Source organism: Gramella sp. Hel_I_59 (genome assembly GCF_006714895.1).
In the GTDB taxonomy this organism is placed as follows: Bacteria; Bacteroidota; Bacteroidia; order Flavobacteriales; family Flavobacteriaceae; genus Christiangramia.
In genome coordinates this window covers 1,153,433-1,268,775 of sequence record NZ_VFME01000001.1, presented here as the reverse complement: position 1 = coordinate 1,268,775, position 115,343 = coordinate 1,153,433, and the positions used below count along the sequence as shown (strand labels likewise).

The 115,343-nt window shown below is 38.7% G+C and carries 109 protein-coding genes and 1 other RNA gene (2 of these 110 running past the window's edge); 63 read left to right on the top strand and 47 right to left on the bottom strand.

All coding sequences use genetic code 11. The features are described 5' to 3' along the window. Positions 1–184 carry the 3' portion of a phage holin family protein gene (locus tag JM79_RS05865; protein WP_141877250.1) on the top strand. Its footprint begins 173 nt before the window's first position, so only the last 184 of its 357 coding nucleotides appear in the window; its start codon lies off the left edge, out of view; the stop codon is at positions 182–184. A 5-nt stretch (positions 185–189) separates the two neighbouring features. On the opposite strand, the gene JM79_RS05860 is transcribed toward JM79_RS05865, so the two are convergent. Together JM79_RS05860 and JM79_RS05855 are read right to left on the bottom strand one after the other, a co-directional pair. Beyond that, entirely contained in the window at positions 190–1,311 is a 1,122-nt protein-coding gene (locus tag JM79_RS05860) for a PepSY-associated TM helix domain-containing protein (RefSeq protein WP_141877249.1), read from the bottom strand. A 53-nt stretch (positions 1,312–1,364) separates the two neighbouring features. Beyond that, a complete protein-coding gene (locus JM79_RS05855; protein ID WP_141877248.1) occupies positions 1,365–3,803 on the bottom strand; it encodes a TonB-dependent receptor in 2,439 nt (812 codons plus the stop codon). A gap of 195 nt (positions 3,804–3,998) precedes the next feature. Here JM79_RS05855 and JM79_RS05850 point away from each other — a divergent pair, with 195 nt between their 5' ends. After that, on the top strand, positions 3,999–4,796 hold the full coding sequence (locus JM79_RS05850) for an HAD family hydrolase (protein ID WP_141877247.1): 798 nt from the start codon (positions 3,999–4,001) through the stop codon (positions 4,794–4,796). Here the strand turns inward: JM79_RS05850 and JM79_RS05845 are convergent. Both JM79_RS05845 and JM79_RS05840 read right to left on the bottom strand, forming a co-directional pair. Beyond that, a complete protein-coding gene (locus JM79_RS05845; RefSeq protein WP_141877246.1) occupies positions 4,789–5,547 on the bottom strand; it encodes a hypothetical protein in 759 nt (252 codons plus the stop codon). The genes JM79_RS05850 and JM79_RS05845 overlap by 8 nt on opposite strands. 39 nt (positions 5,548–5,586) lie before the next feature. After that, positions 5,587–6,525: a L,D-transpeptidase gene (locus JM79_RS05840; RefSeq protein WP_141877245.1), complete on the bottom strand. Its 939-nt coding sequence runs from the start codon at positions 6,523–6,525 to the stop codon at positions 5,587–5,589. Between the two features lie 231 nt (positions 6,526–6,756). Between JM79_RS05840 and JM79_RS05835 the strand changes: the two genes are divergently transcribed. The 12 genes from JM79_RS05835 to JM79_RS05780 all read left to right on the top strand — a co-directional run bounded on the left by JM79_RS05835 (position 6,757) and on the right by JM79_RS05780 (position 17,022). After that, positions 6,757–7,092, top strand: coding sequence for a metalloregulator ArsR/SmtB family transcription factor (locus tag JM79_RS05835; protein ID WP_141877244.1), 336 nt, complete (start codon positions 6,757–6,759; stop codon positions 7,090–7,092). 46 nt (positions 7,093–7,138) lie between these two features. Next, positions 7,139–7,603, top strand: coding sequence for a DUF6428 family protein (locus tag JM79_RS05830; RefSeq protein WP_141877243.1), 465 nt, complete (start codon positions 7,139–7,141; stop codon positions 7,601–7,603). A gap of 9 nt (positions 7,604–7,612) precedes the next feature. Next, a complete protein-coding gene (locus JM79_RS05825) occupies positions 7,613–8,227 on the top strand; it encodes a protein-tyrosine-phosphatase (protein WP_141877242.1) in 615 nt (204 codons plus the stop codon). Then, positions 8,220–9,272, top strand: coding sequence for an ACR3 family arsenite efflux transporter (gene arsB, locus JM79_RS05820; RefSeq protein ID WP_141877241.1), 1,053 nt, complete (start codon positions 8,220–8,222; stop codon positions 9,270–9,272). Before JM79_RS05825 ends, arsB begins: the two co-directional genes overlap by 8 nt. Positions 9,273–9,408: 136 nt before the next feature. Continuing rightward, positions 9,409–10,689, top strand: coding sequence for a hypothetical protein (locus tag JM79_RS05815; protein WP_141877240.1), 1,281 nt, complete (start codon positions 9,409–9,411; stop codon positions 10,687–10,689). Positions 10,690–10,730: 41 nt separating this feature from the next. Then, a complete protein-coding gene (locus JM79_RS05810) occupies positions 10,731–11,546 on the top strand; it encodes an alpha/beta hydrolase-fold protein (protein WP_260443380.1) in 816 nt (271 codons plus the stop codon). Continuing rightward, positions 11,546–11,905 (top strand): cupin domain-containing protein, encoded by a 360-nt coding sequence (locus JM79_RS05805; protein WP_141877239.1) that lies wholly within the window; start codon positions 11,546–11,548, stop codon positions 11,903–11,905. Before JM79_RS05810 ends, JM79_RS05805 begins: the two co-directional genes overlap by 1 nt. A gap of 83 nt (positions 11,906–11,988) precedes the next feature. Beyond that, positions 11,989–13,893, top strand: a complete 1,905-nt coding sequence (locus JM79_RS05800; RefSeq protein WP_141877238.1) for an alpha/beta fold hydrolase — start codon at positions 11,989–11,991, stop codon at positions 13,891–13,893. Positions 13,894–14,037: 144 nt separating this feature from the next. After that, a complete protein-coding gene (locus JM79_RS05795; RefSeq protein ID WP_347707218.1) occupies positions 14,038–15,138 on the top strand; it encodes an MFS transporter in 1,101 nt (366 codons plus the stop codon). Positions 15,139–15,179: 41 nt separating this feature from the next. Next, positions 15,180–15,626, top strand: a complete 447-nt coding sequence (locus JM79_RS05790; RefSeq protein WP_141877236.1) for a DUF1801 domain-containing protein — start codon at positions 15,180–15,182, stop codon at positions 15,624–15,626. A 134-nt stretch (positions 15,627–15,760) separates the two neighbouring features. Continuing rightward, positions 15,761–16,219, top strand: a complete 459-nt coding sequence (locus JM79_RS05785) for a DUF4168 domain-containing protein (protein WP_141877235.1) — start codon at positions 15,761–15,763, stop codon at positions 16,217–16,219. 137 nt (positions 16,220–16,356) lie between these two features. Then, entirely contained in the window at positions 16,357–17,022 is a 666-nt protein-coding gene (locus JM79_RS05780) for a hypothetical protein (RefSeq protein ID WP_347707202.1), read from the top strand. On the opposite strand, the gene JM79_RS05775 is transcribed toward JM79_RS05780, so the two are convergent. After that, positions 17,019–18,554 (bottom strand): GH3 auxin-responsive promoter family protein, encoded by a 1,536-nt coding sequence (locus JM79_RS05775; protein ID WP_141877234.1) that lies wholly within the window; start codon positions 18,552–18,554, stop codon positions 17,019–17,021. The two genes, JM79_RS05780 and JM79_RS05775, sit on opposite strands and share 4 nt — an antisense overlap. Before the next feature lie 226 nt (positions 18,555–18,780). On the opposite strand from JM79_RS05775, the gene JM79_RS05770 reads away from it, so the two are divergent. The 6 genes from JM79_RS05770 to yidC all read left to right on the top strand — a co-directional run bounded on the left by JM79_RS05770 (position 18,781) and on the right by yidC (position 24,506). Continuing rightward, positions 18,781–19,368, top strand: coding sequence for a carboxymuconolactone decarboxylase family protein (locus JM79_RS05770; protein WP_141877233.1), 588 nt, complete (start codon positions 18,781–18,783; stop codon positions 19,366–19,368). A 15-nt stretch (positions 19,369–19,383) separates the two neighbouring features. Then, positions 19,384–20,253, top strand: coding sequence for a histidine kinase (locus JM79_RS05765; protein ID WP_141877232.1), 870 nt, complete (start codon positions 19,384–19,386; stop codon positions 20,251–20,253). Beyond that, entirely contained in the window at positions 20,250–20,618 is a 369-nt protein-coding gene (locus JM79_RS05760; protein WP_141877231.1) for a response regulator, read from the top strand. Before JM79_RS05765 ends, JM79_RS05760 begins: the two co-directional genes overlap by 4 nt. Then, positions 20,619–20,855, top strand: a complete 237-nt coding sequence (locus JM79_RS05755; RefSeq protein WP_141877230.1) for a DUF3820 family protein — start codon at positions 20,619–20,621, stop codon at positions 20,853–20,855. It begins immediately after the preceding gene. Between the two features lie 111 nt (positions 20,856–20,966). Beyond that, on the top strand, positions 20,967–22,607 hold the full coding sequence (locus JM79_RS05750) for a CTP synthase (protein ID WP_141877229.1): 1,641 nt from the start codon (positions 20,967–20,969) through the stop codon (positions 22,605–22,607). A gap of 45 nt (positions 22,608–22,652) precedes the next feature. After that, positions 22,653–24,506: a membrane protein insertase YidC gene (gene yidC / locus JM79_RS05745; RefSeq protein ID WP_141877228.1), complete on the top strand. Its 1,854-nt coding sequence runs from the start codon at positions 22,653–22,655 to the stop codon at positions 24,504–24,506. A 73-nt stretch (positions 24,507–24,579) separates the two neighbouring features. Here yidC and JM79_RS05740 read toward each other — a convergent pair whose 3' ends face one another. Then, complete coding sequence (locus tag JM79_RS05740; RefSeq protein ID WP_141877227.1) at positions 24,580–25,590, bottom strand: fasciclin domain-containing protein; 1,011 nt, start codon at positions 25,588–25,590, stop codon at positions 24,580–24,582. 186 nt (positions 25,591–25,776) lie between these two features. On the opposite strand from JM79_RS05740, the gene JM79_RS05735 reads away from it, so the two are divergent. From JM79_RS05735 to JM79_RS05720, 4 genes are all read left to right on the top strand, one after another. After that, positions 25,777–26,172, top strand: a complete 396-nt coding sequence (locus JM79_RS05735) for a lipocalin family protein (protein ID WP_185739463.1) — start codon at positions 25,777–25,779, stop codon at positions 26,170–26,172. A 111-nt stretch (positions 26,173–26,283) separates the two neighbouring features. Next, positions 26,284–27,471: a tRNA 2-thiouridine(34) synthase MnmA gene (gene mnmA, locus JM79_RS05730; RefSeq protein WP_141877225.1), complete on the top strand. Its 1,188-nt coding sequence runs from the start codon at positions 26,284–26,286 to the stop codon at positions 27,469–27,471. 25 nt (positions 27,472–27,496) lie between these two features. Then, on the top strand, positions 27,497–29,077 hold the full coding sequence (locus tag JM79_RS05725; RefSeq protein WP_141877224.1) for a S8 family serine peptidase: 1,581 nt from the start codon (positions 27,497–27,499) through the stop codon (positions 29,075–29,077). Continuing rightward, entirely contained in the window at positions 29,077–30,027 is a 951-nt protein-coding gene (locus JM79_RS05720; RefSeq protein WP_141877223.1) for a nitronate monooxygenase, read from the top strand. Before JM79_RS05725 ends, JM79_RS05720 begins: the two co-directional genes overlap by 1 nt. On the opposite strand, the gene JM79_RS05715 is transcribed toward JM79_RS05720, so the two are convergent. The 4 genes from JM79_RS05715 to guaA are packed head-to-tail and all read right to left on the bottom strand — an operon-like array spanning position 30,024 to position 34,529. Continuing rightward, positions 30,024–30,566 carry a DUF922 domain-containing protein gene (locus JM79_RS05715; protein ID WP_141877222.1) on the bottom strand — a complete coding sequence of 181 codons (543 nt, stop codon included), beginning with the start codon at positions 30,564–30,566 and terminating at the stop codon, positions 30,024–30,026. The two genes, JM79_RS05720 and JM79_RS05715, sit on opposite strands and share 4 nt — an antisense overlap. Further along, the gene (locus JM79_RS05710) at positions 30,563–30,964 is read right to left on the bottom strand and encodes an OsmC family protein (RefSeq protein ID WP_141877221.1); all 402 of its coding nucleotides are present in this window, start codon (positions 30,962–30,964) and stop codon (positions 30,563–30,565) included. The genes JM79_RS05715 and JM79_RS05710 overlap by 4 nt, the downstream gene beginning before the upstream one ends. Further along, positions 30,954–32,978 (bottom strand): LysM peptidoglycan-binding domain-containing protein, encoded by a 2,025-nt coding sequence (locus JM79_RS05705; RefSeq protein ID WP_141877220.1) that lies wholly within the window; start codon positions 32,976–32,978, stop codon positions 30,954–30,956. Before JM79_RS05705 ends, JM79_RS05710 begins: the two co-directional genes overlap by 11 nt. Positions 32,979–32,999: 21 nt before the next feature. Next, positions 33,000–34,529, bottom strand: a complete 1,530-nt coding sequence (gene guaA, locus JM79_RS05700; protein WP_141877219.1) for a glutamine-hydrolyzing GMP synthase — start codon at positions 34,527–34,529, stop codon at positions 33,000–33,002. Positions 34,530–34,615: 86 nt separating this feature from the next. On the opposite strand from guaA, the gene JM79_RS05695 reads away from it, so the two are divergent. Continuing rightward, complete coding sequence (locus JM79_RS05695; protein ID WP_141877218.1) at positions 34,616–35,341, top strand: SIMPL domain-containing protein; 726 nt, start codon at positions 34,616–34,618, stop codon at positions 35,339–35,341. A gap of 3 nt (positions 35,342–35,344) precedes the next feature. Here JM79_RS05695 and JM79_RS05690 read toward each other — a convergent pair whose 3' ends face one another. Both JM79_RS05690 and bshC read right to left on the bottom strand, forming a co-directional pair. Continuing rightward, positions 35,345–36,709, bottom strand: a complete 1,365-nt coding sequence (locus JM79_RS05690) for an aminotransferase class V-fold PLP-dependent enzyme (protein ID WP_141879181.1) — start codon at positions 36,707–36,709, stop codon at positions 35,345–35,347. A 1-nt stretch (position 36,710) separates the two neighbouring features. After that, on the bottom strand, positions 36,711–38,327 hold the full coding sequence (bshC, locus tag JM79_RS05685) for a bacillithiol biosynthesis cysteine-adding enzyme BshC (protein WP_141879182.1): 1,617 nt from the start codon (positions 38,325–38,327) through the stop codon (positions 36,711–36,713). A 141-nt stretch (positions 38,328–38,468) separates the two neighbouring features. Between bshC and JM79_RS05680 the strand changes: the two genes are divergently transcribed. Genes JM79_RS05680 through JM79_RS05670 form a run of 3 tightly spaced genes read left to right on the top strand, consistent with a single transcriptional unit; the run spans position 38,469 to position 44,618 of the window. After that, a complete protein-coding gene (locus tag JM79_RS05680) occupies positions 38,469–39,254 on the top strand; it encodes a prolyl oligopeptidase family serine peptidase (RefSeq protein ID WP_141877217.1) in 786 nt (261 codons plus the stop codon). 56 nt (positions 39,255–39,310) lie between these two features. Beyond that, positions 39,311–41,794, top strand: a complete 2,484-nt coding sequence (locus JM79_RS05675) for a M14 family metallopeptidase (protein ID WP_141877216.1) — start codon at positions 39,311–39,313, stop codon at positions 41,792–41,794. Then, positions 41,784–44,618, top strand: a complete 2,835-nt coding sequence (locus JM79_RS05670; RefSeq protein ID WP_260443378.1) for a pitrilysin family protein — start codon at positions 41,784–41,786, stop codon at positions 44,616–44,618. The genes JM79_RS05675 and JM79_RS05670 overlap by 11 nt, the downstream gene beginning before the upstream one ends. 246 nt (positions 44,619–44,864) lie before the next feature. Here the strand turns inward: JM79_RS05670 and JM79_RS05665 are convergent, their stop codons facing one another. The 15 genes from JM79_RS05665 to JM79_RS05595 all read right to left on the bottom strand — a co-directional run bounded on the left by JM79_RS05665 (position 44,865) and on the right by JM79_RS05595 (position 55,933). After that, a complete protein-coding gene (locus JM79_RS05665; protein WP_141877215.1) occupies positions 44,865–45,284 on the bottom strand; it encodes a hypothetical protein in 420 nt (139 codons plus the stop codon). Beyond that, positions 45,284–45,697, bottom strand: a complete 414-nt coding sequence (locus JM79_RS05660) for a hypothetical protein (protein WP_141877214.1) — start codon at positions 45,695–45,697, stop codon at positions 45,284–45,286. Before JM79_RS05660 ends, JM79_RS05665 begins: the two co-directional genes overlap by 1 nt. A 15-nt stretch (positions 45,698–45,712) precedes the next feature. Then, positions 45,713–47,065, bottom strand: a complete 1,353-nt coding sequence (gene rimO / locus JM79_RS05655) for a 30S ribosomal protein S12 methylthiotransferase RimO (RefSeq protein ID WP_141877213.1) — start codon at positions 47,063–47,065, stop codon at positions 45,713–45,715. A 196-nt stretch (positions 47,066–47,261) separates the two neighbouring features. Then, positions 47,262–47,546 (bottom strand): hypothetical protein, encoded by a 285-nt coding sequence (locus JM79_RS05650; RefSeq protein ID WP_141877212.1) that lies wholly within the window; start codon positions 47,544–47,546, stop codon positions 47,262–47,264. Continuing rightward, positions 47,539–49,173, bottom strand: coding sequence for an amidase family protein (locus JM79_RS05645; RefSeq protein ID WP_141877211.1), 1,635 nt, complete (start codon positions 49,171–49,173; stop codon positions 47,539–47,541). The genes JM79_RS05650 and JM79_RS05645 overlap by 8 nt, the downstream gene beginning before the upstream one ends. Then, the gene (ftsY, locus tag JM79_RS05640) at positions 49,173–50,126 is read right to left on the bottom strand and encodes a signal recognition particle-docking protein FtsY (RefSeq protein ID WP_141877210.1); all 954 of its coding nucleotides are present in this window, start codon (positions 50,124–50,126) and stop codon (positions 49,173–49,175) included. Before ftsY ends, JM79_RS05645 begins: the two co-directional genes overlap by 1 nt. 140 nt (positions 50,127–50,266) lie before the next feature. Further along, the gene (locus JM79_RS05635) at positions 50,267–50,416 is read right to left on the bottom strand and encodes a DUF4295 domain-containing protein (protein ID WP_084509775.1); all 150 of its coding nucleotides are present in this window, start codon (positions 50,414–50,416) and stop codon (positions 50,267–50,269) included. Between the two features lie 7 nt (positions 50,417–50,423). Further along, entirely contained in the window at positions 50,424–50,606 is a 183-nt protein-coding gene (gene rpmG / locus JM79_RS05630; RefSeq protein ID WP_057480125.1) for a 50S ribosomal protein L33, read from the bottom strand. Positions 50,607–50,635: 29 nt separating this feature from the next. Then, positions 50,636–50,875 carry a 50S ribosomal protein L28 gene (gene rpmB, locus JM79_RS05625; RefSeq protein WP_026915534.1) on the bottom strand — a complete coding sequence of 80 codons (240 nt, stop codon included), beginning with the start codon at positions 50,873–50,875 and terminating at the stop codon, positions 50,636–50,638. Between the two features lie 227 nt (positions 50,876–51,102). Continuing rightward, positions 51,103–52,362 carry a competence/damage-inducible protein A gene (locus JM79_RS05620; protein ID WP_141877209.1) on the bottom strand — a complete coding sequence of 420 codons (1,260 nt, stop codon included), beginning with the start codon at positions 52,360–52,362 and terminating at the stop codon, positions 51,103–51,105. After that, complete coding sequence (locus JM79_RS05615; protein ID WP_141877208.1) at positions 52,359–52,700, bottom strand: Hpt domain-containing protein; 342 nt, start codon at positions 52,698–52,700, stop codon at positions 52,359–52,361. The genes JM79_RS05620 and JM79_RS05615 overlap by 4 nt, the downstream gene beginning before the upstream one ends. Positions 52,701–52,706: 6 nt before the next feature. Beyond that, the gene (locus JM79_RS05610; RefSeq protein ID WP_141877207.1) at positions 52,707–53,321 is read right to left on the bottom strand and encodes a fumarylacetoacetate hydrolase family protein; all 615 of its coding nucleotides are present in this window, start codon (positions 53,319–53,321) and stop codon (positions 52,707–52,709) included. Between the two features lies 1 nt (position 53,322). Further along, positions 53,323–54,204, bottom strand: a complete 882-nt coding sequence (locus JM79_RS05605; RefSeq protein ID WP_141877206.1) for a carboxypeptidase-like regulatory domain-containing protein — start codon at positions 54,202–54,204, stop codon at positions 53,323–53,325. Position 54,205: 1 nt separating this feature from the next. Then, entirely contained in the window at positions 54,206–55,156 is a 951-nt protein-coding gene (locus tag JM79_RS05600) for a carboxypeptidase-like regulatory domain-containing protein (protein ID WP_141877205.1), read from the bottom strand. Then, positions 55,157–55,933: a 3'-5' exonuclease gene (locus JM79_RS05595; protein ID WP_141877204.1), complete on the bottom strand. Its 777-nt coding sequence runs from the start codon at positions 55,931–55,933 to the stop codon at positions 55,157–55,159. A gap of 174 nt (positions 55,934–56,107) precedes the next feature. Between JM79_RS05595 and JM79_RS05590 the strand changes: the two genes are divergently transcribed. Beyond that, on the top strand, positions 56,108–56,527 hold the full coding sequence (locus JM79_RS05590; RefSeq protein ID WP_141877203.1) for a BLUF domain-containing protein: 420 nt from the start codon (positions 56,108–56,110) through the stop codon (positions 56,525–56,527). Between the two features lie 59 nt (positions 56,528–56,586). Here JM79_RS05590 and JM79_RS05585 read toward each other — a convergent pair whose 3' ends face one another. Both JM79_RS05585 and recR read right to left on the bottom strand, forming a co-directional pair. Continuing rightward, a complete protein-coding gene (locus JM79_RS05585) occupies positions 56,587–57,915 on the bottom strand; it encodes a dihydrolipoamide acetyltransferase family protein (RefSeq protein ID WP_141877202.1) in 1,329 nt (442 codons plus the stop codon). Positions 57,916–58,131: 216 nt separating this feature from the next. After that, positions 58,132–58,749, bottom strand: coding sequence for a recombination mediator RecR (gene recR, locus JM79_RS05580; protein ID WP_141877201.1), 618 nt, complete (start codon positions 58,747–58,749; stop codon positions 58,132–58,134). Between the two features lie 77 nt (positions 58,750–58,826). Here recR and JM79_RS05575 point away from each other — a divergent pair, with 77 nt between their 5' ends. Next, positions 58,827–60,266 carry a sodium:solute symporter gene (locus tag JM79_RS05575; RefSeq protein WP_141877200.1) on the top strand — a complete coding sequence of 480 codons (1,440 nt, stop codon included), beginning with the start codon at positions 58,827–58,829 and terminating at the stop codon, positions 60,264–60,266. On the opposite strand, the gene JM79_RS05570 is transcribed toward JM79_RS05575, so the two are convergent. Further along, entirely contained in the window at positions 60,243–60,605 is a 363-nt protein-coding gene (locus JM79_RS05570; RefSeq protein ID WP_141877199.1) for a CoA-binding protein, read from the bottom strand. The two genes, JM79_RS05575 and JM79_RS05570, sit on opposite strands and share 24 nt — an antisense overlap. Positions 60,606–60,898: 293 nt before the next feature. Between JM79_RS05570 and JM79_RS05565 the strand changes: the two genes are divergently transcribed. Continuing rightward, positions 60,899–63,256: an outer membrane beta-barrel family protein gene (locus JM79_RS05565; protein ID WP_141877198.1), complete on the top strand. Its 2,358-nt coding sequence runs from the start codon at positions 60,899–60,901 to the stop codon at positions 63,254–63,256. A gap of 66 nt (positions 63,257–63,322) precedes the next feature. Here JM79_RS05565 and JM79_RS05560 read toward each other — a convergent pair whose 3' ends face one another. Next, on the bottom strand, positions 63,323–64,948 hold the full coding sequence (locus JM79_RS05560) for an ATP-binding cassette domain-containing protein (protein WP_141877197.1): 1,626 nt from the start codon (positions 64,946–64,948) through the stop codon (positions 63,323–63,325). A 167-nt stretch (positions 64,949–65,115) separates the two neighbouring features. On the opposite strand from JM79_RS05560, the gene JM79_RS05555 reads away from it, so the two are divergent. Further along, positions 65,116–66,528, top strand: a complete 1,413-nt coding sequence (locus JM79_RS05555; RefSeq protein ID WP_141877196.1) for a hypothetical protein — start codon at positions 65,116–65,118, stop codon at positions 66,526–66,528. A 47-nt stretch (positions 66,529–66,575) separates the two neighbouring features. Here JM79_RS05555 and fsa read toward each other — a convergent pair whose 3' ends face one another. The 3 genes from fsa to ffs all read right to left on the bottom strand — a co-directional run bounded on the left by fsa (position 66,576) and on the right by ffs (position 68,245). Continuing rightward, positions 66,576–67,232: a fructose-6-phosphate aldolase gene (fsa, locus tag JM79_RS05550; protein ID WP_141877195.1), complete on the bottom strand. Its 657-nt coding sequence runs from the start codon at positions 67,230–67,232 to the stop codon at positions 66,576–66,578. Positions 67,233–67,280: 48 nt separating this feature from the next. Then, positions 67,281–68,102, bottom strand: a complete 822-nt coding sequence (locus tag JM79_RS05545; RefSeq protein ID WP_141877194.1) for an SDR family oxidoreductase — start codon at positions 68,100–68,102, stop codon at positions 67,281–67,283. A gap of 44 nt (positions 68,103–68,146) precedes the next feature. Further along, positions 68,147–68,245: signal recognition particle sRNA small type (gene ffs, locus JM79_RS05540), an RNA gene on the bottom strand. A gap of 87 nt (positions 68,246–68,332) precedes the next feature. Here ffs and JM79_RS05535 point away from each other — a divergent pair. From JM79_RS05535 to JM79_RS05525, 3 genes are all read left to right on the top strand, one after another. Further along, a complete protein-coding gene (locus JM79_RS05535; protein WP_141877193.1) occupies positions 68,333–69,397 on the top strand; it encodes a glutaminyl-peptide cyclotransferase in 1,065 nt (354 codons plus the stop codon). Further along, positions 69,397–69,798 (top strand): acyl-CoA thioesterase, encoded by a 402-nt coding sequence (locus JM79_RS05530; protein ID WP_141877192.1) that lies wholly within the window; start codon positions 69,397–69,399, stop codon positions 69,796–69,798. Before JM79_RS05535 ends, JM79_RS05530 begins: the two co-directional genes overlap by 1 nt. Before the next feature lie 110 nt (positions 69,799–69,908). Beyond that, complete coding sequence (locus JM79_RS05525; protein WP_141877191.1) at positions 69,909–70,271, top strand: DoxX family protein; 363 nt, start codon at positions 69,909–69,911, stop codon at positions 70,269–70,271. Positions 70,272–70,326: 55 nt separating this feature from the next. On the opposite strand, the gene glyA is transcribed toward JM79_RS05525, so the two are convergent. After that, the gene (glyA, locus tag JM79_RS05520) at positions 70,327–71,601 is read right to left on the bottom strand and encodes a serine hydroxymethyltransferase (RefSeq protein WP_141877190.1); all 1,275 of its coding nucleotides are present in this window, start codon (positions 71,599–71,601) and stop codon (positions 70,327–70,329) included. 110 nt (positions 71,602–71,711) lie between these two features. Here glyA and fahA point away from each other — a divergent pair, with 110 nt between their 5' ends. Continuing rightward, positions 71,712–73,001 (top strand): fumarylacetoacetase, encoded by a 1,290-nt coding sequence (gene fahA, locus JM79_RS05515; RefSeq protein WP_141877189.1) that lies wholly within the window; start codon positions 71,712–71,714, stop codon positions 72,999–73,001. Between the two features lie 72 nt (positions 73,002–73,073). On the opposite strand, the gene ytxJ is transcribed toward fahA, so the two are convergent. Continuing rightward, positions 73,074–73,472, bottom strand: coding sequence for a bacillithiol system redox-active protein YtxJ (gene ytxJ, locus JM79_RS05510; RefSeq protein WP_141877188.1), 399 nt, complete (start codon positions 73,470–73,472; stop codon positions 73,074–73,076). A 169-nt stretch (positions 73,473–73,641) separates the two neighbouring features. Here ytxJ and clpB point away from each other — a divergent pair, with 169 nt between their 5' ends. Next, complete coding sequence (gene clpB, locus JM79_RS05505; RefSeq protein ID WP_141877187.1) at positions 73,642–76,245, top strand: ATP-dependent chaperone ClpB; 2,604 nt, start codon at positions 73,642–73,644, stop codon at positions 76,243–76,245. A gap of 52 nt (positions 76,246–76,297) precedes the next feature. On the opposite strand, the gene JM79_RS05500 is transcribed toward clpB, so the two are convergent. Beyond that, positions 76,298–76,483 (bottom strand): CsbD family protein, encoded by a 186-nt coding sequence (locus tag JM79_RS05500; protein WP_141877186.1) that lies wholly within the window; start codon positions 76,481–76,483, stop codon positions 76,298–76,300. A 114-nt stretch (positions 76,484–76,597) separates the two neighbouring features. Between JM79_RS05500 and JM79_RS05495 the strand changes: the two genes are divergently transcribed. Both JM79_RS05495 and JM79_RS05490 read left to right on the top strand, forming a co-directional pair. Beyond that, positions 76,598–77,695 (top strand): esterase-like activity of phytase family protein, encoded by a 1,098-nt coding sequence (locus tag JM79_RS05495; RefSeq protein ID WP_141877185.1) that lies wholly within the window; start codon positions 76,598–76,600, stop codon positions 77,693–77,695. A 24-nt stretch (positions 77,696–77,719) separates the two neighbouring features. Next, positions 77,720–78,244 carry a phosphoglycerate mutase family protein gene (locus JM79_RS05490; RefSeq protein WP_141877184.1) on the top strand — a complete coding sequence of 175 codons (525 nt, stop codon included), beginning with the start codon at positions 77,720–77,722 and terminating at the stop codon, positions 78,242–78,244. Here the strand turns inward: JM79_RS05490 and JM79_RS05485 are convergent. Then, the gene (locus tag JM79_RS05485) at positions 78,237–78,989 is read right to left on the bottom strand and encodes a DUF6503 family protein (RefSeq protein WP_141877183.1); all 753 of its coding nucleotides are present in this window, start codon (positions 78,987–78,989) and stop codon (positions 78,237–78,239) included. The genes JM79_RS05490 and JM79_RS05485 overlap by 8 nt on opposite strands. 109 nt (positions 78,990–79,098) lie before the next feature. Between JM79_RS05485 and smpB the strand changes: the two genes are divergently transcribed. Further along, complete coding sequence (smpB, locus tag JM79_RS05480; protein ID WP_141877182.1) at positions 79,099–79,554, top strand: SsrA-binding protein SmpB; 456 nt, start codon at positions 79,099–79,101, stop codon at positions 79,552–79,554. A gap of 45 nt (positions 79,555–79,599) precedes the next feature. Beyond that, entirely contained in the window at positions 79,600–82,065 is a 2,466-nt protein-coding gene (locus tag JM79_RS05475) for a DUF5686 and carboxypeptidase regulatory-like domain-containing protein (protein ID WP_141877181.1), read from the top strand. 93 nt (positions 82,066–82,158) lie between these two features. Here the strand turns inward: JM79_RS05475 and JM79_RS05470 are convergent, their stop codons facing one another. From JM79_RS05470 to ruvX, 3 genes are read right to left on the bottom strand one after another with little or no spacing between them, the layout of a single operon-like run. After that, a complete protein-coding gene (locus JM79_RS05470; RefSeq protein WP_141877180.1) occupies positions 82,159–82,584 on the bottom strand; it encodes a DUF5606 domain-containing protein in 426 nt (141 codons plus the stop codon). Between the two features lie 57 nt (positions 82,585–82,641). Further along, positions 82,642–83,232, bottom strand: coding sequence for a peptide deformylase (gene def / locus JM79_RS05465; RefSeq protein WP_141877179.1), 591 nt, complete (start codon positions 83,230–83,232; stop codon positions 82,642–82,644). Positions 83,233–83,275: 43 nt separating this feature from the next. Next, positions 83,276–83,683 (bottom strand): Holliday junction resolvase RuvX, encoded by a 408-nt coding sequence (gene ruvX / locus JM79_RS05460; RefSeq protein ID WP_141877178.1) that lies wholly within the window; start codon positions 83,681–83,683, stop codon positions 83,276–83,278. A gap of 86 nt (positions 83,684–83,769) precedes the next feature. Here ruvX and JM79_RS05455 point away from each other — a divergent pair, with 86 nt between their 5' ends. From JM79_RS05455 to JM79_RS05440, 4 genes are all read left to right on the top strand, one after another. Beyond that, positions 83,770–84,585, top strand: coding sequence for a 2,3,4,5-tetrahydropyridine-2,6-dicarboxylate N-succinyltransferase (locus tag JM79_RS05455; RefSeq protein ID WP_141877177.1), 816 nt, complete (start codon positions 83,770–83,772; stop codon positions 84,583–84,585). 29 nt (positions 84,586–84,614) lie between these two features. Beyond that, entirely contained in the window at positions 84,615–85,631 is a 1,017-nt protein-coding gene (locus JM79_RS05450; RefSeq protein WP_347707201.1) for a glycosyltransferase family 9 protein, read from the top strand. A gap of 2 nt (positions 85,632–85,633) precedes the next feature. Continuing rightward, positions 85,634–86,695 (top strand): CDP-glycerol glycerophosphotransferase family protein, encoded by a 1,062-nt coding sequence (locus JM79_RS05445; RefSeq protein WP_141877175.1) that lies wholly within the window; start codon positions 85,634–85,636, stop codon positions 86,693–86,695. Positions 86,696–86,969: 274 nt separating this feature from the next. Next, complete coding sequence (locus JM79_RS05440) at positions 86,970–87,959, top strand: Stealth CR1 domain-containing protein (RefSeq protein WP_141877174.1); 990 nt, start codon at positions 86,970–86,972, stop codon at positions 87,957–87,959. 193 nt (positions 87,960–88,152) lie between these two features. Here the strand turns inward: JM79_RS05440 and JM79_RS05435 are convergent, their stop codons facing one another. Next, a complete protein-coding gene (locus tag JM79_RS05435; protein ID WP_141877173.1) occupies positions 88,153–88,902 on the bottom strand; it encodes a lipopolysaccharide kinase InaA family protein in 750 nt (249 codons plus the stop codon). A gap of 157 nt (positions 88,903–89,059) precedes the next feature. Between JM79_RS05435 and JM79_RS05430 the strand changes: the two genes are divergently transcribed. From JM79_RS05430 to JM79_RS05400, 7 genes are read left to right on the top strand one after another with little or no spacing between them, the layout of a single operon-like run. Then, positions 89,060–89,962 (top strand): polysaccharide pyruvyl transferase family protein, encoded by a 903-nt coding sequence (locus JM79_RS05430; RefSeq protein ID WP_141877172.1) that lies wholly within the window; start codon positions 89,060–89,062, stop codon positions 89,960–89,962. Between the two features lie 9 nt (positions 89,963–89,971). Then, the gene (locus JM79_RS05425; RefSeq protein ID WP_141877171.1) at positions 89,972–91,093 is read left to right on the top strand and encodes a glycosyltransferase family 4 protein; all 1,122 of its coding nucleotides are present in this window, start codon (positions 89,972–89,974) and stop codon (positions 91,091–91,093) included. Next, positions 91,068–91,637, top strand: a complete 570-nt coding sequence (locus tag JM79_RS05420) for an L-threonylcarbamoyladenylate synthase (protein ID WP_141877170.1) — start codon at positions 91,068–91,070, stop codon at positions 91,635–91,637. Before JM79_RS05425 ends, JM79_RS05420 begins: the two co-directional genes overlap by 26 nt. Positions 91,638–91,639: 2 nt before the next feature. Continuing rightward, a complete protein-coding gene (locus JM79_RS05415; protein ID WP_141877169.1) occupies positions 91,640–93,076 on the top strand; it encodes an HD domain-containing protein in 1,437 nt (478 codons plus the stop codon). A gap of 19 nt (positions 93,077–93,095) precedes the next feature. Continuing rightward, positions 93,096–94,121, top strand: a complete 1,026-nt coding sequence (locus JM79_RS05410) for a COX15/CtaA family protein (protein WP_141877168.1) — start codon at positions 93,096–93,098, stop codon at positions 94,119–94,121. A gap of 24 nt (positions 94,122–94,145) precedes the next feature. Further along, positions 94,146–94,664, top strand: a complete 519-nt coding sequence (locus tag JM79_RS05405; protein WP_141877167.1) for a plasmid pRiA4b ORF-3 family protein — start codon at positions 94,146–94,148, stop codon at positions 94,662–94,664. Positions 94,665–94,715: 51 nt separating this feature from the next. Next, complete coding sequence (locus JM79_RS05400) at positions 94,716–95,774, top strand: nucleoid-associated protein (protein WP_141877166.1); 1,059 nt, start codon at positions 94,716–94,718, stop codon at positions 95,772–95,774. Positions 95,775–95,817: 43 nt separating this feature from the next. Here JM79_RS05400 and JM79_RS05395 read toward each other — a convergent pair whose 3' ends face one another. After that, positions 95,818–96,882 (bottom strand): hypothetical protein, encoded by a 1,065-nt coding sequence (locus JM79_RS05395; RefSeq protein ID WP_141877165.1) that lies wholly within the window; start codon positions 96,880–96,882, stop codon positions 95,818–95,820. A 94-nt stretch (positions 96,883–96,976) separates the two neighbouring features. Between JM79_RS05395 and JM79_RS05390 the strand changes: the two genes are divergently transcribed. The 6 genes from JM79_RS05390 (at position 96,977) to JM79_RS05365 (ending at position 106,493) form a co-directional block, all read left to right on the top strand. Continuing rightward, the gene (locus JM79_RS05390; protein ID WP_141877164.1) at positions 96,977–97,882 is read left to right on the top strand and encodes an ABC transporter ATP-binding protein; all 906 of its coding nucleotides are present in this window, start codon (positions 96,977–96,979) and stop codon (positions 97,880–97,882) included. Next, positions 97,882–98,718: an ABC transporter permease gene (locus tag JM79_RS05385; protein ID WP_141877163.1), complete on the top strand. Its 837-nt coding sequence runs from the start codon at positions 97,882–97,884 to the stop codon at positions 98,716–98,718. The genes JM79_RS05390 and JM79_RS05385 overlap by 1 nt, the downstream gene beginning before the upstream one ends. A gap of 25 nt (positions 98,719–98,743) precedes the next feature. Next, a complete protein-coding gene (locus tag JM79_RS05380) occupies positions 98,744–101,500 on the top strand; it encodes a T9SS type B sorting domain-containing protein (protein ID WP_141877162.1) in 2,757 nt (918 codons plus the stop codon). 1 nt (position 101,501) lies between these two features. Continuing rightward, complete coding sequence (locus tag JM79_RS05375; protein ID WP_141877161.1) at positions 101,502–103,106, top strand: T9SS type B sorting domain-containing protein; 1,605 nt, start codon at positions 101,502–101,504, stop codon at positions 103,104–103,106. Between the two features lie 70 nt (positions 103,107–103,176). Next, the gene (gene uvrB, locus JM79_RS05370) at positions 103,177–105,180 is read left to right on the top strand and encodes an excinuclease ABC subunit UvrB (protein ID WP_141877160.1); all 2,004 of its coding nucleotides are present in this window, start codon (positions 103,177–103,179) and stop codon (positions 105,178–105,180) included. A 92-nt stretch (positions 105,181–105,272) separates the two neighbouring features. Further along, a complete protein-coding gene (locus tag JM79_RS05365) occupies positions 105,273–106,493 on the top strand; it encodes a hypothetical protein (RefSeq protein ID WP_141877159.1) in 1,221 nt (406 codons plus the stop codon). Positions 106,494–106,546: 53 nt separating this feature from the next. Here the strand turns inward: JM79_RS05365 and JM79_RS05360 are convergent, their stop codons facing one another. Continuing rightward, positions 106,547–106,990, bottom strand: coding sequence for an Hsp20/alpha crystallin family protein (locus tag JM79_RS05360; RefSeq protein ID WP_141877158.1), 444 nt, complete (start codon positions 106,988–106,990; stop codon positions 106,547–106,549). 194 nt (positions 106,991–107,184) lie between these two features. On the opposite strand from JM79_RS05360, the gene JM79_RS05355 reads away from it, so the two are divergent. Next, positions 107,185–108,477 carry a DUF2254 domain-containing protein gene (locus JM79_RS05355; RefSeq protein WP_141877157.1) on the top strand — a complete coding sequence of 431 codons (1,293 nt, stop codon included), beginning with the start codon at positions 107,185–107,187 and terminating at the stop codon, positions 108,475–108,477. Between the two features lie 2 nt (positions 108,478–108,479). Then, a complete protein-coding gene (locus tag JM79_RS05350) occupies positions 108,480–108,716 on the top strand; it encodes a DUF1456 family protein (protein WP_141877156.1) in 237 nt (78 codons plus the stop codon). A gap of 79 nt (positions 108,717–108,795) precedes the next feature. Here the strand turns inward: JM79_RS05350 and ettA are convergent, their stop codons facing one another. The 3 genes from ettA to JM79_RS05335 form a co-directional block, all read right to left on the bottom strand. Beyond that, on the bottom strand, positions 108,796–110,487 hold the full coding sequence (ettA, locus tag JM79_RS05345; RefSeq protein WP_141877155.1) for an energy-dependent translational throttle protein EttA: 1,692 nt from the start codon (positions 110,485–110,487) through the stop codon (positions 108,796–108,798). Between the two features lie 62 nt (positions 110,488–110,549). Then, a complete protein-coding gene (locus tag JM79_RS05340) occupies positions 110,550–111,026 on the bottom strand; it encodes a DinB family protein (protein WP_141877154.1) in 477 nt (158 codons plus the stop codon). Between the two features lies 1 nt (position 111,027). After that, complete coding sequence (locus JM79_RS05335) at positions 111,028–111,207, bottom strand: CAL67264 family membrane protein (RefSeq protein ID WP_141877153.1); 180 nt, start codon at positions 111,205–111,207, stop codon at positions 111,028–111,030. Positions 111,208–111,387: 180 nt separating this feature from the next. Here JM79_RS05335 and JM79_RS05330 point away from each other — a divergent pair, with 180 nt between their 5' ends. The 3 genes in view from JM79_RS05330 to JM79_RS05320 are tightly spaced (at most 5 nt apart) and all read left to right on the top strand, a layout consistent with a single transcriptional unit that may run on beyond the window. Then, positions 111,388–113,016 (top strand): carboxyl transferase domain-containing protein, encoded by a 1,629-nt coding sequence (locus JM79_RS05330; protein WP_141877152.1) that lies wholly within the window; start codon positions 111,388–111,390, stop codon positions 113,014–113,016. 5 nt (positions 113,017–113,021) lie between these two features. Further along, positions 113,022–113,894 carry a hypothetical protein gene (locus JM79_RS05325; RefSeq protein ID WP_141877151.1) on the top strand — a complete coding sequence of 291 codons (873 nt, stop codon included), beginning with the start codon at positions 113,022–113,024 and terminating at the stop codon, positions 113,892–113,894. Further along, positions 113,884–115,343, top strand: partial view of a M1 family metallopeptidase gene (locus tag JM79_RS05320; protein ID WP_141877150.1) — the 5' portion only. 187 nt of this gene lie beyond the right edge of the window; only the first 1,460 of its 1,647 coding nucleotides appear in the window; its start codon is at positions 113,884–113,886; its stop codon lies off the right edge, out of view. Before JM79_RS05325 ends, JM79_RS05320 begins: the two co-directional genes overlap by 11 nt.

Genomic DNA, 115,343 nt, shown 5'->3' with positions numbered 1-115,343 from the left:
TACTCTTGGAATTTTCTACTTCCTTGGACTGGGCTTTATCACCCGAGTGGTAGCCTATGCGATCGTCATAGAAATAGCAGACAAATTAACTTCAGATTTTAAAACTGAAGGTTTTCTACCAAGCTTATGGTTAGCGATCCTTATCGCAATTGTAGGAGCTATTGTAGACGCCCTGTTATTCTAAAAATATCACCGGGTGAGATGTTTCACCCGGTTTTTTCTTCCCCACCACACTATAAATCCTGTTACAGGTAAGCTTGCGACAAAAATGCTCAGAATAAAAGCGATGATCTTCCCGGTCATCCCGAAATACTGACCTGTATGAATACCGTAACTCATTTCCTGTAGTTTTAAACCAGTACTTTTTGATTCATAGGGCTGTTCCTGAAGTAACTCAGCTGTTTGTGGATGAAAATAGTAGTTGGATTGGTGATCATAGTCCAAAGACTCTGTATATGCTCCTGTTACTACGGGATGATGATCACCTTCTGTCCACACAAAATACATTTCATGGCCGGGCGCTTTTTCCAGTGTTTCAACAAAAGCTATATCTATAGGCTCCTCTGAAATTCGTGGTTTCTGCACAATTTTCTCAATATGATGATCACTTTCTACATCTTCCCCAAGATTACCCGCAAAATAAAGACCATCTTTCACCCAATCATACGAAAAATATAAACCGGTGATGGCTACTACAATGGCAAGAATATGAAGATAGAATCCGCTGATATTGTGCAGGTCATAATTCACTCTTCTCCAACGAGCATTCCATTTTATTTTCAGACTCTTCTTTAAGTTCTTCAGCTTCTTTGGCCACCAAAGTATAACTCCCGTGATCATCATTAGGATAAATATCAAAGTTGATATACCTACTACCTGCCTGCCAATTTCCTCAGGTAACAATAGATACATGTGCAATGCCTTCACGATCTCGAAAAAATCCTTTGTAAAATCCTGAGAATATAACCATTCACCTGTGTATGGATCCAGATAAAAGTAATAGGGAGTTTCTTCATATACTCCATACACTGCGACCGGTCTGTCCTGCCCGGCATAGAGCACAAAATCATCTGTCGTTCCTGGATATTTCGACTGTACGATCTCCTTAATTTCTGAAGGCGCCAAATATCCGCTATCCTGCTGTTCTACAAATCGGTAGTCGTAGATCGCGTCTTTAATTTCGTCATGGAATACATAAATACATCCGGTAATTGCAACTATAAATACAATAATACCTGTCAATAGACCTAACCACAGATGAATTCTGCCAGCCCATTTTCTAAGTGTATCCCGTTTCTGTTTTTTCTTCATAATACTTAAAAAAAAAGGAGATCACCATTACGGCGATCTCCAGCTAACTCAAACTAAAATTTATAGGTAAGTGCGGCAGCGAAATTTCTCGGTGCCTGAGGATTTATTGTTGACCATCCGTTGAAATAATCTTCATTCGTTAGATTATTCAATTTCAGGTTGATCGAAAATTTATCTACATCATAGAAAACAGCTGCATTTAGTACTGTATAAGATGGAAGTGTAAATACACCCGCCGTGTTGCGATTAAAAATCATGTTTTCACTAGCGTAGTTACCTCCAAAACCAAGACCGAATCCTTCAGCTGCACCAGCAGTAAATTTATAGCTTGCCCAAAGGTTTGCCAGAGTCTCAGGTCCCGCAGATTCAGGTCTTCTTCCGAGGAAATCATCATTTTCTGAAGCTTCGGTCACTTCACTATCATTGTGACTGATTCCTGCGACAAGATTTAATCCATCTATTGGACTAGCGGTAAGCCTGGCTTCAAAACCACGACTGTATTGAGTCCCATCCTGATTTACGTTAATACCATTGCCTAGTACAATATTTTCAACCTGAATATCATAATAACTCAAGGTTGCGAACAGTTTGTCATTGAAAAAGTTCAGCTTCGTTCCAAATTCAAATTGAGTAGCATGTTCAGGATCAAAAGTTATTCTGTTTGTTTCACCAGTATCCTGATTAATAACTTCTGAAGGTGCTACGTTACTAAAACCATCCATATAATTAGCAAATACAGAAACCCGGTCTAAAATTGGCTGATATACTACTCCGAATTTTGGGGAAAGTGCAGTTTGACTATTGCTATCATTTTCGAACTGGTCTAGTCGTAAACTGGCCATGGCAGATAATGCCGGAGTAATATTTAATACATTTGATACATAAGCACTATAGATATCCTCTTTAACAGTATTATTATTACGGTTTGAATTGGCCAGGAGATCATCAACTGCCGCTGTGGAAAGAATTCCACTGTCTCCATTTGTGATATAATTCGCTTGCTCAGTAATACCAAAAACGCTTTCGTTCACATTCTGCAGACCTGCATTTCCAATATAAATATTTCCGTTGCCTACATAACCGGTACCATTATCTATGGTTTCTCGTTGAAAATAATCTAAACCAGCTACCATCCTATTTCTCATTCCGAAGATCTCAAAATCACCTATAAAATTCTGCTGAAGATCTGTAGTAAGGGTGGTAGAATTCTGATTATTCATATACCTCGTAAACACTACTCCTTCATCCAGACCTTCGTAAAATCTGGTGGTTTCATAGAGGTAAGAATAATAACCTTCAGACTTCGAACTTCCACGAGAAATAGCAGTTTGAGAAGTCCAGTTTTCTGACAATTTATAATTCATCTGACCCTGTAGACTATAAGTTGGATTTTTTAGAGTTAGATCGTTACTGGTGTAGGATCTATTCGAGTTATAATCTAATTCTTCAATATTTGTTGCTGTCAAAGGCGCTCCCCTATCCACAAATAGCATGGTAGGGTTTGTTGACTCGCCACTGTAAAATTCAGTATTAACCAAAAAGGAAAGTCTGTCGTTTACCTTATAACTTAGAGACGGCGCGAATAAAAAGGATTTCGAAAAACCGGCATCCTGAAAAGAATTTTGAGTTTGATATGCAGTGTTAACCCGTAGAGCCACATCTCCGCCTTCATCTAATGGCGTATTTACATCTGCGGCAACTCGGTTAAGTCCATAGCTACCAAGCGTATACGTAATATTTCCGCCGAAATAATCATAAGGCTTTTTTGTAGTGATATTGATCAAGCCTCCGTAGGAAATAAGACTGCTCCCATACAAAGTACCGGAAGGTCCCTTTATAACTTCGATATTTTCGATATTTGCTGGATCGGGACTGCCATTAGTAAGAGCTGGCAGGCCATTAACCATAGTTGGCTGTACAGGAAAACCTCGAAGCGAGAAATAACCTGCGCCGTCTCCACCTCTACCTGTAGATTCCCATAATTTGGTAATCCCCGAACTATTTTTTAAAGCATCATCAAAATTTGTGATAATCTGCTGCTCTAATAACTCTGAAGTTATATTGTCATATACCTGGGAATTCTCTATATTTTTTAAAGGAAGCTTGGATACATATACACTTTTAGCACGATCATACTCAATGGATTTTCCGTTTCCCTGGATTATTACTTCCTCCAACTGTTCTTCACCCGAACTCAATAGAATATCAGCAAGACTGGTCATTGCACCAGGTTTTACGGTAATTGCAATTTCTTTTGGCTCATATCCAACATATGATACTCTAAGCAGATAATTTCCTTCAGGAACGCTTTCGATTAAATAAGCACCTTCTCGATTAGTTTCTGTTCCAATTCCTGTACCCTGAACATCTACATTTGCTGCAGAAATTGCCTCTCCTTTTGAATTAGTAATTTTTCCCTTGATATTACCAGAATTCTGAGCAATTGTGCTGTATCCAAAGAAGATAAATAGTAGTAGTAATTTATGATTCATCTGTTTAATTTTATTTAGACTTGATATAAATAGTAGCGCAAACATACTAAGTGAATTTATTTTTAAAAACCTTATTTAGAACTATTTTAAATAAAATGTTGTAAATGTTTGATTCTGAAACTCTTCAGAATTAATACAATATTAAAGTGCGCCCAATAGGATTATGGTATTTTTGCAACTTCTAAATTTGCAGATATGATTAAGTTTATAGTAACCGACGTTGATGGCACCCTATTAAATGACCAGCATGAGATTCATCCTGATTTCTGGAAAATGGAAGAAGAATTGAGTGCTAAAGGCATACAATTTTCCATCGCCAGCGGCCGACAGTTTTATAATCTGGAAAGTAAATTTGAAAGAATTAAGCATCGTACGATGTTCTTCGCAGAGAATGGCACCTATGTTTCATTCAAGGGTAAAGAGCTTTATGTAAATCCCATAGAAAAGGATGCCGCTATTAATTTTATAGAGATGGGCCGGAAACTGGAAGATACCTACGTTGTGCTCTGCGGAAAGGATTCAGCTTATATAGAAACCAGTGACAAGAAATTCATTGATCATATTTCTCAGTTTTACGAACGTTTGAAAGTCGTGGAAGATCTTACGGAAGTTGATGACACCTATTTAAAAGTTACTTACTGCAATTTCAATGGGGTTGAAGATAATACCTATCCACACTTTGTGGATTATACCGACCGCTTTAAAGTTGCCATCGCTGCAAAGATATTTATCGATATTACTGCTCTAAATGCTAATAAAGGGAATGCAATAAAAGGAATTCAGAAGGAAATGAATTTTACTGAAGAAGAAACTTTGGTATTTGGAGATTATCTGAATGACCTTGAAATGATGAAGGTCTCTGCCCATAGTTATGCCATGAAAAATGCTCACCCTGAAGTTAAAGAGGCGAGCAAGTTCATTACCAGTCATGACAATAATGAGCATGGAGTGCTTAGGACGATCTCAGATCTGGGACTGGCAAGTTTTAGTTAACCATAAAATTAGTACGATCTACCCCGGTATTTCCTGTTACTGGATCGAATGCCTGGATGATCAATTCGTAAGAGCCTTTTTCTAAATTAGCACTTCCCACAAAATTACTGGAACCTCCCTCCTGTTCCATTTTTATGGTTTTGGTATCCATATTCGCACTATTTAAGATCGCGGTCACTTCATACTGATTCGCATCCCATAGACCTCCTTTAATAATGGGACAACCACACATCATGACAATATTTGCCTGAATTCTAATTTCTGAACTGGAATAGGATTGGTGTGTTTGAGGAGTGACAATGTCCACTACGAAGCCTGGTATTTTCAGGATGATTCCTTCTCCAGTGATATTCTTTCCAGGAAGCAACCATAATTGCGTACTTGATTTTACAATAGCCTGCTTCTTATTCCAGGGTGCGTAAGCTTCTATAGTTACAAATCTTGGTTCTGCTATCTGAACCTTAGCGTTAAAACCTGCAGTTTGATCATCGGTAATTCGTTTCCCTCTTATTTGAGCCTGCTTCATGATCTTTTCAGTATTACCGGTGCTTCCTTTTGTTATGCCTTCCGCTAGAATTTCATTCGTTAGAGCATCCTTGATTAGAATTTTAGCTCCACCAATAGAAGAACCTATAAATTTTGCATCGCCGGCCTGTGCTCTTACCATAATTTCTACCTCCTGGGCAGAACTAATAGCAGAAACAGAAAATATAAGCGCACAAAAAAACCGGTAAAAATTATTGCTATACATAGTAATGATCTTTACCGGCTAATTTAAGAAAACTAAGTTTTATGCATCGGCTAATTCAGCATCCTTTGTTTTCGAGACAATATTGTGGTAGTTCTTTGGATCTTCCTGGTAATCACTTACGTATTCCCTGATCGTATTCAGTTCATCCTGAGTAAGATCATTAGCTTTCATATTTTGCTTAAGATCCAACCATGGTTTGTTGGCGGAGTGGTCGTATTCTCCAAATACCATAAAAGGCGTTCCGTTATATTCAACATCTGAATTTTCAAGTTCCCACATGCTAGCCCAATCGAATATATACTTAGCATCATCCATATACAACCTTACACACCCATGACTCGCTGGATATCCGGGTAACGCATACTGATGAACACCTACACCTTCAAAATTCATAAAGTTGAAATAATACGGAAGTATCCAGGAAGCATCTACCGTACTTACCTTTCTTTTTGCCTTATAATTACCGTAATTAAGTCCTGCCGGAGTTTGTGTTGAACCCTTCCCGGTACTAACCGGTCCCCATTTGACCAGTTCTCCATTTTCGTAAAGCCCGAATGCCTGTACTCTTTTATTGATCAAAACAGTCTTAGGAATGCAATGCAAGTCCTGAAGATCTTCGGGAAACGGACTGTAATTATTGAATTCTTCCGCAGCACATTCTGGAATTACAAGTGGACGGTTGGGACGTATTTTATTTTTTTCGATTCGATTGATGGCAAGAACTGTTTTTAGTTCATCATCGTTATAGTTACTAAGCAAACTATCTATGGTCTCACGAGATTGTAGAGAATCCACGGTGTATTTCACTTCCTTTCTGAAAATTTTCGCTTCCCTTTTGATAATGGGATTTTTCATACTTATTTCCTGAGATTGCTCTTCCTTGATTGGCTCCTGAACTTGTGGATTAGAATTACAGGAGAACAACAAAATTCCGGCTAGTAGACTTAAATAACGAAAAGGTGTGATTGAACTGTTCATTGTAATTGTAGTTAGTTTTAAACGAAAATACGTTCGAACACGCGTATCTACTGCTAATCCTGAGTTAAGGCTTTGTTGGCTTTATGATAATTAACCAATTTTAAGAGCATTTCCTTTCAAGTTTTCCTAATATTTTAAGATTTGGAGCAATTTCCAAATTGTGTGGAAAAATTTCGACTAAGGTTGGTCGGGTTATTTATTCATCGTAATATTGCAATATAATTATATCGAATGGGAGTTACGAAGACCGATCTATTTTCTAAAGAACAGAATGAACTTGCGTGTTATGCCAAAGTACTGGCTCATCCTGCAAGAATTGCCATTCTTCAATTTCTTCTGAAATCTGATAGGTGTATCAATGGAGATCTGGTGAACGAACTTGGTCTCGCCCAGGCAACAATAAGTCAGCACTTACGTGAGTTGAAAAATGCCGGAATTATACAGGGGTCCATTGAAGGAGTGTCGGTTAGTTATTGCATTGACACGACCAACTGGTATAAGATTCAGCAATTACTAAATGTATTATTCGATGGTTTAAAGACACCCGAACCGAAGGATTGCTGCTAAAAAAATTTAAATATTAACATCGTAATATTGCGATAAATCGAAGACTATGCTTTTATCAGAATTTAAAAAAGAACTCAAGAACTTAAGCCGACTATATTTTGAACTACCAGGCGGTGAGCTTGTACCATCTCACTTCCACGTTACTGAAGTTGGAAGTATTCGCAAAAATTTTATTGATTGTGGTGGTGTATTAAGAAATGAGCGCAAGGTTTCTTTTCAGCTTTGGGAAGCTGATGACTACGATCACCAGTTGCATCCGGAAAGATTAATGCAGATCATTTCCATTGCTGAAGACAAACTTAACCTTGAGGATGTTGAAATCGAAGTGGAATATCAGGGACAAAGTATCAATAAATATCATCTTGATTTCGACGGCGAAAAATTCCTTCTCCTAAATACACAAACTGACTGCCTGGCAAAAGATAATTGCGGTATACCAGAATCCAAACCCAAAGTAAAATTAGCAAACGTCTCAGAGCAACAATGTTCTCCAAATTCAGGTTGCTGTTAATTAATCGCTATGAATAACATATATCCAGAACTTAGTTCAAAGATCAAGGAACTTGAAAAATTATCAATTTCCGAAGAGAGAAAGAAGGTACTTCAACCTCTAGTGGAATTCATGTCTAAAAAGATCAATTCAAAAGACACACTGCAACTCAATTTTATCTGTACTCATAATTCCCGACGAAGTCAGCTGGCGCAAGCCTGGGCTATGGCGGCATCAGATTATTATCAAGTTCCAGCCAAGTGTTTTTCTGGTGGAACAGAGGCTACTGCTTTCTTTCCGCAGGCCGTTTTAACTTTGAGTGAAACTGGCTTTGGTATTGAAGAGAAACCTGGTGACAATCCAGAAATCAAGGTGGATACTGGTGCGAGTTCAAACACTTTTTATTCAAAAGTATTTGATGATGAAAAAAACCCGACGAAGAACTTCGCAGCGGTAATGACCTGTAGTCATGCTGATGAAAATTGCCCGTTTATCGTTGGAGCAGAATCCAGAATACCTTTGAATTATGAAGATCCAAAGAGTTTTGATGATACACCAGAAATGGCAGAAAAGTACATGGAACGAAGTGAACAGATAGGTTCTGAAATGTTATACGCCTTTAAAAAAGCAATATCCAATGGCTAAAAAGCTGAACTTTCTTGATAAAAATCTAACGCTATGGATCTTTCTTGCTATGGCTGTCGGTGTGATCCTGGGTAACATTATCCCGGCAATTCCAGAGCATATCAATGCAATGAGTTCCGGGTCTACAAACTGGCTGCTGGCCGTTGGACTCATCCTTATGATGTACCCTCCACTAGCGAAAGTGAAGTACAGGCTCCTGCCCAAAGTTTTCAAAAACGTCAAAATTTTGACGCTCTCTTTGGTACTTAACTGGATCATCGGGCCCTTTTTGATGTTTTTTCTGGCAATTACATTTTTGCATGACCATCCCGAATATATGATCGGACTCATACTAATAGGACTTGCCAGATGTATTGCGATGGTGTTGGTATGGAATGATCTCGCGGAAGGTAGTAGTGAATATGGAGCAGCCCTGGTAGCACTGAACAGCATTTTCCAGGTTTTCGCCTACAGTTTTTATGCATGGATCTTTATTACCTGGCTCCCTCCTTTCTTCGGATTCGATTCTGCTATCGTGGATATTTCTATTGAGAGTGTTGCGGAAAGTGTACTAATTTACCTTGGTATCCCATTCGTGTTGGGTATTTTAAGTCGAATTATCCTAGTGCGTCTAAAAGGGGAATCCTGGTACGAAAACAGTTTTATCCCGGCAATTTCACCAATTACTTTAATTGCTTTACTATTTACCATCGTTTTGATGTTTTCGCTGAAGGGTAGTTTAATTGTTGAAATTCCATTTGATGTTTTACTAATCTCGGTTCCGCTACTTATTTATTTCTGCCTTATGTTTTTAATTAGCTTTTTCGCAAGTAAATTGCTTGGAGCTAGCTACGAACGGAATGCTTCTGTTGCTTTTACGGCAGCCGGAAATAATTTCGAACTGGCGATCGCGGTTGCTATTGCAGTATTCGGATTAAATAGCGGTCAGGCATTTGCAGGAGTTATTGGTCCGCTTGTAGAAGTGCCAGCCTTAATTTTACTGGTGCGGGTTTCTTTCTGGTTAAAGAAGAGATTTTACAAGGACACCGCAGTTATGCATGCCTGAAGTTCTTAAATTCTGATGACTGTTACTCTTCGGAAATAATACATCAGATCGATAGATTTTACCAATTTTATAACGCTTCTAGCTGAAATACTACGGGTTGAAAACCTTAGTTTTATTTTATTTAGCTGAAAGCAATATGAAGAAGGTTTCGATCATTTTACTGGGAGTAGTCATCATCCTTATTGGCTTGATCTACTTTTCTGTTTCCGGCACCCAGAAAACATTTGAGACCTGCACTATTTCCAATTTCGAAGAGCTTCAAAGTACAAATTTCAGAAACCATGATTCGGTTCTAATCGCTCCAAGCACTTTATATGAAGCAAATCTTCTGAAGGATTTAGTGCAGGGAAGTAACTATCGCAATGCCTGGTCTGAAAAAGTGAAATTTCCAATTGTATTTCTGGACACCTTATACGGTGGCATGGAAATCATCAAAGAAGGTGGAGGTAAACAAACGCATTCCTTAAAACTACACTCAAAGAATGATATCATTTACACCTTGCGTAGTGTCACAAAAGATCCGGAGAAACTTATACCTGAAATTGCAGAAGATCTCGGCCTCGAAAATATTATCGTGGACGGAATATCTGCGCAACATCCTTATGCGGCGATCCTTGCAGCTGAGTTAGCTCAGGCACTTGACATTCTGCATACACATCCCAGAATGGTCTTTATTCCGAAGCAAGATGTTCTGGGTGATTTTAATGAGAAATTTGGCAACCGACTGTTCCTTCTTGAATATGAAACCGAAAGCAAGACCAATTGGACTTCACTAAAGAATGTTTCAGAAATTATTGAAACCAAAGACCTTCAGAAATTAAAATTTGAGACAAAAGCGAAAATTTCAGTAGATCAAGAGGCCCTGATAAAAGTAAGATTATTCGATTTGCTTATAGGTGACTGGGATCGTCATGCCGAGCAATGGGGCTGGGTAATTCAGAAATCTGATCGTGGAAATATAGCAATACCTGTTGCCGGCGATAGAGACAATGCATTTTTTAATATTTCTGGTTTGATTCCTTCCATAATCACTAACAAAAATATCGAGCCACTGGTTCGACCTTTTGAAAAAGAGATCGATCATATGCCCGGCCTGGTTTATCCTTTCGACCGCTATTTTCTCTCAAATACTTCGGAAGAAATGTTCATTAAGCAAGCAAGCGAACTTCAGAAAAACTTGAGCGATAAAAAGATAGGTAAAGCTTTTGAAGCCTGGCCAGACGAAATCCGAAAGCTCAACGAAAAAGAAATCACTGATAAACTAAAAAGCCGTAGGGATAAGCTCCAGGAATATGCTGCGCAGTTCTTTCAGCAAATACAAGAACAGGGGAAACTGAGCGAAGCTTTAAAAGGATCTGAAGATCTCGAACTAAGTTCTTCGCAACTTGCCTGCTTTGAGTGCGATCTTGAAAATTAGATCTTAAAATGTATTTTTGATATTCATTAATACGTCATTCTTTGAGAAATCTCTTTTCCATCATTTTTCTAAGCCTCTTCTGCCCTGCGCTACTAATGGCCCAGAGTACACTTTCTAAAAATGTAGAAACATTTGAGATAGAGGCACCCCAATTAAATAGCCATAAAAAGATATGGATCTATCTTCCTGCAAATTACGATTTGGATGAGCAGAAATATCCAGTCATTTATATGCACGATGCACAGAATGTCTTTGATGATTCTACCGCCTATGCTGGTGAATGGAATGTCGATGAATTCCTGGACGAAACTAATTCAAAGAAAGCGATCATTGTAGCCATTGAGCATGGTGGGGACGATAGGATTTCAGAACTTACGCCTTATCCAAACGAAAAGTATGGTGGAGGGAATGGAAAGAAATATGTTGATTTTATAAGATTAACTCTTAAACCGCATATAGATACCAGCTATCGTACCCTGGAAGATCAGGCGAATACAGGAATTTTTGGTTCATCTCTGGGCGGACTAATTAGCTTCTATGCAGCATTTGAATATCCTGAAGTCTTCAGTAAAATAGGAGTCTTCTCTCCCAGCTTCTGGTTTAGTGAACAGATCTATGAAAAAGTAAGAAATTCAGAAATAGTAAACGATCAGAAGTTTTATATATTGGCAGGGAGAAAAGAGTCAGATTCCATGGATAAGGAAGTGAATACCATGCAAGATCTGCTTGTTTCAAAAGGTCTGGAACCTCAAAATATGATCGTGAAATTTGTCGAAGACGGAGAACACAATGAGAAGTTGTGGAGAGAGAATTTCGGCGAAGCCTATCAATGGTTAATCGAACCAATAATACACTAATGAAAAAAGTCAATATTCAGGAAAAATTAGACCAGTTTCAGGATCACTGGAATCCCAGAATTGTTGGAGAATTGAATGGACAGCAGGTGAAGCTAGCTAAGCTCAAAGGTGAGTTTATCTGGCATGCGCATGATGATGAAGACGAATTATTTTGGGTCATTTCGGGAGTGCTAAAGATCGAGTTTCGGGATAGCTCTGTCACCCTTAATCCTGGTGAGTTCATCGTTGTTCCAAAGGGAGTTGAGCATAAGCCAATAGCTAAAAATGAAGTTCAGGTAATGTTATTTGAACCGGCAGCGACGAAACATACCGGGAATGAAAAACACGAACTCACCAATAATTATCAGCAATATCTATAGTTTTAGACAGCTTCATATTCGAAGACTCAATTTTCGTATATTAGTCTGATAACCAACATCATGTCTAACTAATTCTCGAAAAAATGAAATCGACCAGTTTCCTTATTATTTTTCTTGCTGCCATACTAAATGTAAATGCTCAGCAAGAACCTACAGAATATAGTATTGAGCAATTCTATGAAAACACTCGTGTTTCGGGTGGTAGTTTTTCTCCAGATGAATCAAAAATCCTGATAAGCAGTGATGAATCGGGCATATTTAATCTATATGAAATAGATATTTCAGATGGAAGCAAGACTGCTGTAACAAATTCTGAAAACGAATCTTTATTCGCGGTGGATTATGTACCAGGCTCAGGCGACATATTATATTCCGCAGATAAAGGAGGGAACGAAATTAACCATTTATACCTGTTAAAACCGGATGGAACCTCTAAGGACCTGACTCCGGGAGAAAATGAAAAGGCCGAGTTCGGTGGCTGGAACGATACTAATTCTGCCATGTATTATCTTTCAAACAAGCGAGACGCGCAATTTTTTGACGTATATACTATGGAAATTGGTAGTTGGGAACCAAAAATGCTCTATAAGAATGACAAAGGTTATATGGTTTCTGATATATCAGCTTCGGGAAAATACCTTGTATTATCTAATGAGATCACTACCAGCGAAAATCAACTATTCTTACTTAGCACAGAGACGGAGGAACTGACTGAAATATCCAAACCGGGATTCTATTATAGTGGTACAGGTTTTAACAAAGATGAGACAGAGCTCTACTATACAACCAATCACGGTGGTGAGTTTAGCCGATTAATGGTTTATAATCTGGATACGAAGGAGTCTGATGTGATTTACGAAACGAACTGGGATGTAATGTATAGCAGTCTGAGTGAAAATGACACTTATAGAGTGATCGCTATTAACGAAGACGGGGCAAATAAATTACTATTGTGGGAAAATGCAAGCCAGACTCCATTGGAATTACCAGAAATCAAGGATGGTAATATTGTGGCTGCAAATTTTTCTGATAGTGAAGAGCTATTAAGACTTACGGTTGGAACTTCTAAAACCCCAAATAACATTTACGTTTACAATATTGAGACTAAGGAAATTAAAAAATTAACCTGCACTTTAAATCCGGAAATAGATCCAGACAACCTGGTTTCTGCAGAGGTGGTAAGATATAAATCATTTGATGGTTTGGAAATACCTGCGATCTATTACAAACCTCTCAATGCTACTGCAGATAATAAAAAACCGGCCCTGGTATGGGTACATGGTGGACCCGGTGGTCAATCCCGTGTAGGGTATTTTGCCCTTTTACAATATTTAGTGAATCATGGATACGCTGTCCTCGCCGTAAACAACCGGGGTAGTAGTGGTTATGGAGCTAGCTTTTATAAGATGGATGACAAAAATCATGGAGAAAAAGATCTTCAGGATGTGATCTATGGAAAGAAATGGCTGGCATCCCAGGATTATATCAATGAAGACCAGATTGGAATCATTGGCGGTAGTTACGGAGGTTATATGACCATGGCCGCGATGACCTTCGAACCAGATGAGTTTGAAGTGGGTGTAAACATTTTTGGGGTCACCAACTGGTTAAGAACTTTAAAATCTATTCCGCCTTATTGGGAATCCTTTAGGAAAGCACTTTATGATGAATTAGGCGATCCTACTACAAAAGATTCCATCAGACTTAAAAAGATCTCTCCTCTGTTCCATGCTGAAAATGTAAAGAACCCGATCATGGTTTTACAGGGCGCCAATGACCCACGAGTACTGCAGGTTGAATCTGATGAAATCGTGGAGGCAGTAAAAGCGAACGATGTTCCTGTGGAATATATGGTCTTCCCAGATGAAGGTCACGGCTTCATTAAGAAAGAAAATGAGATCAAAGGATACCGGCAAATTCTTGCATTTCTGGACAAGTATTTAAAAGACGAGGATGTAACGATGCCAGATAATGCATTAAAAGATTAATTTAGCTACTTAGCTAAATGCAATAAAACAGGTGATATCCAGTAAGAAAACAACTCATTCTTGAAAGTACCTTCCCGGATATTACCTGTTATTGTAATTGCTCAATTTTGCTGTACCTCATTATGGTTTGCGGGTAATGCAGTGATGCCAGAGCTAATTTCAGTATTCGAGTTATCTTCCAATGCTCTAAGCTTACTTACCTCTGCCGTACAATCTGGATTTATTCTCGGGACCTTATTGTTTGCTTTTTTAAGCATTTCAGATAAGTTCTCTCCAACACTTGTTTTTTTTCTGTGTGCCATTTTCGGTTCAATTTTCAATCTCTCCACGATCTTGGAAGAGAACAACCTGTATAGTCTAATGATTTTTAGGTTTCTGGTAGGATTCTCCCTGGCAGGCATCTATCCGGTTGGGATGAAAATAGCTTCAGATCACTTCGAGAAAGGATTGGGCAGATCTCTGGGGTTTCTGGTGGGCGCACTGGTTCTGGGTACTGGTTTTCCTCATTTATTAAAAGCTACCAGCGAAACTGTGCAGTTGAGCTGGAATGTGGTGATCATTAGCACAAGCACATTGGCGCTTCTGGGCGGACTTCTCCTCAAGATGCTGGTTCCCGACGGACCATTTCGGAAACCTCATCAGGCTAAAAATTCTGCTAATATTCTCAAACTCTTCCGTAATTCTAATTTTCGAAGCGCTGCATTCGGGTATTTTGGCCATATGTGGGAACTCTACGCCTTTTGGGCTTTTGTGCCTCTTATGTTGAAGATTTACAATAATTTACATCCTGATAGTATTTCGAATATTCCTCTTTATAGTTTTCTCATTATTGGTTCTGGAGCGGTGGCTTGTGCTATCAGTGGTATTTTATCTGAAAGATTCGGCGTGGCTCGTGTTGCCAGAATAGCATTGATCTTTTCAGGAGTATGTTGTCTCATATCTCCTTTGCTAATGTTATTTGCTTCGGAAGTGTTCTTTATTATTTTTCTGATCTTCTGGGGTGTAATGGTCATTGCCGATTCTCCATTATTTTCAACACTTATCGCAAGATCTGCTCCTGCTGAAGGTCGGGGAACTGCACTTACCTTAGTCAACTCTATAGGATATGCGATCACTATCGTGAGTATCCAGGTTGTCGATATAAGTCAGGATCTATTTCCGCAGCAATATATCTTCCTGGTACTCGCTGCAGGTCCTATTCTGGGTGTTCTTTACATCAAAAACTTCAGAAGTAAAAGTTTATAAAAAGAATCCACGGCATTTCTTATATTGAAGAAAATAAGATCATGCAAATTGAAGCAAATTCTCCAGAACAGTATATTTCCGCAGTTCCAGCAGAAAGAAGAGAAGCACTTGAAAATTTGAGAAAGACCATTCTGGAGAACCTACCCAAAGGCTTCGAGGAAACCATGAATTATAAAATGATAGGTTACGTGGTGCCACATTCTATATTTCCTGATGGATACCATTGTAATCCTGAGCTACCACTTCCCTTTACCCATCTTGCAAATCAAAAAAATTACCTTGCGCTGTATCATTCAGGTATTTATGCAGATGCTGAGCTTAGAAATTGGTTTGTAGTTAACTATAAAAGTATCACTGGAAAGAAACCTGATATGGGAAAAAGTTGTGTTCGGTTTAAGAATATGCAAACTATTCCTTATGATCTTATAGGTGAGCTTATGACCAGAATGACCATTGAGGAATGGATCACACTTTATCAAAATCGTTGAAAAATATCTAATTTTTAACAGATTGGGAGTATTCCAGTTAAACCTCTCTTAAGTATTCGATCGTCTTTCTTAAAGAATTGGTGAGCTTTACTGAATGCTGTAAGTTCACCAGCTTAAATATAAAATAAAAGATTATGAAAAAGATACTAGGTGGAATTGCGATTATGTTCGCACTTGGAACAGCAACGGTAAATGCTCAAACTGCCCCACTACCACAGCAACAAATAGAGGTAACCGATTCTGAATTAACTGAATTTGCTGAAGTTTTTCAGAAGATGAGAATGGTAAACCAGGAAGCTCAACAGGAGATGATTCAGGTTGTCCAGGAACAGGAACTGGATCTGCAAAGATTCAATGAAATTCATCAGGCGAACATGGATCCAAACAAAGAGGTGGAAACAACTGAAGCTGAATCAAAACAGTACAAGATCGTTGTTGCAGAACTAGAAGAGATCCAACCACAGTTTCAACAGAGAATGGAGAAATTAATTGGTGAAAGTGATCTTAGTAAGGAACGTTACCAACAATTGGTGATGGCACTACAAAAAGATCCTGAACTTCAACAAAGATTACAGAAGGCACTACAGGGATAATTCTTAGTTTCTATATATAGAAAAGTGGGCTCCGCCCACTTTTTTTATGCCTGCGGCCGAAACATTTAAGTCTATTTTAAAATTCGAATGTCCCAGAGGCATCAATTTTGTTGTAATTTTAGAAATATTAAATAACTATGGCAAGCCTACTTAAAAGCAGATTCAGTTTTATCGTGATCATGATGATGTTTACGTTGTGCAATGCCCAGCAGAAATCGAACATGCATCAAAAGGACAGTTTAGAGTATAGCAATAAGATCGTACCGGAAAACATATGGCGTGAAACCTATGTAGCACTTTCTCACTATCCGGAGCTTAAAGACACTCCTATTGAATTTAAGTTCAAAAAGAACATAAAAAAGTCATTTATGCAGGCTCAACCAAAGTTGAGCGGATTCTTCAAAAACAGGAAGAATAGAAGCTATGTTATTTATATTAATGAAAAATTCAAGATCGAAGACGAAACCTTTAGTGTAAAAGACGTCCCTTCTGAAGTTTTAATAGGATGGCTTGGTCATGAGCTTGGTCATGTAATGGACTATCGTGATAGATCTGCTATAGACATGTTATGGTTTGGAATTCGCTACGTGACCTCCAATAACTACATTCGTGAAGCTGAAAGAGCTGCAGATACGTATGCGGTGAATCACGGATTAGGCCAGAATATTATCGCTACTAAAGATTTTATCCTGAATCACTCTAAGCTAAGTGAAAGCTATAAGAGCAGGATCCAGGATTTATATCTATCTCAAGAAGAAATTATGGTGCTAATTGATGAAATTCATGAAGAAGTTATCGACTAGTTGTTCGATTTAAGATCTTCAAGGAATTTTTCCCATTCAGCGAACTTCTCTTCATTCATTACTTTTTCCATTTTAACCTGACCACCTTTTTTCTTATTGGCAGCGTTCCATTCATGGAAAGTATTAGGATCTATAGTTTGAACACGAACACCTTTCAAGGCTTTTCCACGTGCTACTTTGTAGTTCTTATTGGCATTTTTCAAGGCGTTATCCAGGCTCTCAGATAATTTATCTGAATCTGCAGGATCTTCTGTTCCTAAATACCAGTAATGGTAATATTCGTTGTCTTCTCCCCGTTTAGCTGAAACTACATATTCCGGGATTCTAATATCATATTCCTCTTCAAGTTCCTGAACAGCATCGTTCATTTTATTTACTGAAAGTTGAGATCCTACAACATTCAGGAAAAATTTCGTTCTCCCGGTGATTCTGATCTCATGCTTTTCTTTATCTGTAAACTTAATAGTATCACCAATAATATATCTCCAGGCTCCACTCACGGTCGAGATCAATAATACGTAATCAAATTCCTCTTCTACATCGTCTATAGAAATTACCGGCGCATCATCGGTCAGTGAACCATCCTGATTAATGTAATCTGGCTTGAACGGTACGAACTCAAAATAGATCCCATTATTGGTGATCAACTTCATTGAATGCGTGTTTGGCCTTTGCTGAAATGCCAAAAATCCTTCCGAAGCAAGATAAGTATCAATAACCTGTACCGGTTTTCCCAGCAGTGCATTAAAACTTTTCTCGTATGGTTCAAATGCCACCCCACCAGAAGTGTAAACCTGTAGATTAGGCCAGATCTCGTGGATATTATCAACTTTATGATATTTAATAACTTCTTTTAGCATAAGTTCCATCCATGATGGAATTCCGCTTAACGCACCTATGTCCCACTCTTTTGCAGTCTCGGCGATCTTCTTCACACGTTCGTCCCACTCATCAATCTTAGCGATCTCAACGCCTGGCTTATAATAACCTCTAAACCAGAATGGAATATTACTGGCGCTAATACCACTAATTTCACCTTCTTCGTGATCTCCTTCTTTCTGCAGATCTGTAGAACTTCCCAACATCATGATTTCTTTTTCGAAGAAATCTGCTGGAAGATCAAAATGGCTAAGAGCACTCACCTGCTGTATTCCGGCATTCCGAATGGAATCAACCATATCTTCAGTCACCGGGATTCTCTTGCTGGTTTTACCAGTAGTTCCAGAACTTAAAGCAAAATATGGTGGTGTACCAGGCCAGGTAACATCTGTTTCGCCTTCGTGGTATAAATGCCACCATTCTTTATCGATCTTGTTATAATCAAAATAAGGTACTCTCTGTGCAAATTCCTTTTCCACATCTTCTGCTTCAAGAATTTCTGCAAATTTATAATGTTTTCCAAAGGCCGTATCTTTTGCCTTATCCAACAGACTTTTTAAAACATCCAGTTGCTCGGTATTAGCATCACCTTCTGTAGTAAAAGAATCTTTTATATCAATCAAACTCTTGATTATAGAACCGAATATTGCCATTTTCTGTAAGTAGTTTTTAATCTGATCAAAACTAAAGATACGATAGCTCACAGGCTAAAGATTACAAAATATTTAACTCAGAAATTTTGTAGGCTTTATCTTACTTATTTTTTATATTAGTAAGTATTTTTGGAGGAAAAAGTTAAATGCCTTCGAACATCGATGAAATGCAAAAAATAACTGTAATATTTACAGTCCGAAGTATAATTATAGCCATTACAACTACATGAATCAAACTTTACCCCAGAACCAGTCTCGTTATAGAATGGTTTCCTACGATGAAGCTTCTCCGGAAGTTCAAACAATTTACGACGATACTAAAAAAACCTTACAACTTCCCTTCGTTTTAAACTGGTTTAAATGCCAGGGCGATAATGCGACGCTACTTAAAGGGAACTGGAGCAAATTGAAGAATACGCTTATGGAAGGTGAAGTTCCTAACGTCTTAAAGCAATTGATCATCTACAACGTTTCGAAAGAAAGAGGTTGCAATTACTGCTCTCATGCACACGGCATCTTTGCAGATAGTATGAGTAGTATGATCTCAGAAGATGAAGGTTTTAAAGCTACACAACATATCAATAGTCCGTCGATGCCGGTAAGTTACCGAACCGCTGTAAAGATCGTTACCAAAGCAGCCTTAAATCATTCCGATATCTCTGATGAAGATTTTAATAGTCTGGAAAAAGCAGGTTTTACAAAGAGAGAAATCCAGGAGCTTATGGCTCAGGCAGACCTGGTAAACATGTTGAATACGATTGCAGATGTATCTGGAATTAAGATCGATAATGAACTTTTAGAAACTCCGGAATAAGGGTTTTCTTTTACGATGCAGGATATTAGCAGCAATACTTCCCAGCTTTACAGGATCACCTATGAAGCATATTCCAAATTCGCCAACGGTATAAATCGTTGTTCGAACCTGGAAGAGATCGCTAATGTTTGTAAGACTAACCTGAAGTATCTTATTAATTTCAGGATCTTGAGAATGTGTATCATTCGGGAAAAAGATAATTTCATCGTTGAACAGTTCTCTGGTAATATCTGGTATGATTTTGAATCGGAAACCGAAATATTTCCTTACGAGAGAGATCTTAAAGAAACGGGCATTCCGTTACTTACCGGAAGCATTCCTGATAAACTTCTAAAGAATAAAATAGAAAGGTCAGAACTATTTGATCCGGTACTCTGGGGATGGGCATTTGATAAGACCGATTCAAAGGTGATTGTATCCCTGCTAGCCGATCAACACATGACCTTTTCAGTAGGAGATATTGATATTCTGAAGCTCGTGGTTGATTGTATACAATCCAAGTTCAACGAGATCTATCTTAAGAAGCAGCTCGCTATTCAGAATAAAAATTTAACCGAAGCTTATGAGACCATTAAGCTTAAGAATGAGCAAATCGAAACGATCGTAAAAAATCAACAGCAGACCATTAATAAACGAACCGAATCTATTGCTGAAAAAAATAAGAAGCTACTTCATATTTCTGCACTTAACGCCCACAACGTTCGTGAGCCTTTATCTAGAATACAAGGCATAGTGCAGCTGGCAGAACTAGTGGATACCGAAACATTTAAAATTGAAATGATGCCAAAACTTGAATCGACCGTGAACGAACTGGATGTAGTTTTAAAAGAAGTGGTAGAAATGGCATCTAAAGAAATAGTGGCTTTAAAAGCTGAAGAATTATGAGTAAGATCTACCTGGTAGATGACCAGCCAATTTCGAATTTTATTACCAAGAAACTTCTTGAAATCGAAGGATATCAAGGTATTGTAAAAGATTTTACGAACCCGTGTGAAGCTATGGAGTTTGTGTCTGAAGACAGTGATGCAATAATTTTTCTTGATCTAAATATGCCAGAAATGAACGGCTGGGAGTTTCTGGAAATGTTACAAAGCAGGAATTGCAGGCACCGTATCATCATTCTTACTTCAAGCACCAGTAAGATCGATGTAGATAAGGCTAAAGATTATCCGGCAGTAATTAAATACATGGTGAAGCCTATGAATAAGCAGAAGTTTTCCGAACTTTCGGGACTTTTAAAAGCTTCTTGATTGCAACCAGATCCTCAGAAATTATTGGAATTAGCCTATGCACAAATGCATTTTGGCAAATATAAAGGTGTCTATCTTTCAGATATCCCCGAACCATATTATGTTTGGTTTAGACAAAAAGGATTTCCGCAGGGGAAACTTGGCGACCAGATGCAACAGGTTTACGAACTGAAAGTTAATAGTCTCGAGGGCCTTTTGAGACAAATTCGAATGCGCTATCCCCGCCCCAGAAAATAGGATCCTCTCCTGTTAAAAACCTCTTAAGATTAGAACTTCAAAGTAAGCGGTTTTTCTATTCTTCTTTGTAATTTAGCGCCCTGAATAACAACACAACAAACACGATTAGAAATGGCCGATACCAAGTATATATTCGTCACCGGCGGTGTATCTTCCTCTCTTGGAAAAGGAATTATTGCCGCGTCTCTGGCGAAATTATTACAGGCTAGGGGTTTTAAAGCAACTATTCAGAAACTGGATCCTTATATCAATGTAGATCCGGGAACTTTAAATCCTTACGAACACGGAGAATGTTATGTGACTGAAGATGGAGCTGAAACAGATCTTGATCTTGGTCATTACGAGCGTTTTCTTAATGTTAATACTTCCCAGGCAAATAATGTTACTACCGGAAGAATTTATCAAAGCGTCATTGAAAAAGAAAGACGTGGTGAATTTTTAGGAAAAACAGTACAGGTAGTTCCTCATATCACTAATGAGATCAAGGAAAGGATACAGATCCTCGGAAAGAATGGCGATTACGATATTGTTATTACTGAGATTGGAGGAACTGTAGGTGATATTGAATCTCTACCATACATTGAAGCTGTAAGACAGCTAAAATGGGAGCTTGGCGATGATAATGCTCTGGTAATTCACCTTACCCTGGTTCCATATCTTTCTGCTGCAGGAGAGTTGAAAACCAAACCAACTCAGCATAGTGTAAAAACTTTGATGGAAAGCGGTATCAAAGCCGATATTCTTGTTTGCAGAACCGAGCATGAACTATCAGATGATATCAGAAGAAAGCTTGCCATCTTCTGTAATGTTAGACAGGAAGCTGTGATACAAAGTATCGATGCAAGAACGATCTACGATGTTCCAAACATGATGCTCAAGGAAGGGCTGGATACAGTGACCATGAAAAAACTGGATCTCCCTACCGACTCTACTCCTAACCTGGATCGCTGGAATCAATTCTTGAAGCGACATAAGAATCCTAAGGCTGAAGTACATATTGGACTTATTGGAAAATATGTGGAACTTCAGGATTCTTACAAATCTATTCTGGAATCTTTTATTCATGCTGGAGCCGAGAACGAAGTTTCTGTGAAGGTAGAATACATTCATTCAGAATTTATAAATGATAGTACGATCCACAATAAAATAAGTCATCTTGACGGAGTTCTGGTTGCACCAGGATTTGGAGAACGTGGTATCGAAGGAAAGATCGACGCGGTAAGATATGCTCGTGAAAACAATTTACCATTTCTGGGAATCTGCCTTGGAATGCAAATGGCTGTCATCGAGTTTGCCAGAAACGTGCTTAAATTAAAAGGTGCTAATTCTTCTGAAATGGATCCTGAGACCAAACATCCGGTGATCGATCTTATGGCAGATCAAAAAGAAGTTACACACAAAGGTGGTACGATGAGACTTGGTGCGTGGGATTGTGAACTGAGTAAGAAGTCTGTAATTCATGACGCTTACGGGAAAGACATGATTTCAGAAAGACATCGTCATCGCTACGAATACAACAATCAATATAAGGAACAACTGGAAAATGCAGGAATGCTAAGTACCGGTATAAATCCAGAAACAAAACTGGTGGAAGTGATTGAACTCGCAGACCATCCATGGTTTGTTGGTGTTCAATATCACCCCGAATATAAGAGTACCGTGGCTAGTCCACACCCCCTGTTTGTCTCTTTTGTAAAAGCTGCATTAGAATATTCAGAAAAGAGACAAAGTGCCAAAATGGCGCAGAAATAGAAACTGGTCGTTTATTTGACTGGGTAGATTAAGCAATACTAAGTAATGGAAGAAAAGAAAATTGACGTCCAATCCATCATTGGATTTATTTTAATTGGTGGTATCCTTCTCTGGATGCTTTACAATAACACTCCAGACGAAACGGAGAGCGTAGATGAAGTTACTACGGAAGAAAACATCAATAGAGATCAGGAAACAACTCCTGAGTTCGAAGAAAACACAGCCACACCAGCAAGCGACTCGACCGCTCTTGTAGATGCTCAAAAACGTTTGGGTGCTTTTGGATATTCTGAAACACTGTCTTCTGCAAAAGGAGGTTCTACGACGATAGAAAACGACCTGCTGGAACTAAGAGTTTCTAATAAAGGTGGTTACATCGAAGAAGCAAGACTGAAGAATTTCAAGACCTTCGATTCGATTCCAGTATATCTTATCAAAGATGGGAATGCTTCCATGAACATGAGTTTAAACACTACTGATGGAAGAACTCTCAATACGCAAGATCTATATTTTGAACCGGAATTAACTGAAAACAATGGAAACCAGATCCTATCTATGAAACTTAAGGTTTCAGAAGATGAGTACCTGGAATACCGATACGCAATGAGACCGGGAGAGTATATGCTGGATTTCAGCGTACGTTCAGAAGGACTTACCGGCGTGTTAAATTCTTCAGCAACTCCTGTACTTGACTGGAAATTGAAAGGATACCGTCATGCAAAGAGTATTTCATATGAGAACAGGTACACTGACCTTATCTGGGAATATGATGGTGGTGATGATGACAGTTTAAGTGATGGTGATGACGATGATGAGGATATAAGTTATATCGCTTACAGACAACACTTTTTCTCCTCTATTTTACTAACAGACACACCATTTGCAACTGCAAGTTTCGAAGTAGAGAATCTTGTTGAGGATGAAGAGATCGACACCGTTTACACCAAGACTTTTGCTTCCAGCATTCCTTTGGAACTAAAGGCTGGTGAACTTAACTACAATATGAACTGGTATTATGGTCCTTCAGATTACAAGATTCTGAATGATTATGATAGAAACCTGGATGAAATTATTCCGCTAGGTTGGGGAATCTTTGGATGGATCAACAAATATCTATTCATTCCATTCTTTGCATTTTTAGGAGGCGTTCTTCCAAGTTACGGTCTGGCGATCATTGCTATGACCATTGTGGTTAGAATTGTCCTATCTCCAGTAACTTATAAATCTTATTTATCACAGGCTAAGATGAAGATCTTAAGACCAGAGATCAATGAGCTGAATGAGAAGTACAAGGATAATGCGATGAAAAAGCAGCAGGAAACCATGAAGCTGTATAGCAAAGCAGGCGCCAGTCCTATGAGTGGATGTTTGCCAGCGCTTATGCAGATACCGGTATTCTACGCCTTGTTCCAGTTCTTCCCGAGTGCATTTCAGCTTAGACAGAAGAGCTTCTTATGGGCAGATGACCTTTCCAGTTATGATGTTATCGCAGAACTTCCTTTCCATATCCCATTTTATGGAGATCATGTGAGTTTGTTCCCGATACTTGCTTCTGTAGCTATCTTTATCTATATGATGATGACTACCGGGCAAAGCATGCAGGCGAATCAACAGCCAGGAATGCCTAATATGAAATTCCTGATGTACCTGTCACCATTGTTTATGCTGGTATTCTTCAACAACTATGCGAGTGGACTTTCCTTGTATTACTTCACTTCGAACCTAATTACTATTGGAATCATGCTAGTGATCAAATATGTGATCGTAGACGAAGATAAGATTCATGCGAAGATCCAGGAAAACAAGAAAAAACCTAAGAAACAGAATAAGTTCACTCGAAAGTTCCAGCAAATGATGGAGCAGGCTGAAGAGCAACAAAAGAAACAAAAGGGTAAATAATTTCTTCTGAAATATATTTAATGAAAAAGCCTCCGCAAATGCGGAGGCTTTTTTTCTTTGTTCTGAGCTTCTGTTATAACGTAGGTAAAATAACAGTGTCAATTGCATGAATTACTCCATTTGTAGCCTGAACATCTGTAGCGATAATGGTTGAAGTTCTTCCGTTTACATCGGTTATAGTTGCAGTATCGCCAAGATTTATAGTAAAATCCTCACCCTGAAGCGAAGTTACTACTATACCATCTTCAAGTTCATCTGAAGTTACATTCATATCTATTAGAACATGATAGCTAAGCACCGTGGCCAGCGTATCAGCATCAAGATCTCCAAGTTCCTCAAGTTCAAGTTCAGCCAAAAGATCTCCGAAAGCTGTATTTGTAGGGGCAAAAACAGTAAAAGGTGCTGGAGAATCAGCTGCTTGTAGAGTGGAAACGAAAGTATATGAATCTTCTCTGGTCAATGCAGCAACCAAAGTGTCAAAAGTAGGATCTGCAAGTGCAAAAGTTACCACATTAGGTAATCCAATTACATCGCTTACAGCGTGTATCACACCATTATCCACTTCAACATCTGCTGTTTCAACAGTACTCACCCCATTAATAACCACACCATTTTCAGTATTGATATACATACTTAAATTCTCACCATCAGGTCCGGCTGTAGACATACTTTCTATATATCCGGTAGAAAGATCTGAAGACATGACCTCTCCCATTTGTACATGGTTTAAAAGAACCTGGGTAAGAACATCTGTTGGCACATCTTCCAGAGCATCGAATCCATTTTCATCAAGGAAAGCGGCAAATGCATCATTATCTGGAGCAAATACAGTATAAACATCATCTCCAGTAAAAGTAGAGGTCAATCCAGTAGACTCTAAAGCGGCTAAAAGTGAAGAGTAATTTTCATTAGCAACCACAAAATCTGCTATGGTATTTGATTCTACCACATCGTCTGTTGGGTCGGGAGTTTCCATGACATCGTCTGAAGTCATGAAGTCATCGTCTTCGTCACATGCTGTAAAACCAAAGCAGATTACCAGCAATAGAATACTAATTTTTGAGTTTTTGAGAATTGATTTCATATCATTTGAATTTTAGTTAAAATTTTTGATCACTTAAAGCTACTACTGAATTTTTAATGATTCTGTTTAATCTTTGTTAAATTTCATTAAACAGCTTAGTTTCTGATGCTCAAATATTTACAGATTACATCAACCAATGAAATCGACAAAACTTTGATTATATTTGAGAAACCTAAATACCTATTTATGAAGAAGATTTTAATATTATTACTATTCACAGGAATCCTTGCTTCCTGTAGTGATGACGACGATGCAGGAGTGGATAATGACGGATCGATTCTGGGAACCTGGTTTCTTGTCGAAGCTAATAATGTACCTGGGTTTTCAATTAATGAATGTTCCAGCCAGTCATATCTTAGTTTCATGGACGATAACACTGCTGACTCAGAATTTTTCACAAATGCTGGTGGCGAATGTGAATCTGAAACTTCTACAGGAGACTGGAGCAGTTCTTCCAATTCACAATACACTTTTACAGTTCCCGGTTTTGGAGAACTTACTGGTAATGTATCATTTGATGGTGATCGTTTTACGTTTACCCCAAATGACCTTCCTACTTCATCGCTTACTTTTGAAAAATAATTTTCACCAAAGTTTTATTGAAAAGGGTAGCTTTCGCTACCCTTTTTTATTTCGTAATTTTGCGGCTTCTTATCCGACTCTTATGTAAGTCAAAGAAAAGTTACGATACCTATGAAAAAAGTAGTGGTTGGTTTATCCGGAGGTGTAGATTCCAGTGTTTCAGCATACCTGTTGAAAGAACAGGGATATGAAGTGATTGGTCTTTTTATGAAGAACTGGCATGATGATACGGTGACCATCTCAGATGAATGCCCGTGGCTGGATGATAGCAATGATGCGATGCTGGTGGCAGAAAAACTAGGTATCCCATTTCAAACCGTAGACCTTAGCGGACAATACAAGGAACGTATCGTTGACTATATGTTTAACGAATACGAAAAAGGTAGAACTCCTAATCCCGATGTACTTTGTAATCGCGAAATTAAGTTCGATGTGTTTATGAAGATCGCCCTGTCTCTGGGTGCTGACTACGTCGCTACTGGGCATTACTGCCGTAAATCTGAATTTGAAAAGGATGGAGAAACCATTTACCAGCTTATGTCTGGAATGGATTCTAATAAAGATCAGTCTTATTTTCTATGTCAGTTAACCCAGGATCAGCTTTCCAAAACCCTCTTCCCTATTGGAGAACTTCAGAAATCTGAAGTGAGAAAGATCGCTTCAGAGCAGGATCTGGTAACTGCTGATAAAAAAGATTCTCAGGGACTTTGTTTTATTGGTAAAGTAAGACTTCCAGACTTTCTTCAGCAGAAATTAAAACCGAAAGAAGGAGTTATCGTGGAGGTTTCTTCCGAAGATGATATTTACAACGAGGAAGAATTGAGCTTTTCGTCTAAAAATGAGGAATTGCAGTTTCTATCTAAAAAATACAATTATCGCAAAGATCAGGGCAAGGTTGTAGGAAATCATCAAGGTGCACATTATTTCACAAAAGGACAAAGAAAAGGTCTGGCTGTTGGTGGTACTCCGGAACCTTTATTCGTGATCGATACCGATGTAAACGAAAATGTCATCTATACGGGACAGGGCAAGAACCATCCCGGGATTTACAGGCAGGCTTTGTTCATTTCAAATGATGAAGTGCACTGGGTTCGCAAAGACCTGGCTATAGGAAATGGAAAAGAGATGAAAGTTAAAGCTCGTATTCGATACCGCCAGCCGTTGCAGGAAGCAGTTTTACATCAAACTGAAAATGGCATGTATGTGGTTTTTGAAACACCACAGGCTTCGATCACTGAAGGTCAGTTTGTAGCCTGGTATAGTAAAGATGAACTGCTGGGTTCTGGGGTAATTTCGTAACTTACTTGCCTGCCGGCAGTTTGCTATGAAAAAAATATTCCTACTTATCTTTTTTATTTCCAGTTGTGCTTTCGCACAGGAACACGCTTTGGTTTATTTTACAGACAAACCTAATGCAGTTGAAGCACTCGAAACTCCCGAAAATCTTTTTTCTGAAAGAGCTTACGAGCGCAAATTATTGAGAGGTACGACTATTGACTTTCTTGATGTTCCGGTTCATGAAGCTTTTATTAGCGATCTTAAAACAAGATCTGGTTTCGAAATTAAGGCTAAATCCAAATGGTTTAATTGCGTTTACGTAATAGGTGAACGAAATTCAATTGAGGTTTTAGAAAGTCTGGATCATGTTGCCAATGTCCAGTTCCTCGAAGAACTTTCTAACAGGAGTCAAAGCATTCCGCAGAAAAGCAACGAGAATAAGCTTGAAACAGAAATAGATTTTAATTATGCTTCAACCTCTAACCAGGTTAGAATGCTTAATCTTCAGAATTTACATAAGCAGGATTTAACAGGAAATGAAATGATCATCGCCGTGATGGACTCTGGTTTTCCAAATGTAAATTCTCTGGTATCGTTTCAGAATTTAAGGAATAAGAACAATTTACTGGGAGGTTATGATTTCACGAATCGCTCAGAGGATTATTCCGCAAGCACACTGGATAACCATGGTACACTGGTACTTTCTACCATGGCTGCTTTTAGAGAGAATTTTTATGTAGGCACTGCGCCAGATGCTGCTTATTATCTTTTTGTTACCGAAGTTGCTGCTAATGAGACTCCAGTTGAGGAAGCCTATTGGGTTGCGGCCGCCGAGCGAGCTGATAGTCTGGGTGTTGATATCATCAATACTTCACTTGGATATACTTTATACGATAACCCGGCCTATAGTTATACTCCGGATGATATGGATGGGCAAACAAGTTTTATTTCCAGAGGAGCTAATATGGCTATGCAAAAAGGAATGCTGGTGGTCACTTCAGCGGGAAATCGTGGAGACGAAAATTATTTTAATATTATTAGCGCTCCTGCAGATGCTAATGTGCTTGCCATTGGTGGAGTTGATCCTACAGAGAACTATGCACCATTTAGTTCTGTTGGGCCCACCGCAGACGGGAGAATTAAACCAGATGTGGTCGCTCAGGCTATTGAGGTCGCAGCAATCAACGAAGATGATAGGCTCGTTGGGGTAAATGGCACATCATTCTCCAGCCCGATCATGGCAGGAGCCATTGCATGCTTCTGGCAATTAAACCCGGAATGGACTAATTTCGAGGTGATGCAATTGGTTAGAGATCTTGGGCATCTTAGCAATTCTACCAATAATTTTCTTGGTTATGGTATTCCAGACTTTTCAACTCCCGCAAATCCCATAGCTACTAATGCTTCGGAATTAGTTTTATATCAAAACCCGGTAGAAGATTTTCTGAAATTTGCCGGACCAGCAGCCAATTATAATATCCGGATTTTCAATACCGCAGGGAAAATGGTCTTGAACGAACGCAGCGTTTCCTCAGAAATTAATCTTTCCGGCTTTTCTCGTGGTATTTATATTGCTATGTTTGAATCTGAAAACACGACTGAAAAATTTCTTATCATCAAAAAGTAATGAGTTTTAAGCAAAATAGAATCACTGAACTTTTCAATATTGAATATCCTTTAATACAGGCGGGAATGATCTGGGCAAGCGGCTGGAAATTAGCCAGCGCAGTCTCTAATGCCGGTGGACTTGGAATTATTGGGGCAGGCTCCATGTATCCCGAAATCCTGAAGGAGCATATTCAAAAATGCAAAAAAGCTACCGATCAACCTTTTGCGGTAAACGTGCCAATGCTCTATCCCGATATTGACAAGGTCATGGATATTATCATTGATGAGGGTGTAAAGATCGTATTTACTTCTGCCGGGAATCCCAAGACCTGGACCTCTCACTTACAAAGTCATGGGATTAAAGTGGTACATGTAGTAAGCAGTGTGAAATTTGCTGTAAAATCTCAGGAAGCTGGCGTAGATGCTATTGTTGCCGAAGGATTTGAAGCAGGTGGTCATAATGGCCGTGATGAAACTACCACTTTTACATTGATTCCTATGGTTCGTGAAAAGATCGATATTCCGCTGATAGCAGCTGGAGGAATTGGCAATGGCAAAGGAATGTTTGCCGCGATGGTGCTTGGAGCTGATGCCGTACAGGTTGGAAGCAGGTTCGTAGCAACTCCTGAAGCAAGTTCTCACCAGAATTTCAAGGAAATGGTAGTAAAAGCGAAAGAAGGCGACACTGTACTCACCCTGAAAGAACTTGCACCCGTCAGATTACTGAAGAATAAGTTTTTTGAAGATGTTCAGGAACTTTATACTAAATCTCCAAGCAAAGAAGATCTTACTACATTACTCGGCAGAGCCAGAGCAAAGAAAGGGATGTATGAAGGCGATCTGGAAGAAGGTGAACTTGAAATAGGTCAGATTTCCGGATTGATCAACGAGATCAAACCTGCCGCAGAAATTGTAAAGGAAATGATTACTGAATTTGAAGAAACTAAAGTTGCTTCACAACAATTTTAAAGCGCGAAATCTTCGTATTCAGCTAATTTAGAAGCCACAAATTTTCTCCAAAGGACTTCTGCTTCTTTGTTTTCACTATGTGAAGTCTCTTCATCAAAACGATTCTGCATTGCGACTCTTTCAGCCTCAGTAATGTTATAAAGTTTCTTAAGATCATGTCGTATCCTTCTGCCTATTTCATATTCAGCAAGTCGTTTTCTTAGCTTGCGGGCATGTAATTCGGTTATATCAAAATGCAGTTGTTCATGAGCGAGTAAATATGCTGGATTATTCACATCCTTTACCCAGCTTAGATCTGGATAGAAATTACTTTTCACTTCATGGGTAAGCTCGGGCTTTCCTGTGCTCGTACTATAGTTCCAGGAATAGCTCATCCCGGAATTCGTATTTGCTGAAAAATCTATACTATGATCTGGTGAAGCCTCAAAATTTTGCCAGCTAAGACGATCTATATCAGCCCATTCAATTTTTCTGTTTTCCTGAGCACACCCAATATGGGAAATTCCGAAGAAAAATAAGACGAGAAATACTTTTTTCAAGAATACGTAAAAGTTACTGGCTTTTCTATATCTGTATGCAAACTATGATAGACCGGGCAGGTAAGTGCAGCGTTCTCAAGGATCTTCCTTTCCTTCTCCTCAAAGCTTCCTTTGATAGATATATTGATCTCAATTTTCGAGATCCTTCGTGGCTTATCGGTCATCACCTTGGTAACCTCAGCGGTTGTACCCTCAATTTCCATTTGATGATCAGTGGCTTTAATACCCATGATCGTCAGCATGCAGGAAGCAAGTGCCGTTGCCACAGTATCTGTTGGGGAAAAAGCTTCTCCTTTCCCATGATTGTCCACAGGAGCATCGGTGATCATTTTCGATCCACTTTGCAAATGTTCAGCTTCTGTTCTTAAATTTCCGAGGTATGTAACTTTAGAGGTCATTTGCTTCAGTTATAGTTAGATCTTCATTCAGGTTTAAAATATAGATCGCATCATTAGTATATCCACCTTCAGGCTTCATCAAATAATGAAATTTGCTCTCGTAATATTCTGTATAACCTGGGTATTTTTCAAAGCTTTCGTATAGATCTTTCGCAGAAGCGAGTCTGAGCAAGATATCCATTGTTAGATCATAACCACGAACGGCATACTGGTTAGGCTGTACTTTGAACTTTTTTGAATATTCCTTTACGAACTCATCATCCTGCTGGTTATCAAATTCTTTATCTACTGAAGGATAATGAAGTTTCAGTTTCCCCAGATGATTGTTGGAGATCACATCACTTTCGTATCCATTATTCTTATTGGTAGTAAGCAGCGTGATCTTATTATTTCTTGTCAACCTGTTCAAAGCAGCAGCAACACTACTTATAAGGTTCATATTTTCAGACTCAAGGATCACCCAGTTTTCTCCTGAAGACATCACTTCCGCCAGTTTTGCTTCGGAAACAAAATTATCTGAAGGGTTTAGTGTTCTCGCCGAAGGTACCGCACTCATCAATTCATTTTTGATGGCGTAAGATTTTGAGTCGGCAATAACGATAACATTTTTTCCACCCGCATTTCTAGCGATATAGTCAACCATCTTTGATCTTAGGAATTCCTCGCTTGGTCGGGACTGGAATAAGTTTCCGTAGCCTTTCATGCTACGATTACTTAGTGGATTGATCACAGGAATGTTCCTGTTCTCCAACGCTCCAGCCACAGTTTCTGTAACATCCTGAATAAGCGGACCTATAACAGCATCTACATTATCAAAGTTATTGGTTCTAAGAATGTTTGAAGCTTCTCCAGTACTTCTTCTGGTGTCATACACCTTAAGTTTTGTAGAAATCCCCATACTTTTCGCTTTCTCCACCGCCATTAGAACACCACTGTGGAAATCAAGAGAAATTCGTATCACTCTTTCATTAAGAATAGCATTACGATAGGTAGGAATTGAATCGGCATCAACCTTATCCAGATGAAACGGCAACATTAAAGCGATCTCCTTAGTATCACGATTATCGATAAAAGATTTTAGATCTACTTTAGACTGTGAACCTGCTTCCATACCAGTATACTGGTCATTCTCCTCATCTTCAGAATTTCCATCCTTTTTTGGAACCTTAAGCACCATTCCAAATTTCAATCCTTCACTTAATGCAGGATTCAATTTGATCAAAGAATCCTGAGATACTTCAAATTTTTTAGATAATCTGTAAAGAGTTTCCTGTGGTTTCACTTCATAAAATCGAAAACGATCATCTGTTATGATCACTGGTTCCTCATCCAGGACAGCAGTGCCAACACGAATCATCATTCCAGGCTGTAATATTTCTACTTTAGGATTCATCTCGTCCAGCTCCTTCAGTGTCATGCCATACTTTCTTGCAATTCCATATTTGGTTTCCTGCGGAAGTACAATATGCTCTCTGGTCATGAAGTTTTGCGAACTACTGGAAGCTTTAGAATTCACAGGTTTCTCTGCTGTAACTTTCTCTGACTGATTTGTTGATTCCGGTTGAGGAGTATTTGTTACCACCACATTTTCCGCAGGGATATTTCCAACAGGAATTTGAATGGTTTCTCCTATCTGAAGCTCCTTGGAATATAACTGCTTATTATACCTTTTAATATTATCGATACTAAGTCCGTATTCCTTGGAAAGACTATAAAGCGTCTCCTTTTTCTTTACCTGGTGTTCTTTAAAAGATACAGATGTAGCTGAAGTTTCTGTATTTGTAGACACTTCAGTATTATTTTCAGAAATTGGAATGACGAGTTTTTCATCGATCCCTATTCCGTTCTTTGCTTCCGGGTTGTATTTATAGATGTCCTCCTCATCAATACTGTAAGACTGGGAGATACTAAACACAGTTTCACCTTTTTTCACTGTATGATATTTGTAAGACTGCGCGTTTGCAGACATACTTATCACCTGGAAAAGGAAACATAACACAAATAGGTACTTCATTCTTTTATCTTTTTTGAGATCTTATTCCCACTCTATAGTTGCCGGTGGTTTGGAGCTAATATCATAGACTACTCTATTAACGCCCTTCACCCGGTTGATTATTGTATTCGAAGTCTTTTGCAAGAACTCGTAAGGTAAATTCACCCAGTCTGCAGTCATACCATCTGTGGATTCCACTGCTCTCAATGCTACAACCTGCTCATAAGTCCTTTCATCACCCATAACTCCTACCGACTGTATAGGTAGTAAGATCGCTCCGGCCTGCCATACTTTATCATATAACATCCAGTCTCTTAATCCCTGTATAAAGATATGATCTACTTCTTGAAGTATTCGCACTTTTTCTGCCGTTATATCACCAAGAATTCTAATCGCCAGTCCCGGACCTGGAAATGGATGTCTTCCCAGTAATACTTTATCGATCCCAAGTTCCTTTCCTACTCTTCTTACTTCATCTTTGAATAGCATTCTTAGCGGCTCTACCACTTTCAGCTTCATGAAATCGGGTAATCCTCCCACATTGTGGTGCGACTTGATCGTTACTGAAGGTCCATTAACTGAAACTGACTCGATCACATCTGGATAGATAGTTCCCTGAGCCAGGTAAACAACGTCCTTGATCTCGTGAGCTTCATCATCGAAAACTTCAATAAAAGTGTTTCCGATCGCTTTTCTCTTTTCTTCAGGATCTGAAAGACCTTTCAACGCATCCAGAAATCGTGCCGAAGCATCCACTCCCTTTACATTAAGCCCCATGTCCTTGTACTGGTCCAGTACACTTTCAAATTCGTTCTTTCGTAGAAGACCATTATTAACGAAAATACAATACAGGTTTTCGCCAATAGCCTGATGTAATAAAACAGCAGCAACCGTAGAATCCACGCCTCCACTAAGCCCCAGAACTACCTTGTCATCTCCGATCTTTTCCTGTAATTCTGAAACTGTTAGATCAACAAAGGCTCCAGGCGTCCAGCTTTGCTCCGTACCCGCAATCTTTACAAGAAAGTTCTCCAGTAATTGTTTTCCATCTGTTGAATGATAAACTTCTGGATGAAACTGGATCGCGTAGGTCTCTTCACCTTCAATTCTGTAAGCTGCATTCAGCACATCTGAAGTACTTGCCAATCTTACCGCATTTTCAGGAAGGTTTATAATAGAATCACTGTGACTCATCCAAACCTGTGAATTCTCTTTAATATCTTCAAACAACAATTCTGCATCCTTAATCACCGAAAGATTCGCTCTTCCAAATTCCCTTGTATCTGAAGGTTCAACTTTTCCACCGAAAAAGTGGGCAAGATACTGAGCACCATAGCAAACTGCCAGCATAGGCAATTTACCTCTAATCTGTGATAGATCTGGATGCGGAGCATCTTCGGCTCTTACAGAAAATGGACTTCCTGAAAGGATAACCGCTTTAAAACCTGATAAATCTTCTGGAATTTTCGAGTATGGATAGATCTCGCAATAAATGTTCAGTTCCCTAACACGCCTTGCGATAAGCTGCGTATACTGCGAACCAAAGTCTAGGATGAGTACGTTGTTTTGCATGCGCAAAAATAGGAATTTAGGTAAAAAAGGAGGCCATGGAAGATGGAAAATTTCTATATTTAAAATGCATTAAGACTTTGTCAAATATGAAATATTTAAGTGCTATAATTTTTGCCATTGCGATCATGGTTGCAGCCTATTTTCTGGGTGATGCTTACGTTTCAAGAGCGAATCCCGATGGTGTCATTTCGGTGACCGGCTCGGGTAGTGAGAACTTTGTTTCAGATCTAATTGTGTGGGAAGGAAGATTCAGTAGAAATTCTCCGAATCTGGAAGCGGCTTATAATCAACTTGATCAGGATAAAAATATTGTCAGATCCTATCTCATAGGGAAGGGCATCAAAGATGAGAACATTGTCTTTAATTCGGTTCAAACTAATGAACAGCAAGAAAATCAGTATCAAAATGGTAATTATGTAGGTAGCATTTTCAAGGGTTACGAACTAACCCAACCTGTGAAAATTGAAAGCAGTAATGTAGAGCTCATCGAAAATGTGTCACGTGAGATCACAGAATTGCTGAATAAAGGTGTCCAGTTTAACTCCTCTCCTCCCAGGTATTACTATACCAAAATAGCAGATCTCAAAATTGAAATGATCTCTAAAGCTACGGAGGATGCCAGACTACGTGCAGAGAAAATCGCATCGAACAGCGGGGAAGATCTTGGCGATCTTAAAAGTGCTAATATGGGCGTGTTTCAGATCACAGGTCAGAATAGCGGTGAGGATTTTAGCTGGAGTGGCGCATATAACACGGCAGATAAAAACAAAACCGCATCGATAACAATGCGGCTTGAATATGAAATAGATTAAGTATTAGTCTAAAGTAGCTAGTATCTGTTCAATATCATCTTCAGTAGTATCCGGATTAATAAAGCAGAATCTCACCACGCTTTCATCCTTCCACAGAGATGGGGTGACCAAGGCAAATCCTGAATTGTGATTTTTGTAGGTCCAGTCACGGTAATCTTCCGCAGACCATCCTTTTCTTTTAAATAAAACTACAGATAAACTTGCCGGTCGTACCAGTTCAAGCAAATCATTCTGTTCCACTTTGGAAGCGGCAATATTTGCAAGTTCTATCCCTCGTTCGATGGCTTCTTTATACTTGTTAGTTCCATGCATCGCCAGTGAAAACCATAATGGCATCCCACGCAATCTACGGGTTAGCTGGATCTGGTAATCTGCAGGATTAAAACCCTGGGCTCCCTCGTCCTTAAATATTTCTAGATAAGCTCCTTTTTGAGAATGTGCTTTTTTCGCAAGTTCTAGGTTCTTGTAGATCACCGCGCCACAATCGTAAGGTGAAAACAGCCATTTATGAGGATCTATAGTGATACTGTCTGCCTGCTCGATACCGTTAAACAAATGTCTAACCGAGTCTGCAGCCAGCGCTCCACCTCCATACGCACAATCTACATGCAGCCAGATATTTTCTTTGGCACAAACATTTGCCACTCCTTCCAGATCATCTATGATTCCGGCATTGGTTGTTCCACCCGTTGCTACCACCGCAAAAAGTCTGTTTCTATCCTGTTCGCTTAAATTTTCTAATTCCTTCTGAAGTGCAGTTCCCGATAAAAATTCTTCATCTGAATTGACCAGGTGAACATCTGCATCCATAACTTTCGCCATGGATTTTATTGAAGAATGTGCACCTGTTGAAGTGATCAAAAGTGCTCTCTCTCTGGCGTGAGCTGGCTTTTGTTCTCGCCACTCTTCTCTTGCCGTAACTAATGCCGAAAGATTTGCAGCTGTACCACCACTTGTAAATACACCAAAAGCAGTTTCCGGTAGACCGGTTAAACTTACCAGCCATTTCATCGCCTGGTTTTCACAAAATATCCCTCCGGCTCCTTCCATCCAGTAAGAACCATGAATACTCGAAGCTGAAGTTACCAGGTCAAACATGATCGCAGCCCTGGTTGGTGCAGCAGGCACAAATGCCAGGTGCCTTGGGTGATCTATAGGTACCGTTGCTTTAACCAGTACGTTCTTAAATAACTGGAATGCACTTTCCCCTCCAATACCTTCAGGAGTTATAGTTTCTCCTACAAGTCTCAAAAGTTCTTCTTCCTTCTTTGGCGCACCAAGTTCCGGCGTCACATTAGATATACGATCAATGGCGTACTTCATCACGTCCAACGTCATTTCAACCAGATCCATATCTATGGTATGCATTCTATTCTTTTCCAAAAGTGATAATTTTAAAGTTTGCGTCTAAAGGATCTAATTCTGTTAAAAGGCGCTCGATAAGCTCCTGACCGTATTCATCGTAATATTCAGAGAAATTTGTTTGCCGCTCCTGCAGACTTCTGTTTGGGAATAAATCATTCTGTAAAGCGGCGATTCGCTCTACTTCATCCTTTAGTTTTCTTTTCTGTGCTTGCAGGAGTCGGTTTTCAAGATTATCCAGACCTTTAAGCTGCTTTACTTCCTGCGCTTTTACTGCACCAATAAAAGATTTATCGGTTTTCTCAGCCAGCTCATACATCTGCTGAAATTGCTGAATCAAATGCTCTTTCTGTTCTGAAAAATCAATATTGATATTACTGATCTTCCGAACCTTTCGATTGATCAATTCATGTTGTTTCAGAAATAATTCCTTCAGTGAAATATCGAGTTTTCTGCGTTTGGCATCCTGTTTAGCAGTTTGCAGTAATGCTGAATTCCGAAGCAACAACATTGGAAAAACCACGTTTTCGGCTTCAAAATAATTGTTGAGCTGCAACCAGTAAGCAAGTTCTCCACCTCCACCTATATAACAAAGATTTGGAAGCAGCACTTCCTGGTAAAGCGGTCGCATCATGACATTTGGACTAAATCGTTCCGGGTGTGCATCTACTTCTGCAAGTATTTCTTCCTTGCTCCAGCTTATCTCTGTTTCATGAACATAATACCGAGAATCTTTTTTAACGATACGTTCCCGAATCTCATCATTGACATAAAATAAGTTGATATCTCGCGGATTCACCTGTACTTTATAATCAAGTTCTGCCAAAGAATCTATGGCTACTTGCGAAGCTTTTGAGGAAGACTCATTTAATAATTCATTCTTTATATGGCTGGAAAAATGTTTCTTTAATCGGGAATCTCCAGCTGCGATGATGACAAGACCTTCTTTGCCGAATAGTCTGTTCGCCAGATAGCGCGTGGCATCGGTTAAGTTATCATGCTCCAGGTAAGCTTTCTGAAACATTTCCTTCAATTCTTCGGCATTAGTTCCTCCACCAATCTCGGCAGAAAAAAGCTTAAAAACTTCCTCAAGCCCTTCCGTGGAAAGTTTACCAACAGCAGTCGCTCCTGCCCGCTTTTCGGCATTATTCCATTTGAATTTTTTTCCGTGGAGATTAAAGAAATTGATCTCTTCAAAATCATGATCCTCTGTAGCCATCCAGTATACTGGCACAAAATCATTCTCTTTATGTTCTTCTTTTAACTTCCTGGTAAGATTGATCGTGGAAACTATCTTATAAAGAAAATAAAGCGGACCCGTAAATAGATTAAGCTGATGACCAGTGACCACTGTAAATGTCTTTTCTGAAGATAAGAGATCGATGTTGCCAGACGTAGTCTCAGAAACTTTAAGATCTGAATACTGCTCTTTTAGAACTTCTACCAGATCCTTACGAATGGAATTGTTGTAAGACCTGGATTTCTCATCGATCTGAGCCCTGAAATTTTCAATTTTAGGGAAACGATGATACAAATGTCCAAGACTTTCCTTTTCTGAAAGATAATCCAGGATTAATGGAGTAAAATAATTGGTATCGGGATAAGCTATATGATCTGTAGACATCAACCTGTTTATAATTGCTGTAAAGATAAAACCTTTTAGGAAGGAAACTAAATCGAGACCAGCCGCATATTTATTCTTTACAATTAACTTAACATCTATAAAATTCATAAATTCCGGTTATCAATCAAAAACCAGTAGGTCATGATCTTAAAACGACTAATTTTCGCTCTATTAATCACATTCTCATTTGCATCCTGTTCAAGTGATGATGACGCTCCAACGTTAGATCGCAGAAGCATTGAAGATCTCGAAGCAGACTTTCAAGCCTTGAACCTGCAACCAGGGATCAATGATGTTACACTTGAAAATCTTAACGGGAGTTCCTGGAATTTTAGAGTGATCCTCCCGGAAAGTGCTTCCTCTTCTGAAAGACCTCTTGTGCTAACTCTTCATGGTGCAGCTAGCGGAAATGCAAATGCTCATAAAAACACTGCCTGTTATGCCGAGCCTGGATTCGCAGCTTTGGATCCAATTATTGTAAGTCCTAATGGAGGAACGCAGCTTTGGAACAGCGCTTTCAACCAGGATCTCGTTATCGGGTTAATGTATCTCACTCAGAAATATTTGAATGTTGACAGAGATAAAACCGTGGTAACCGGTTACAGTAATGGTGGAAATGGTAGCTGGTTCTATGCTGAAGTTTATCCGGAAATCTTTACTGCATCCATCCCAATGGCTAGCAGTTACAGTACTTTTAGCTCTAACGGAAGTGTTAGAACCATAGAAACCCCACTCTATGTTATTCACGGGGAAAACGACGAATTATTCCCACTTGCTGAAACTCAGGAATGGGTCGCTGCGACAAAAGATGCCGGTACCAATGTCACTCTGGAAGTAGCTCCTGGTTTAACGCATTATGAGTCTTGTAATTATGCTCCATATTTGCAAAATGCTGCGAGTTGGCTACAGGATGAAGTTTGGGACTAAATCGCGACTTTTTTTTACTTAATTTTGGATGCATTCACTTTTGAAAATCTAAAATTTTGAAAATCAGATTCTTTTTATTCTTTCTCATTGTAATTACTACAACAATAACTGGACAGGAGGTTCAAAGTCCGTCGCAGTTTCTTGGTTACGAATTGGGCTCTCAATTTAGCAGGCATGCAGATGTCGTGAACTATTTTGAGCATGTAGCTAAAAGTTCTGATCTGGTTAATTACCAGCAGTACGGTCTTACCAACGAACGTCGGCCACTTACTTATGCCATTATTTCTTCGGAAGAAAATATACGAGATGTGGAGTCCATTAAGCAGAAGCATTTTGCGAGTGCCGGGCTTACCGATTCCGATGAAACTTCTGAAAAGGCGATCGTATGGCTAAGCTATAATGTGCACGGTAATGAAGCCTCCAGTACCGAGGCTGCAATGAAAACTCTATATGAACTGGTTACCGGAAGGCAAGAGCTTCTGGAAAATACGTTGGTAATTATTGACCCTTGTGTAAATCCAGATGGTCGCGACCGTTATGCAAACTGGTACAACCAGGTAAAAGCAACTCCTTATAATACAAGTCAGTTTTCTGCCGAGCATGATGAGCCATGGCCGGGTGGAAGACCTAATCATTATCTTTTTGATCTAAATCGTGACTGGGCCTGGGCAACGCAGGTAGAAACGAGACAACGTTTAAAAATTTATAACCAATGGATGCCACATATCCATGTAGATTTCCACGAACAGGATATCAACGACCCTTATTATTTCGCTCCTGCTGCTGAACCGTTTCATGAGATCATTACCGACTTTCAGCGTGATTTCCAGACAAGAATTGGAAAAAATCATGCGAAATATTTTGATGATAATGGCTGGTTATATTTTACAGGTGAGCAATTTGATTTACTATATCCAAGTTACGGAGATACGTATCCAACCTATATGGGCGCTATCGGGATGACCTACGAACAGGCTGGTCATGGTCGTGCTGGTTTAGGAGTGCAAACCAACGAAGGTTATATTCTAACTTTAAAAGATCGCATAGAACATCATTTTACAACTGGAATTTCCACGGTGGAAATGGCTTCTGAAAATGCTGCTGAACTAGTTTCAGAATTCACAGATTTCTTCGCCGGAAGTGATTCAGAATTCAAAACCTATGCAATGAATGGCGAAAAGGATAAGATCAAAGCTTTAACTGATCTGCTTGACAGGCATGAGATCAACTATAGTTTTGCCAATTCAGGAAACGTTAAAGGTTATTCTTATCAAGATTCAAAAAGTGGAAATCTTGAGGCTTCTAAAGAAACTTTATTGGTATCTGCGAATCAGCCAAAATCGAAAATGATCAAAGTGCTTTTCGAACCTAAAGCCAAACTTGTAGATTCTCTTACATACGATATTACCGCCTGGAGTCTGCCGTATGCCTACGGTCTGGAGACAGTTGCCAGTTCCAAAATCATCAATGGCAATTCAAATAATCCTGAAAGCTTTGAGCAAAATTCAACGAACGCTGACGCAACAGCATTTTTGTCTAAGTGGAATAGCATGGAGGATGCCAGATTTCTGGCAGAACTCATTAGAAATGACATCAAAGTCCGTTTTAGTGAAAAACAATTTCGAAATTCCGGCGAAGATTTTAATGCCGGTAGCCTGATCATTTCTAAAAGTGATAATTCAGCAATTGAAAATTTCCAGCAGAAAGTGGTGGAGATCGCCAATAACATGCAGCGAAAACTCGAAGCTACTAATACCGGGTTTTCAGATAAGGGACCCGATTTTGGATCTGGGAATATAAAGATCATTAATAAGCAAAAAATCGGACTCCTAAGAGGTGAGCAGGTTTCTTCGCTCAATTTTGGAGAGATATGGTACTTTTTCGAACAGGATTTGAAGTATCCGGTAATTCCATTAGAAACGGGTAATCTTTCTGCCGGTGTATTGGATGAGCTAAATGTTCTTATTATGCCTTCAGGGAATTATTCCAGTTTTCTTGATGAGGATACTTTAAAAATGCTTGAGAACTGGGTTCGTGGCGGTGGAAAGCTTATCGCGATCGGGGATGCTGTTTCTGCATTTACAGACAAAGAAAGCTTTGGGATTAAAGCAAAAGATTCTAAGAAAGATTCAATAAAAACTGCCGACAAGCTTGTTCCTTATTCACAGCGTGAAAGAGAATATGTAAAAAATATGATCACCGGTAGTATCGTAAAAACTTCGGTAGATGCAAGTCACCCATTGGCATTTGGATATGACGATACTTATTTCAGCTTAAAACTTAGCGGTGATAGTTATGAGCTTCTGGATTCAGGCTATAACGTGGTTTATATTCAGCAACCTGAGATCGTTTCTGGATTTGCCGGTAGCGAAGCTCAGAAAAAGCTTGAAAACTCCCTTATTTTCGGTGAAGAAAATATAGGTAGAGGTAGTATTATTTATATGGTGGACAACCCGCTATTCAGAGCTTTCTGGGAGAACGGAAAGTTATTTTTTACAAATGCATTATTCCTAACAAATAATAGAGGATATGATTACTAATATGAAAATGAGACAATTATTATCTGCTTTATGCTTTTTTCTGATAGCGAATGCCATTGCATTTTCCCAGGAAGGAACGAATCAGTTTTCGGTAGATTTTGAAACTTTCACCCTTGAAAATGGACTAAAAGTGATACTTCACGAAGACAAATCTGACCCTGTCGTGGCAGTAGCACTTACCGCTCACGTGGGTAGCGCCCGGGAAAAAGAAGGTAGAACAGGGTTTGCACACTTATTTGAACATCTCCTGTTTCTGGAATCTGAAAACCTTGGTAAAGGTGGACTGGATAAGCTCTCTGCCAGAATCGGTGGTAGCGGTGCCAATGGCTCTACAAGTCGTGATCGCACCAATTATTTCCAGACCGTACCAAAAGATGCTTTGGAAAAAATGATCTGGGCAGAAGCAGATAAGCTAGGATACTTTATCAATACGGTTACAGAACCGGTGCTTGCCAAGGAAAAGCAAGTAGTTAAAAATGAAAAGCGACAGGGAGTGGATAACCGGCCTTACGGACATACTTTCTATGTGATCGACAAAAACCTGTATCCTAAAGATCATCCCTACAACTGGCAGGTGATTGGAAGTCTGGATGATCTGCAAAACGCCACTTTGCAGGATGTAAAAGATTTTTATAATAAATGGTATACTCCTAACAATGTAACCCTGACGATCGCAGGTGATTTTAATAAAGACCAGGCCAAGGAATGGGTGCACAAATATTTTGATGAGATCCCGCGTGGAGAGAAGATCGAAGAACAGGAAAAGCAGCTTGTTAGTCTTGATAACACTAGAAAAGTCTACCACGAAGACAATTTCGCGAAGCTGCCTGAGCTTACTCTCGCCTGGCCTTCAGTATACTCTTACCATCCTGATAGCTTTGCATTGGAGATATTGACCAGCTACCTTGCCGATGGTAAAAATGCTCCTTTATACAAGAAGATTGTGGAAGATGCCAAACTTTCTGGTAATGTGAGCATGTTCAATTACACTTCTGAACTTTCGGGACAGTTAATGCTTCAGATTAGGGCTTATGATGGAAAAGACCTTGACTCTGTTCAGTCTGTAATCGAGGAAGGACTTGCCGAATTCGATAAAAATGGCATTCAGCAGAAAGACCTTAAGAGAATTAAAGCCGGTTTAGAGACAAATTTCTATAACTCCATTTCAAGTGTTCTTGGTAAAGGTTTTCAATTAGCACAGTACGATATTTTTGCAAATGATCCCAATTTCATCAACAAAGAGATCGAAAAATTACTGGCGGTTTCTTCGGAAGATGTTATGAGAGTCTTCAGAAAATATATAAAAGATCAGCATTATGTTGCCACCAGTTTTGTTCCAAAAGATCAATTGGATCTTGCTCTGGAAAATTCAGAAAAAGCTGAAGTAGTAGAAGAAAAGATCGTGGAAGGTGCTGAAGAAGATTTCGATGCAAAACAAGCTGTAGATTATCCAAAAACAGCCTCTAGCTTTGATCGAACAATCGAACCTCCGTATTCAGCAAAACCTGAACTGGAAATTCCGGAGATCTGGAAAACGACAATGCCAAGCGGACTCCAAGTAATGGGTATTACTAATAAAGAAGTGCCACTCGTACAATTTAGTCTTGAAATTAAAAGCGGACAGTTACTGGAAAATAAAGATAAAGCAGGAGTAGCAAATCTACTGGCAAACTTGATGAATCGTGGTACCGCTAAAAAAACTCCGGCAGAGCTGGAGGAAGCAATTGAACTTTTGGGAGCTCGTATTTATGTAAGTTCTTCGGAAGAAAAAATTAGTATCTCTGGAAATACGCTTGCTAAGAATTATGCCGAGACTATGAAACTTGTGGATGAGATGCTGCTTCAACCGCGTTGGGATGAGTCAGAATTTGAACTTATAAAGCAACAAACTCTAAGTAGGATCACGCAGCAGGAAGGAGATCCTAATAATATCGCTTCTAACGAATTCCGAAAACTGGTGTATGGTGAAAACAGTATTCTTTCCATGAATGAAATGGGAACCACAGAAAGTGTAGAGAATATTACGCTGAACGATCTTAAAGCTTATTATTCTGAAAATCTTTCACCTCTTAACGCTACCTATCTCGTTGTAGGTGATCTAGATCTCGAAAAGGCGAAGAATTCACTAAAAGCAATTTCAGCTTCCTGGCCTCCGAAAACTGTAGATTTCCTGGAGATCCCAGAATTCGAAGCACCGGAAAAATCTCAGATCTATTTTTATGATGTTCCGGGTGCGAAACAATCTGTTCTAACATTCGGTGCTCCGGCACTGAGCGCTAGTGATAAAGATTTCTATGCAGCAGAGGTAATGAATTACAGACTTGGCGGTGGAAGTTTCGCATCCAGGCTTACACAGGAACTTAGAGAAGGAAAAGGCTATACGTATGGAATTCGTTCCAGGTTCGAAGATAGATCCTACATTGGACCATTCCTTATTTCCAGTGGTGTCCGGTCCAACATAACCTATGAAGCAACTGAATTGGTTCGGGACATTCTTAAAAATTATGCCGATACTTTTACTCAGGATGATCTTGAGGTCACCAAAAGTTTTATGACAAAAAGCAGTACACGGAAATTTGAAACTCTGGGTGCAAAATTAAACATGCTTAAAGAAATTAGCGATTATGGTTACAGCGACGACTATGTTGCAGAACAACAGCAGCAGGTAGAGGAAATGACGGTGATGGATATACAGGAGTTGGCGAAGAAATATGTTGACCCTGAAAAAATGTATTTCCTTTTTGTTGGTGATGCTGAAACTCAGTTAGAGAAATTGAAGGATCTTGGATATGGTGATCCAGTATTGCTTAACGAGAACGAATAGTAAAAAGTAACAATATAGTTTTAAAAAAGGCAGGAACGAAAGTTCCTGTTTTTTTGTGGGAAATTTTCAGGATTTTAGAATAACAGAACGTTAAATTATTTATAGCAAAACATCTGCCGGTTGTCTCTTTTTCTTATCTGCTTTCAGATGGAAGAGATAGTTAAGTATCAAGTCCTCTGCTTCTTTACTCCGAAAATGATCATTAATTGTCTGATTCAGTTTTATTTTCACAGCGAAGAAAACCGGCTACATATTATCAAATCTTGTTCTTAGTTTAGCTATATCTTCTTCAGAATAACCCTTAAGCGAAGCCATCGTGCCTTGCGCATTTTGAGACTTGATGATAAAATTCTCCTGAGTTACTGTGACGTTAACAAGGCTACTTAACTTAAAAGAATAAAATTTTCCGAAGTTTTGCTGGTAATTCAAGACAGTATCGTTCCACTCTATAAACTCTCCCTTTTTGTGTCCATATCGGTAGTTTTGATAAAAATAGAGCAGCCCAATAATGAGATATCCAAAACTCATAAAATAATTGAAAGTACCGTCTTCCTCTACTATTATTTGAGAGACTAGGTAAAAAATGCTCATTAAAGTCCAGAAAACACCAAATAATAAGAACTGGTTTCTTCTAAAAAAATTGAGCTTCCTGCTTATACGCTGCATCAGGCGGAGTGTTTGAGGTTTGCAAACTCGGGATACGAGGATCTTAATTTCGCTATATCGGATTGTGAAAATTCTCTAATCTCGAAATAAACACCATCCGCAGGGCCAGATTTGATGAGCAGGTTTTCTTCGCTAATTATGAAGTCATCCACCGCTGTCCAGGGATATGATTTCTTTCCATTGATTTGATCCTGAAGCACGATCTTCTTACTGTTCCACTTGATAAATTCCTTTCTATTCTCTCTTCGGAAATAACCAACTACAACGGCTATAATTCCTAATGGTAAATAAGAAAGATAAAATGAATCACCTATACTGAAGTATGCTGCGATACCCATAAGGACATAGAAACCGCCAAGAAAATATGGCATATTCCCTCTAAGAAAATGGGGAGTTTTCTCTATTTTATTCAAATCTAGGTTTTTAAATTAGACTGTGCGAATCTTAAGTTCTTTACGAACAGGCTTCTTGGTTTCTACGTTGATAGGCTTACCGTAAAGATCAAAGTCGGCAGCATCTGTAATTTCAACTTCGTAAAAATCACCGGTCTTTAGATAAACTGTCGTGGCATCGATCAAAACCTCATTGTCAACATCTGGTGAATCTGCTTCGGTCCTACCAATAAAGTAATTACCTTCTTTTCTGTCTATGATGACATTATAAATCTTCCCGATCTTTTGCTGATTAAGTTCCCAGGAAATCTGAGACTGTATTTCCATGATTTCATTTGCACGTTCCTGCTTCACTTCCTGTGGAACATCGTCTACAAGGTTAAATGCATGAGTGTTCTCTTCATGAGAATAAGTGAAACATCCAAGCCTTTCAAAACGCATTTCCTTCACCCATTCTTTCAATTCCTGGAAGTTCGCTTCAGTTTCACCAGGATAACCAACAATAAGTGTAGTTCTAATCGCCATTTCTGGAACAGTTGCTCTGAACTTCTTAAGCAAATTAGTAGTTTTCTCATGAGTGGTTCCTCGTCGCATGGACTTCAGAAGTTCATCATTAATATGTTGTAGTGGAATATCAAGATAATTACAAACCTTAGGTTCTCTGTTCATTACATCCAGAACGTCCATTGGGAATCCCGTAGGAAAAGCGTAATGCAAACGAATCCACTCAATACCTTCGACCTTTACCAGATTTTCCAGCAATTCCGCCAGATTTCTCTTTTTATATAGATCCAGACCATAATAGGTAAGATCCTGAGCGATCAAAATAAGTTCTTTGACTCCGTTCGCAGCAAGTTTCTCTGCCTCTATCACCAGGTTTTCGATTGGAGTCGACTTATGTCCACCACGCATTAATGGAATAGCACAAAATGAACATGGCCTATCACAACCTTCAGCAATCTTAAGGTATGCGTAATTTTTTGGCGTAGTTGTTAGACGCTCACCAATAAGTTCATGCTTATAATCGGCTTCCAGAGCTGAAAGCAGTCCTGGCAGTTCAGTAGTCCCAAAATATTGATCCACGTCTGGAATTTCTTTCTGAAGATCAGGTTTGTAACGCTCACTTAAACAACCGGTTACAAACACTTTATCTACAGAACCTTCCTGCTTTTTCTCTACGAATTCCAGAATTGTATTAACCGACTGTTCCTTCGCGTTATCAATAAAACCACAGGTATTTATCACTACGATATTACCTTCGCCTTCATGAACCACATCTTTATCATTCGCCTGAAGCTGCCCCATCAAAACTTCTGAATCGTAAACATTCTTGCTACAACCCAGAGTTACTACATTAATCCTGTTCTTTTTAAGCGATTTCGTCCTCATAATATATTGCTTTCTAAATGCTTAAGAATTCTGAATCCAAAAATCTAAGCGGGTGCAAAGATAAGGTGTAAAATTTATACACCTAATTTTAAGCTGAATAAACTAATTGGTATTAATTCAGGCTTCAATAGGTCGCGATTGACGACCTAAACTTTCTGCTAAAATTCAAAGTAGAAACTATTGATGAATGCTTTGGTTATGAAAAGCGTTCCTGCAGCTGAAGCATCCACTCTACTTCATAATACCGAACGATACTTATCAAGATAACTCCGGCGATCACATATGCCCAGTGATATTTATTATATTTTACCATATAACCGCCAACCAGTCCAAAAACTAAATATGGCAGAGAAAGTATTAAATTCGGGATTACCCATGCACCCTGAAACATCGAAATGACTTTCATCACCACGAAGAAGATGCTGTAAAAAAATATGATTTTGGAAATCAGGACCAGGTATCTGTCTGTTTTTTCACTCATTATAATCCTTTGGTGTTTTTCTACGTTTGGAAGTCTTTTCAAATGCGTATGCAAATTCCAGCAATTGCTTTTCAGAAAAAGGTTCACTTATAAAAGTTAATCCCATGGGCTGATTCTCTGAAGTATAACCCATAGGAACCGTAATCGCAGGATATTTAGCTACCGCGGCATATCCAGCATGATAATTATTGATAGAGATGATCGCATCCAGATCATGCTCTTTCATCGGTTTACTTAGAAATCGTGTACCGTTGGTTTTTAAAGTATCCTTGATCGCTGCAAATTCCTCCGTACTCGCTGAATCCTTTAAGATTCCCAGAAATAAAGCCTGCCCGTAAGGAGCTCTTTTTACTGAATCCATAGCATTATAATCCACAACATCCTGAACATTTTGGAAATTAACTTCTCCACCATATTTCTGAAAATACTCTGGAAGGTCATTTTGCATATCCAGGTTCAGTAACCTTAAGAAATTTGGAAGATCGATCTCTTCCGCTTCATATTCTATAATAGTCGCGCCGGCTTTTTCAAGATCAGCCACTGCTCTCATATATAGAGTATCTGACTTTAAACTTTTGATCACTCCGAATCGTTTTCCTTTAAGAGTGGAATTTTTTAGATCCTTATAGAGATTAGTAGGTTGTTTTGCTGCGGAAGAAGCAGGGTCTTTTGAATCGACTCCGGTCATAGCAGAAAGTAAGATCGCATTATCGATCACAGATCGGGTCATAGGACCAGGAGTGTCTAAAGTACTTGAAATTGGTACAATTCCGCCACGGCTTAACAAGCCAATAGTCGGCTTCATTCCTACGATCGAATTAGAACTTGATGGTGATAAGATAGAACCGGATGTTTCAGATCCTACAGCTACGGGAGCTAGATTCGCGGCTACAGCTACTCCACTTCCAGAACTTGATCCGCCGGTATCATGAATCTTTCTACCATAAGGATTCAAGGTTTGTCCTCCAACTGCCGAATACCCGCTTGGACATTCACCACAGAAGAAATATGCCCATTCACTTAGATTAGCTTTGCCAAGAATAAGAGCACCATTCTTTTTAAGTCGATCTACAATAAAAGCATCACCGGTTTGATTGCCTTTCAAAGCTTCAGCACCGGCTGTAGTTGGCATAGCCTTCGTATTGATATTATCCTTCAGTAGTACCGGAATGCCGTAAATAGGATGATTGTTGGATGAGTTCTTTAGTTGCTCATCTTTTTTTCTTGCTTCAGAAACAAGATCAGGATTTAGGGAGATCACAGAATTTAGAGAAAGCTCGTTTTCGCGGTCATATTCTCTTATTCTGGTTAAGTAAAACAAAGATAGTTCTTCGTAAGTAAGTTTTCCAGAGGCGATAGATTCCTGAATTTCCGGGATAGACTTTTCGAAAACCAATGCTTTTACTTCCTCATAAACTTCGGAAGTAAATTCATCTAAATCTTTTTCAAATGGCACCCATAAACTGTCTGCTGTAATATATTCTGAATCCAGAACTTTAAATTCCCTCTCTTCCGAAGAAACCGAAGTAGAATCTTCATCAGTTTGAACTTCACTTGAATTTTCAGGATCATTTTTACAGGAAGTCAGCAGAGTTCCCAGCACAAAAAGAAAAAATAATTGTTTCATTATTTAAAGAATGAGTCTACGAATTCATATTTATTGAAAACCTGTAAATCCTCCACTCTTTCTCCTACTCCAATATATTTTACAGGAATTTGAAATTGATCACTAATCCCAATCACCACACCACCTTTTGCCGTACCGTCCAATTTGGTAACAGCAAGCGAAGTTACCTCTGTGGCCGCAGTAAATTGTTTAGCCTGCTCAAAAGCGTTTTGCCCGGTTGAACCATCCAACACCAGCATCACTTCATGAGGTGCCTCTGGAATGGTTTTTTGCATTACTCTTTTAATCTTGGTAAGTTCCTTCATAAGATTCACCTTGTTGTGCAACCTTCCGGCAGTATCTATAAGCACCACATCTGCACCCAGCTTCACAGCGCTTTGTACGGTATCAAATGCAACAGAAGCGGGATCACTTCCCATTTTCTGCTTGATGATAGGCACATCTGTACGATCAGCCCAGATTTGTAACTGGTCAATGGCAGCCGCACGAAATGTATCTGCCGCTCCAAGAACTACCTTTTTACCTGAATTTTTGAATTGATTCGCAAGTTTCCCGATAGTGGTAGTTTTACCAACACCATTTACACCAACCACCATAATTACGTATGGCTTTTTTCCTTCAGGAAGGCTAATATCTGAACCCTCACCTTTATTGGTTTCAGAAAGTAATGCCGCGATCTCTTCTCTTAGAATTTTATTCAGCTCATCGGTACCAAGATATTTATCCCGGGCAACGCGTTCTTCAATTCTATTGATGATCTTAATCGTGGTAGCAACTCCCACATCGCTACTTACAAGTACGTTTTCCAGATCGTCCAAAACCTCTTCATCAACTTTGGTCTTTCCGGCAACTGCCTTGCTCATTTTATCAAAAAAACTGGCTTTGGATTTTTCCAGTCCTTTGTCAAGGTTTTCTTTTTTCTCTTTAGAAAATATCTTTTTAAATAAACTCATTTTATTCTGGCAGGTTAATATGTAAAAGAAGCCATTCAGCCCCTTTTTTACGGCAATAAAGATACATAAAAAGAAAAAGCCGTCCAGAATAAATCCAGGACGGCTTTTTATGATTATTTAAAATCGTTTGTGAACGATACTTACTTCTTCAAGAAGTCGTTAACGTCTTCCGGAGCCATGATTTGTTCTACAAATGTGTAGGCACCGGTTTTCTCAGATTTAACCATTTTTATTGCTTTGGTTAATCTTTTAGATCCTGTTTGAATAGATGCTACTGATTTCTTTGCCATGACTCAATTATTTAATTTCTTTATGAACCGTCATTTTCTTAAGAATAGGATTGAATTTCTTCAACTCCATTCTATCCGGTGTATTCTTCTTATTTTTTGTAGTAATATATCTTGAAGTACCTGGTTGTCCAGTTGCTTTATGCTCTGTACACTCTAGAATTACCTGAACTCTGTTACCTTTCTTTGCCATTGTGAAATATTTTTAGGTGCTGCTTAGGATTATTTCTGAAGAAATCCTTTTGCTTTAGCTTCCTTAATTACGGCAGAAATGCCTTTTTTATTGATATCTTTTAATGCAGATGTACACACTTTTAAAGTGATCCATCTATCTTCTTCAGGAAGGAAAAAACGTTTTTTAACCAGATTGGCGTTAAATTTACGTTTAGTCTTGTTCATGGCGTGAGAAACATTATTCCCAACCATTGCTTTTTTCCCGGTAAGTTCACAAACTCTTGACATTGCTCTATACTTTTCTCGTTATTTCAAAACAGGCTGCAAATTAACGATTTTTTTACCTAACAGACAACAAAATGAAAAAAAATATTTTACTCCGAAAATATCCTTCTCGAATTGCCGTTAAGTACCGCCATTAAGCCTGAGCGGATGCAAAAATACATTTTTTTAATGATAATGATCAAAGGATCAAATGCCAATTTTTAAAAAAGTTTAAGATATTAGATTGAGTCTCAATCTGTAGACTGAAGTTTTAGTAATTGTTCCAGTAAGATCTGTAAGCTTTTGTTCACTGTTTTACCTATCACCTTCTCCCGGTGATTGCTAAACATAAATTCAAATGCCAGTGTTTCCCCGGGAGTTGCCAGTCCAATAAAAACAGTACCGACTTCTGCTTCGCTATCACCTTTTTCAGGTCCGGCATTACCGGTAGTAGACACCGCAATATCTGTATTAAACTTTTTACGAGCGCCTTCTGCCATAGCTTTGGCAACTTCAGCACTTACTACAGACTTCTCTTCTATTAGCTTTTCCGGAACATCGAGCAGATCAATTTTAGATTGGGTTGCATAACATACCACGCTTCCTTTGAAAGTCTTTGATGAACCTGGAGCTTCTGTAAACCTGGAAGCCAGTCGACCTCCTGTACAACTTTCCGCAGTAGAAAGCGTCCATTTATTTTTTTCAAGTAGCCTGGCAATGACCATTTCTACTGGATCATCATCTTCAAAACCATACATGATTTCCCCAATGAGCTTTCGCAACTCAATGAGCTGTTCATCAATGGCATCTTCCAGCTCCTTGTGATCTGTCCCTCGTGCACTGAGTCTGAGTCTTACCCTGCCAAGATTAGGCAAATAAGCAAGCTTAATATGAGAGGGTAATTGATCCTCCCAGGCTTCTATACGCTCGGCAATCGCGCTTTCTCCAAGGCCCAGAGTAATAACGGTTTTATGAAGAATAACCGGTCTGGAAAATTCACTCATTATTCGTGGGATGATCTCGTGCTCCATGAGTCCGCGCATTTCATAAGGAACGCCCGGCATAGACACAAAGACCTGATCACCTCTTTTAAACCACATTCCAGCAGCGGTTCCATATTCGTTATGCAATGCAACTGCCTTGGATGGCAACATCGCCTGCTCCCGGTTAAGATCTGAAATTGGCGTGTCTATATATTTTGCAAAAAGCTCTTCAATATGATGGAGAACCTTTTCATTTTTTACAAGTGTATCATCAAAGAATTCGCAAAGACATTTCTTGGTAATATCATCTTTGGTCGGGCCTAACCCACCAGTTATGATGATGATATCTGCCCGGGAAGCAGCCTCCTCCAAGGTTTGCAATATATGCTCACGATCATCCTGAATAGAAGTGATCTGGTGAACGCTTACCCCAATTTTATTCAGTTGCTTGGAAATATAAACCGAGTTTGTATCCACGATCTGTCCAATAAGGATCTCATCACCAATGGTTACGATTTCAGCTTTCATCCTAGATTATAATCTCTTTTTAAAGCTTCTGAAGCAACATCCACTTTTCTAGTAATAATATCTGAAGCTTGCGGCACCTCATCCTTTCTTTGACCATGCTTAGACCAGGCCTCAATGACCTTAATCTGCTCCATCAGGTTTAGACCAAACATCTGAAGGTTCGGTTTCATTTTATGAGCATACTGATAAGCTAGTGAAGGATTATCATTATCAATGGCTTCATTCATCGCAGCAACGTCTGGCGGAATTTCCTCAAGGAACGTCTGGACTACTATTAATAAAAATTCTTCATCGCCGCCAGCCATTTCCTTAACGTCGTCAAGATTGTAATTACTCATTCAAAACTATTTTACTTTGATAGAAAACATTTGTTGATCTTCCAGGTAACCCATTAATCTGTCGTCTGTAGCGACTTTTCCTACTCCGGCAGGTGTTCCCGTAAAGATGATATCACCAATTTTGAGGGTGAAATACGACGAAATATAAGCAATTAATTCATCAATTTTCCAAAGCATATGTGCGGTTGAGGAAGATTGTACTACCTCTCCATTTTTTTCAAGCCTGAAATTGAGTTCATCTACCGCAGGTAGTTCCTTTTTTTGCAACCATTTGTCTGAAATCACAGCAGCACCATCGAATGCTTTGGATTTCTCCCAGGGCAGTCCTTTTTCTTTAAGCCTGTTCTGAAGATCCCTGGCCGTAAAGTCAATTCCCAGTCCTATTTCATCATAATATTTATGTGCAAATTTCTTCTGAATATGCTTCCCTATTTTTTTGATCTTCACTAAAACCTCTACTTCGTAATGAATATCATTGGAAAAATCTGGGATAAAAAATGGTTGTTTTTTCAATAATATCGAAGTATCGGGCTTTTGAAATAATACAGGCTCCTCTGGCTTCTCATTTTTCAATTCTGAAATATGATCTGTATAATTTCTACCTACACAAATAATTTTCATACTAATTGGTGATTATAAGGTTCATTGCCGGTACCGGCATTTTCATTTTTTTCCATTCTCCTCTACTTAGGTAGTAAACCGGATCTTTTGATTCCACAGCTTTGAATGTAGGACCGTACTTTTTTAAATCCTTATACTTACCATTTTCAAGAAGCAACTTAGTGGTTCTTATATAGTTCTGATCAATCTGCAAGCCTTCCACCCCTATAAGAAACCCATTCTCAGGAATAAGAATTCTTTCATCCTCTAGATCTACACGAACCTTTGACCCAGGTCTCCCTGTAAGAGTAATATTATCGATGAGATCATAACCTGGTTCTGCATCCTCGGTAAGACTCATGATCCGGATACGGAAAATATAATCATGCTTAACACTACCAATACCATTAAAAAGAAAGATTTCTGCGGATTTGAGGTAAGCAGCTTCATCTTTTAGTTCTGAAGGCTTAGCAAAATAGCGCAAGAACATTCGAGCTCCTTCATCGTCGCCTGAATTTGAAATTCCTAACCTATCTTTAGATTTTGAGGCTTTTATTTTAATGGTTTTATCCTGTAAAGGAGCCTGGACAACTACTTCGTTTAGCTGTTCCTTATTTCGGGAAAGAAAGATAGTATCCAACTGTTTCTTGACATAGGTGATATCTTTTGAATCGTAACCCACATACCCAAACCGAAGATTCTGACCTGCATTAGGTTCCTTAAGCTGAAAATATCCATTTTCATTGCTAGTGGTCCCCTGACTGGTATTCAATACATAGATATTGACAAACGACAAAGGTTCTTTGGTAACAGAATCGGCCACTACTCCATCCATCATCTCACTTTGAGCATTTGAAGAAATAGCTATAATTAAAAATGCAATGAACATATAATACCTCATCATACTAATCGGTGATTTTGATTCTAAATTCTGGCATTACATATTTCCCTTCCCTGTCATTATAGGTGATGTCCCAGGTTCTAATATCAACCCAGCCTCCGGGTTCGAAAAAATAAATTTTGAAGTTGGATTCTTCAGGAGCGAAAACTCCTTTATAGACTGGTCCATAACGCTTATTTCTATAATCTTCAGCTACAAGTTCATTATTGATATAGTAATCCTTTACTTCGAAATACTCATTCTCCTTGATGAATAAATGCTCAAGACCTATATAAAAACCTCCCTCGGGAATCTGAATTTTCTGGTCAAGCAATTCGACATCAACCTTATTTTTACCTACTGGTTTGGTGACAACGATGTCCTGGGTGATATCTTTCCCGGGAAGTCCGTTTTCGTCTACATTATACAAATGAATCCGAAATTTCGGACTTAAACCTTTTTGCTCTTCCGTAGCATAAAAATAAACGGTGATCTCTTTTAGAAAAGCAGCTGCCTCAAACTTATCAGGTTTTGGGTAATAACGCGCTATGGTGGAAGGATAAAGCGCGGCATTCATATTTCCGATCCCCACAGTTTCGTAGCGCCATTCCGGCCGATAAGTAAAAGATCTATTATCCTGAACAGGTGTGATCATCACCTCTCCCAGACCTTCGGTAAGTGCATTCATGGGTACCAATCTCTGCTTTTCCAGATCAGAGATTTTTAGCAATTCCCTCTCGTAACCAACATGGGTAAAAATGAGTATTTCACTTTTCAGGCTGTCTGCAACATTAAAAGCAAACATGCCCTGTTCATCTGTGCTGGTTCCAAGCTTATAATCCTGAAACATGATATGAGCGTAAGGCAAGGCCTTATTAGTGGCTCTGTCGATTACTCTCCCGGTTATTCGGGAATTTTGAGCTACGCTAAAAGTGGTAGTAAAGAAAAGGATTAAGAGAAAAACGGAAGTTTTCAATCAGGATAATTTGGTGTTTAGCTTTCTCAATTTAATGGCTGTGAGTACTTTCTTAGTATAAAGTGGAAAATCTGCATTCTGCATCCAGCCAAAATATCCAGGTTCATCTTCAAGCACCTGCTCTACCAGCTTTCCGCGATACTTCCCGAAAGAAAACACTTCTCTTCCTTTCTTATCAAAACTTATGAATCCGGCGAAATCTGCAAATTTCTTTCGAGAGCTGAAATCTGCCAGCCATTTCATATCATTTTCCAGATCGTTGTATCTGTCCAATTGGGATTTTAATACTTCATAGGTTGCTTCAGTATCTGCTTCTGCACCATGTGCACCTTCAAGTTCTTTTCCGCAGTAAAACTGGTAAGCTGCAGATAAAGTACGCTGTTCTTTTTTATGAAAAATCGTTTGAACGTCTACAGCAACGACATTCTTCATTTCGAAATCAATTCCCGCACGGAGCAATTCCTCGGCCAGTAATGGAATATCGAATCTATTGGAGTTATAGCCGGCAAGATCACAGCCTTTGATAAGATCATGAACTTTCGTTGCCAATTGCTGGAAGGTTGGCTCATTAGCAACTTTCTCATTATCGATGCCATGAATCGCGATAACTTCTTTAGGAATCTCACACTCAGGATTAACCAGCCAGGTATAGCTTTCTTTATTACCGTTTGGGTAGACTTTGAGCACTGCCATTTCCACAATACGGTCTTTGGAAATATTGGTTCCCGTAGTTTCAAGGTCAAAAAAGCAAATAGGTCTGGTAAGTTTAAGCTCCATGCGAAATGATTTATTTGTAGCAAATATACTATAATTATGAGCCGTTAATAAAATAAGCAAGAGGTTTCCAGACGCAAAAAGGCTTTAGAAAGGCATTGGATTAGAACGAAATCGAGCAGTTGGTTTTTGAAAATACCTTTTTTATATTTGAACCCTTACAAGTCTTAAAAAGTTTTGAAGTACATCTCCTATATAAGCCAGCAATCGCATATACTTAAAGATGCAGATATGGAAGCACTACTCAGCAGTAGCAGAAAAAATAACGCCACGAGTGATATTACTGGATTACTAATTTCATATCAGGGACTTTTCATCCAGTATATAGAAGGAGAGCCTTCAACAGTAGACAATCTCTTTCAAAGAATTAAAAAGGACCCGAGACACCATTCAATTGTTGAAATTTCTACCGATTCGCTAAAGTGCCGCCAATTTAAAAACTGGTCTATGGCGTTCCGCAAACTTGATAATAAAAAAGCGGAAGCAATCTTAGGTCACAAAGACCTGGACAAAAATGCTATTTTGGAAGGAGAAAAAATGGAAGGCAAACATCCTGCTTTAGAATTGCTCGATTCTTTTTTAAATAATCTTCAGTAAAATAAAAAGCTGCGAAGTTAATCTTCACAGCTTTCTAAGTTTACTATAAAAATGGAATTTTAGATCTCGCGATCCTTGTCAAATCCTTCCAGGTACTGAGCCACACGCTGTACGAACTGTCCACCAAGGGCGCCGTTCACCACACGGTGATCATAACTGTGAGAAAGGATCATCTTATATCGTATTCCAATAAAATCACCATCAGGAGTTTCAATCACCGCTGGCATTTTTCGAATTGCTCCAAGAGCAAGAATTCCTACTTGTGGCTGATTGATGATGGGAGTTCCCATAATACTTCCAAAAGTACCCACGTTGGTTACCGTATAAGTACCACCCTGAATATCGTCCGGTTTCAATTTATTTTGTCTTGCGCGATTAGCCAGGTCATTTACTGCCTTCGCCATCCCAACAAGATTAAGCCTGTCTGCATTTTTGATCACTGGAACGATCAAATTACCATCTGGAAGTGCCGCAGCCATTCCAAGGTTAATATTTTTCTTCTTGATAATTTTAGAAGCATCTTCGTTTACAGAAATATTCACCATTGGGAAATCGCGAATCGCTTTTGCCACAGCTTCCATAAAGATTGGAGTGAAAGTTAATTTCTCTCCTTCTTTCTTCTGAAATTCATTTTTATGCTTATTTCTCCAGTTCCAGATATTTGTAACATCTACTTCAATAAATGACTGTACATGTGCAGATTTCTGAACGCTATCCACCATATGATGAGCGATCATTTTACCCATTCTGCTCATCTCGATGATCTCATCTTCCCCGCTAACTACAGGTTCTGGCTGACTGGAAACTTTCTTCTCCAGACCTTTAGATTCGACAGCTTTTGGGGCTGACTCCGCCGCTGCAGTATTTCCGCCTTTTTTCCTGTTCTCTACGTATTCTAAAATATCATTTTTGGTAACCCGCGAATCTTTCCCGGTTCCATTAATAGAATCAAGTTCAGAAAGTGAAATACCTTCTTCCTTCGCGATATTCTTTACTAGCGGAGAATAGAATTTATCAGAATCTGAATAATCTTCGCTAGTTTCTGCGGAAGCAGTTTCTTTGGCAGTTTCAACCGATTTAGAAACTACTGCTGCTTCAGCCGGAGCTGCTTCTTCCTCTTGTTCTTCTGAAGAAGAATCCTCATCACCATCGGTTTCAATAATAGCGATCACCTGACCTACTTTTACCACATCATCTGCCTCGAAAAGTTTTTCCACAAGGGTCCCGTCAACTTCTGAAGGGACTTCACTATCGACTTTGTCTGTAGCGATCTCAAGTACCGGCTCATCCATTTCAATAGTATCTCCAACTTCCTTAAGCCAGCTTGTTATGGTTGCTTCTGCAACACTTTCACCCATTTTAGGTAACTTCAATTCAAATTTTGCCATATCGTTAAATCAGATGCGATTTTTATTATTCAGGTTGCGAATTTAATCAAATTAACACTTATTAAGTATTAAAAAATCAATAAAATTGGATTACACTGATATTCTTTCAAACAAGTGTCATGGTTAAACTCCCGCTAAAATTACGATTTCAACTACGCAATTGAAAAAGTTTCGGATAATTTTAGCTTCTTAAAATTATTAGTTTCTACGCCAGTTCTAGCTTTTCAGGCTATTTTCAAAAGGAATTCTATTCGTAATACTTCTTCCTAAGGTCACCTCATCTGCATATTCCAGTTCATCTCCTACAGAAATTCCTCTGGCGATCGTAGAAGTTTTTATTCCGGTTCCTTCCAGTTGTTTGAAAATATAGAAATTCGTTGTATCACCTTCCAGCGTGCTGCTCAAAGCAAATATAATCTCCTCGATCTTCCCTTCTCTAACCTTTTCAATCAAAGCTTTGATCGTTAACTGCGAAGGTCCGATTCCATCCATAGGACTTATCTTTCCTCCGAGTACATGATAATGCCCTCGATACTGCCCGGTATTTTCAATAGCCATCACGTCGCGAATATCTTCGACCACACATACTATTTCTGAAACGCGGTTAGGATTTGCACAGATCTCACAAAGCTCGGTATCGCTAATGTTGAAGCAATTATTACAAAGCTTAATATTCTCGCGTAGATCGAGCAGGGATTTTGACAGCCTGGAGGTCTGCTCTTCCGGTTGCTTTAATAAATGAAGTACCAGTCTTAGCGCTGTTCGCTTTCCAATTCCCGGCAATTGAGACATTTCGTCTACTGCCTGCTCCAGTAATTTTGATGAAAAATCCATACGCGAATTTATGATTTTTTTGCTGCATGAAATTAGCTTCAGCTTAATTTGTAAATTGCCCGCTTTAAAGAAAAATTATGCAACCATACCAGGTACTTATTCTAATCGCCGCCTATTTTGCAGTACTTATTCTTATCTCCTACTTCACGGGAAGAGGAGGCAGTAATGCTGAATTTTTTAAAGCGAATAAACAGGCTCCCTGGTATCTGGTAGCTTTCGGAATGATTGGTGCCTCGCTGAGTGGGATCACCTTTATCTCCATCCCCGGCACCGTTGAAACCGACTCTTTTAGTTACTTCCAGGTCGTACTTGGATACACAGTTGGATACGCGGTGATCGGTCAGGTTTTGCTTCCACTCTATTATAAGCTTAATCTTACCTCCATATATACCTATTTAGATACCCGATTTGGGAATGCTTCCTATAAAACAGGAGCTTCTTTTTTCCTGTTAAGCCGGGTTGTTGGTGCAAGTTTCAGGCTATTCCTGGTGGCAAATGTGCTACAACTTATTGTATTTGATGCGTTAGGTGTTCCATACTACATCACGGTTTCTATCACCATCCTGCTTATCTGGCTGTATACCTTTAAAAGCGGGATTAAGACCATCGTCTGGACAGATACCCTGCAAACATTCTTTATGCTGCTTGCGTTGGGGATCACCATCTATTTTATTTCTGAAGATCTTGGCTTCTCTGTAGCAAATCTCATGAATTATTTAGCTGAAAGTGAACATTCCCAGATCTTTTTCTTCGATGATTGGAAAAGCAAAGATCACTTTGTAAAACAGTTCCTTTCCGGGGCTTTCATCGCTATCGTCATGACTGGTCTAGATCAGGATATGATGCAGAAAAATCTTACCTGCAGAAGTCTGAAAGATGCGCAGAAAAATATGCTCTGGTTTACCATCGTTCTCGTTTTCGTAAACTTCTTATTTCTGGCTTTAGGAGTTCTCCTAACCGATTACGCCGATCTTAATGGTATTACCGAAACGAAAGACGAATTATTTCCAGCTATTGCCGCCAGCGGTAATCTAGGTTTTGCCGTAGCAGTTTTCTTTATCCTGGGACTTATCGCTGCGGCCTATTCCAGTGCTGACAGCGCTCTTACAAGTTTGACAACATCCTTTAGTATCGATATCCTGGATATTGAAAAAAAATATGATGAGAAAAAACAGATCAGGATCAGAAAGCAAATTCATATTGCAATCTCCATATTATTAATCCTGGTGATGCTTGTGTTTAAATATGCGATCGCAGATAAAAGTGTGATCAACAAATTGTTTCAGTTTGCTGGGTACACTTATGGGCCGTTGCTTGGTTTGTATGCCTTTGGACTTTTTACGAAGTGGCAGGTAAAAGATAAACTAGTGCCGCTAATTGCCATTCTTGCTCCGGTTCTTTCCTACATCATCAGCGTAAACAGTCTTACCTGGCTTGGATTCGAATTTGGATTCTTTATCCTGATTCTGAATGGTTTTCTAACTTTCTTAGGATTAATATTGCTGAGAAGAAAGTAAGACCAGCGTACAGGCATTTTCGAAGTAGATATTATTCTTCCGAAGCAAAGTGTAAAGCTCAGGGTTTTCAGTTCCGGGGTTGAAGATCACTCTTTTTGGATTCAGTGAAATGATGTAATCGTAATACTGTTCCTGCCTTTTCGCATTAAGATAAAGGGTAACGGTATCTATATCTTCAAATTCTTCCATTTCTGTATGGATCTTTACCCCGTCTACTGTTCCTTCTCTAAGACCAATTGCCACAGTCGGTTGTTTGAATCTCACAAGTTTGTTAATGGCAAGATGGGAATATCTATTGGGTTTTAAGGAAGCACCCATAACCAGTGTTTTCTTCTTCATAATGGTAAAGTAAATAAATTTTACTGTAACAATCTCTAGATAGACTAGTCTTTAAGTTGAGGACCGGCCCTTTGTGGTATCATCGATTTAATTATGATGGTTAGTGTTAATGACCATGATATCACAAACCTGCGTTGATCTTCTTGATGAGCGCAGGTTATTATTAAAAAATTGTAACAAGTCAATTTTTTGATCGTCTTATAGGTAAGATCATCACATTTTGCAATCCATGGCTTCATCTATTATGCATTGCAAGGTAATATGTTATAATTAATCATCTAATCAATCAAAAAATGAAACAGTTCATTCTATGCTTATTTTTAAGCTTTTTATCAATTGCAAATGCTAAAACCGATCCCAATGGAAATGTTTCCGGAACCATCATGGATGCTGAACTCCAGGAAGCGATCCCTTATGCCACGATTATCATCAATAATCCTGAAGGTGAACTTGTTACCGGTATCACTTCAGCTGAAGACGGCAGCTTTATTGTAGAAAACCTGAAGTCTGGGAATTACGAATTGAAGGTCCAATTTATAGGCTATAAGACCTTCCGTAGAGAAATTGTAATCGAACAGCGAAGAACCAATATCGAAATCGGGATTCTTTACCTGCAACCTGATGTAGCCATGCTCGATGAAACTCTTGTGGTTGCTGAAAGGACTACCATCGAACAGCGTGTGGATCGCAAAGTCATTAATATCGGGAAAGATCTTATGACAACCGGGGCCAGTGCTTCAGAAATTATGGTAAATATACCATCTGTGAATGTAGATCAGGATGGAAATATATCTCTTCGTGGGAATTCCAATGTACGAATTCTGGTGGACGGTAAGCCTACCAACATGGATCCTGCACAACTTCTAAAGCAAATCCCCTCGACCTCCATTAAAAGTATAGAGCTTATTACCAATCCTTCAGCAAAATACAATCCGGAAGGAATGAGCGGGATCATTAATATCGTGCTGCATAAAAATGCGAGTGATGGTTTTAATGGAAATCTAAACACCGGTCTTACCTACGGTGAAAACCTGAGATTTAATGGTTCGCTCGACATGAATTATCGTAAGGGCAAATTCAATTTCTTCGGAAACCTGGGAAGCAATTTTGGAGATCGCGAAAACGGCGGAACTATATTTCTTCCCGAATCTCAAAGTCTTCAGGAGTTTGAAGTTGAAAACCGAAATAATTCCTATTTATACAAAATTGGCGTTGACTTCTATCTCGATGACAATAATACCTTCAGTATATATACGAATCAGAACCTTTACGATGGCGGACCCCTTGGCGCTTTGAGTTTTACAGATTTCAACGAGGCCTCAAGAAACTTTCGCCAGTTTCTGGATGTAAATTACGATAACAGCAACGCCAGCTATAACTTTCTCTTTGATCACGAATTTGAAAAAGATGGTCATGAAATTCAATTCGAGGCAGATTTCAATGATTATAACGGAGATGAAGTTGCAGATATTGATTTCGCTGAAAATGATCTTCAGTTAATTCCTTACATCGATCGGGTATTTGAAGACCGTAAAAATTTTATTTCCAATATCGACTATACCAATCCATTAAATGATGTTTCGCGACTGGAACTTGGTGCAGAAGCCAGGTTACTAAAAACTGAAAACGATTACAACACTACCAATCCGCAGTTTACAAATGCCGACTATATCTATGATCGTGATATCCTGAGTTTATATTCGACTTTCGGACAGAATTTTGAAAAATGGAGTTACCAGGTTGGTGCCAGGCTGGAGAGCTACCAGGTGACAGCAGATTTTCAGGGTGAACGTGTTTATGAAGATGACTATCTTACGGTCTACCCTACAGGTTTTCTAAACTTTACTCCAGACGATAAGAATACCTACAATTTAAGTTATAGCAGGAGAGTCGACAGACCAGGTTTCAGCCAGATCAATCCAATTCGGGAAGTGTCGTCTCCAAGACTTATCGTTGCCGGGAATCCTGAGCTAGATCCACAATTCACCAATTCATTCGAGTTTAATTATACTCGAAAATTTGAACGCAAGGGAAGCCTTAGCGCAGGTGTTTTCTTCCGAAGAACCGTAGATGAAATTAACCAGATTTTTACAGAGCTGGATAATGAACCTGGTTCGCTGTTTCTAACTTTTCAGAATTCTGGTGATGCAGATATGTATGGTTTAGAATTTTCAAGCAACTACAAATTTACAAAATGGTGGAGTACCAACTCCGGTTTTGAGCTTTATGAACAAACCTTTAGCGGACTGGTAGGTACTGAATTTACTGAAATAGACAATACTGCCTTTACTTTTAGAACCAGCCATAATTTTAAAGCCACAGAGGCTCTTTCCTTCTCTGCTTTTGGTTTTTACCGAAGCAAAATGAAATCACTTCAATACGACATTGACCATATGTATTTTATGAACCTTGGAGCCCGTTACAGCTTCCTCGATGATAACCGTGCTTCTGTAAGTCTCAATTTCAATGATGTTTTCGACACTCAGGAATTCAATATCCTGGCTGGCAGACCTTTTGATCAGGTTGGTCGATTTAAAGGAGAAACTCAAACCGTATACCTGGGAGTCTCTTATAGATTTGGCGGTGGAAAGAACCGTAGCCTCCAGCGTAAGGATCGAGATAAGGATAATGACGGTGGCGGAATGTTTTAAATTTGTTTTAGCCAACAAAAAAGCCTGAAGGATTTCTTCAGGCTTTTTCTATATGTTCGAGTTGTACTAGGCTTTTACCGCATACATTTTCTCTCTTTGTTCTTTAATAGTTTTGTCGTTCATATATTCATCAAAACTTAGATACCTGTCAATAACTCCGCCAGGAGTCAATTCGATCACACGGTTTGCAAGTGTTTGAGCAAATTCATGATCATGTGTTGTAAACATCACCGTACCTTTAAAGTTCTTAAGCGAGTTATTAAAAGCAGTAATCGATTCCAGGTCAAGGTGGTTGGTAGGTTCATCAAGCATAAGAACATTGGCTCTTATCATCATCATTCTACTCAACATACATCTCACTTTTTCTCCTCCAGAAAGAACTTTGCAGGTTTTCAGGGCTTCTTCACCACTAAACAACATCTTTCCAAGGAATCCACGTATGTAAACCTCTTCACGTTCTTCTTCTGTTTTCACCCATTGTCTCAACCAGTCTACCAATGTAAGATCTGACTCAAAATACTCTGAATTATCTGCTGGCAAATAACTTTGAGAAGTGGTCACACCCCACTGGAATTTACCTGAAACTGCATCCTGTTTCCCGTTGATGATCTCATAAAATGCTGAAGTAGCTCTGGAGTCCTTAGAGTAAACCACTACTTTATCTCCTTTCGCAAGGTTGATATTAATATTCTTGAAAAGAGTTTCTCCTTCTAGACTAGCTTCTAAACCTTCAATATTCAAAATTTGATCTCCAGCTTCACGCTCTCTCTCGAAAATGATAGCAGGATATCTTCTACTGGAAGGTTTGATCTCATCAATATTCAGCTTATCGATCATTTTCTTTCTGGAAGTTGCCTGCTTACTCTTCGCCACGTTGGCAGAAAATCGCTGAATAAACTCCTGAAGTTCCTTTTTCTTTTCTTCAGATTTTTTATTCTGCTGTGCTCTCTGTCTAGCAGCAAGTTGAGAAGACTCATACCAGAATGTATAGTTTCCTGAAAAGTGATTGATTTTTCCGAAGTCAATATCAGAAATATGCGTACAAACCGAATCAAGGAAGTGACGGTCGTGAGAAACCACGATCACCGTATTATCATAGTTGGCAAGAAAATTTTCCAACCATGTGATCGTTTCATAATCCAGGTCGTTAGTCGGCTCATCCATGATCAGCACATCAGGACTTCCAAAAAGTGCCTGAGCTAAAAGTACACGTACCTTTTGTGTACCATCAAGATCTTTCATTTGTGCATAATGCATCTCTGTCTTGATCCCAAGATTCGAAAGCATAGAAGCCGCATTACTTTCAGCGTTCCATCCATCCATTTCTTCAAAAGAAACCTGTAATTCACCAATTCTATCTGCATTTTCATCAGAATAATCGGCATATAAAGCATCCATTTCAGTTTTCACTGCAAATAGAGGCTTATTACCACGCATTACTGTTTCCAGCACCGGGTAATCATCATATACGTTGTGATTTTGTTCCAGAACCGACATTCTCTTTCCTGGTTCCAAATGAACATGACCAGAAGTAGGCTCAGATTTACCAGATAATATCTTTAAAAATGTAGATTTACCGGCACCGTTGGCACCAATGATTCCGTAGCAGTTTCCCTGGGTGAATGTAGTATTCACCTCGTCAAACAAAACTCTTTTTCCAAACTGTACAGAAAGGTTTGATACTGAAAGCATAAACTATAAAAATTAATTTTTTGCAAAAGTAGCTATTATGATGCTTACTAAGAAAGATTAACGTTTTAAAAATACGTTTTAACGCACACTTAACACCGCTCCGCAGGTGCACCGAATATATTTGTTAAAAAATGAAGTTACCGAAAAGCTTCATACCAATACCCAGAATGAAATACTGTTATTTTCTTTCACTTTGCTGCGCGCTCATTTTCAGTGGATGTACAAACGATTCCAATGAGAATGGTACAATTTACCTAGGAGGCCAGATCAATAATCCTGAAACAGACTTTGTAGTGATCTCAAAAGAGAACGAGATCATAGATACCTTATTCCTGGATGCAAAGAACCAGTTTGGCAAGAACTATCCAAAACTGGAAGCTGGAATTTATACTTTTAACCACCCGCCTGAAAGCCAGATCATGTATATGGAGCCTGGCGATAGTGTTCTAATTTACCTGAATACACTTTCCTTCGATGAGTCTTTGAATTTTAGCGGCGCAGGTTCAGAAAAAAGTAATTTTCTGCTGGATATGTTCCTGAAAAATGAGCAAAATAATGACCTTATTCTTACTTATTATAAGATAGCACCTTCAGAATTTGCTCGAATCACAGATTCTATAAGACAACAACGAATCGATAAGCTGAATACTCTTTCTGAAGACAGGGAGTTTTCCGAAGATTTTTTAGAGATCGCTCACGCGAGTATAGATTATGAATATTTTGATCTAAGAGAACGATATACGTTTCTTATAAATAAGTACCGGAAAGACTTTAGAGATCAGATTCCAGAAGATTTCAATAATTACCGCAACGAAATTGATTTCAATAATCGTGAACTACAGGATTATTACGTGTACACAAATTTTATTGATGACTACCTGAGATCTAAAGCGATCGAATACTGTACCAGAACGCATAACGAACACAAGGATTGTTATAATATCAATTCTTATAAAAATATTGAAAGAAGAATAGTTTTAATTGATTCTCTGTCTAACATAGAATCCCTGAAAAATGAATTTCTAGACAGACTGGCTACCCTCGCGATCGTTAATGCTGAAAAAGTTAGCAGAATAGATTCCATATTACAGTTATTAAAGGATATCGAATACACGCATATAGACGAAGCTCGTGACCTTGCTGAAATTCAAAAAGTTTATTTAAATGGTCAATCTCTTGCTGATCTTTGGGCTATGAACACTTCAGGTAAAGAGTTGAAATATGGAGAAATCATTAATAGACCAACAGTCACCTATGCATGGTCTCTTTATGCTCCGGCTCATCACCGCTGGCAACACAATATTATTAGTTCATTAAGAGAGAAATACCCACAAGTGGATTTTATAGGTGTCAATGTGGACGTGAATGAACGGGAGGAATGGCTTAGGACGCTGGAGACCTTTGGCTACGATAAATCGTTTGAATATCAAATAGCCAGGAGACAGATTCCCAAAGATTCCTATCGCAGATATTTAAATAAATTGTTCTTTGTAAATAAAAACGCTATTATCGTTAAAGGCGATATTCAGTTCGGCAATTCCGATTTTGAGGAAGAATTAGAAAAATTTATTGCCCAATAAAAAAAGGCCACCTCACGGCAGCCTTTAATAATATTCAGTTTAGTCAATTACTTATTTCCCTTGTTATAGTCTGCAAGGAATTTTTCAAGACCAATGTCGGTCAAAGGATGCTTTAATAAGCCTTCAATAGAAGAAATAGGTCCAGTCATAACATCTGCTCCAATTTTCGCACATTCCAGTACATGCATGGTGTGTCTTACTGAAGCTGCCAGGATCTGAGTTTCAAATCCATAATTATCATATATAAGTCTGATATCTGCAATAAGATTCAAACCATCTGTTGAGATATCATCAAGCCTTCCAATAAATGGAGAAACATAAGTAGCTCCAGCTTTTGCAGCTAAAAGCGCCTGCCCTGCTGAAAATACCAGCGTACAATTTGTCTTAATTCCCTGGTCACTAAAGTATTTTAATGCTTTTACACCTTCTTTAATCATTGGGATCTTCACCACTATCTGGTCGTGTAGTTTTGCCAACTCCTCACCTTCCTTGATCATTCCATCAAGATCGGTTGAAATAACTTCTGCACTAACATCTCCATCTACTAGCTCACAGATCTCTTTGTAATGCTCGATAATATTGTCCTTCCCGGTAATACCTTCCTTCGCCATTAGCGATGGATTGGTTGTTACACCATCCAGCACACCTAAAGCCTGTGCTTCTTTGATTTGATCCAGATTCGCTGTATCAATAAAAAATTTCATAGTTGTATAGAATTAATTGTGTTGTTTAATTTTAAAAGCTCCTCAAAATTACAATTTATAATGCTTCATAAGCATCTTCTCGTAAAGTTTGTCTGGCAGTAATGCCTTTAGCTTGATAGACACTTTTTGCAACATTTCGCCTACCCGATAGTGCACTTTTGGCTCTGGATCCTTAATAATCTTGAGGATAGCCTTTGCCATTAGTTGCGGATCCTGCCCTGCACTAACATGTTGATTCATAAGATCAAGTGTTTCACCATATACTTTCTTATAAGGTGAAGTTGGTAAAACGGGGGCATGATATCTTCCAGAAGCGATATTAGTAGCAAAATCTCCAGGCGCTACATTGGTCATTGTAATTCCGAACTGAGCAATTTCCATTCGGTAAGCCTCAGCAGTGATTTCAAGAGCACCTTTAGTTGCAGAGTATATTCCACGATATGGCAATCCCATATAACCAGCAATACTGGTAACATTAATAATAAGACCAGATTTGCGATCACGCATATAAGGCAGTACATTTTTGATCATTCTAAGCGGACCGTAGTAATTGGTCTCAAAAGCCTTCTTGATCTCATCTTCCGGAGTCTCTTCCAAAGGTCCGGTAATACCGACTCCTGCATTATTGATCAGAATATCCAGCCTGCCTTCTCTGGCGATAATATCTTCAACAGCCAGCTTAATAGTATCTTCCCTGGTTACATCTAATTGTAAAAATGTAAAGCTTTCATCCGTAGATTTCTGAGGCGAACGTGAGGTTCCATAAACTTTGAAATTTTGCCGACTAAGATAATTTGCGATTGACTTACCAATTCCTGAGGAAGCGCCGGTGATAAGTACGATTTTTTCTGAAGAATTCCCCTTTTTCATACCGCACAAATATGCAATAAATTTTAGGACTTTGTAGAAACAAAAAATGGCAAGCGACCCACATCACACCGCTACGACCGCCTACCCTTGCTGCGTTCCCGCCCTGGGGGATTCAGCAGGAGCTGGTTGTGTGGGACTTGCCGGTGCAAATATACAATCTTTGTAACTTTTCGCAAGCTTTTTTTATCCTGAATTGGTTAATTTAGCTCAGTATTCAAGCCTATTTTGACATGAAAAAATTTAACTTCCTGTTACTCTTTATTTTAAGCATATTTATTTTTTCCTGCGGAAGCAATAATGGAAATAAAAAATCTGATTTTTCTCTGAATATTTCTGAAAAGAAGAAGGAATTCAGCCAGAACGAAACTCTAAAAGCGAGTATTACAGGCAAGGAAAATAAAAGTTTTGATTCGGTCGCTTATTTTATAGGTACAAAGCGTCTTGCAACTGGCAACACTTCAGATCTGGAAATTGAACTAAATTCAGTTTTACTGGGAAACCAAGAACTTATTGCTGTGGTGTATTATGATTCGACAAAAGACACTCTTCAGAAGTCCATAAAAATAATGAGCGCAAACGCTCCGAAAGTTTACACCTACGAGATCGTTAATACGTATCCACATCAAACTGACGCGTACACGCAGGGACTTGAATTTCATAATGATACTCTTTACGAAAGCGTTGGACAGTACGGCAAATCAAAATTGCGCAAAACCGAATTGGAAACTGGTGAAGTGTATAAAGAGATAAGCCTGGAAGATGAATATTTCGCTGAAGGAATTACAATTTTGGACGACCGTTTACTGTTATTAACCTGGAAGGAAGGTCAGGGATTTATCTATGATCCAAACACCTTCGAAAGACAAGGCACATTTGCGTACAATTCCAGTAAGGAAGGATGGGGTTTATGTAACAATGAGGAAAAAATATTTAAAAGTGATGGGTCTGAGAAAATCTGGATCCTTGATCCTGAAACCCTGGCCGAAAAAAGTTATATCCAGCCAACTACCAATACTGCTATTAAGTCAAAATTCAATGAGCTGGAATGGGTGGATGGACTTATCTACGCAAACACATATCAATTTCCCAGTGTTGCAATGATCAATCCTGAAAATGGAGCCATTGAAGGTATTATTGACTTTAAAGGACTACAGGATAAACTGGGCAATAAAGATTCTTTAGATCCAAATAACGATGTTCTTAACGGGATCGCTTACAATGCTGCTACCGGAAAATTTTATGTAACCGGTAAAAAATGGGATACGTTGTTTGAAGTAAAAATCATGGAGAAATAATGTCTGTAAACTCCGAAATATATCAAAAATACATTACTGTTTCAGAAGATGATCTAGACGATCAGAAGCATGTCAACAACGTGCGTTATGTGCAATGGATTCAGGATGTAGCACAAGAACACTGGGAGTCCCGCGCTTCCGAAGAGCAGAAAGCAGGGCTAGCATGGGTTGTGGTAAGACATGAGATCGATTATAAGATGGAAGCTCTTCTCAATGATGAAATCCTGCTGGAAACAAGAATTATTGACACTACACATGTAACTTCCATACGGGAAGTAGTGATCAAAAATAATGATTCCGGAAAACTACTGGCGAAAGCCGAAACCACATGGTGCCTGCTAGATCAAAAAACCAAGAAACCACAGCGCATTTCTGATGAGCTCAAGCAGATATTCCAGTAAACACTGAGAAAAGGTTAATTTTCTTGTCATTTGACTTTATTCCTTCTTAAACTTTGTTTAATCTTTTCTATTTATAGATAAACATCTCTATATTGTTGAAAAATAATATCATGGAGATCGTCAAAATAATATTACAGGTAATCGTTGGACTTGGAATTCTCAATGTCTGGTTGCTTCGATTTAATAGTAAAACCAGTTACAGAGGTGGTAATGCCGGGAATATGAAGGAAGAATTTCAAGCTTATGGCTTGCCGGAGGTAATGGTATACATCGTAGGTTTTATTAAAGTTGCACTGGCCATTGCCCTACTTGCCGGAATCTGGCTGGAATACCTGGTGGATCCTGCTGCAATCGGACTCGCTTTAATGATGCTTGGTGCAATCATAATGCACCTTAAGATAAGCGATCCTTTCAGTAAAAATATACCCGCGATCATTGTTCTTCTCATGTGCATTGCTATATATTTTCTATAAAATTAAAAAAGCCATTCTCTCGAATGGCTTTGATTTTATCTGAATCTAAAAGGTCTTACATTTTAAATAATGGAAGATCTTTCATCATTGTATTTACTTCGCTTTTAACTTTAGCCAATTCTTCATCACTCTCAGTATTAGTGATGACTCTATCGATAAACTCAACGATCTTTAGCATATCCTGCTCTACAAGACCACGTGTGGTCACTGCAGGAGTTCCAATTCTAATTCCTGAAGTTACGAAAGGTGATTTGTCATCGAAAGGCACCATGTTCTTATTTACGGTAATATCTGCTTTACTAAGCGCCTCTTCTGCTTCCTTACCACTTACACCTTTATTTCTAAGATCGATAAGCATCATATGATTATCTGTCCCTCCTGAAATTACCTGGTAATCCTTATCCACAAAAGCTTTAGCCAGCTCTTTTGCATTTTTCTTTACCTGTACCGTATAATGAAGAAATTCATCTGTAAGAGCCTCTCCAAAAGCGATCGCTTTCGCAGCAATAATATGCTCTAAAGGTCCACCCTGATTTCCTGGAAAGATCCCGGAATTCAGTAAAGCCGACATTTTCTTTAGATTTCCGTTTTTAAGTTTCTCTCCAAAAGGATTGTCGAAATCTTTCCCCATCATGATAATACCTCCACGAGGCCCACGAAGAGTCTTATGCGTAGTAGAAGTCACAATATGACAATGCTCTATAGGATCTGAGATCAAACCTTTGGCGATTAATCCAGCCGGGTGCGCGATATCTGCAAGTAGAATTGCATCAACACTATCAGCTATTTCCCTGAATCTTTTATAATCTATTTCACGGCTGTATGCAGATGCTCCTGCAATGATCATTTTCGGCTTCTCCTTCTTTGCAATTTCAGCAACTGCATCATAATCGATCAATCCGGTTTCCTTATCAACCCCGTAAAATACAGGATCATATAATTTTCCGGAGAAGTTCACTGGAGAACCATGCGTTAAATGCCCACCATGTGAAAGATCAAAACCAAGAAACTTATCTCCAGGTTTTAGACAGGCATGGAAAACTGCAGTATTTGCCTGTGAACCGGAATGCGGTTGCACGTTGGCATATTCAGCATTGAACAATTCTTTTAATCTGTCGATAGCAAGTTGCTCTACCTGATCTACGATCTCACAGCCACCATAATATCTCTTTCCCGGATAGCCTTCAGCATACTTATTTGTAAGCACAGATCCTGCTGCTTCCAGCACGGCGTCACTTACAAAATTTTCACTCGCAATTAGTTCCAAACCATTCAACTGGCGATCCTTTTCCTTCGCAATTAAATCAAATATCTGGGTGTCTTTTTGCATCACAAATTTTTAAGTTAAATATTCGGTAAAAGTAAGAAATACATTCGGTTAATTACAGGAAAATAATATATTTGAGACAACTAGATTTTAACAAAAAACCAACATTTTTTATGTCAATTACCGCTAATGATCCAAATAGAAAAACCTGGTTGGATATTCCTGGCGATACCGATTTCCCTATTCAAAATATTCCGTTTGGAGTGTTCCTTACTCGTGATGATATCATCACCATTGGAACCAGAATTGGTGATTACGCTATAGACCTTGGTGCTCTGCATCAACTGGGATATTTTGAAGGTATACCGTTGACAGACGATATATTCCTGCAGGATACTCTAAATGATTTTATTTCTGACGGAAAGAAAACCTGGAGACTGGTTAGAAACCGAATTGCTGATATTTTCGACGCTGAGAATGCTAAGCTGAAGGATAACCAGGACCACAGAAATACTGTTCTATTCACACTGGATGAAATTGAAATGCAAATGCCTGTACAGGTAGGTGATTATACCGATTTCTACAGCTCTAAAGAACATGCGACCAATATTGGTACTATGTTCCGCGATCCAGACAATGCATTGCTTCCAAACTGGTTGCATATTCCCGTTGGATACCATGGAAGAAGTTCTTCTATTATTCCTTCGGAAATTCCTGTACACAGACCACAGGGACAAACAAAACCAGCAGATTCAGACGAACCTGTATTCGGACCATCTCAACGTGTGGATTTCGAATTGGAAATGGCTTTTATCACAACAGATGCGAATCACCTTGGAGAACCAATTCCTGTTGATGAAGCTGAAGAATACATCTTTGGAATGGTCTTGTTTAACGACTGGAGCGCCAGAGACATCCAGAAGTGGGAATACGTTCCTTTAGGACCGTTTCTAGCTAAGAACTTTGCATCTTCCATCTCACCGTGGATCGTTACGATGGACGCATTAGAGCCATTTAGAACGGCGAGTCCGGAACCTGAAAAAGAATTATTACCATATCTTAAATACTCCGGAGACAAGAGTTTTGATATTAATCTGGAAGTTTCCCTGCAACCTGAAGGTGGCGAGGAGAATTCCTTATCAAAATCGAACTTTAAGTATCTATACTGGAATATGAGTCAGCAACTGGCGCATCACACAGTAAATGGATGCCCTGTAAATTCCGGTGACATGATGGCTTCCGGAACTATTTCTGGAGCTTCTGAAGATTCTTTCGGCTCTATGCTGGAACTTTCCTGGAGTGGTAGTAAACCAATCAAATTAAAAGACGGTTCAGAACGTAAATTTGTAGAAGATCATGATACAGTGATCATGCGAGGATATTGCCAGAACGAAACCTCCAGAATTGGATTTGGCGAAGTTCGCAGTAAACTATTGCCGGTTTACGAACCAAAGAAAAAATAAGATCAAATCTTATATCATAAGAAAAGCCCGAAGATAAATCTTCGGGCTTTTTATTTTCAAAGTAACTCGATATTAAGCCAGTTCTTTTAATTTGTCTACTGATATTGCCTGGTGAGAAGAATGATGTACAACTTCCCCGTTCTTTAACACCACCATTTGCGGACTCTCATGTCTAACAGAAAATTTATCTGCGATTCCATTGGAAATATCCCGGTGAGCTTTTAAGTCAAGAAAATAAAGATCCACAGAGTCATTTAATTGCTGCTCATAGTCTGCTTCGAAGTTCTTTAATACCATCCTGCTAATCCCACAAGTTGTAGAATGCTTGAAAATAGCAACAGTTTTATCTTCAGATAGTTTTTCTAACTCATCCAATTGAGAAATTTCAGTAAGAGCGTTCCAGGGCACATTGCTTTCTTTCTTTTCAGAAGTGCCCTTTTCTCCACCAAATACTTTATCGAATAATCCCATAATCTTCTTTTTTACAAAAGTAAATCTATCTAATTTTAATAAAATCAAATTCAGGTTAATTTTGTTTAAGTAAAACTGCCTTTTTGTCGCTTATAATTACACTAAAACTGCCTTAATGTCGGTTTTTGAATTTGGTATATTGATTGACCTACTCTGAAAAACATTTAAGATGAACTTCAATAATTTTACTATAAAATCACAAGAGGCTATCCAGCAAGCTCAGCAGCTTGCTCAGGAAATGGGCCACCAACAGATAGAAAATGAGCACATTTTCAAAGCTATCACTATGGTCGACGAAAATGTAACTCCTTTTTTACTAAAAAAACTAAATATTAATATTTCTCTCTTCGGGCAGATACTGGATAAGAGTCTGGAGAGCTTTCCGAAGGTAAGTGGCGGAGACATCATGCTATCCAGGGATGCGGGAAAGACTGTAAATGAAGCTACCAGCATTGCTAAGAAAATGGAAGATGAATTTGTTTCTATCGAGCATTTGATCCTCGGGATCTTTAAATCTTCCAGTAAAGTTGCTCAAATGCTGAAAGATCAGGGAGCAACCGAGAAAGGTTTAAAAGCTGCAATTGCTGAACTAAGACAGGGCGACAAAGTAACTTCTCAAAGTGCTGAAGAAACCTATCAATCTTTAGATAAGTACGCAAGAAACCTTAACAAATTTGCTGAAGAAGGAAAGCTGGATCCTGTGATTGGTCGGGACGAAGAAATTCGTAGAATTCTACAGATCCTATCTCGAAGAACCAAGAACAATCCTATGCTGGTTGGGGAACCAGGAACTGGAAAAACAGCGATTGCAGAAGGACTGGCGCATAGAATTGTAGATGGAGATGTCCCAGAAAACCTTAAAAACAAACTCATTTACTCCCTTGATATGGGAGCTCTAATTGCTGGTGCAAAATACAAGGGCGAATTTGAGGAACGACTTAAAGCGGTTATCAAGGAAGTAACTTCCAGCGATGGTAACATTGTATTATTCATTGATGAAATTCATACGCTCGTTGGTGCCGGTGGTGGCCAGGGTGCCATGGATGCTGCCAATATTCTTAAACCGGCACTCGCTCGAGGTGAGTTAAGAGCAATTGGTGCTACTACCCTTGATGAATACCAGAAATATTTCGAGAAAGATAAAGCGCTGGAACGAAGATTTCAAAAGGTATACGTAGAGGAGCCAGACATTGAAAGTGCGATCTCTATATTACGTGGGATCAAGGAAAAATACGAGACACACCATAAGGTTCGAATTAAGGATGAAGCGATCATCGCTGCAGTGGAATTATCTCAGCGATATATCACGAACAGGTTCCTTCCAGATAAAGCTATCGACCTGATGGATGAAGCTGCTTCTAAATTACGTATGGAGATTAACTCCAAACCGGAAGAACTTGATGTGCTGGATAGAAAGATCATGCAGTTGGAGATCGAGATCGAGGCAATTAAGCGTGAAAAAGATGAAGTGAAACTCAAAACGCTCCGAGCAGATCTCGCCAATCTTAAAGAGGAAAGAAATGATCTTCACGCCAGGTGGATGAGCGAGAAAGATGTAGTGGATAATATTCAAACACTAAAATCTGATATCGAAAACTTCAAGCTGGAAGCTGAAAAAGCTGAGCGCGAAGGTGATTATGGTAAAGTAGCTGAGATTCGCTACGGAAAGATCAAGGAAGCTCAGGAGAAGCTCGAAAAACTACAACAGAACGTTGCTGAGAATCAAAGTGAAAAATCATTGATCCAGGAAGAAGTAACCAATGAAGATATCGCGGAAGTAGTTGCCAAGTGGACCGGGATTCCAGTCACTAAAATGCTTCAAAGCGATCGTGAGAAATTACTCAAATTAGAAGATGATCTGCACAAACGTGTTGTTGGACAGGATGAAGCAATTATCGCTGTGAGTGATGCAGTTCGCCGTAGTCGTGCCGGACTTCAGGATCAAAACAGACCAATTGGATCATTCCTTTTCCTGGGAACCACCGGAGTCGGTAAAACAGAGCTAGCCAAGGCACTTGCTGAATATCTGTTCGACGATGAATCTGCGATGACCAGGATCGACATGAGTGAATACCAGGAAAGACATTCCGTTAGCAGATTAGTTGGGGCACCTCCGGGATATGTAGGATATGATGAAGGTGGACAACTTACTGAAGCAGTGCGAAGAAAACCATATTCTGTAGTCTTACTTGATGAGATCGAAAAAGCTCATCCCGATACTTTCAATATTCTGCTTCAGGTTCTGGATGAAGGTAGACTTACAGATAACAAAGGTCGTGTTGCAGATTTCAAGAATACCATTATAGTGATGACTTCCAATATGGGAAGCCAGATCATTCAGGAGAGATTTGAGGCAATCAAGGATGTAGATGCAGCGATGGAATCTGCGAAAGTGGATGTGCTCGGACTGCTGAAGCAAACGGTTAGACCGGAATTCCTGAACAGAATTGATGACATTGTCATGTTTAGTCCGCTTACTAGAAAAGACATCAGGCAAATTGTAGGCTTGCAATTGAAGGGCGTTAAGAAAATGCTCGCAAAACAGCAGATAGTGCTGGATGCTACAGATGAAGCACTTGATTATCTAGCTGCGAAAGGTTTTGATCCACAATTTGGCGCCAGACCGGTGAAAAGAGTAGTGCAAAAAGAGGTACTTAATAAACTCTCCAAGGAAATCTTGTCCGGCAATATTAGCACAGACAGTATCATTCTTCTGGATGAATTCAATGAAGAACTGGTATTTAGAAATCAGGAAGAACTTTCAGAAAATTAATCATAAAAAAAGGCGGTATTTCTACCGCCTTTTTTTTCTTCAACTACTCAATCTACCACTTATCAATTTCATTTTTCAATTCTTCTTTCGACTTTCCAGTCTTTTCCTGCATACGACCTAACATCTCATCAAATTTTCCTTCAGCATGAGTGGTATCATCATCGGTTAGATCTCCATACTTTTGTTTGAATTGTCCTTTGATCTGTTTCCATTTTCCTTCTCTTTGATCTTCATTCATAACTATTGATTTTGGTTAATAGTTAAATGTATTCATAGCATAGGCCTTAGCGTCCCAAGGAAGTCCTATTTTTGTCTTAAGGATTTGTTATTTTTGATTTCTTCAAAACTCACTATGAAACTTCGATTACTTTCTCTCTTTTCAATTTTAATTTTTAGCAGCTGCGCCGTTACCTCCAGAATAGAGGATGGTCAGGTAAGTCTTAATTATCTGGATGAATTCGTAATCGATGAAAACCTGGAATTTGAAGACACTAAGATTGGTGGACTCTCGGGAATAGACTACGCAAACGGAAAATTTTACCTGGTCAGCGATCAGGCATCCAATCCAAGAATTTACCAGGCAGAGATCAAAATAGCCGACTCCAGATTTAATAATGTCGAGATTACTGATCTTATAAAGATTAGCAGACCAGAAAAATATTCGAAAGTAGTATTGGATCTAGAAGGCTTGCGTTACGATTCAAATACAAATGGCTTTCTTGTAGTTAGCGAAGGTTTGATCTCAGATGGACGAGATCCCGGAATTTATGAAACAGATGATAAAGGAAAAATACTCAGATCTTATAGTATTCCACTACATTTTCAATCTAATAATGATCAAAAACCGAGAAACAACGGAGTATTTGAGGGCATCACTAAGAGTATTAATGGATCTGGAATTTGGGTTGCTACAGAATTACCATTAGAAAAAGACTCTTCCAAACCAAAGATCTTTCCTTCACGGTCTCACTCAAGGATCACCAAATTTGATATTGAAACTGGAAATCCAGTTTCGCAATTTGTCTATCCACTTGATGGAATCGCTAAGCTGCCAATTAATTATTTTGCCCTGAACGGAATCACGGAGATCCTTGAATATGCTGAAGATCGATTTCTAGTGATGGAACGCTCCTACTCTGCCGGTTACGGTTCCCATGGGAACACGGTAAAGATCTTTGATGTAGATGCAAGCAAAGCTACCAATATCCTAAATGAGAATTCGCTTCGAAAGGCGAAGTATCAAACGGCAAAAAAGAAGCTAATTTTCAACTTTAAGTCTGTCGACGATCAGCTAACCGATGGCATTGTTGATAATATCGAAGGAATGTGCTTTGGGCCGGAACTGGAAAACGGAAACCGCAGCTTGATCCTGATGGCCGACAATAATTTTAATTCTTTTGTTAGGCAGTTAAATCAATTTATTCTCATGGAAATAAATATTTCAGAGTAATTTACGATCCAAAAAATCTTTATCATGTCTACAATTCTCAAAATAGTACTTCCGTTCATTCTTCTTTTTGGAATCTCTTCCGAAGAAAATAGTCAAAACAATATTGTTCAGGAGACAACTACTTATTACTTCATAAGACATGCTGAAAAAGATCGCAGTAATAAGACTGAAAAAGACCCGAACCTAACCGCTGAAGGCTTAAAAAGGGCACAAAGCTGGGCTGAAGTCTTAAAGGATATACCGCTGGATATGGTTTTAAGTACAAATTATAAACGCACCCTGCAAACGGGTGCTCCAACTGCAGGTAGTAAGCAATTGTCTATTGAAAACTATAATGCCGGAAATGGATATGACGATGAATTCAGGAAAAGAACGCATGGAAAGCGCGTTTTGGTGGTAGGACATAGTAACACGACGCCGCAATTTGTCAATGAGATTCTTGGCGAGGAAAAATATGCGAATATTGATGATGCCGAGAACGGAGCACTTTTCATCGTCCAGATACTTCCAAATAATGAAATTCTGGACCAGGTACTTTATATTAATTAATGCTGTCCAGTTTTACCCGAACATTTTTTGTCTCTATAATAGACAGGAGATTCAGTTCGCGTTCCTGGTAAAGACTATCCAGTTTGGTTAGCTCAACTTCTTTATCTTTATATTCATAATTCTCGTAATCTACAAAGCTAATTCCTTCGATGACCCTGTGGTTAAAAGCTTTTCTGAATCTTACGCCACCATCATTCACTTCAAAATTATAGGCGAGATAGTCTACTTCAAAATTTTGAGTATCGATCCAGTAAAGGTATTCGTCCTCATGATCTGTTCCTCCCCCATTTTCAGAAAAAGTAACTTTGATCTCATAATATTCCCTTCCCGCGATGGTATCCTTCCCTATCAATTGCCTATTGGCGGCTTCAGCCATGAGTCCGTACGGTAAATGTACAAAATAGTTGACTGAGTTAATAGAATTACCGATTGGCAGCACTAAAGAATCCTGGAGGACAACGTTACTATCATTGATCGAACGATTCAGCCCCTCATTATCCAGAACATCTACCACTCTATTTCCTGAGGTATCGGTCATGATTCGCGTGTAGCTAAATTTGCCGCCTTTTCTATAGCTCTTATATTCTCTACCACGAAAAGTATAGTCAATCTCCGCCATTTCGTATAATTTGCCACCAGATCTCTCTATCGCATTCTGAATGATCTCATCTGCGGTAAGTGTATTTTCTTTTTCTGCACAGCTAATTATAAGTAGAGAAATTAAGGCTGGAAGCAAACGTTTCATAATAGAATTTTGAGTTCGCAAAAATAATAAACTTTGATCAGCTTCCTCAGCGCTAATTTTAAAATTGCTTTAGTATGTTTTTAGCTTAAAGCTTGTATTTTTGTGACCTATGAAGAATTCTGTAAGCATCAAGAATCGAAAAGCGAAGTTCAATTATGAATTTCTGGACAAGTATACCGCCGGGATCAAACTTGCGGGTACCGAGATCAAAGCAATTCGTGAAGGAAAAGCAAACATCGCCGAGAGTTTTTGTGAATTCAGTAATCACGAGTTATTTGTGATCAATATGCATGTGGAGGAATATTCTCATGCTACTCATTTTAATCATAACCCTAAAAGTGAACGTAAACTTTTATTACAGAAGAGAGAGTTACGTAAACTGGAAAAAGAAGTGACCAATTCAGGATTGACCATAATTCCTCTAAAAATGTTCATTAACGATCGCGGTTTGGCAAAGCTGCAGATCGCCCTGGCAAAGGGTAAAAAGCTTTATGATAAGCGCGATACGATCAAAGATCGTGATAATAAACGACGTCTGGATAGAATTCAGAAGGACTACAAATAATTTCCTGCAACTTTTTGCGTTTATTTAGCATCTGAAAACTACCTCATGCTAAAACAACTACTTGGACTCTGCCTTTTTCTGGCATTTTCCACACTTTCTGCTCAAATTACCGGTGAAATTTCTTCGGAAGATGATGAGCCTCTACCTTATGTAAATATCTATACAGAATCTGTTAATATTGGAACTACTTCCAACAATGAAGGTCTCTATGAACTTAAATTGAAGGAAACTGGTGAATACGTGATCGTATTCCAGTTTCTTGGATTTAAAACCCAGAAGAAGAAGGTCAATATCACTCAGTTTCCCTACGAACTTAATATCCAGATGATCTCAGAAAGTACCAGCCTGGATGAAGTTACTATACAAAATGATGAGAATCCAGCCAACAGGATCATGCGGCTGGCGATCGAAAATAGAAAGCAAAACTCGAACCGACTGGAAAGTTTTACGGCCGATTTTTATTCCCGGGGGTTATGGAGAATTGAAAATGCTCCTGAGAAAATTATGGGCCAGGAAATTGGTGATCTTGGCGGCGGACTCGATTCCACCAGAAGCGGAATCGTTTACTTAAGTGAAACTATTTCCAAGATCTCCTTCCAGAAGCCAGATGATTTTAAGGAAAATATCATTGCTTCTAAGGTTTCTGGAGATGATAATGGTTTTAGCCTCAACTCGGCACAGGAAGCTTATTATTCCTTTTACGAGAATACCATTAATTTGAACAGCGAAATGGTATCTCCGCTGGCAGATTATGGATTTAACTATTATCGCTACAAGCTGGCCGGTACTTTTTTCGATGATCGTGGTAATCTCATCAATAAGATCGAGGTGACTCCAAAGCGTAAGCAGGACCGAGTATTTTCAGGTTTTGTCTATATCGTGGAAGACCTGTGGCAAATTTATGGGATCGAACTAACCACTACCGGTACTGCCATACAGGTTGCACCAATCGAAGAAATAGTATTTAAGCAGAATTTTAAATATTCTGAAGAAAATAAGCTCTTCATCCAGATCTCCCAAAGTGTGGACTTCAGTTTCAAGATCTTTGGATTTGGTGGGAATGGAAGATTTACCGCAGTCTACAGCGATTATGATTTTGACCCGGGTTTTTCTAAAAATAGCTTCGGAAAAGAGATTTTAAGCTATTCACAGAATGCAAACGAAAAGGATTCGGTTTTCTGGGAGAAAGTAAGGCCTGTTCCTCTTACTTCAGAAGAAATTAATGATTATGTAAAAAAAGATAGCATCCAGGAATTTCGTAGTACCAAAAAATATCAGGATTCCGTAGATACCGAAAGAAATCAGTTTGGAATAACCGATGTGCTTTTTGGATATAGTTATAGAAATAGCTGGAAGAACAGATCTTTTAGTATTAGTGCTCCAGTATCAGGCATTGGTTTTAATACGGTACAGGGCTGGAATACTGATATTACCGTGAATTACACACAACGTACCGGCGAGGATCAGGAGAATTACTGGAGAGTCTTTACAGATATAGATTATGGGCTAAGTGAAGACCGATTGCGCTTAAATGGTGGTTTTGAGAAAAAGTTCAACAATTACAGTAAGGACTTTTTAAGACTTTCCGGAGGTGTGGAAAGCGCGCAGATCAATGCAAACGAACCTATTTCCCCGTTACTGAATAGCATCACTACTATATTTTTCGAAAGAAACTATATGAAGCTTTTTGAGAGAAGCTTTGCTAAAGCGGCATACGGCAGGGATATCTTTCCAGGTTTAAGAATCTTTGGCGAACTGGGATGGGAAGACAGAACGGCTCTATCAAATTCTACAGATCATGTCATCATCGACTGGGAAGATCGGGAATACACTTCCAACAATCCGCTACAGCCAAACAGCTTTGGAACCAGTTTATTTGAGGATCATCATCTTTTTAAATCCAGGCTGGATTTTGGAATACGCTTTGGTCAGAAATATATGAGCTATCCTAATGGCAGATATAACGTCTATGAGACCAAGTATCCAAAATTGAATATTTCATGGGAAAGCGGATTTGGAGCAAGTGAGGAGCAGTTCAATTATAATCAATTTAAGGCAAGAGTAGAACAAAGTGTAAAAATTGGCAATAAAGGAACTTTCCAATATATGGCCAACGGCGGACTATTTAGTAATGCGGAAGGAATTAGCCTGGTAGATTACCAGCATTTTAATGCGAACCAGACGCGAATTGGTTTCGGCAGTTACGTGGGAGCGTTTAACCTGATGCCTTATTATAATTTTAGCACTAATGAGAATTATGCTGAATTTCATGCAGAACATGATTTCCAGGGCTGGTTCTTGGGCAAAATTCCGCTTATCAATAAATTGAATTATAATCTTATTCTGGGCGCACATCGCTTAACGACAGACAACAGAGCTCCTTATTCTGAATATTCCATAGGTCTCGATAATATAGGCTTCGGAAAATACCGTTTTTTAAGACTGGACTATGTAGTTTCAGATTTTAACGGTCAGCGAGATGGCGCTTTTATCTTTGGTTTGAAGTTCTAAACTGAAGTATTTGTAATCTCAAACTTCAGAAGTATTTCTAAACAAAAAAGGCTGAAATCAATGATTTCAGCCTTTTTATAAATTCAGAAGAAATTATTCCTCTTCGTCTGTATTTTTTTCAGCTTTATCTTCTTTCGCAAAGCTGGTCATTCCATTCTCTACTAGAAGATTATACCACTGGATGATCTTTTTCATATCACTAGCGTATACACGATCTTCATCATAATCAGGAAGAATTTCAGAAAAGAATGCTTCCATTTCATTTTTGGAAACCTTGTGACTTATTGTCTTTTCTCCATTCTCTTTTTCACTAATCTTTTGAAAAACCTCACCTAACGGAATCTCTTCTGTGTAGGTATAGATTGCGATCTCGCTTAGAATACTTACGTTGTGACGCATGTTTACGGCAATTTTCTTCCCGTCTAACATAGATTTAGCAACAAAGCCGCCTCTTGTTTGCGCGGTAAGCTCATAAAGTCCCGGTTTTCCCGAAATAGCAAGAATTTTATCTAATCCCATAGTCTTTTTAAATTTAGGTTGGCAAATATCAAGTCCCAGACTTAATTATCAAAGCCTTTAGCGGGCTTTTTTCGCATTCGGAAAACGCATTTTATAATCTACGTTGATCTTTCCCTTCGAGATATTGCCTAATTTACTCTTAATCAATCTTTTCTTTAAACTTGAAAGCTTATCTGTGAACAACACACCTTCAATATGATCATACTCATGTTGAATGACCCTTGCAGCTAAGCCGCTATATTGCTCGACATGCTTTTCCCAGTTTTCATCGTAATATTCGATGGTAATATCTGGTTGACGAAAAACGTCTTCCCGAACATCTGGAATACTAAGGCAACCTTCACTAAAGGCCCATTCTTCACCGCTTTCTTCTGTGATCTCCGGGTTAATAAAAACTTTACGAAGATCTTTAAGTTCCTCTTTTTCAGCGTCACTTAAGTCATCATCTTCAGCGAAAGGAGCTGGATCGATCATAAAGATTCGAACAGGAAGACCTACTTGGGGAGCTGCCAGTCCAACACCATAAGCATTGTACATGGTATCCCACATATTATCGATCAAGGCATCCAGTTTTGGATAATCCTTGTCAATATTTTTAGCTTTTTTCTTTAAAACAGGATCCCCGTAAGCTACAATTGGTAATATCATTTTTTATATTTTTCGACTTTTCTATTTTAAAGCCGTCATTGTTCTACTTATAAAGCCAGGTTTGAAGAATGATCGTGGCACTAATTTCATCCACCAGTGCTTTATCCCTGCGCTTTTTCTTTTTCAGTCCGCTATCAATCATGGTTTGCACCGCCATCTTGCTGGTAAACCTTTCGTCAACCCGCTCCAATGGCATCTCCGGAAACTTTTCAGAAAACTTCTTCAGGAACTCCTGGATATGAACTTCACTTTCAGAAGGCATATCATTCATTCGCTTTGGTTCCCCTACTAAAACTCTTTCTACATTTTCGTCCTGAAAATAGGTGTTTAGAAAATTCAGCAGCTCAGGTGTTTCTACCGTTTTAAGACCAGATGCGATCATTTTCAATTCATCTGTAACGGCGACTCCCGTTCGTTTAGTACCATAATCAAGCGCTAAAATTCTGCCCATCTTCAAAATTTAGGCAAAGGTAAGGTTTATATTGGTTTGTCCATAAATATTGACTGATAGCTGTTATATTTGAAAAAAAATAGAAAATGGACCAGTTGAAAGCTACAATTGAAAAGGCATGGGAAAACCGTGACCTTCTAAAAGATACTGAAACTACAGATGCTATCCGAAAGGTGATCGACCTTCTAGACAAGGGAGAGCTTAGAACTGCTGAACCGTTAACAGATGGCTGGCAGGTGAATGAATGGGTTAAGAAAGCTGTAGTACTTTACTTCCCAATCCAGAAGATGGAAACTCTGGAAGCCGGTATTTTCGAGTATCACGATAAGATGCCTTTGAAAAAAGGATATAAAGAAAAAGGAATTAGAGTTGTACCAAACGCTGTAGCGAGGCACGGTGCTTATATTTCATCTGGCGTTATTCTAATGCCAAGCTATGTAAATATTGGTTCTTATGTAGATGAAGGTACTATGGTAGATACCTGGGCGACCGTTGGAAGTTGTGCTCAAATTGGTAAAAATGTTCATTTAAGTGGTGGAGTTGGTATTGGCGGAGTTTTGGAACCGCTTCAGGCAGCACCAGTAATTATCGAGGATAATGCATTCCTTGGATCCCGAAGCATTGTGGTAGAAGGAATTCGTGTAGAGAAAGAAGCTGTACTAGGTGCAAATGTGGTTCTTACTGCATCTACCAAGATTATTGACGTAACCGGCGATGAACCAAAAGAATTCAAAGGCTATGTTCCAGCAAGATCGGTAGTGATCCCAGGAAGTTATACCAAAAAATTCCCTGCAGGTGAATACCAGGTTCCTTGTGCACTTATTATTGGGAAACGAAAGGAATCCACAAATAAAAAAACATCATTGAATGATGCCCTTCGTGAGTATAACGTGGCAGTTTAGTAATAGGTTTGAAGATACTTGTAATACAAATGAAAATGATTGGGGACGTACTTACGTCCTCAATCTTATTTGAAGCCCTTCGGAAAGAGTATCCGGCCGCTCAGCTGGATTATCTAATTTACAAGCATACCACGCCCGTTGTAGAGAACAATCCTTTCATAAACAACATAATTCCCTTTGGTAGGTATCAGAGTTATTCTGGGCTTGCTAGAATTATCAGAAGTGAAAAGTATAATGTAGTTATAGACGTTCTCTCCAATTTCAAAACATCTATTTTGACAGGAATATCTGGTGCTGCAGTCAGAATTTCCTACGATAAAGTTTATACCAGGCGGGTCTCCACACATGTTTTCAGCAGGAAAATGGAGGCTAAAACTAATGCAGGAGAAGCAATAGAAAAGAGACTAAGATTGCTTTCTCCACTTTTGGATGATATTCCGCTAGAGATCAAACCGAAAATTTACCTCAAAAATTATGAGATAGAAAAAGCAGCTGAGACTTTAACTTCGCAAATTTCTGGTTCGAAAAAGATTATTATGGTTGGAGTTTTAGGCAGTAATAGAGAAAAAACCTATCCTCTTCCCTACTTGGCTAAGTTACTCGATCATATTGTAGAGATCACAGATGCTGATATACTATTCAACTATATACCAATTCAGCAAAGCTACATCGACTTGTTCTACGATCTTTGTAAAACAAGAACGCAAAAGAATATTTATTTAAATATATACCGACAAAATTTAAGAGAATTTTTATCCTTAACTTATCATTGTGATGCATTAATTGGTAACGAAGGTGGCGCAATAAATATGGCAAAAGCTTTGAATATTCCAACATTTGCTATATATACTCCTATGATAAATAAATCAAATTGGAATATATACGAAGACGGCAAACAAAATGTCTCCGTCCACATTGAGGACTATTATCCATATATCATAAAACCTAAATCCAAAATTGATAAGCGAACCAATGAAGCGCTATATAATCAACTAGTACCAAAATTGATTTTTCCAAAATTAACTAAGTTTTTAAAAAATCTCTAAAAATGAATTACAGGTTTCTTATATATATTAGTTACAGCTATGCATTTCCAATAGGAGAGCCTTTAGAACAAGAAATTCGCAAAATTGGATATACTGTTAAATGGTTTGCCGACGAACCAAGTACATATGCAAAATTTAGCGATGATAAAACGGTTCTTAAAAATATCCAAGATGTAATTTCTTATAACCCTCATATAATTCTTTGTATTACAAATAGTGTTGCAGATTTTTTATCAGGTTTAAAGGTTCAGGTATTTCATGGAATAGCACCGTCGAAGCGTAACTTTAAGAAGGGGCACTTTAGAATTCGCGGGTTTTTCGACCTTTATTGTACCCAAGGCCCGTCAACAACCAAACCTTTTCAGGATCTACAGATTGAACACAAACATTTTGAAGTAATAGAAACTGGATGGCCTAAATTAGATCCACTATTTCCTTTACAAAAAGCATCTAATCAAATACCTACAATACTAATATCATCTACTTTCAGTAAGAAGTTAAGTCTGGCATATAGAGATGATGTTATTGAAGAAATAAAACGTTTATCTGAACTAGGCAAATGGATTTTCAAGGTAGTTCTCCATCCAAAAATCCCTGCGGAACGTGTTGATAAGTTCAAGCAAATTGAAAGTATGAATCTCACTTACTACGACACGACAGATTTAATACCGCTTTTCAGAGAAAGTGATATTTTGTTTGCAGATTCCACCTCAGTTGTGACAGAGTTTTTACTTCAGGAAAAGCCTGTTGTAACATTTAGAAATTCCCAACCTGGACAGCACTTAATAAATATACAAGAGGTTGATGAGATTGAAAATGCTATAGAACGTGCGATGAAACCTGAAATTTATTTGATTGAAAATATACGAAAATTTAATCTCAGAATGCATCCATATAGGGACGGGAAATCCAGCGAAAGACTAATTGAGGCTTCCATAAAATTCCTGCATGCTGACAAAAATTATTTAAAACCTAAGCCGTTAAATTTTATTCGAAAACTAAAAGTGCGTAATAATCTAGGCGTCTACCCCTTAAGAACTTACCGGCAACCTCCAACATTGTAAATTTGGGTAAGTTATTTGTATTAATTAATTCCTGAAATCCGTAAATTCTATAAATGGAAAATCGTCTTTACACTATATAAGCAATTCTAAAGATTTAATTATGGACATTACAGCGACTTATTACTAATACGTTACAACCTTTGAGAGCCCAAGAACTTTATTCGTACATAGAGAATACCTTCGAGAGTGAATTCTGAAAATAGCTAACAACTTATATTTTTAGATTTACAATAAATTGTTTCAGCTTAAAGAGTAAAAAATTGAATTAAATAATATGACAGAACCCTTAAAAAATATAGAAGTTGATGCAGTCATCACCTGGGTCGATGGGAACGATGAAAATTGGCAAAAAAAAATAAATGCATATTCTGAAAATAAAATAAATTTCGCTTCCAAAAAACACCTTAAAAGATACAATTCTATAGGAGAAATTGAAATAGCCATCAAATCTATAATCAAATTCGCTCCATTTATTAGGAATATTTTTCTGGTAACTGACGATCAAACTCCCGAATCCTTTAATTCACTAAAATTATCAGCTCAAAAAAAAGATATCAATTTAGAAATAGTTGATCATACTATTATCTTTTCCGGATATGAAGAGTATCTACCAACCTTCAATTCATGTTCCATAATAAGTATGTTATTTAAAATACCCAACTTATCTGAGCATTTTATAATTTTTAATGATGATACTTTTTTAATGAAAAAGGTCTCTGTAGATGATTTTTTTATTGGTGGAGAACCAATAATAAGAGGTGAGTGGCAAGCTTTCAACGAAGATAAAAATTTACGAAAATTCTATCGGAAAGTGCTTGGATTGATGGGCAAGAAAATTGAAAAAGATAAAATTAGTTTCAAGCAGTTACAGCAGAATAGCGCCAAATTAGCTGGTATGGATAAATACGTGAGACGTTTCCACACCCCGGTAAGTGTGAGAAAATCAACCCTTACGAATTTTTTTAGCACAAACTCCTTACTCAGAAAAAATGTGCGACACAGGTTTAGAAATCAAGAACAATTTTTATTGTCTTCCCTATCTGAACATCTGGAAATTAAGAATAAAACTTATCACTACCGAAATTATTCGCAACTAACCTACTTTCGCTCCTACAAAAATTTAACCTCGACTAAATTAAAGTTGAAATGGTTTGAAAGAAACCAGAAGAAACTTTTCCTCACTTTTCAGACTCTGGATATGGCAAATGATAGAATATTAGAGTATATATTAAGTTGGATTGAAATACAATTTGGAGAACATTGAGATCTCTCAATTTCAGAAAATTAAAACTGTTTTTAGGTTTAAAATAATAGATACTTTGAAGTTCTGAGCATTCCTGCTAAATGCTAAATAGTAGCCTCAAGTACTATATAGTTCTACCCTCTTTGTATACCACTCTAAGAATTTGTGATCCTGGAGATTGCGTATTTGGAAAGAAGCTATATTCTATGATATTTTACTTTCTCATTATTCTTTTCATCTTCTTTTTTCTTTGAAACTTCTGCTGAAATTTACGCGTATAATACCACATTTTTTCAAAGACCTCATCTTCCGTTTTACCTATCAAACCTGCGTATTCATTCGCCATAATTTCAACCATTGCCTTCTTGGGAGTTAATCTGGAAAAATTCTGCATTCTAGCTTCAAACGATAAATTCTTGAAATTCATTCGGTTTAAATCAACGAGAAAAAAATGGTAATTATTAATATCCCTTTTTATAAGTGTATTCCCCGGAGAATGATCTAAAAACTGAATATCTTTTTCGTGAAGTTCAAATGTAAATCTTGTAAAAGCTCTAAGAATAATTTCATGATCGGGAAAATCAGGTTCTGTAATTAATTCGCGATAGGTTAGATCTGCATCTAAGTGTTCACTTAGATAGTAGCTACCACCAAAAAGAATACCTGAATTTTCTTCACAATAAGCTATTGGACTTGGAGTTCCCACACCTTTTTCTTTCAAAATTGTTGCGAAACTGAAAGAACGTTCAGCCTTAGATTTTCTTAGATATTTATAAGCAATTTTATTAATAAGATTGGGCACCTTAAATGATTTAACGTTTATGGTACCCTGTTCTAATTCAAAAGTTTTAATTGTATTCCTTCCTTTGTCGAATAAAGTTTTTCCTTCCTCATCAAATTCCCTAATGAGTAATTCAATTTGCTCTCTAGGAATTAAACTTTCAGGATTTACGGTAAATTTCATGCTGCAAATTTAAATCTTTACATATTTCTACAATATATAGCAAACCAAATTATTTTGATGCGTAGAAATTAGTCTCTTATAAATATAGCATTTTGGATATTCAAGCGAGGGAACTTGAATGCTAAGAAATTAATTAACTTCGACCAAAATATTTAGAATGTTAAATAGTTTAATTAAATCTTTTCAAAGAAAGCAATCCAGGAGAGAATCACTGAAACGAATTCAAAATGCAAATCAAACTAATATGGGCGTTGTTAATTTGCACCGCGTAAATCCTCAAAATGTAGGTGATTTTTATTGTGCTCCCCATCATTACTTTGAAAGCCTGCAAAATTCGGAGTTAGATATCTTCGGCCATCGAGAAACTGATAAGAGTAAACTAGATCATTTCGTAAATTCCATAAGCCGTAATTCGCTTATTATTGGCGGTGGCGGTTTACTCAACAGAGGTAGCTTTGAAAAGCAAATGAAGGTATTCGAACAACTTGCCTCAAATGATAAGAAAGTAGTGATGTGGGGAGTAGGACATAATTCGAAAAACTCTAAGAACTATAGAAAAATATACCAATACAATCTTGATATTTCGAAGTTTGGACTAGCTGGAACTAGAGACTTTTCAGCACCTGGTGAATATGTGCCTTGTGTTAGTTGTATGCATCCAATATTTAATGAAAGTTTTAGTTCAAAAAATGAACTGGGAATAATATTTCACACTGACAGCTTAAAGAGTCCGAGTCTAATTGAAAAGTTTTCTAGCATTCCAAATATTCCTAACAATGCAAGCCTTGAAGAAGTAATTAGCTTAATTGGTTCCTGTGAGAATATAATTACTAACAGTTATCATGGTATGTATTGGGGCATGCTTTTAAAAAAGAAAGTTTCGGTAGTTCCAAACTCTTCTAAATTCTTCGATTTTAAATATCAGCCAAATTTTACAACCTTTGAAGATTCGCTCACTGACTATAAGAAGGCACAATCTTACGATGGTATTTTAGAAGAGTGTAAATCTATTAATCAAATTTTTTACCATAAAGTTTCAGAGTACCTGGAATTACAATAAGGATTGCAAATGAAAATCTTACATCTGGCTTTAACTAAAAAATGGGGTGGAGGCGCGAACCAAATTCAAAATCTCTGTAAAGAACTTATTAACATTGATGATTTTGAGCTACACTTATTAACAATAGCTGATGGAGAATTTCATAAAAGAATTTCCGATAAAAACATCCATCTTCATGTTACCCCTATGGCTTTCAAAGCAGATCTGAGAGCCGCCATTAAATTAATAAGAGTCTGTTTAAAATATAAAATAGATTTAATCCATATACATGGCCCGACTGCACTAACTATAGCGGTGCTAGCTTATCATCTCAAAAAACTTCCACCCTTCATATTTAGTAAAAAGACAAGCTTCACTATTAGACAGAATAGAGGCACCTTATTTAAATATAATCACCCTAATTTAAAAAGAATTCTTTGTGTCTCAGAAAAAACAAAGGATATCAGCAAGCCAAGTATTCAGGATCATTCAAAATTAATAACTGTTTATCATGGAACGGATATTCACAGTAAATCTGGGCAACCTCCATTCAAATTAAGAGAGAAATTTAATATAGAGCCTGAGACAGTAATTGTAGGTATGATTGCAAATCACGTGAAACCAAAGGATCTTCACACCTGGGTTGCAGTGATCAATGAAATCGTAAATATTAAAAACAATACTAATTTTAGATTCGTCCAATTCGGAAGTTATTCTGAAATTACTAAGACACTAAAAAATAATATTCGAGAACTCAAATTGGAGAAGTATATAAACTTTCTGGGTTTTGTGCCGGAAGCTTCGAAATTTATTCCTCAATTCGATATTTCTTTGATGACCTCCCAAAGTGAAGGTATTCCGCAATTTATTTACGAAAGCTTCTATTACAAGGTTCCTGTGGTCGCTACGGAAGTTGGTGGAATTCCAGAAATTATTACGAACGGAGAAAATGGTTTTCTAAGTAGACCACATGACGGGGTGAGCCTGGCCAATAAATTAGTACTTTTGTCCCAGGACAGGTCGTTGCAGGAGAAGTTTACAAAAATCTCATACCAGCGACTTCTCGAAAGTTATACAACCGAAAGAATGGCGGCCAATACCTTGGCTCAATATAAAGAAGTGCTTTATGGAAAAAATGGAACAGGAAGTTAGAAATTGCATAGATGTCTTAAAAAAAGGAGGTATCATACTTTATCCAACCGATACAGTTTGGGGAATAGGTTGTGACGCGACGAATGCGAATGCCGTGGATAAGATATTTCAGCTTAAGAAAAGAGAAGAATCTAAAGCACTAATTTGCCTGGTTTCAAATTTCAAGATGCTGGAACAATATGTGGAAGATGTGCCGGAAACTGCCTACGATATTTTGAAGTATGCTAAGAAACCTACGACTATCATTTATGACAAGCCTGTACATATTGCAGAAAACCTGGTAAGCGATGATGAATCTCTTGGAATTCGTGTAGTAAGAGACACCTTTTGCTCAGACCTTATTAAAAAATTAAAACGTCCATTGGTATCTACCTCGGCGAATGTTAGCGGCCAGCCTACACCACAATCCTTTGATCAAATCACACCTCAAATTTTAAAAGGTGTAGACTATGTAGTAAATTTGCAGCGTTCAAAAAAATCGCTAAAACCATCAGCAATTATCAAGTTAAGTAACGATGGGCAGGTGAGTGTGATACGCAAATAAAGATGCCGAAATACCATAATTACAGCAAAGCTTTACATCATAAAATTTTTTCTGTTATTTCCCAGGCTGCAGATGAGCTTGGAGTCGACGCCTATGTGATTGGTGGATTTGTACGTGACCATATTCTTGAGCGCGGTGAACCTAAAGATATTGATATCGTAGCAGTTGGCAGCGGAATCGAACTTGCACAAAAGGTTTCAGATCTATTACCAAACAAGCCCAAGGTTCAGGTTTTTCAAAATTTTGGTACGGCCATGCTTCGAGCTAATGATATGGAGATCGAATTCGTGGGTGCGAGGAAAGAAAGTTATCGCAAGGATAGTCGCAAACCAATCGTAGAAAACGGAACCCTGGAAGATGATCAAAATCGGCGCGATTTTACCATCAACGCACTTGCTTTAAAACTGAATGCAAATGGTTTTGGAGACCTGCTCGATCCTTTTGATGGATATAAAGATCTTCAGGACAGGATCATTAGAACACCTTTAGATCCCGATATCACCTATTCAGATGATCCACTTCGAATGTATCGCGCCATTAGATTCGCTTCGCAGCTTAATTTTATGATCGAAGCAGAATCACTTTCAGCAATTAAAAGAAATAATAAAAGGATCAAGATCATTTCAAAAGAGCGCATCATGGATGAGCTTAATAAAATCCTTTTGAGTGCAAAACCTTCCAAAGGTTTATCTCTTTTATTCAAAGCTGGTCTTCTGGCAAAGATCTTACCTGAGCTAACCGCTTTACAGGGAATTGATGAAGTAGAAGGACAGACCCATAAAGATAATTTCTGGCATACTCTGGAAGTTGTAGACAATATTGCAAAGAATACCGATGATCTCTGGTTGCGCTGGGCTGCTTTGTTGCACGATATTGGAAAAGCTCCAACCAAGAAATTTCATAAGAAAATTGGATGGACCTTTCACGGCCACGAATTTGTGGGTGCGAAAATGGTCTTCAAATTATTTAAGCGGTTGCGACTTCCGTTAAATGAGAAAATGAAGTTCGTGCAGAAAATGGTTTTGATGAGTTCGAGACCTATTGCGGTAGCAGACGATCATGTGACCGATTCTGCCGTACGCCGACTTATCTTTGATGCCGGAGATCATATTGAAGACCTTATGACGCTCTGTGAGGCAGATATCACGACCAAAAATCCTAAACGCTTCAGAAAATATCATAATAACTTTCAACTGGTTCGGCAAAAGATCGAAGAAGTGGAAGAGCGCGATCATGTTAGGAATTTCCAGCCTCCTGTAAGTGGTGAAGAGATTATGAGCACTTTTGGAATCACTCCTAGCCGTGAAGTTGGTCAAATTAAGGATGCCATTAAAGAGGCGATTCTTGAAGGTGAAATTCCGAATGAGCACGACGCTGCCAGGGATTTTATGCTGAATATGGGTAACAAACTTGGATTGAGCGTTGCGGAAAAAAGTTAGGCTTTAAATAAATATTGCTATGTATAGAAATTGGGTCAAAATCTCGTTAATCCTGGTTTATCTTGTAATAGTTGCCGGCGCCGTGGTTAGAATGACTGGCTCAGGCATGGGCTGCCCAGACTGGCCAAAATGCTTTGGATACTACATTCCTCCTTCTGAAGTTTCAGAAATTAAATTCCAGCCGAACAGAGCTTATGAAGAAGGACAGGTGATCATTGTAGACGAAACCTTAAAGGTTGCTGCTTCAGATTTTACTTCGGCAGAAAATTATAATTCCAATAACTGGGAAAGTTATGAAAAGCATGACTACGCCATTTTCAACCCAACTCATACCTGGGTAGAATATATCAATCGGCTTGTAGGAGCTCTAGCAGGAATTGCTGTCCTGATTATGGCAATACTCTCCTTTAAAAAATTCAGAAAAAGTAAAAGAATTACGATCCTATCCTGGCTGAGCGTATTTATGATGGGATTCCAGGCATGGCTTGGAGCTACCGTGGTATATTCGGTGCTGGCTCCGGCCAAGATCACTATTCATATGGTAATGGCCCTGGTGATCGTGGCGGTCTTGCTATACCTATTGTATATAAGCCGGGAACACACTTCAGAAAAATTTAAAACCAGTACATTTCAAAATCTTCTAATTGCCGCCGTGATCCTAACGCTCATACAGGTGGTGATGGGTACACAGGTTCGACAATTTGTGGATGAGCAGGTTCGAAATTTCGGCTATAATACTGAAGAATTATGGCTGGCCGACCCGAATCTTACTTTTTATATTCACAGATCTTTCTCTATAATAGTGCTGCTTTTGAATGTATTCTTATGGTGGAAAAATCGCCAGAATAACTTATTCCAGTCCAGGGTGAATTGGGTAATTGTCTTTATTCTACTGGAAGTTGCAACTGGAGTCGCTATGTATAATTTCGACTTCCCCTTTCTATCGCAACCACTTCACCTGGTGATAGCCTCCCTCCTGTTTGGTGTTCAATTCTACCTGTTAATGGAGACTATTTATGCGCCTGAAAAGATTAAAAAAACGTAACTTTGCCCTCCAATTTTTTGAGATATGATATATAGATTTCGTGTAATTTTAGATGCTAAGGAAGATGTTTTCAGAGATATCGAAATGTTGCATGACAGCACATTGGAAGATCTTCATAATACTATCGTTCAGTCTTTTGGATTCGACGGAACCGAAATGGCTTCTTTTTACATAAGTGATGAGGAATGGAACCAGGGTGAAGAAATTCATCAGTTCGATATGAGTGGAAATGATACTTCTATCAAATTGATGAATGAGACAAAGCTTGATAGTATTCTTTCTGAAAAGGAAACGAAGCTTATCTACGTGTACGATTTTCTAAAAATGTGGACTTTCTTCGTGGAGCTTGCTCAAATTGCAGAAGCTGAAGAAGGAACAGATTATCCAAACCTGATGTATGTTCATGGACAGATTCCTGACGATGCTCCGGAAAAGGAATTTACAGGTGAAAATGAAGATGGCTCACCAGATGATGATGGTTTTGATGATAGCTACGGAACCGATGGTTACGATGATTTTGAATTCGATGAGAACTGGAATTAAGTAGCATTACTTCAGAAAGAAAACTAACTTTTAAAATAACTTCAGAAATATATGATCAATCTTTTTAATGCGCAGATAGAATCGCTATCTATCCACAGGGTTGGAAATAAGAATCGAGGTGAAAACATCTTTCTTTCCGCTTCTACCTTTAAACTTGATGATGAGATCAAACCTCTTATCAAGGAATATTTCCTGAAGCCTTTCCGCGAAAAAGAGGAATCATATTATCGTTTTCACCATGAAACCGATATCGAGTTCAACGAGCTGTACAATCTTTCTAATAAGATCTTTGACGATCCATATAACACCCACGAATATTCCAAGAAGATAGCGACCTTATTATATGAGCAATCTACTCATCCGCATATTAAAAGCGGTGAAGTTTATGTAGTTTACTTTGAAGGAATGCAACTGGATAACATCAAAGTTCCGGCAATTGGCATTTTTAAATCTGAATTAAAGCATGATTTCCTGCAGTTTGAACAAAGCCAGAGCAATTTGGAAATGGTCGTGCAGCAGGGTGTAAATTTGCAGAAATTGGATAAAGGCGCGATTATCTTCAATAGCAACCAGGCTGAAGGTTTTAAAATTCTTTCTGTTGATTCTAACCGCTATGACACGAAATACTGGTTGGAAAACTTTTTAGGAGTAGATGTGCTGGCAGATGAGAATTATTTCACTAAGAATTACCTCAACTTTGCCAAGAATTTTGCGAAGGACGTGGTATTGCCTGCGGAAGATAAAAAACAGGAAGTAATGTTCATGAACCGAAGTATGGATTACTTCGCTAAGAACGATGACTTCGAGGAGTCAAATTACATCAATTCTGTGATCGATAATCCAGATCTTATCCCTGAATTTCAGAATTATAAAACTGAAAAAGCTCCAAAATATAAAGTTGAAGATCTCACCAGTTTTCCCATCGCCAACAAAGCGGTGACAGATGCACGTAAGAAGATCAAAAACGTGATCACCTTAGATACGAACATCCAGATCAAGATGGATTTTGTTAGCGCAGAGTCGGCTGAAAAATTCGTGGAAAAAGGTTGGGACGAAGATAAGCAGATGTATTATTATCTCGTTTACTTCAACAAAGAGGAAAAGAAATAGCATAAAGACTTAGAAAAAGCGGTGAATTTTTCACCGCTTTTTTTTAATCCAGCATACGTTGAGTATTTACATTTTCATAATTTCTTCTCACGAAATCCAGCGCGGTTCGCAGGATCTGTCCCATGGTACTTGCCCTTTTAAACTTCATATCCTTAGAAAAGGCATATAGTTGATTTCTAAGCATTTTCACATTATCCTTAGTAGAAACGTGGTCATTGATCATACAGCGAATGAGCTCTTTATACCTGCTTTGGGTATTGATCATTCTCTTAGCCAGCAAGGAACGCTCTTCTTTTCTGTATTGTTCTATAGATGAGTTTTCAAGTTTATCTGAAACCAGTTGCACCATCTGGAAGTTCTCTTTAAAAAACTGGGGACGGTATACTTTTAAATTACCCTCGAAACACTGCTGATCAAAATCGATCGCCCGAATCTGATACTCCACATGGTCGAAATCATGAGTTGGGATCACCACGTAATTATAAGATCTCATATCTCCTAATAAACGCACGGTACAGCGTTCATTGAACTTTACGAACTGCTTGGCGATCTGGGTTTGTGCCCGAAGATCACATTTTGGTAAATGGTCTTCAATAAACACATCGCCGGGAATTCCTGCAATATGCTCCTCAATCAAAGTGTCTTTATATACCAGAAAATTGATCCTATGTGGAGAAAGTAAATGCTCAAATTCAAGTCCGTATAACCTGGAGGCATCAGCTTTTTTCACATAGAAATAGGTGAAACTATCATTGAGAATATTCCGGACTTTTATTCTGAAGGGTTTTGAATTTCCGAAGGTGCAATAGTCGATCGCATCGACATTTAGATAATTAAGAGAATCGTCACTACCATCGGAGTGTAGGATGGTATATACCTTTTTAAGACTGTTATCGATCTCTACACGTTCAAATTCGGGATAATAACAACGCACCCAGAACGTATCCTCATCATGCTGATCGTACACCACTATAGAACCTGAAAATCTGAGGAGATCATCATAAAAAACTGGAATCTTAGTATTACGGTTATATTTCTGAAGATAACGGTTAAAGCGTTCGTTCACGGGGAACGCCGGCTTCTTTTGTGACATCAGTTTTTCTTCCATAAAATCCCTCGTTTTGCTCAAAAATAAGCTTAATATGCTAAAACTTGTAACAAAAGTCTAACTTCGTCAACACATATCAAACAATTCATCAATCTTGGAAACAATACTAACACTAAACAATCTTACCAAAAAATTTGGCGGAATGACCGCCGTGGACAACCTGAGTTTCAGCATTGAAAAAGGGAACGTCTACGGTATACTTGGACCCAACGGAAGCGGTAAATCCACTACGCTTGGAATGGTTCTTAATGTCGTGAACAAAACTTCAGGCGATTTTCGCTGGTTCGATGGCAACACCTCTACACATAATGCTCTAAAAAAGGTGGGCGCCATTATCGAGCATCCTAACTTTTACCCTTATATGACCGCGGCACAAAATCTGGCCCTGGTTTGTAAGATTAAAGGCACAAACAAAGCAAAGGTTCAGGAGAAACTGGAGATCGTGGGTCTGCTCGACAGAAAGGATAGTAAGTTCAAAACTTTTTCGCTAGGAATGAAACAACGTCTGGCTATTGCTTCTGCTCTGCTTAACGATCCTGAAATCTTAATTCTGGATGAACCTACAAACGGACTCGATCCACAGGGAATTCACCAGATTAGGGAGATCATAAGAAAGATCGCCTCTGCTGGAACTACCATTTTACTGGCATCACATTTACTTGATGAAGTGGAAAAGGTTTGTTCTCATGTAGTTATCATTCGGAAAGGCGTAAAACTATATAGCGGTCCCGTTGACGAAATCGTTAGCAGCCACGGATTCTTTGAACTGAAAGCCGGCAACATGATAAGACTTCAGGAATTGCTTGAAAGGCATCCTAAAATTGGCAAAATCACTGATAAAGAAGGAATGCTTACTGCTTTCATCGACGAACCAATGGAAGCAGAAGAAATCAACCGCTATTTATTTGACCAGGGCTTGTCCTTATCATTTTTGATAAAGCGTAAAGAAAGCCTGGAAGAACAATTCCTTCAATTAACCAACCAAACCGCCGAAGCATAATGTTACGTTTACTTGAAATAGAATACAATAAATTACGATATAGCAGATCTGCCAGGATCCTGATCATCACATATTTTATACTCATCACATTTATTGCCCTTATCGCCTCTATTGAATTTAATATTGGCCAGATACAGTTTAGAGTTGCAGACCAGGGAATATTTAATTTTCCTTATATATGGCATTTTAATAGTTATATCGCTGCACTGCTAAAGATCTTTCTTGCGATCGTCATCGTTTCCATGATGTCGAACGAATACAGCAACCGTACGATCAAACAGAATCTTATTGATGGATTGAGTAAAAAGGAATTTATTCTTTCCAAATTTCTCACTGTACTGGTGTTTTCTGGAATATCTACGATCTTCCTTTTTATAGTAACTATTATCCTTGGCTACTCCTTTTCAGATTTTACTGAATTTTCTATAGTAGTTTCAGACCTGGAATATCTGCTGGCTTATTTTGTTAAGCTAACCGGATTCTTTGCATTCTGTATGTTTCTTGGAATACTGATCAAAAGATCTGCATTTGCACTAGGATTCCTGGTAGTCTGGGCCATTTTTGAAAGCATTCTTTATGGCGTTCTTAATTTCAAGGTCTTCAAAGGAACCGATATTGCCACCAATATTATGCAGTTTTTCCCTCTGGAGTCAATGAGTAATCTTGTTGTAGAACCATTCTCCAGGTTGAATGCGGTACAAGCAGCAGCCAACCAGATTGGTGGAGAATTAGATAAAGATTATGGCATCCACTGGTACCAGTTACTCATTGTGATCGCCTGGGTTTTCATATTTGTATACCTTTCATTATTTCTACTTAAGAAGCGTGATTTATAGACTTATTTTATAGCTTTACGTTAGTATGAAGTTGAAAGTGATCCTTGCCATATTCCTGCTGCCGACACTCATGTACGGCCAGCAGGAAGCAGCAAACTGGTATTTTGGCGTTGGCGCTGGGTTATCCTTTACTTCAGGCGAGGCTGTTCCGCTTACCAATGGAGTTCTAAACACTATCGAAGGTTCTGCAAGTATCTCAGACAGAAACGGAAATCTGCTTTTTTATACTGATGGTTCTACAGTTTACAATCGCAATCATCAGGTGATGTTGAATGGGAGTGATCTTAAAGGAAATGTTTCCAGTACGCAATCGGCGATCATTGTTCCGAAGCCTGCAAATCCCGGGTTCTATTATATTTTTACAGTGGATAAACCAGATTACTTTCGGGTCACTAACGATCCTATTGAAGGTGTTCATTTTTCTGAAGTAGACATGAGTCTTGACAATGGAAATGGTGGCCTTATAACAGGTACTAAGAATACTCATCTGGTTACCTACGATCCTTCAGATCCCGTGGAAAAAGAATTCAAAAGTTCTGAAAAGATTTCCGCAGTCATCGCGGGAGATTGTGTTTCGTACTGGGTGGTCACTCAGTTTACTAATAAATTCTACTCATTTAGAGTAAGTTCCGCAGGAGTAAATACGAGCGCAGTGATTTCCACTATCAATAATAATTTTCCTCCCAGGATCAACGAACAGGATCTAAACGTTACAGCTCCTGGCTATATGAAGATCTCTCCAGATGGAAATTATCTGGCTGCGGCTTATAGTGGAACCAGTATTGGGAGTCCGCGTTCCGGAGGTGCTAAGAAAACTGGAAAGGTATTTCTCTACGATTTCAATGATCTTAGTGGTAGAGTTTCCAACGAAAAATTGCTTCTGGCCAATGCCTATCCATACGGCGTGGAATTTTCTCCGGAATCCACAAAACTCTACGCAACTTCCAATAATTATAATACAGAAGATGTGTTACAAAATGGTGAATTATATCAATTTGATCTCCAAGCTACAGATATTGCTTCTTCAGCTACTTTGATAAATTCCTCCAGGAATGTTGCTGGAGCCTTACAGTTAGCACCTAATGGTAAGATATATCGCGCTGGTTACTCTACTGATGGTGGCTTCGTTAGATGGAACTTGATGTCTGTGATCAACGAACCGGAAGAAGACGCTGCAAACGTAAATTACCGACACAACAGTTTAGATATTTCTCCCAAAGTCGTTAGACTCGGTCTGCCCCCATTTGTACAGTCGCTTTTCAACAATAATTTTGAATATGAGAATATCTGCCTGGGACAGACTACAGAATTTACCGCAGGAGATGCCTCGAAATATGATTCTTTTATGTGGGAGTTTGGAGATGGTGCCACCTCAACTGCCTCAGCACCTATGCATGTTTACAGTGCAGCAGGAACTTACACGGTGAGTCTTACAGGGATCATCAATGGAATTCCTCAGGATCCGGTTTGCGAAGAAGTGACCATTTTTAAAATTCCCAATGTACCATCAGATTTTATTCTGAAACAATGTGATGTTCAGGATTCAGATCCAACCGATGGAATTGCAACTTTTAATCTTCAGCTTGCGAAGGAAGAGTTATCACAGGGTCAATCGGGTATTCAGCTTTTTTTCTACGGAAGTGAGGCAGATGCCATTGCCGATGTGAACAACGAACTTACCCTGGATAACATCTACCGGAACAATGCTCCTAATGAGAAGGTTTTTGTGAAAATTAGTGGCTTCGGAAGTGATTGTTATGATATAGAAAGCTTCAGACTTCAAACTACTGAAAGTGTAGATCTATCACTGGAAACAGCTACAGGCTGTGATCTGGGAGATGGTACGGCTGAATATAATCTGGGTACTATTGCTGAAAATGCAAGAAACGATCTTGGCTCAAATTCTGATGTTCAGCTGAGCTTTCATACTTCTGAAGATGATGCGATTCTTGGCACTAATGCGTTGCCTGATAATTATGTTACAAGCCCAAAAACCTTATATATTCGGGCAGATGCAGATAATATTTGCTATGGATTTGGAAGTATAGATTTGGAAATGACCGGTTTCCCGGCAGTTCAATCCTTGATGAGCCTGAATGGATGTGCAGCAGATTTCCCGGTAATTCTAGGTAATGACCTTGATCTTCCTAATCCTGAAGAATTCGATTACACATGGAGTACCGGCGAAACTGGTAGAACTATCGCCGTTAACGATTCTGGCAGCTATTCGTTAAGCCTTACATTAAAGGAATCTGGCTGCGGAAGATCAATCGAATTCAATGTCGAAAAATTTGAAGCTCCTGAAATTTCTGAAATAGAGATTTCCAATAACGGCAGCGAAAATGATCTCTTAATTTTTACCTATTCAACCGATGAAAATACGGTTTATGCCCTTGATAATATCAATGGACCCTATCAATCTAATCCGGAATTTCGAGGAGTTCCCGGAGGGCAACATACTGTTTATGTTAAGAACAGCATGGGATGTTCGACTGGCGAAATGCAGGTTTCTTTATATGGTCATCCGCCGTTTTTCACTCCAAACAATGATGGTTCGAATGATCTTTGGAGGCCCTACGATATTTCTGAACCCGGATTTAAATTTCAGAAAATTATAATTTTTGATCGGTATGGAAAGATCGTAGCCATGCTTCCCAGAGAAACTAAAGGTTGGGATGGCAACTTTAACGGCAGGCCGATGCCGGCAGATGATTACTGGTTTGAAGTAAGTCTCGAAAATGGTAAGGTTTTTAAAGGACATTTCTCCCTTATAAGAGAATAACATGAAATTATTAAGAATTTTAATTCTCTTTCTTACGTTCCCTACACTTTCCTGGGCTCAGAATCCTGTAAGCGATTGTAGTGGAGCGATTAAAATTTGTGGCGATGGCAGGATTTCCAGCAATGCAGATGGCATAGGCACCCAGGAACTCAATGGTACCAACAATTGTGCAAGCCAGGAGACTAACTCCCTCTGGCTGGAGATCGAAATCACCAAAGCGGGATCATTAGGCTTCAATTTAAAACCTACCAGCAGCGATATCAATGTAGATTACGATTTCTTTATTTTTGGTCCGAATACCAGCTGTAACAACCTTGGAAACGCAATTCGCTGTTCTACCACGAATCCTAATGCCGCCGGTTTAGGATCCAATTTCACCGGTTTAAACGCTAGGTCAACAGAAACAAGTGAAGGACCTGGGCCAGATGGTGATAGCTTTGTTGCAAATCTCGATGTACAGCCCGGCGAAACCTATTTTATCGTGATAGACAGACCTGTGGGAAACAGTCCGTTTGAACTGGAGTGGACAGGAACAGCTACTACCGGCGGCTTTCCTTTTCCAGATGGCCCTCAATACAATGAAGGCATGGACCTGGAAACCTGTAATGCGAACGGCAGCGCGATTTTCGATCTTAGCCAGAATACACCTGTAATCAATATCCAGAATAGCACTACTCTAACTTACCATGAGACCATTGCCGATGCTACTGATGGTATTAATGCTTTGAGCGATAGTTACACCAGTAATGTCCCAAGTAGATCAATTTTTGCCAGAATTGAAAATGATCTTACCGGTTGTTCAAAAATCACAGATTTCACCCTTACTATCAATGATGGACCTCTGGTTGCCCAAGATTTAGAATTTGAGCAATGCGATCTGGACAAGAATAATCTCGCTGACTACGAATTAAGTGATCTAAATAACGAAATTCTGAACGGTATCAATGGAGCTCACGATATCGCCTTTTTCACTTCGGAAAATGCCGCCCGGGAAAATTCCAACGCTATTTCAAGTTTGTATACTTCAGCAGGAGCAGAAAGCCTGTTTGCAAGAACTTCCGAAGCAGGAAATCCTGATTGCTTCAATATCACGAGAATCGAACTTATTCTAAATGAACCTCCCAATGTGGAAAGCTTTTCACTCGTTCAGCCTGTTATCAATTCAAATAGTAATACTGTAGAAATTAACTTCCCAAATGCAGAATCATATGAATATTCCATAGGCAACGAAAATGGTCCATTTCAAACAAGTACAATTTTCGAGAATGTAAACTCCGGTTTTCAGGATCTTTACATCCGTGATCTAAAGCAGTGTGCGATTATCAAAACACAAATTGCCATTATTGGGTATGATAACTTTTTTACTCCCAATCAGGATGGCATCAATGATTTCTGGCAGTTAGAAGGCATTAGCAGCGAAACAGCTGCCTCCAATAAGATTAGCATATTTGACCGCTACGGAAAATTAATATCAAAACTAACTGCGGCAGACAAAGGTTGGGACGGTACATTTGATGGTCAGCCTATGCCGGCAGATGACTACTGGTTTCGAGTCTTACTACAAACTGGTCAGGAATTTAAGGGTCATTTTTCACTTGTTAGGTAAATGCCAAAAACTTGAATAAAGCTCTGTAATTGTTTAATTTCGTCGGGCTAGGAAAAAGGAAGACTGCCACATGAAATTCGATATAAAATCTGATTATAAACCTACGGGAGATCAGCCCAATGCCATCAAACAACTTGTTAGCGGGATCAACAAAGACGAACAGTTCCAAACGTTGCTGGGAGTAACCGGTTCTGGTAAAACCTTTACGGTCGCTAATGTTATTGAGGATGTTCAAAAGCCAACGCTGGTGCTGGCACATAACAAAACTCTTGCCGCCCAGTTATATTCAGAATTCAAGCAGTTCTTCCCGGAGAATGCTGTGGAGTATTTCGTAAGTTATTATGATTATTACCAGCCGGAAGCATTTATCCCAACTTCCGGAACCTATATAGAAAAAGATCTTTCTATCAACGAGGAGATCGAAAAGTTGCGTTTAAGCACCACTTCTTCTCTCCTAAGCGGAAGACGTGATGTGATCGTGGTTGCTTCAGTTTCGTGTCTTTACGGGATTGGTAATCCTGTGGAATTCAAAAAGAACGTGGTTTCCATTGAACGTGATATGGAAATTAGCAGAACCAAATTTTTGCATAGCCTGGTGCAGTCGCTGTATTCCAGAACAGAAGCTGAATTTTCCCATGGAAATTTCAGAATAAAAGGTGATACGGTAGATGTGTTTCCGAGTTATGCCGACAATGCTTTCAGAATTCATTTTTTTGGAGATGAAATTGAGGAGATCGAAGCCTTTGATCCCGGAACTAATGATGTTATCGAGAAATACCAGAGATTAAATATTTATCCCGCGAATATGTTCGTGACTTCACCTGATGTTTTAAAAGGTGCGATCCATCAAATTCAGGATGACCTGGTAAAGCAGGTTGATTACTTCTCTGATATTGGTAAAACTCTCGAGGCAAAAAGACTGGATGAAAGAACGAATTTCGATCTTGAAATGATACGGGAATTGGGATACTGCTCGGGTATTGAGAATTACTCTCGTTACCTGGATGGCCGTCTTCCCGGGACCAGACCTTTCTGTTTGCTGGATTATTTCCCAGATGATTATTTGATGATTGTCGACGAAAGTCACGTGACCATTCCGCAGGTTCATGCCATGTATGGCGGTGACCGCTCTAGAAAAGAGACCTTGGTAGATTACGGATTCCGACTCCCAGCTGCGATGGACAACCGACCATTGAAATTTGAGGAATTTGAAGCCCTGCAAAACCAGGTCATCTATGTAAGCGCAACTCCAGCCGATTATGAACTTCAGAAAAGCGAAGGAGTTTATGTAGAACAGGTTATTAGACCAACTGGTTTGCTGGATCCAATTGTGGAAGTCCGCCCAAGTTTGAACCAAATCGATGATTTAATTGAAGAGATTCATGTTCGGGTAGAAAGAGATGAAAGAACGCTGGTTACTACGCTTACTAAAAGAATGGCGGAAGAGCTCGCGAAATACCTTACGCGTATCGATGTGCGCTGTCGTTATATACATTCCGATGTTGATACGCTAGAACGTGTAGAGATCATGCAGGATCTTCGACGCGGAATCTTTGATGTTCTTATAGGTGTGAACCTGCTGCGTGAAGGACTGGATTTGCCAGAAGTTTCTCTGGTTGCGATCATTGATGCTGATAAAGAAGGTTTTCTAAGAAGCAACCGTTCACTGACTCAGACCATTGGTAGAGCTGCGCGTCATGTGGATGGACGAGCTATTCTGTATGCAGATAAGATCACCGATAGTATGCAGAAGACAATTGACCAAACTGAATATCGTCGCCAGAAACAGATGGATTATAATACGAAACACAACATTACACCTACCAAGCTTAATAAGAAGTTTGACAGCGCTCTGGTAAAACAAAAACTGGATATTTATGGTGACGAGGAGCGCACCGACTTAAAAGCTGCGGAAGCTGAGGCCGAATATCTAACCAAACCACAGATGGAAAAGAAAGTTCGTGAGAAGCGAAAAGCTATGGAAACAGCCGCTAAAGAACTCGATTTTATGCAGGCTGCTAAGCTAAGAGATGAGATCAAAATACTCCAGGGGAAAATTAACGATAGCGACTAAAATAAATAGTTGCAATGTCGATAATTCGTCTATATTTGGACCACCCAATTCCTCCCTAGATCGACTTCTATGGCAAACTAAAATGTTTGTTCATGAAAAAAATTATATGCCTGTTTTTAATGGGTATGATGATGTCTCAACTCGAGGCACAGGTAGGAATTGGAACCTCAGAACCTAAAGCACAGTTGGATATTGTAGCCACTAGCACTGCAGATCCAGCAAGTATTGACGGTATTCTCATACCAAGAATAATGAAATTTCCAGTTGTTACACCTTCGGAAGATCAACATGGAATGCTGGTATTTTTAAGTAAGAGCGTTAGCGGTTTTCCCGATGGATTTTATTTCTGGAATGCTACGGAAAAGAAATGGAAAGCGATTGCTGCAGAAGCTAATACAGCAAACTTCTACAAAACCGGAACGACGGTTTCTCCCAATAATATTACAGATCCCATTTTTCGTGAAGCCAGCATGGGTATTGGTACAGACCAAATATCTTCAAGATTACAGGTTGCCATCGCTCCGGGGAAAGATACCGGACTCAAAAAAGGTCTTGAGGTAGATAACGCGAATTCAGCCACAGATAATCTTACCACTTACGGAATTCTTAGTGACAATCGAAGCGCAACCAATGGTAATAAATACGGAATCAAAAATAATGTTGGTGGTGTTGGTCTTGGGATTCATTACGGGATATTCAACGAAACCTATCAAAATACCGGCACGAATGATATCTACGGAATATACAATCGTGTAGGTAGAACTTTTGGTGCGAGAAGTAATAACTACGGAATCTATTCTGAAATTGGATCCATTCAGGGAGTTGGAAATATTTTCGGGATTTACAGTATTGCTACCGGAGATGCAAATAGCAATGTTTACGCCGGCTACTTTAACGGACGAATAGGAATAGGAACCAGCCCGGAAACGGAATATGTACTCCCTTTAAATCGTGGCACTGAAGGTCAGGTAATGTCTCTCAACGCAAACGGACAGGTAAGCTGGACCAATGCTGGCTTTGAAAATTACAGTTCTACAACCAGTGCCGTAGCCGACTATGCCATAGGAGATGAAATTGGAACCCTGAGAATCAATAACCAGGTTACTGGTTTGATCATGCCTGCGTCTGCTTCGAATAAAGGACGAATATTACGTCTTATAAACTGGCCTGGAAATTCTGAGAAGTTTTTCCAATTTGTAGGTGGAGATGATCTGTTCGATCCCAGAACTAATGCAAAAATTCTTAGCATCAAGTCTGGACAGATCTTTACAATTCAGAGTGCCGGGAACAGGTGGATACTTTTAAGTCAATAAAAAAAGCGCTCCGTAGAGCGCTCTTCAACCTTAACTAATCAAACTACCTTTGGTTACGAAATATCGATCAACCTTTTGGCCTGTACTTTTGCTTCTTCCTTTTTTGGAAGGGCTATTTCCAGAACACCATTCTTATAGGTTGCCGATATTTTACTGCTATCTACAGAATCTGGAAGGCTAAAAGCTCTTCTAAAATTACTGTAGCTAAATTCTCTTCTGGTAAATCTCCCCTGCTCTTCAGTTTTCTCAACCTCTTTTTTAGCTTCCGAAGAAATAGTTAGAACATCATTATCGAGTTCAATATTAAAATCTTCTTTTACTTTTCCCGGAGCAGCAACTTCAACAGAAAAATTGTCTTCTGTTTCCCTGATATTTACCGCCGGAATACTGGTTCCAATACTGTTTACATTCGTAGTACCTCCGAGCCAGTCATTTTTGAACATATCATCAATTACTGATGGTAACCAACCTGTTTCATTACGCTTAATAAGACTCATAATTTTATATTTTAGACTATTAATCATTTTAGATTTCACAGAAGGAATAGCAATTCCAATACCAACAGCAAATACATGTCTTTTTGTCGTTTTTATTCATATAAAACATGTCATAATGTCTATTATATCTAATTTCTACCAAAAATCTGACTACTAATTCATGTTTGCGTAATTTTAAGCTCAACTTCAATCATATGAAACAACTTTATAACCGTAGTCTTTCATTTTTCAATGTTCTGGAAAGTAAGATTGCGTTCTACCCTACATTGTTGGCATTCTTTGGTTTCAATTTCGCATTTTTCATGTTGTATCTGGAAAATCGCGGAATATCAAAATACCTTATAGAGAATGTCCCTCAACTTGTAATTGAAAATGGTGATACTGCCATGACCATCTTGAGTTCTCTGATTTCCGGACTTATTTCGATGATGGTTTTCAGCTTCTCCATGGTAATGTTACTACTCAGCAACGCCTCCAGCAATTTTACACCCAGATTGCTACCGGGATTGATTAGCGATAAACGGCATCAGATCATCCTCGGAATCTTCTTATTCACCATTCTATACTGCATATTCGTACTATTTGCCATTCAACCTACCGGAGATGAGTACCAGTTACCCGGAGTAGCTGTGTTGCTAGGAATTCTTCAAACTGTGATATGCTTTTATTCTTTCATCTATTTTATTCATAACATTTCGCAAAGTATTCAGATTAGCAATATCCTTCAGAATATCTATAAAGTGGCAAAAGACAGGCTACAGGAACTTGTAGACAAACAAAAATTTAAGGAAATTGAATTTCCGGAGACAGAGAACTGGACCAATTATCATAGTGAACAGAGCGGGTATCTTCAGAATATTTCATTCACCAATCTCGTGGATATATGCGTGGAACATGATGTAAAGATCCATATTTTACCCGTGAAAGGAATATTTGTTCTTAGCGGTATTCCCCTTATTAGAGTTAGCAAAAAGGTTGACGAGAAGATCGTAAAAATGATATTATCCAACTTCAATTTTTCGAGAGAAGAACTGGTGGCCGATAATTACACCCTTGCTTTCAAACAAATGACCGAGATCATTGTAAAAGCGATGTCTCCCGGAATTAATGATCCAGGTACTGCGATCAATGGTATCGATTATCTTACAGAACTCCTAGCCTTACGAATGCAAAAAAGAGATACTAGCTATATTTTTAGAGATGAAGAAGCTTACATGAAATTAAATACGATTGATTTTGAAGATCTTTTGTATAATATCATGGCCTCAATTCGTACATATTGCAAACATGATATAACTTTGGTACAGAAATTACTTCTGATGTTCTATTATCTTGAAAAGCAGGTAAAAAATAATAATGAATATTCTGAATGTTTGCGAAAGGAAGCACAGAATCTACTTGTAGACGCCAGAAGTTCTATTGATAATGATGTGGATATCAACACCATTACTAATTTGGTTAAACGTTTTAATTTACAAACAACATAAGCATGGCGCTAACAAACAATGATATTTTTAAGAAACTAAGAGTTGCTCATAAACTAACTAATGAAGATATCGTTAAAATCTGCGAACTCGTTGATTTTAAAGTGAGTAAAAGTGAACTTGGAGCGATCTTTAGAAGAGAAGATCATGATAAATACGTAGAATGTGGAGATCAATTCCTTCGGAACTTTCTAGATGGCTTGATCATTCACTTACGCGGACCAATGCCGAAGAAGAAGTGACTTTAAACTTTAGATAAAAATTAAAAAGAGGAGTTGAAACAAGTTTCAATTCCTCTTTTTATTGTGAAAAAACTAATTCTTAGCGAACCAGTTTTTTGTATTTGATACGTTTAGGCATAAGATCACCGCCCAGGCGCTTTTTCTTATTTTCTTCATAATCTGAGAAGCTACCTTCAAAGAAATAAACCTGTGAATCTCCTTCGAATGCTAGAATATGCGTACATATCCTATCCAGGAACCAACGGTCGTGAGAGATCACTACAGCACATCCAGCGAAGTTATCCAGACCTTCTTCCAAAGCACGAAGCGTGTTTACATCAAGGTCGTTTGTAGGCTCATCCAGAAGCAGAACGTTTCCTTCTTCTTTTAGAGTCATAGCCAGGTGTAGCCTGTTTCTTTCTCCACCAGAAAGCATATTTACTTTCTTATTCTGTTCGCTACCGCTAAAGTTAAACCTACTCAAATAAGCTCTTGAATTAACCTGACGACCTCCCATCATGATCAACTCCTGTTCATCACTAAAGTTCTGCCAGATGGTCTTTTCAGGATCTATATTGGAATGGCTTTGATCCACATAAGCGATCTGGGCAGTTTCACCTACCTTGAAAGATCCTTTATCTGGAGCTTCCTCTCCCATAATCATTTTGAAGATCGTGGTTTTACCTGCACCGTTTGGCCCAATAATCCCAACAATTCCTGCTTGTGGCAACTGGAAGTTCAGATCTTCATAAAGAAGTTTATCTCCAAAAGCCTTACTTACACCTTCAGCCTCAATCACATTTGTTCCCAATCGAGGTCCGTTTGGAATGTAGATCTCCAGTTTTTCATCCATTTGCTTTTGATCCTGACTAAGAAGTTTATCGTAATTCTTTAATCTCGCCTTCTGCTTGGACTGTCTTCCTTTCGGACTCATTCTTGACCATTCAAGCTCTCGTTCAAGTGTTTTCTGCCTTTTACTCGCTTGTTTTTGCTCCTGAGCAAGACGTTTAGATTTTTGATCTAACCAGGAAGAGTAGTTTCCTTTCCATGGAATACCTTCTCCCCTATCAAGTTCCAGGATCCATCCAGCTACATTATCAAGAAAATATCTATCGTGAGTTACCGCGATCACCGTTCCTTTATATTGTTGCAGGTGATGCTCCAGCCAGTGTACAGATTCTGCATCAAGGTGGTTGGTAGGCTCATCAAGCAAAAGTACATCTGGTTCCTGAAGTAACAATCTACATAAAGCAACTCTTCTTCTTTCTCCTCCTGAAAGTACTCCGATCTTTTTATCCGGCTCTGGAGTTCTCAAAGCATCCATTGCGATTTCCAGTTTGGTATCAAGTTCCCAGGCATTGCTCGCATCGATCTTATCCTGAAGTTCCGCCTGCTTGTCCATAAGTTTCTGCATTTTGTCTGCATCCTCATAAACTTCCGGCAACCCGAACATATCATTGATCTTGTTGTACTCATCAAGGATCGCTACAGTTTCCGCAGCTCCTTCTTTTACCACTTCCAGAACCGTTTTCTCATCATCAAGGTCTGGTTCCTGTTCCAGCATTCCAACTGTATAATTAGGAGAGAACACCACATCACCCTGGAAGTTTGTATCCTTCCCGGCAATAATATTCATCAGGGTAGATTTACCCGAACCGTTAAGACCAAGGATCCCGATCTTAGCGCCATAAAAGAAACTTAAATAGATATTTTTCAATACCGGTGTGTTTGCCTTCGGAAAGGTTTTGGTCACACCAGACATCGAAAAGATCACTTTTTTATCGTCTGACATATTTTTGTGTAATTAATTTTCAATTGATTGCGAGTGCAAATATCCTGAAATTTTCAGAGAAATCAATTATCATGGATTTCCAATAATCTGCATAACAGAAGTAATTGTCCAGTATGGTAAGCATTATGTTCAATTACCAGCAATACCTGTCTTATAATTGTATGTTCAGTTGAATTCAGGACCACATCGTCCAGCGCATTTTCTTCGGAAGTAAAAAAGGTTTTTAAGCTCTCTTTATCCCGAAAGAACTGAGCTTTCAGATCTTCCCATTCCTCTTCATTATTCGGCTTTTGCTTTTCAGGCCAGTAATCCTTAGGCCAGTTAGCTGCTGAATAAGCCTTACTATTAGAATAATCCAGAATATCTTTTTGTGCAAATATAATATGATAGAACAATTCGTAAATCGAGTAAGGCAGATTGTGAGGTCGTATTCCTAATTTATCATAGGGGATTTCTGTGATCAAGTTCTGAATAGGCATAAATGCTTTTCCACCATCCAGATGTATCGCGATTTGTTTCTTTATAACATCTACATTCATACTATATACGGCCTTTTAATGCATTGAACACCCATGAAATAAAGAAGAACCCTATCCCGGTAACCGAAAATCCGATGGCATATTCCTTGTATTTTAATACTCCTAATAATACTAATGCTGCACCAACTAAAAAGGTGAGAAAAGAGGCCCATGCGAAGATGGTGTTTTTGTTCATTGCCATAGATGCGATTTTAGTGTCCTTGTAATTATAATTAGCGCAATTAATCTGAAGAATTGCTGTCTTTTTGTATTTTAGCAAAAGCCATTTCTGAGTGAGAATTCTTAAAAATTATTCAGAAAATAGATTAATTTCGAATTAATCACATTAAAATAATCAAATTCCTGTAATAAATTCAAAATAATGGATATCAACTTCAACAAGAATGAAGATCATAACAAGTTACTGGTTTCCACACTAAGACAGAAACTTGCCAAGGTAAAATTAGGTGGTGGAGAGAAAAGAATAGAAAAGCATCATGCGAAAGGGAAAATGACTGCGAGAGAGCGCATCAATTTCTTACTTGATGATGCTGAAAAAGCAATAGAGATCGGTGCTTTTGCCGGTGAAGGAATGTATGAAGAACACGGTGGCTGCCCAAGTGGTGGTGTCGTTGTGAAGATAGGTCATGTTTCAGGAAAGCAATGTATCGTGGTGGCAAATGATGCTACTGTAAAAGCCGGTGCATGGTTTCCTATAACCGGAAAAAAGAATCTTAGAGCACAGGAGATCGCTATTGAAAACCGACTTCCAATTATCTACCTAGTGGATAGTGCAGGAGTTTTTCTTCCAATGCAGGATGAAATATTCCCTGATAAAGAACACTTCGGAAGGATTTTCAGAAACAATGCGGTAATGAGCAGTATGGGAATTACCCAGATCGCCGCCGTAATGGGTAGCTGTGTAGCTGGCGGAGCTTATCTTCCAATTATGAGTGACGAGGCGATTATCGTAGAAAAAACAGGTAGTATCTTTCTTGCCGGAAGTTATCTTGTAAAAGCTGCCATTGGAGAAAGTATCGATAATGAAACTCTTGGCGGAGCTACAACTCATTCAGAAATTAGCGGAGTAACAGATTACAAAGCTAAAGATGACAAAGATGCTCTTACCAAGATTCAGAATATCATGGATAAGATCGGGGATTTTGACAGAGCCGGGTTTAGCCACAAAAAGTCTGTAAAACCTAAAGAAGATCCAGATGAGATCTACGGAATTCTTCCGAAGAAAAGGAGTGATCAATACGATATGCGTAAGATCATTGAGAGATTGGTTGATAATTCTGAATTTGAAGAATATAAAGAAGGCTACGGCCAGACGATCATTACCGGTTATGCGCGTATTGATGGATGGGCTGTTGGTATCGTGGCGAATCAGCGTAAGATCGTAAAGACAAAAAAAGGCGAAATGCAGTTTGGCGGAGTGATCTATTCAGATTCAGCAGACAAGGCGACACGCTTTATCGCAAATTGTAATCAAAAGAAAATTCCGCTGGTCTTTCTACAGGATGTGACTGGTTTTATGGTTGGAAGTAAAAGTGAACATGGCGGGATCATCAAAGATGGCGCTAAAATGGTAAGCGCTGTTAGTAATTCGGTAGTACCTAAATTCACTATCATTCTGGGGAACTCCTATGGCGCTGGAAATTACGCGATGTGTGGAAAAGCTTATGACCCAAGATTGATCGCGGCCTGGCCAAGTGCAGAACTTGCGGTGATGGGAGGAACTCAGGCTGCAAAAGTACTGGCACAAATTGAAACCGCTTCCATGGCGAAAAAAGGTGAAAAGGTAGATGAAGCTAAGGAAAAGGAAGTATTCGAGAAGCTGAAAGCGAAGTATGACGAACAAACCTCAGCATATTACGCAGCAGCAAGACTTTGGACAGATGCAGTGATAGAACCAAAAGATACCAGAAAATGGATCTCGATGGGAATAGAAGCTGCAGACCACGCCCCGATTGAGAAAGATTTCAATATGGGTGTTATCCAAACCTGATATATATGAAGAAACTGATACTACTTTTGGTCATGATGATGGCCTGCCAGGGATATGCTCAGGATACGATTGGTCTGAGGCGTTCCAGAAAATACATTCCAAAAACGGCTTATTTAGCACAATTCAAATCTATTCCTGATACTGTAGATGTCCGTTATATAAATGGCGATTCCATGGTCCAGGTTCCTATGGATTATGATCCTTTTCGCGACAAGAAAAAGGTCCGCTACGAACCTAAAGATTCGGCTTTTCTTGACACCTACAAAGCGGTAGTTTACGATACGGAAAACAAGGTCGATTCTTCAAGGTTTATGCGTTACTGGAAAGATGAGCTTCGCATTTACTTTGATGAAAGTGTCCCTGAAGATGATGCAAGATTTCTTATGAATTTTGCGGAAAAACTATCCAGCGAGGTTGACTCTCTCAAAATTAGTCGGAATTTTATTCGGGAGAAGAGTAATTATATTGTCTATTATTTGAACGAAGATCACAAGACAGAGCATGAACCTCGAATTGGTAATAAAAGTGGTTACTATGTAAGCTGGAATGGCAAAAGTCAGATCTATAAAGCTTCATTAAAAGTGAATACCGCGGTGGTTACCAATAATCTTCTGAAAGAAAATCTGCTGAAATACCATTTTTTCAAGTCTTTGGGATATTTTGGTACAAGTAAGGATCTTAATTGTGAAAGTATACTATCTGCTTGTAACTCCTATAGAAGATTATCTGAAGAAGATCTGGAACTGTTGAAGTATCATTACTCGTATGGAGTTTGTAAAGGTCAGTCTTTGAAAAGTTTTACCGAATTAACCAATAGCATGCAGGAGAAACTGGAAGAGGATCCTAATGCTCAATTATTTGTTATCCATGCAGAATAAATTATTATTTGTCAGCTTGCTGATCTCATTGCTCTTATCAATGAACCTGGAGGCTCAGGTAGTTGGTTCAAATCATACTGCTTATACTGAAGCTGATACTTTAAGAGGTTCGTTACGACCTGAAAGATCTAATTACGATGTTACAAAATATCACCTGGATCTTAAAGTGAACCCGGACGCACGATCAATTGCCGGTAGTAATACCATACAATTTAAAGTTCTTGGCTCTCTTCCATTGATGCAACTGGATTTATTTGAGAATATGGAGATCGATTCTATTGTACATAAAAACACAAATCTGGAATACACCCGTAAGTACAATGCAGTTTTCGTAAATTTTGAAGAAGCATTGAAAGAGGGAACTTCAGACTCTATTGAATTCTATTACTACGGAAATCCTATTGTAGCTAAGAACGCACCCTGGGATGGAGGTTTCGTCTGGGATACAGATGAAGATGGAAACCCTTGGGTTGGAGTTGCAGTGCAAGGAACCGGCGCAAGTCTCTGGTATCCTAATAAAGACCATCAAAGCGATGAACCGGACGCTGCTCAAATAGATATTGCGGTTCCAAACGGACTCATGAATGTCTCCAACGGAAGGTTTTTAGGGAAAGAAGAGTTGAAAGATGGATACACGAAGTGGAAATGGGCAGTTAAAAGTCCCATTAACAACTACAACATCATGATCAATATTGGGAATTATACTCATTTCTCAGATAAATTTAAAGATCTTGATCTGGATTATTATGTCTTGCCCTACAACCTCGAAAAAGCAAAGAAACAATTCGAAGAGGTTCAGGATATGATGGCTTGCTTTTATGAAAAAATGGGTCCTTATCCATTTGAAGAAGATGGATTTAAACTCGTAGAAACTCCTTATTTAGGAATGGAACACCAGTCGGCTGTGGCTTATGGGAACGAGTATATGAAAGGTTACCTTGGAAATGATCTTTCCGGAACCGGAATCGGACTACTTTGGGATTACATTATTATCCACGAATCTGGTCACGAATGGTATGGGAATAGCATCACCGCTAAGGATATTGCAGATATGTGGGTACAGGAAGGTTTTACCAGTTATACTGAATCTATTTACGTAGAATGCCGTTGGGGTAAGGAAAAAGCTCAGGAATATCTAAAAGGGACAAGACGAGGCATTAGTAATAACAGCACAATTATTGGAGATTATTGTGTTAATTCTGAAGGTTCCGGAGACATGTATTTTAAAGGAGCAAATCTTCTGAATATGATCAGAAGTATTTATGATGATGACGAACTATGGTGGAACACTCTGAGAGACTATACCAGCACTTACAGACATAAAACCATTACTACGGAAGATACGGAGACTTTTTTCGATAAAGCTACCAATGTGGATTTAAAGCCGGTTTTCGATCAATATTTGCGACATTCAGCATTACCGGTATTACAACTAAAACAGGGAGATGA

Excerpts from the sequence above, each read along its gene's own strand:
- JM79_RS05860 (WP_141877249.1), bottom strand. The coding sequence starts at position 1,311 with ATGAAGAAAAAACAGAAACGGGATACACTTAGAAAATGGGCTGGCAGA.
- JM79_RS05855 (WP_141877248.1), bottom strand. The coding sequence starts at position 3,803 with ATGAATCATAAATTACTACTACTATTTATCTTCTTTGGATACAGCACA.
- JM79_RS05850 (WP_141877247.1), top strand. The coding sequence starts at position 3,999 with ATGATTAAGTTTATAGTAACCGACGTTGATGGCACCCTATTAAATGAC.
- JM79_RS05845 (WP_141877246.1), bottom strand. The coding sequence starts at position 5,547 with ATGTATAGCAATAATTTTTACCGGTTTTTTTGTGCGCTTATATTTTCT.
- JM79_RS05840 (WP_141877245.1), bottom strand. The coding sequence starts at position 6,525 with ATGAACAGTTCAATCACACCTTTTCGTTATTTAAGTCTACTAGCCGGA.
- JM79_RS05835 (WP_141877244.1), top strand. The coding sequence starts at position 6,757 with ATGGGAGTTACGAAGACCGATCTATTTTCTAAAGAACAGAATGAACTT.
- JM79_RS05830 (WP_141877243.1), top strand. The coding sequence starts at position 7,139 with ATGCTTTTATCAGAATTTAAAAAAGAACTCAAGAACTTAAGCCGACTA.
- JM79_RS05825 (WP_141877242.1), top strand. The coding sequence starts at position 7,613 with ATGAATAACATATATCCAGAACTTAGTTCAAAGATCAAGGAACTTGAA.
- arsB (WP_141877241.1), top strand. The coding sequence starts at position 8,220 with ATGGCTAAAAAGCTGAACTTTCTTGATAAAAATCTAACGCTATGGATC.
- JM79_RS05815 (WP_141877240.1), top strand. The coding sequence starts at position 9,409 with ATGAAGAAGGTTTCGATCATTTTACTGGGAGTAGTCATCATCCTTATT.
- JM79_RS05805 (WP_141877239.1), top strand. The coding sequence starts at position 11,546 with ATGAAAAAAGTCAATATTCAGGAAAAATTAGACCAGTTTCAGGATCAC.
- JM79_RS05800 (WP_141877238.1), top strand. The coding sequence starts at position 11,989 with ATGAAATCGACCAGTTTCCTTATTATTTTTCTTGCTGCCATACTAAAT.
- JM79_RS05795 (WP_347707218.1), top strand. The coding sequence starts at position 14,038 with ATGCCAGAGCTAATTTCAGTATTCGAGTTATCTTCCAATGCTCTAAGC.
- JM79_RS05790 (WP_141877236.1), top strand. The coding sequence starts at position 15,180 with ATGCAAATTGAAGCAAATTCTCCAGAACAGTATATTTCCGCAGTTCCA.
- JM79_RS05785 (WP_141877235.1), top strand. The coding sequence starts at position 15,761 with ATGAAAAAGATACTAGGTGGAATTGCGATTATGTTCGCACTTGGAACA.
- JM79_RS05780 (WP_347707202.1), top strand. The coding sequence starts at position 16,357 with ATGGCAAGCCTACTTAAAAGCAGATTCAGTTTTATCGTGATCATGATG.
- JM79_RS05775 (WP_141877234.1), bottom strand. The coding sequence starts at position 18,554 with ATGGCAATATTCGGTTCTATAATCAAGAGTTTGATTGATATAAAAGAT.
- JM79_RS05770 (WP_141877233.1), top strand. The coding sequence starts at position 18,781 with ATGAATCAAACTTTACCCCAGAACCAGTCTCGTTATAGAATGGTTTCC.
- JM79_RS05765 (WP_141877232.1), top strand. The coding sequence starts at position 19,384 with ATGCAGGATATTAGCAGCAATACTTCCCAGCTTTACAGGATCACCTAT.
- JM79_RS05760 (WP_141877231.1), top strand. The coding sequence starts at position 20,250 with ATGAGTAAGATCTACCTGGTAGATGACCAGCCAATTTCGAATTTTATT.
- JM79_RS05750 (WP_141877229.1), top strand. The coding sequence starts at position 20,967 with ATGGCCGATACCAAGTATATATTCGTCACCGGCGGTGTATCTTCCTCT.
- yidC (WP_141877228.1), top strand. The coding sequence starts at position 22,653 with ATGGAAGAAAAGAAAATTGACGTCCAATCCATCATTGGATTTATTTTA.
- JM79_RS05740 (WP_141877227.1), bottom strand. The coding sequence starts at position 25,590 with ATGAAATCAATTCTCAAAAACTCAAAAATTAGTATTCTATTGCTGGTA.
- JM79_RS05735 (WP_185739463.1), top strand. The coding sequence starts at position 25,777 with ATGAAGAAGATTTTAATATTATTACTATTCACAGGAATCCTTGCTTCC.
- mnmA (WP_141877225.1), top strand. The coding sequence starts at position 26,284 with ATGAAAAAAGTAGTGGTTGGTTTATCCGGAGGTGTAGATTCCAGTGTT.
- JM79_RS05725 (WP_141877224.1), top strand. The coding sequence starts at position 27,497 with ATGAAAAAAATATTCCTACTTATCTTTTTTATTTCCAGTTGTGCTTTC.
- JM79_RS05720 (WP_141877223.1), top strand. The coding sequence starts at position 29,077 with ATGAGTTTTAAGCAAAATAGAATCACTGAACTTTTCAATATTGAATAT.
- JM79_RS05710 (WP_141877221.1), bottom strand. The coding sequence starts at position 30,964 with ATGACCTCTAAAGTTACATACCTCGGAAATTTAAGAACAGAAGCTGAA.
- JM79_RS05705 (WP_141877220.1), bottom strand. The coding sequence starts at position 32,978 with ATGAAGTACCTATTTGTGTTATGTTTCCTTTTCCAGGTGATAAGTATG.
- guaA (WP_141877219.1), bottom strand. The coding sequence starts at position 34,529 with ATGCAAAACAACGTACTCATCCTAGACTTTGGTTCGCAGTATACGCAG.
- JM79_RS05695 (WP_141877218.1), top strand. The coding sequence starts at position 34,616 with ATGAAATATTTAAGTGCTATAATTTTTGCCATTGCGATCATGGTTGCA.
- JM79_RS05690 (WP_141879181.1), bottom strand. The coding sequence starts at position 36,709 with ATGCATACCATAGATATGGATCTGGTTGAAATGACGTTGGACGTGATG.
- bshC (WP_141879182.1), bottom strand. The coding sequence starts at position 38,327 with ATGTCTACAGATCATATAGCTTATCCCGATACCAATTATTTTACTCCA.
- JM79_RS05680 (WP_141877217.1), top strand. The coding sequence starts at position 38,469 with ATGATCTTAAAACGACTAATTTTCGCTCTATTAATCACATTCTCATTT.
- JM79_RS05670 (WP_260443378.1), top strand. The coding sequence starts at position 41,784 with ATGATTACTAATATGAAAATGAGACAATTATTATCTGCTTTATGCTTT.
- JM79_RS05665 (WP_141877215.1), bottom strand. The coding sequence starts at position 45,284 with ATGCAGCGTATAAGCAGGAAGCTCAATTTTTTTAGAAGAAACCAGTTC.
- rimO (WP_141877213.1), bottom strand. The coding sequence starts at position 47,065 with ATGAGGACGAAATCGCTTAAAAAGAACAGGATTAATGTAGTAACTCTG.
- JM79_RS05650 (WP_141877212.1), bottom strand. The coding sequence starts at position 47,546 with ATGAGTGAAAAAACAGACAGATACCTGGTCCTGATTTCCAAAATCATA.
- JM79_RS05645 (WP_141877211.1), bottom strand. The coding sequence starts at position 49,173 with ATGAAACAATTATTTTTTCTTTTTGTGCTGGGAACTCTGCTGACTTCC.
- ftsY (WP_141877210.1), bottom strand. The coding sequence starts at position 50,126 with ATGAGTTTATTTAAAAAGATATTTTCTAAAGAGAAAAAAGAAAACCTT.
- JM79_RS05635 (WP_084509775.1), bottom strand. The coding sequence starts at position 50,416 with ATGGCAAAGAAATCAGTAGCATCTATTCAAACAGGATCTAAAAGATTA.
- rpmG (WP_057480125.1), bottom strand. The coding sequence starts at position 50,606 with ATGGCAAAGAAAGGTAACAGAGTTCAGGTAATTCTAGAGTGTACAGAG.
- rpmB (WP_026915534.1), bottom strand. The coding sequence starts at position 50,875 with ATGTCAAGAGTTTGTGAACTTACCGGGAAAAAAGCAATGGTTGGGAAT.
- JM79_RS05620 (WP_141877209.1), bottom strand. The coding sequence starts at position 52,362 with ATGAAAGCTGAAATCGTAACCATTGGTGATGAGATCCTTATTGGACAG.
- JM79_RS05615 (WP_141877208.1), bottom strand. The coding sequence starts at position 52,700 with ATGAGTAATTACAATCTTGACGACGTTAAGGAAATGGCTGGCGGCGAT.
- JM79_RS05610 (WP_141877207.1), bottom strand. The coding sequence starts at position 53,321 with ATGAAAATTATTTGTGTAGGTAGAAATTATACAGATCATATTTCAGAA.
- JM79_RS05605 (WP_141877206.1), bottom strand. The coding sequence starts at position 54,204 with ATGATGAGGTATTATATGTTCATTGCATTTTTAATTATAGCTATTTCT.
- JM79_RS05595 (WP_141877204.1), bottom strand. The coding sequence starts at position 55,933 with ATGGAGCTTAAACTTACCAGACCTATTTGCTTTTTTGACCTTGAAACT.
- JM79_RS05585 (WP_141877202.1), bottom strand. The coding sequence starts at position 57,915 with ATGGCAAAATTTGAATTGAAGTTACCTAAAATGGGTGAAAGTGTTGCA.
- recR (WP_141877201.1), bottom strand. The coding sequence starts at position 58,749 with ATGGATTTTTCATCAAAATTACTGGAGCAGGCAGTAGACGAAATGTCT.
- JM79_RS05575 (WP_141877200.1), top strand. The coding sequence starts at position 58,827 with ATGCAACCATACCAGGTACTTATTCTAATCGCCGCCTATTTTGCAGTA.
- JM79_RS05570 (WP_141877199.1), bottom strand. The coding sequence starts at position 60,605 with ATGAAGAAGAAAACACTGGTTATGGGTGCTTCCTTAAAACCCAATAGA.
- JM79_RS05565 (WP_141877198.1), top strand. The coding sequence starts at position 60,899 with ATGAAACAGTTCATTCTATGCTTATTTTTAAGCTTTTTATCAATTGCA.
- JM79_RS05560 (WP_141877197.1), bottom strand. The coding sequence starts at position 64,948 with ATGCTTTCAGTATCAAACCTTTCTGTACAGTTTGGAAAAAGAGTTTTG.
- JM79_RS05555 (WP_141877196.1), top strand. The coding sequence starts at position 65,116 with ATGAAATACTGTTATTTTCTTTCACTTTGCTGCGCGCTCATTTTCAGT.
- fsa (WP_141877195.1), bottom strand. The coding sequence starts at position 67,232 with ATGAAATTTTTTATTGATACAGCGAATCTGGATCAAATCAAAGAAGCA.
- JM79_RS05545 (WP_141877194.1), bottom strand. The coding sequence starts at position 68,102 with ATGAAAAAGGGGAATTCTTCAGAAAAAATCGTACTTATCACCGGCGCT.
- JM79_RS05535 (WP_141877193.1), top strand. The coding sequence starts at position 68,333 with ATGAAAAAATTTAACTTCCTGTTACTCTTTATTTTAAGCATATTTATT.
- JM79_RS05530 (WP_141877192.1), top strand. The coding sequence starts at position 69,397 with ATGTCTGTAAACTCCGAAATATATCAAAAATACATTACTGTTTCAGAA.
- JM79_RS05525 (WP_141877191.1), top strand. The coding sequence starts at position 69,909 with ATGGAGATCGTCAAAATAATATTACAGGTAATCGTTGGACTTGGAATT.
- glyA (WP_141877190.1), bottom strand. The coding sequence starts at position 71,601 with ATGCAAAAAGACACCCAGATATTTGATTTAATTGCGAAGGAAAAGGAT.
- fahA (WP_141877189.1), top strand. The coding sequence starts at position 71,712 with ATGTCAATTACCGCTAATGATCCAAATAGAAAAACCTGGTTGGATATT.
- ytxJ (WP_141877188.1), bottom strand. The coding sequence starts at position 73,472 with ATGGGATTATTCGATAAAGTATTTGGTGGAGAAAAGGGCACTTCTGAA.
- clpB (WP_141877187.1), top strand. The coding sequence starts at position 73,642 with ATGAACTTCAATAATTTTACTATAAAATCACAAGAGGCTATCCAGCAA.
- JM79_RS05500 (WP_141877186.1), bottom strand. The coding sequence starts at position 76,483 with ATGAATGAAGATCAAAGAGAAGGAAAATGGAAACAGATCAAAGGACAA.
- JM79_RS05495 (WP_141877185.1), top strand. The coding sequence starts at position 76,598 with ATGAAACTTCGATTACTTTCTCTCTTTTCAATTTTAATTTTTAGCAGC.
- JM79_RS05490 (WP_141877184.1), top strand. The coding sequence starts at position 77,720 with ATGTCTACAATTCTCAAAATAGTACTTCCGTTCATTCTTCTTTTTGGA.
- JM79_RS05485 (WP_141877183.1), bottom strand. The coding sequence starts at position 78,989 with ATGAAACGTTTGCTTCCAGCCTTAATTTCTCTACTTATAATTAGCTGT.
- smpB (WP_141877182.1), top strand. The coding sequence starts at position 79,099 with ATGAAGAATTCTGTAAGCATCAAGAATCGAAAAGCGAAGTTCAATTAT.
- JM79_RS05475 (WP_141877181.1), top strand. The coding sequence starts at position 79,600 with ATGCTAAAACAACTACTTGGACTCTGCCTTTTTCTGGCATTTTCCACA.
- JM79_RS05470 (WP_141877180.1), bottom strand. The coding sequence starts at position 82,584 with ATGGGATTAGATAAAATTCTTGCTATTTCGGGAAAACCGGGACTTTAT.
- def (WP_141877179.1), bottom strand. The coding sequence starts at position 83,232 with ATGATATTACCAATTGTAGCTTACGGGGATCCTGTTTTAAAGAAAAAA.
- ruvX (WP_141877178.1), bottom strand. The coding sequence starts at position 83,683 with ATGGGCAGAATTTTAGCGCTTGATTATGGTACTAAACGAACGGGAGTC.
- JM79_RS05455 (WP_141877177.1), top strand. The coding sequence starts at position 83,770 with ATGGACCAGTTGAAAGCTACAATTGAAAAGGCATGGGAAAACCGTGAC.
- JM79_RS05450 (WP_347707201.1), top strand. The coding sequence starts at position 84,615 with ATGAAAATGATTGGGGACGTACTTACGTCCTCAATCTTATTTGAAGCC.
- JM79_RS05445 (WP_141877175.1), top strand. The coding sequence starts at position 85,634 with ATGAATTACAGGTTTCTTATATATATTAGTTACAGCTATGCATTTCCA.
- JM79_RS05440 (WP_141877174.1), top strand. The coding sequence starts at position 86,970 with ATGACAGAACCCTTAAAAAATATAGAAGTTGATGCAGTCATCACCTGG.
- JM79_RS05435 (WP_141877173.1), bottom strand. The coding sequence starts at position 88,902 with ATGAAATTTACCGTAAATCCTGAAAGTTTAATTCCTAGAGAGCAAATT.
- JM79_RS05430 (WP_141877172.1), top strand. The coding sequence starts at position 89,060 with ATGTTAAATAGTTTAATTAAATCTTTTCAAAGAAAGCAATCCAGGAGA.
- JM79_RS05425 (WP_141877171.1), top strand. The coding sequence starts at position 89,972 with ATGAAAATCTTACATCTGGCTTTAACTAAAAAATGGGGTGGAGGCGCG.
- JM79_RS05420 (WP_141877170.1), top strand. The coding sequence starts at position 91,068 with ATGGAAAAAATGGAACAGGAAGTTAGAAATTGCATAGATGTCTTAAAA.
- JM79_RS05415 (WP_141877169.1), top strand. The coding sequence starts at position 91,640 with ATGCCGAAATACCATAATTACAGCAAAGCTTTACATCATAAAATTTTT.
- JM79_RS05410 (WP_141877168.1), top strand. The coding sequence starts at position 93,096 with ATGTATAGAAATTGGGTCAAAATCTCGTTAATCCTGGTTTATCTTGTA.
- JM79_RS05405 (WP_141877167.1), top strand. The coding sequence starts at position 94,146 with ATGATATATAGATTTCGTGTAATTTTAGATGCTAAGGAAGATGTTTTC.
- JM79_RS05400 (WP_141877166.1), top strand. The coding sequence starts at position 94,716 with ATGATCAATCTTTTTAATGCGCAGATAGAATCGCTATCTATCCACAGG.
- JM79_RS05395 (WP_141877165.1), bottom strand. The coding sequence starts at position 96,882 with ATGGAAGAAAAACTGATGTCACAAAAGAAGCCGGCGTTCCCCGTGAAC.
- JM79_RS05385 (WP_141877163.1), top strand. The coding sequence starts at position 97,882 with ATGTTACGTTTACTTGAAATAGAATACAATAAATTACGATATAGCAGA.
- JM79_RS05380 (WP_141877162.1), top strand. The coding sequence starts at position 98,744 with ATGAAGTTGAAAGTGATCCTTGCCATATTCCTGCTGCCGACACTCATG.
- JM79_RS05375 (WP_141877161.1), top strand. The coding sequence starts at position 101,502 with ATGAAATTATTAAGAATTTTAATTCTCTTTCTTACGTTCCCTACACTT.
- uvrB (WP_141877160.1), top strand. The coding sequence starts at position 103,177 with ATGAAATTCGATATAAAATCTGATTATAAACCTACGGGAGATCAGCCC.
- JM79_RS05365 (WP_141877159.1), top strand. The coding sequence starts at position 105,273 with ATGAAAAAAATTATATGCCTGTTTTTAATGGGTATGATGATGTCTCAA.
- JM79_RS05360 (WP_141877158.1), bottom strand. The coding sequence starts at position 106,990 with ATGAGTCTTATTAAGCGTAATGAAACAGGTTGGTTACCATCAGTAATT.
- JM79_RS05355 (WP_141877157.1), top strand. The coding sequence starts at position 107,185 with ATGAAACAACTTTATAACCGTAGTCTTTCATTTTTCAATGTTCTGGAA.
- JM79_RS05350 (WP_141877156.1), top strand. The coding sequence starts at position 108,480 with ATGGCGCTAACAAACAATGATATTTTTAAGAAACTAAGAGTTGCTCAT.
- ettA (WP_141877155.1), bottom strand. The coding sequence starts at position 110,487 with ATGTCAGACGATAAAAAAGTGATCTTTTCGATGTCTGGTGTGACCAAA.
- JM79_RS05340 (WP_141877154.1), bottom strand. The coding sequence starts at position 111,026 with ATGAATGTAGATGTTATAAAGAAACAAATCGCGATACATCTGGATGGT.
- JM79_RS05335 (WP_141877153.1), bottom strand. The coding sequence starts at position 111,207 with ATGGCAATGAACAAAAACACCATCTTCGCATGGGCCTCTTTTCTCACC.
- JM79_RS05330 (WP_141877152.1), top strand. The coding sequence starts at position 111,388 with ATGGATATCAACTTCAACAAGAATGAAGATCATAACAAGTTACTGGTT.
- JM79_RS05325 (WP_141877151.1), top strand. The coding sequence starts at position 113,022 with ATGAAGAAACTGATACTACTTTTGGTCATGATGATGGCCTGCCAGGGA.